The organism is Streptomyces sp. RKAG337 (assembly GCF_023701715.1).
Lineage (GTDB): Bacteria > Actinomycetota > Actinomycetes > Streptomycetales > Streptomycetaceae > Actinacidiphila.
On the sequence record NZ_JAJOZA010000001.1, the window covers coordinates 1,773,968 to 1,889,310 of the forward strand.

83 protein-coding genes, 1 tRNA gene, 3 rRNA genes and 3 pseudogenes (1 of these 90 cut by a window edge) are annotated in these 115,343 nt (G+C 69.8%); 27 read left to right on the forward strand and 63 right to left on the reverse strand.

The genetic code is table 11. The annotated features are described in order from the left end of the window. Nucleotides 1-146: 146 nt before the first annotated feature. From LNW73_RS07805 to LNW73_RS07840, 8 genes are all read right to left on the reverse strand, one after another. Complete coding sequence (locus LNW73_RS07805; RefSeq protein ID WP_250978037.1) at nt 147-530, reverse strand: helix-turn-helix domain-containing protein; 384 nt, start codon at nt 528-530, stop codon at nt 147-149. 94 nt (nt 531-624) lie between these two features. Beyond that, nucleotides 625-1,185 carry a CinA family protein gene (locus LNW73_RS07810; RefSeq protein WP_250989446.1) on the reverse strand — a complete coding sequence of 187 codons (561 nt, stop codon included), beginning with the start codon at nt 1,183-1,185 and terminating at the stop codon, nt 625-627. Continuing rightward, nucleotides 1,182-1,988, reverse strand: a complete 807-nt coding sequence (pgsA, locus tag LNW73_RS07815) for a CDP-diacylglycerol--glycerol-3-phosphate 3-phosphatidyltransferase (RefSeq protein ID WP_250989447.1) — start codon at nt 1,986-1,988, stop codon at nt 1,182-1,184. Before pgsA ends, LNW73_RS07810 begins: the two co-directional genes overlap by 4 nt. Next, a complete protein-coding gene (rimO, locus tag LNW73_RS07820) occupies nt 1,985-3,475 on the reverse strand; it encodes a 30S ribosomal protein S12 methylthiotransferase RimO (protein WP_250989448.1) in 1,491 nt (496 codons plus the stop codon). The genes pgsA and rimO overlap by 4 nt, the downstream gene beginning before the upstream one ends. Before the next feature lie 38 nt (nt 3,476-3,513). Further along, the gene (locus LNW73_RS07825; protein ID WP_250989449.1) at nt 3,514-4,305 is read right to left on the reverse strand and encodes a helix-turn-helix domain-containing protein; all 792 of its coding nucleotides are present in this window, start codon (nt 4,303-4,305) and stop codon (nt 3,514-3,516) included. 232 nt (nt 4,306-4,537) lie between these two features. Continuing rightward, nucleotides 4,538-7,288: an FtsK/SpoIIIE family DNA translocase gene (locus LNW73_RS07830; RefSeq protein ID WP_250989450.1), complete on the reverse strand. Its 2,751-nt coding sequence runs from the start codon at nt 7,286-7,288 to the stop codon at nt 4,538-4,540. A gap of 114 nt (nt 7,289-7,402) precedes the next feature. Further along, the gene (locus LNW73_RS07835) at nt 7,403-8,083 is read right to left on the reverse strand and encodes a response regulator (protein WP_138358936.1); all 681 of its coding nucleotides are present in this window, start codon (nt 8,081-8,083) and stop codon (nt 7,403-7,405) included. A gap of 225 nt (nt 8,084-8,308) precedes the next feature. Continuing rightward, a complete protein-coding gene (locus LNW73_RS07840) occupies nt 8,309-13,741 on the reverse strand; it encodes a HAMP domain-containing protein (protein WP_250978032.1) in 5,433 nt (1,810 codons plus the stop codon). Between the two features lie 293 nt (nt 13,742-14,034). Between LNW73_RS07840 and LNW73_RS07845 the strand changes: the two genes are divergently transcribed. Further along, nucleotides 14,035-16,656 (forward strand): SpoIIE family protein phosphatase, encoded by a 2,622-nt coding sequence (locus LNW73_RS07845; protein ID WP_250980352.1) that lies wholly within the window; start codon nt 14,035-14,037, stop codon nt 16,654-16,656. 90 nt (nt 16,657-16,746) lie between these two features. On the opposite strand, the gene LNW73_RS07850 is transcribed toward LNW73_RS07845, so the two are convergent. The 8 genes from LNW73_RS07850 to thyX form a co-directional block, all read right to left on the reverse strand. After that, nucleotides 16,747-16,819, reverse strand: a tRNA-Thr gene (locus LNW73_RS07850). A gap of 76 nt (nt 16,820-16,895) precedes the next feature. Further along, nucleotides 16,896-17,567, reverse strand: coding sequence for a DegT/DnrJ/EryC1/StrS family aminotransferase (locus LNW73_RS07855; RefSeq protein WP_250980351.1), 672 nt, complete (start codon nt 17,565-17,567; stop codon nt 16,896-16,898). A gap of 129 nt (nt 17,568-17,696) precedes the next feature. After that, nucleotides 17,697-17,812 (reverse strand): 5S ribosomal RNA (gene rrf / locus LNW73_RS07860). A 78-nt stretch (nt 17,813-17,890) separates the two neighbouring features. Next, a 23S ribosomal RNA gene (locus tag LNW73_RS07865) occupies nt 17,891-21,012 on the reverse strand. Between the two features lie 291 nt (nt 21,013-21,303). Further along, a 16S ribosomal RNA gene (locus LNW73_RS07870) occupies nt 21,304-22,826 on the reverse strand. The 16S, 23S and 5S rRNA genes sit together here, the layout of an rRNA operon. A 559-nt stretch (nt 22,827-23,385) precedes the next feature. Next, complete coding sequence (locus tag LNW73_RS07875) at nt 23,386-25,071, reverse strand: ribonuclease J (RefSeq protein WP_250978031.1); 1,686 nt, start codon at nt 25,069-25,071, stop codon at nt 23,386-23,388. Between the two features lie 155 nt (nt 25,072-25,226). Next, complete coding sequence (gene dapA / locus LNW73_RS07880) at nt 25,227-26,126, reverse strand: 4-hydroxy-tetrahydrodipicolinate synthase (protein WP_250978030.1); 900 nt, start codon at nt 26,124-26,126, stop codon at nt 25,227-25,229. A 173-nt stretch (nt 26,127-26,299) separates the two neighbouring features. After that, nucleotides 26,300-27,037 (reverse strand): FAD-dependent thymidylate synthase, encoded by a 738-nt coding sequence (gene thyX, locus LNW73_RS07885; protein WP_250978029.1) that lies wholly within the window; start codon nt 27,035-27,037, stop codon nt 26,300-26,302. A gap of 158 nt (nt 27,038-27,195) precedes the next feature. On the opposite strand from thyX, the gene LNW73_RS07890 reads away from it, so the two are divergent. Together LNW73_RS07890 and LNW73_RS07895 are read left to right on the forward strand one after the other, a co-directional pair. Continuing rightward, on the forward strand, nt 27,196-27,438 hold the full coding sequence (locus LNW73_RS07890; RefSeq protein ID WP_250989451.1) for a hypothetical protein: 243 nt from the start codon (nt 27,196-27,198) through the stop codon (nt 27,436-27,438). A 73-nt stretch (nt 27,439-27,511) separates the two neighbouring features. Continuing rightward, nucleotides 27,512-28,057 (forward strand): hypothetical protein, encoded by a 546-nt coding sequence (locus LNW73_RS07895; protein ID WP_374117346.1) that lies wholly within the window; start codon nt 27,512-27,514, stop codon nt 28,055-28,057. A 30-nt stretch (nt 28,058-28,087) separates the two neighbouring features. Here the strand turns inward: LNW73_RS07895 and LNW73_RS07900 are convergent, their stop codons facing one another. The 6 genes from LNW73_RS07900 to eccD all read right to left on the reverse strand — a co-directional run bounded on the left by LNW73_RS07900 (nt 28,088) and on the right by eccD (nt 35,178). Beyond that, entirely contained in the window at nt 28,088-28,543 is a 456-nt protein-coding gene (locus tag LNW73_RS07900) for a tetratricopeptide repeat protein (RefSeq protein WP_138357426.1), read from the reverse strand. 5 nt (nt 28,544-28,548) lie between these two features. Further along, nucleotides 28,549-29,319, reverse strand: coding sequence for a 4-hydroxy-tetrahydrodipicolinate reductase (gene dapB, locus LNW73_RS07905; RefSeq protein ID WP_250989452.1), 771 nt, complete (start codon nt 29,317-29,319; stop codon nt 28,549-28,551). A gap of 77 nt (nt 29,320-29,396) precedes the next feature. Then, on the reverse strand, nt 29,397-30,773 hold the full coding sequence (locus LNW73_RS07910) for a M16 family metallopeptidase (RefSeq protein ID WP_250978025.1): 1,377 nt from the start codon (nt 30,771-30,773) through the stop codon (nt 29,397-29,399). Then, nucleotides 30,770-32,986, reverse strand: a complete 2,217-nt coding sequence (locus LNW73_RS07915) for a polyribonucleotide nucleotidyltransferase (protein ID WP_250989453.1) — start codon at nt 32,984-32,986, stop codon at nt 30,770-30,772. The genes LNW73_RS07910 and LNW73_RS07915 overlap by 4 nt, the downstream gene beginning before the upstream one ends. A 267-nt stretch (nt 32,987-33,253) precedes the next feature. Beyond that, entirely contained in the window at nt 33,254-33,541 is a 288-nt protein-coding gene (rpsO, locus tag LNW73_RS07920) for a 30S ribosomal protein S15 (RefSeq protein WP_138357422.1), read from the reverse strand. Nucleotides 33,542-33,705: 164 nt separating this feature from the next. Beyond that, nucleotides 33,706-35,178, reverse strand: coding sequence for a type VII secretion integral membrane protein EccD (eccD, locus tag LNW73_RS07925; RefSeq protein WP_250989454.1), 1,473 nt, complete (start codon nt 35,176-35,178; stop codon nt 33,706-33,708). Nucleotides 35,179-35,348: 170 nt separating this feature from the next. Between eccD and eccCa the strand changes: the two genes are divergently transcribed. The 4 genes from eccCa to LNW73_RS07945 all read left to right on the forward strand — a co-directional run bounded on the left by eccCa (nt 35,349) and on the right by LNW73_RS07945 (nt 42,694). After that, nucleotides 35,349-39,323, forward strand: a complete 3,975-nt coding sequence (gene eccCa / locus LNW73_RS07930) for a type VII secretion protein EccCa (protein ID WP_250989455.1) — start codon at nt 35,349-35,351, stop codon at nt 39,321-39,323. Nucleotides 39,324-39,399: 76 nt separating this feature from the next. Next, nucleotides 39,400-39,858: a type VII secretion target gene (locus tag LNW73_RS07935; protein WP_250989456.1), complete on the forward strand. Its 459-nt coding sequence runs from the start codon at nt 39,400-39,402 to the stop codon at nt 39,856-39,858. 23 nt (nt 39,859-39,881) lie between these two features. Next, entirely contained in the window at nt 39,882-42,080 is a 2,199-nt protein-coding gene (locus LNW73_RS07940) for a DUF6571 family protein (protein ID WP_250989457.1), read from the forward strand. A gap of 14 nt (nt 42,081-42,094) precedes the next feature. Beyond that, nucleotides 42,095-42,694: a hypothetical protein gene (locus LNW73_RS07945; RefSeq protein WP_250989458.1), complete on the forward strand. Its 600-nt coding sequence runs from the start codon at nt 42,095-42,097 to the stop codon at nt 42,692-42,694. Between the two features lie 89 nt (nt 42,695-42,783). Here LNW73_RS07945 and mycP (LNW73_RS07950) read toward each other — a convergent pair whose 3' ends face one another. From mycP (LNW73_RS07950) to eccB, 12 genes are all read right to left on the reverse strand, one after another. After that, nucleotides 42,784-44,013: a type VII secretion-associated serine protease mycosin gene (mycP, locus tag LNW73_RS07950; protein ID WP_250989459.1), complete on the reverse strand. Its 1,230-nt coding sequence runs from the start codon at nt 44,011-44,013 to the stop codon at nt 42,784-42,786. 110 nt (nt 44,014-44,123) lie between these two features. Then, nucleotides 44,124-44,411: a WXG100 family type VII secretion target gene (locus LNW73_RS07955; protein ID WP_138357415.1), complete on the reverse strand. Its 288-nt coding sequence runs from the start codon at nt 44,409-44,411 to the stop codon at nt 44,124-44,126. Between the two features lie 99 nt (nt 44,412-44,510). After that, complete coding sequence (locus LNW73_RS07960) at nt 44,511-44,849, reverse strand: WXG100 family type VII secretion target (RefSeq protein WP_250989460.1); 339 nt, start codon at nt 44,847-44,849, stop codon at nt 44,511-44,513. A gap of 239 nt (nt 44,850-45,088) precedes the next feature. After that, nucleotides 45,089-46,402 (reverse strand): YrhB domain-containing protein, encoded by a 1,314-nt coding sequence (locus tag LNW73_RS07965; RefSeq protein WP_250989461.1) that lies wholly within the window; start codon nt 46,400-46,402, stop codon nt 45,089-45,091. Beyond that, nucleotides 46,399-46,698 carry a YrhB domain-containing protein gene (locus tag LNW73_RS07970; RefSeq protein WP_250989462.1) on the reverse strand — a complete coding sequence of 100 codons (300 nt, stop codon included), beginning with the start codon at nt 46,696-46,698 and terminating at the stop codon, nt 46,399-46,401. Before LNW73_RS07970 ends, LNW73_RS07965 begins: the two co-directional genes overlap by 4 nt. 30 nt (nt 46,699-46,728) lie before the next feature. Then, the gene (locus LNW73_RS07975) at nt 46,729-48,498 is read right to left on the reverse strand and encodes a putative T7SS-secreted protein (protein WP_250989463.1); all 1,770 of its coding nucleotides are present in this window, start codon (nt 48,496-48,498) and stop codon (nt 46,729-46,731) included. Continuing rightward, nucleotides 48,498-49,169 (reverse strand): hypothetical protein, encoded by a 672-nt coding sequence (locus tag LNW73_RS07980; protein WP_250989464.1) that lies wholly within the window; start codon nt 49,167-49,169, stop codon nt 48,498-48,500. Before LNW73_RS07980 ends, LNW73_RS07975 begins: the two co-directional genes overlap by 1 nt. Beyond that, nucleotides 49,166-49,774, reverse strand: a complete 609-nt coding sequence (locus LNW73_RS36295; RefSeq protein ID WP_308407646.1) for an SseB family protein — start codon at nt 49,772-49,774, stop codon at nt 49,166-49,168. Before LNW73_RS36295 ends, LNW73_RS07980 begins: the two co-directional genes overlap by 4 nt. Nucleotides 49,775-49,813: 39 nt before the next feature. Beyond that, entirely contained in the window at nt 49,814-51,043 is a 1,230-nt protein-coding gene (mycP, locus tag LNW73_RS07990; RefSeq protein ID WP_250989465.1) for a type VII secretion-associated serine protease mycosin, read from the reverse strand. A 179-nt stretch (nt 51,044-51,222) separates the two neighbouring features. Continuing rightward, nucleotides 51,223-52,749, reverse strand: a complete 1,527-nt coding sequence (locus LNW73_RS07995; protein WP_250989466.1) for a hypothetical protein — start codon at nt 52,747-52,749, stop codon at nt 51,223-51,225. A gap of 53 nt (nt 52,750-52,802) precedes the next feature. Then, entirely contained in the window at nt 52,803-53,252 is a 450-nt protein-coding gene (locus tag LNW73_RS08000) for a hypothetical protein (RefSeq protein ID WP_250989467.1), read from the reverse strand. A gap of 77 nt (nt 53,253-53,329) precedes the next feature. Next, entirely contained in the window at nt 53,330-54,844 is a 1,515-nt protein-coding gene (eccB, locus tag LNW73_RS08005; protein WP_250989468.1) for a type VII secretion protein EccB, read from the reverse strand. Nucleotides 54,845-55,134: 290 nt separating this feature from the next. Between eccB and eccE the strand changes: the two genes are divergently transcribed. The 3 genes and pseudogenes from eccE to LNW73_RS36635 form a co-directional block, all read left to right on the forward strand. Then, nucleotides 55,135-56,313, forward strand: coding sequence for a type VII secretion protein EccE (gene eccE / locus LNW73_RS08010; RefSeq protein WP_374118258.1), 1,179 nt, complete (start codon nt 55,135-55,137; stop codon nt 56,311-56,313). 11 nt (nt 56,314-56,324) lie between these two features. Next, nucleotides 56,325-57,065: a hypothetical protein gene (locus tag LNW73_RS08015; RefSeq protein WP_250992848.1), complete on the forward strand. Its 741-nt coding sequence runs from the start codon at nt 56,325-56,327 to the stop codon at nt 57,063-57,065. A 289-nt stretch (nt 57,066-57,354) separates the two neighbouring features. After that, nucleotides 57,355-57,453: pseudogene (locus LNW73_RS36635) on the forward strand (hypothetical protein); the annotation flags it as partial. Between the two features lie 23 nt (nt 57,454-57,476). Here LNW73_RS36635 and LNW73_RS36300 read toward each other — a convergent pair. Next, nucleotides 57,477-58,289 carry a hypothetical protein gene (locus tag LNW73_RS36300; RefSeq protein ID WP_250993136.1) on the reverse strand — a complete coding sequence of 271 codons (813 nt, stop codon included), beginning with the start codon at nt 58,287-58,289 and terminating at the stop codon, nt 57,477-57,479. Between LNW73_RS36300 and LNW73_RS08025 the strand changes: the two are divergent. The 5 genes and pseudogenes from LNW73_RS08025 to LNW73_RS08045 all read left to right on the forward strand — a co-directional run bounded on the left by LNW73_RS08025 (nt 58,216) and on the right by LNW73_RS08045 (nt 64,733). Continuing rightward, nucleotides 58,216-60,815, forward strand: a pseudogene (locus tag LNW73_RS08025) (AAA family ATPase). The gene LNW73_RS36300 and the pseudogene LNW73_RS08025 overlap by 74 nt on opposite strands. A 229-nt stretch (nt 60,816-61,044) precedes the next feature. After that, nucleotides 61,045-61,977 (forward strand): ABC transporter ATP-binding protein, encoded by a 933-nt coding sequence (locus LNW73_RS08030; RefSeq protein WP_250989470.1) that lies wholly within the window; start codon nt 61,045-61,047, stop codon nt 61,975-61,977. Continuing rightward, complete coding sequence (locus LNW73_RS08035; protein ID WP_250989471.1) at nt 61,974-62,798, forward strand: ABC transporter permease; 825 nt, start codon at nt 61,974-61,976, stop codon at nt 62,796-62,798. The genes LNW73_RS08030 and LNW73_RS08035 overlap by 4 nt, the downstream gene beginning before the upstream one ends. Before the next feature lie 4 nt (nt 62,799-62,802). Further along, nucleotides 62,803-64,071 (forward strand): sensor histidine kinase, encoded by a 1,269-nt coding sequence (locus LNW73_RS08040; RefSeq protein ID WP_250989472.1) that lies wholly within the window; start codon nt 62,803-62,805, stop codon nt 64,069-64,071. Next, entirely contained in the window at nt 64,068-64,733 is a 666-nt protein-coding gene (locus LNW73_RS08045) for a response regulator (protein WP_250978019.1), read from the forward strand. The genes LNW73_RS08040 and LNW73_RS08045 overlap by 4 nt, the downstream gene beginning before the upstream one ends. 55 nt (nt 64,734-64,788) lie before the next feature. Here LNW73_RS08045 and LNW73_RS08050 read toward each other — a convergent pair whose 3' ends face one another. The 9 genes from LNW73_RS08050 to rimP all read right to left on the reverse strand — a co-directional run bounded on the left by LNW73_RS08050 (nt 64,789) and on the right by rimP (nt 77,484). Further along, nucleotides 64,789-65,748, reverse strand: coding sequence for a bifunctional riboflavin kinase/FAD synthetase (locus LNW73_RS08050; RefSeq protein ID WP_250989473.1), 960 nt, complete (start codon nt 65,746-65,748; stop codon nt 64,789-64,791). Nucleotides 65,749-65,879: 131 nt separating this feature from the next. Then, nucleotides 65,880-69,884: a serine protease gene (locus LNW73_RS08055; RefSeq protein ID WP_250989474.1), complete on the reverse strand. Its 4,005-nt coding sequence runs from the start codon at nt 69,882-69,884 to the stop codon at nt 65,880-65,882. Between the two features lie 323 nt (nt 69,885-70,207). Continuing rightward, a complete protein-coding gene (gene truB / locus LNW73_RS08060) occupies nt 70,208-71,131 on the reverse strand; it encodes a tRNA pseudouridine(55) synthase TruB (protein WP_250989475.1) in 924 nt (307 codons plus the stop codon). Continuing rightward, the gene (gene rbfA, locus LNW73_RS08065; RefSeq protein WP_250989476.1) at nt 71,128-71,658 is read right to left on the reverse strand and encodes a 30S ribosome-binding factor RbfA; all 531 of its coding nucleotides are present in this window, start codon (nt 71,656-71,658) and stop codon (nt 71,128-71,130) included. Before rbfA ends, truB begins: the two co-directional genes overlap by 4 nt. A gap of 61 nt (nt 71,659-71,719) precedes the next feature. Next, on the reverse strand, nt 71,720-72,013 hold the full coding sequence (locus LNW73_RS08070) for a DUF503 domain-containing protein (RefSeq protein ID WP_138356689.1): 294 nt from the start codon (nt 72,011-72,013) through the stop codon (nt 71,720-71,722). 193 nt (nt 72,014-72,206) lie between these two features. Then, on the reverse strand, nt 72,207-75,377 hold the full coding sequence (gene infB / locus LNW73_RS08075) for a translation initiation factor IF-2 (protein ID WP_250989477.1): 3,171 nt from the start codon (nt 75,375-75,377) through the stop codon (nt 72,207-72,209). Between the two features lie 152 nt (nt 75,378-75,529). Continuing rightward, entirely contained in the window at nt 75,530-75,829 is a 300-nt protein-coding gene (locus LNW73_RS08080; RefSeq protein WP_138356691.1) for a YlxR family protein, read from the reverse strand. Between the two features lie 81 nt (nt 75,830-75,910). Beyond that, nucleotides 75,911-76,930: a transcription termination factor NusA gene (gene nusA / locus LNW73_RS08085; RefSeq protein ID WP_250978013.1), complete on the reverse strand. Its 1,020-nt coding sequence runs from the start codon at nt 76,928-76,930 to the stop codon at nt 75,911-75,913. A 2-nt stretch (nt 76,931-76,932) separates the two neighbouring features. Further along, on the reverse strand, nt 76,933-77,484 hold the full coding sequence (gene rimP / locus LNW73_RS08090; protein WP_250978012.1) for a ribosome maturation factor RimP: 552 nt from the start codon (nt 77,482-77,484) through the stop codon (nt 76,933-76,935). A 205-nt stretch (nt 77,485-77,689) separates the two neighbouring features. Between rimP and LNW73_RS08095 the strand changes: the two genes are divergently transcribed. From LNW73_RS08095 to LNW73_RS08105, 3 genes are all read left to right on the forward strand, one after another. Continuing rightward, nucleotides 77,690-78,226, forward strand: a complete 537-nt coding sequence (locus LNW73_RS08095) for a hypothetical protein (protein WP_250978011.1) — start codon at nt 77,690-77,692, stop codon at nt 78,224-78,226. Nucleotides 78,227-78,230: 4 nt separating this feature from the next. Beyond that, on the forward strand, nt 78,231-78,659 hold the full coding sequence (locus tag LNW73_RS08100) for a ferritin-like domain-containing protein (protein WP_250989478.1): 429 nt from the start codon (nt 78,231-78,233) through the stop codon (nt 78,657-78,659). Between the two features lie 109 nt (nt 78,660-78,768). Beyond that, nucleotides 78,769-79,713 (forward strand): aminoglycoside phosphotransferase family protein, encoded by a 945-nt coding sequence (locus tag LNW73_RS08105; RefSeq protein WP_250989479.1) that lies wholly within the window; start codon nt 78,769-78,771, stop codon nt 79,711-79,713. 13 nt (nt 79,714-79,726) lie between these two features. Here LNW73_RS08105 and LNW73_RS08110 read toward each other — a convergent pair whose 3' ends face one another. The 7 genes from LNW73_RS08110 to LNW73_RS08140 form a co-directional block, all read right to left on the reverse strand. Continuing rightward, nucleotides 79,727-81,412, reverse strand: coding sequence for a proline--tRNA ligase (locus LNW73_RS08110; protein ID WP_250989480.1), 1,686 nt, complete (start codon nt 81,410-81,412; stop codon nt 79,727-79,729). Nucleotides 81,413-81,482: 70 nt separating this feature from the next. Then, complete coding sequence (locus tag LNW73_RS08115) at nt 81,483-82,040, reverse strand: GNAT family N-acetyltransferase (RefSeq protein WP_250978007.1); 558 nt, start codon at nt 82,038-82,040, stop codon at nt 81,483-81,485. A gap of 16 nt (nt 82,041-82,056) precedes the next feature. Next, the gene (locus LNW73_RS08120) at nt 82,057-82,902 is read right to left on the reverse strand and encodes a GNAT family N-acetyltransferase (RefSeq protein WP_250989481.1); all 846 of its coding nucleotides are present in this window, start codon (nt 82,900-82,902) and stop codon (nt 82,057-82,059) included. Nucleotides 82,903-83,026: 124 nt separating this feature from the next. Next, nucleotides 83,027-84,181, reverse strand: coding sequence for a flavodoxin-dependent (E)-4-hydroxy-3-methylbut-2-enyl-diphosphate synthase (gene ispG, locus LNW73_RS08125; RefSeq protein ID WP_250989482.1), 1,155 nt, complete (start codon nt 84,179-84,181; stop codon nt 83,027-83,029). Between the two features lie 95 nt (nt 84,182-84,276). Further along, entirely contained in the window at nt 84,277-85,596 is a 1,320-nt protein-coding gene (locus tag LNW73_RS08130) for a M50 family metallopeptidase (RefSeq protein ID WP_250989483.1), read from the reverse strand. Then, the gene (dxr, locus tag LNW73_RS08135; RefSeq protein WP_250989484.1) at nt 85,593-86,840 is read right to left on the reverse strand and encodes a 1-deoxy-D-xylulose-5-phosphate reductoisomerase; all 1,248 of its coding nucleotides are present in this window, start codon (nt 86,838-86,840) and stop codon (nt 85,593-85,595) included. Before dxr ends, LNW73_RS08130 begins: the two co-directional genes overlap by 4 nt. A 110-nt stretch (nt 86,841-86,950) precedes the next feature. After that, nucleotides 86,951-88,891, reverse strand: coding sequence for an acyl-CoA dehydrogenase family protein (locus tag LNW73_RS08140; protein WP_250989485.1), 1,941 nt, complete (start codon nt 88,889-88,891; stop codon nt 86,951-86,953). A gap of 226 nt (nt 88,892-89,117) precedes the next feature. Here LNW73_RS08140 and LNW73_RS08145 point away from each other — a divergent pair, with 226 nt between their 5' ends. The 4 genes and pseudogenes from LNW73_RS08145 to LNW73_RS08160 all read left to right on the forward strand — a co-directional run bounded on the left by LNW73_RS08145 (nt 89,118) and on the right by LNW73_RS08160 (nt 92,847). Continuing rightward, a complete protein-coding gene (locus LNW73_RS08145; RefSeq protein WP_250989486.1) occupies nt 89,118-90,707 on the forward strand; it encodes a molybdopterin-dependent oxidoreductase in 1,590 nt (529 codons plus the stop codon). Between the two features lie 88 nt (nt 90,708-90,795). After that, on the forward strand, nt 90,796-91,437 hold the full coding sequence (locus tag LNW73_RS08150) for a fasciclin domain-containing protein (protein WP_250978000.1): 642 nt from the start codon (nt 90,796-90,798) through the stop codon (nt 91,435-91,437). Between the two features lie 68 nt (nt 91,438-91,505). Further along, nucleotides 91,506-92,092 (forward strand): annotated as a pseudogene (locus LNW73_RS08155) (sigma-70 family RNA polymerase sigma factor). Next, nucleotides 92,089-92,847, forward strand: coding sequence for an anti-sigma factor (locus LNW73_RS08160; protein WP_250989487.1), 759 nt, complete (start codon nt 92,089-92,091; stop codon nt 92,845-92,847). Before LNW73_RS08155 ends, LNW73_RS08160 begins: the two are co-directional and overlap by 4 nt. Nucleotides 92,848-92,923: 76 nt before the next feature. On the opposite strand, the gene LNW73_RS08165 is transcribed toward LNW73_RS08160, so the two are convergent. The 3 genes from LNW73_RS08165 to LNW73_RS08175 form a co-directional block, all read right to left on the reverse strand. Beyond that, nucleotides 92,924-94,369, reverse strand: coding sequence for an aldehyde dehydrogenase family protein (locus LNW73_RS08165; protein WP_250989488.1), 1,446 nt, complete (start codon nt 94,367-94,369; stop codon nt 92,924-92,926). Nucleotides 94,370-94,503: 134 nt separating this feature from the next. Next, nucleotides 94,504-96,102 (reverse strand): PucR family transcriptional regulator ligand-binding domain-containing protein, encoded by a 1,599-nt coding sequence (locus tag LNW73_RS08170; protein WP_250977996.1) that lies wholly within the window; start codon nt 96,100-96,102, stop codon nt 94,504-94,506. 197 nt (nt 96,103-96,299) lie between these two features. Beyond that, nucleotides 96,300-98,399, reverse strand: a complete 2,100-nt coding sequence (locus LNW73_RS08175; RefSeq protein WP_374118054.1) for an ATP-binding protein — start codon at nt 98,397-98,399, stop codon at nt 96,300-96,302. Nucleotides 98,400-98,656: 257 nt separating this feature from the next. Between LNW73_RS08175 and gabT the strand changes: the two genes are divergently transcribed. After that, nucleotides 98,657-99,988, forward strand: coding sequence for a 4-aminobutyrate--2-oxoglutarate transaminase (gene gabT / locus LNW73_RS08180; RefSeq protein ID WP_250989490.1), 1,332 nt, complete (start codon nt 98,657-98,659; stop codon nt 99,986-99,988). A 415-nt stretch (nt 99,989-100,403) separates the two neighbouring features. Next, nucleotides 100,404-101,057 (forward strand): phosphatase PAP2 family protein, encoded by a 654-nt coding sequence (locus LNW73_RS08185; protein WP_250989491.1) that lies wholly within the window; start codon nt 100,404-100,406, stop codon nt 101,055-101,057. Here the strand turns inward: LNW73_RS08185 and LNW73_RS08190 are convergent. The 8 genes from LNW73_RS08190 to LNW73_RS08225 form a co-directional block, all read right to left on the reverse strand. Further along, a complete protein-coding gene (locus LNW73_RS08190) occupies nt 101,029-102,534 on the reverse strand; it encodes a CoA-acylating methylmalonate-semialdehyde dehydrogenase (protein WP_250989492.1) in 1,506 nt (501 codons plus the stop codon). The two genes, LNW73_RS08185 and LNW73_RS08190, sit on opposite strands and share 29 nt — an antisense overlap. Nucleotides 102,535-102,739: 205 nt before the next feature. Beyond that, nucleotides 102,740-103,192 carry a hypothetical protein gene (locus tag LNW73_RS08195; RefSeq protein WP_250989493.1) on the reverse strand — a complete coding sequence of 151 codons (453 nt, stop codon included), beginning with the start codon at nt 103,190-103,192 and terminating at the stop codon, nt 102,740-102,742. A gap of 230 nt (nt 103,193-103,422) precedes the next feature. Further along, complete coding sequence (locus LNW73_RS08200; protein WP_250977990.1) at nt 103,423-104,817, reverse strand: NAD(P)/FAD-dependent oxidoreductase; 1,395 nt, start codon at nt 104,815-104,817, stop codon at nt 103,423-103,425. Nucleotides 104,818-104,878: 61 nt separating this feature from the next. Continuing rightward, nucleotides 104,879-105,667 (reverse strand): ABC transporter permease, encoded by a 789-nt coding sequence (locus LNW73_RS08205; protein WP_138356715.1) that lies wholly within the window; start codon nt 105,665-105,667, stop codon nt 104,879-104,881. Continuing rightward, nucleotides 105,667-106,545, reverse strand: coding sequence for an ABC transporter permease (locus LNW73_RS08210; protein ID WP_374117427.1), 879 nt, complete (start codon nt 106,543-106,545; stop codon nt 105,667-105,669). The genes LNW73_RS08205 and LNW73_RS08210 overlap by 1 nt, the downstream gene beginning before the upstream one ends. Before the next feature lie 59 nt (nt 106,546-106,604). Then, on the reverse strand, nt 106,605-107,753 hold the full coding sequence (locus LNW73_RS08215) for an ABC transporter ATP-binding protein (protein ID WP_250977988.1): 1,149 nt from the start codon (nt 107,751-107,753) through the stop codon (nt 106,605-106,607). Between the two features lie 38 nt (nt 107,754-107,791). Next, nucleotides 107,792-109,036 carry a polyamine ABC transporter substrate-binding protein gene (locus tag LNW73_RS08220; protein ID WP_250989494.1) on the reverse strand — a complete coding sequence of 415 codons (1,245 nt, stop codon included), beginning with the start codon at nt 109,034-109,036 and terminating at the stop codon, nt 107,792-107,794. A 72-nt stretch (nt 109,037-109,108) separates the two neighbouring features. Further along, entirely contained in the window at nt 109,109-110,623 is a 1,515-nt protein-coding gene (locus LNW73_RS08225) for a gamma-aminobutyraldehyde dehydrogenase (protein WP_250989495.1), read from the reverse strand. Between the two features lie 294 nt (nt 110,624-110,917). Here LNW73_RS08225 and LNW73_RS08230 point away from each other — a divergent pair, with 294 nt between their 5' ends. Beyond that, nucleotides 110,918-112,600 carry a PucR family transcriptional regulator gene (locus tag LNW73_RS08230; protein ID WP_250977985.1) on the forward strand — a complete coding sequence of 561 codons (1,683 nt, stop codon included), beginning with the start codon at nt 110,918-110,920 and terminating at the stop codon, nt 112,598-112,600. Nucleotides 112,601-112,616: 16 nt separating this feature from the next. Here LNW73_RS08230 and LNW73_RS08235 read toward each other — a convergent pair whose 3' ends face one another. Continuing rightward, nucleotides 112,617-113,633, reverse strand: a complete 1,017-nt coding sequence (locus LNW73_RS08235) for a DUF4190 domain-containing protein (protein WP_250989496.1) — start codon at nt 113,631-113,633, stop codon at nt 112,617-112,619. A 121-nt stretch (nt 113,634-113,754) separates the two neighbouring features. Between LNW73_RS08235 and LNW73_RS08240 the strand changes: the two genes are divergently transcribed. Both LNW73_RS08240 and LNW73_RS08245 read left to right on the forward strand, forming a co-directional pair. Beyond that, nucleotides 113,755-114,798, forward strand: coding sequence for an adenosine deaminase (locus tag LNW73_RS08240; RefSeq protein ID WP_250977983.1), 1,044 nt, complete (start codon nt 113,755-113,757; stop codon nt 114,796-114,798). Next, on the forward strand, nt 114,789-115,343 hold the 5' portion of the coding sequence (locus LNW73_RS08245; protein ID WP_250989497.1) for a glycerophosphodiester phosphodiesterase. Its footprint extends 204 nt past the window's final position; 555 of the gene's 759 nt are visible here — the first part of the coding sequence; it begins with the start codon at nt 114,789-114,791; its stop codon lies off the right edge, out of view. Before LNW73_RS08240 ends, LNW73_RS08245 begins: the two co-directional genes overlap by 10 nt.

Consider the following 115,343-nt stretch of genomic DNA (forward strand, 5'->3'; position numbering starts at 1 on the left):
ACGGGACTGACGAATGGTCCGTTAAACCCCGTTAAATCCGTATCGCCCACCCTGCCTCGTCCCGCCGCACCGTGCAAAAGCACGGGACCCCGGTCGGCAGTGCCGACCGGGGTCCCGGTACAAGAACTTCTGGAGTGACGGGCGGCTCAGGCCGCGACCACGTCAACGGCCTCAGCGGGCGCCTTCGGCGCCTTGATGGTGACCCGCTCGGTCGTCACAGATGTGACAGAGGTCACCGCACCCAACAGTGGTCGCATCGGCGCCGCGGAGGTCTCGGACGCCGCCGACTGGGCCAGCTCCGCGAGCGACAGATCATCGCTGACCTCGCGCATCACCTCGGACATCGGGACGTCCAGCGCGTCGCAGATCGCGGAGAGCAGCTCGGAGGATGCCTCCTTCTGCCCTCGCTCCACTTCGGACAGATAGCCCAGGGACACCCGGGCGGAAGAGGAGACCTCACGCAGAGTGCGGCCCTGACGTTGGCGCTGCCGACGCAGCACGTCACCCAACAGGCGACGGAGCAGGATCATCGGTGGCTCCCTCCTCGGACCGCGAATCCGGATCCTTCTTGCCCCACCGTACCGCCTCGGGCACCGGCCGTGCGGGGAGCGATGACGTGTTCACTCAGGGCTGCAAACATCCCATCCCCCCGTCTTCTTCCCTATCCTTCGCCCGCACCCCGGTCGTGAGGGACGGCACCCCTGTTGTGCGGGACGGCACCCCTGTCGTGAGGGACCGCTCCAGCAGAGCGAGTGCGGCGGTCACGCTGGCGGCACGGATCTCGGAGCGGCCGCCCTCCAGCCGCAGCGGGTTGACCGCCGAGCCGCCGGGACCGGCCACCGCCACGTACACCGTGCCGACCGGCCGCCCGTCCTGCGGCTCCGGTCCCGCGACGCCGGTGGTGGCCACGCCCCAGTCGGCTTCCAGTCTGCTCCGCACGCCCTCGGCCATCTCGAGGGCCACCTGAGGGTCGACCGCTCCTCGAGCGGCCAGCAGTCCGGCGTCCACGCCGAGCAGTACGTGCTTGAGTTCCGTCGCGTAGGCCGTCACCGAGCCGCGGAAGGTCCGGGAGGCTCCCGGGACGGACGTCAGCTCCGCGGCCAGCAGACCGCCGGTCAGCGACTCGGCGACCGCCAGGGTGAGCCCCCGGCCGTCGAGCAGTCGCAACACCTCGGCCGCTGTCATCCGTTCTGGTGACTCTGCCGCCGCGGGGAGGTCCGCCGTTCGCGCTCCGCGCCCGTTTCGCGCTCCGGGTCCGCGTCCATCGCGGCCTGAAGGTCGGGTTGAGCCTGAGACTTCGCCTGGCCGGGCTTCCCTTGGGTGGGCTTCCCCTGGGTGGGCTTCCCCTGCGCGGCCGCGCGCTCGCGCTGCGCGGCGAGGCCGGCCCGGCGCAGCACGACGGCCTGCCGGATGTAGTCGAGCCCGGTGAGGACGGTCAGCACGACGGCCGCGGCCATCGCCCAGGCCCGCAGCGTCGCCAGCGGCCCGGTGAGGGCCAGGATGTACATGCCGACCGCGATGCCCTGCGTCAGCGTCTTGAGCTTGCCGCCGCGGCTGGCCGGGATCACTCCGTGCCGGATCACCCAGAAGCGCATCAGCGTGATGCCGATCTCCCGGAAGAGGATCACTCCGGTCACCCACCACGGCAGGTCGCCCAGCGCGGACAGCCCGACGAGCGCGGCGCCCATGATCGCCTTGTCGGCGATGGGGTCGGCGATCTTGCCGAAGTCGGTGACCAGCCCGTACCGCCGGGCCAGTTCCCCGTCGAAGAGGTCGGTGATCATCGCGATGGCGAACGCCGCCCAGGCGAACGAACGCCAGGCGGGGTCGTGGCCGCCGTCGTGGATCAGCAGCATGACGAAGCCGGGAACCAGCACCAGCCGCATCATCGTGAGCAGGTTGGCGATGTTCCAGAGCCCGGCCTGGCCGACCACGGGATCGCCCATGTGGTCCGGGGTGGCCGCAGCCGGCACGGGGACTCCGGTCATCTGCCCACCTCCTCCACAGAACAGTCGCCCCCGGTGAGGGGTTCCGCGATGAGGTCGACACCCTCGGTGTCGATCACCTTCGCGGTTACCATCATGCCCGGCTTCAGGCCCTCGCAGGAGGTCAGCGTGGTCGAACCGTCCGTTTCCGGCGCCTGGTGGTCGGCGCGGCCGACCGCCTCACCGGTCTCCTCGTCGATGGACTCGACCAGCACCCGCACCGTGGAGCCGAGCCGCTCCAGGGCGCGCTGAGCGGTCAGCTCCTCCGCGAGACGCGAGACCCGGGCCAGCCGCTGGGCGACGGTGTCCTCGTCGAGCTTGTCGCCGTAGCCGGCGGCCTCGGTGCCGTCCTCGTCCGAGTACCCGAAGACCCCGATGGCGTCGAGCCGCGCGGAGCTGAGGAAGCGTTCCAGCTCCTCCAGGTCCGCCTCGGTCTCGCCGGGGAAGCCGACGATGAAGTTGGAGCGGACACCGGCCTCCGGGGCCTTGCCGCGGATGGTGCCGAGCAGTTCCAGGAAGCTCTCGGTGCTGCCGAAGCGGCGCATCGCGCGCAGCACGCCGGGCGCCGAGTGCTGGAAGGACAGGTCGAAGTACGGCATGACCTTGTCGGTCGAGGTCAGGGCGTCGATCAGGCCGGGGCGCATCTCGGCGGGCTGCAGGTAGCTGACCCGGATCCGCTCGATGCCCGGGACGGCCGCCAGCTCGGGCAGCAGCGTCTCCAGCAGCCGGATGTCGCCGAGGTCCTTGCCGTACGAGGTGTTGTTCTCGCTGACCAGCATGACCTCGCTGACGCCCTGGTCGGCGAGCCAGCGCGTCTCGCCGAGGACGTCCGAGGGGCGGCGGGAGATGAACGAGCCGCGGAAGGACGGGATGGCGCAGAACGAGCAGCGGCGGTCGCAGCCGGAGGCCAGCTTCACCGAGGCGACCGGGCTGTCGTCCAGGCGGCGGCGCAGCGGTGCGCGCGGCCCCGAGGCGGGGGCGACGCCCTCGGGGAGGTCGGCCGGCGCGGGGGCCGGGGCCTCCTGCGCGTGGCCGGGCAGCGCCACCGCGGCGCCCTGCCGCTCTGCGGGGCTGATCGGCAGCAGCTTGCGGCGGTCGCGCGGGGTGTGCGAGGCGTGCACGCCGCCGGACAGGATGGTCTGGAGGCGGTCGGAGATGTCCGTGTAGTCGTCGAAGCCGAGCACCGCGTCGGCCTCGGGCAGGGCCTCGGAGAGCTCCTTGCCGTACCGCTCGGCCATGCAGCCGACCGCGACGACCGCCTGGGTGCGGCCATGACCCTTGAGGTCATTGGCCTCCAGGAGGGCGTCCACGGAGTCCTTCTTGGCGGCGTCGACGAAGCCGCAGGTGTTGACCACGGCGACGTCGGCGTCCGCGGCGTCATCCACCAGCTGCCAGCCGTCCGCCGCCAGACGGCCGGCGAGCTCCTCGGAATCCACCTCATTGCGGGCGCAGCCGAGCGTGACAAGGGCGACGGTACGGGGTTCGGGCATAGGCTCAGCCTACTTTGTCCCAGCCGTCCCTCTTACGTTCACCCGGCCTGGGGGTCTCCGGGGGTGAAGGTGAGCCGTACGACCTGGCCGTCCGTGCCCGCGGGACCGAGGTCCTTGCCGTTGACGAAGAGCTTGATGGCGCCCGCGTCACCGATCACCAACTTGATCTTCTTGTCGTCGGTGAAGGTCTTGGCGTCGCCCTTCTCCAGGTTCCCGGCGAAGAGCGGCTTGCCGGTGCTGTCCGTGGCCTGGATCCAGCTCTTGCCGACGTCCGCGGTCAGCTTCACCGTCACCTTGCCCACCGGGGCGGCCGCGATCGCGCTGTTCGACGGCTCGGGCTTGGGGTCGGCGGGCTTGGGGCTGGGCTTGGCCGTGGTGGCGGTCACCGAGGGCTTGGCGGCGGCCGACGGCGAGTTTCCGCCGGAGCCGTTGAACGCGGTGAAGCCCACGAACCCGACGACCGCGACGATCGCCGCGACCATCGCCGCGGTCCAGTTCGGACGGCGGCGGTCCGGGCGGATCCGCTCCGCCTCGTAGAGCGGCGCGACGGGGACCTGGGTGGTGGCGCCACCGTGCTCGTCCGCGTACTGCTGGACCAGCGGCTCGGGGTCGATCCCGACGGCGCGGGCGAGGTTGCGGATGTGACCGCGGGCGTAGATGTCGCCACCGCAACGGGAGAAGTCGTCCTGTTCGATGGCGAGCACGATGGGGGCGCGCACCCGCGTCGTGGAGCTGACCTCGTCAACGGTCAGTCCGGCGGCGAGGCGGGCCTGGGCAAGGGCACGACCGACGGAGGGCCGGTCGTCGGAGGGCGGGTTGCCGAGGGACACGAGGAAGCCTTTCAGGCTGCAGCCACCTGCTGGAAGTTCAGTCTAGGGGGGTAGCGAAAGTGTGGAGCAAGCGGACAGCCGGTCTTTGTCCGCCATCAGGATTGCCGGACCGTCTCTCACGGATCCGGCGCGCATGGACCTGACAGCCCGCGCGAGCCTGACAGTCGGCCATATGTCGTCCTCCTGCATCAACTTGACGCACGAACAGGAGAAACGGTTGCCCCGCGTGCTCTTACGAGTGAGCATCACCGCGGATGACGGCCAGTACCCCATCCAGTTCGTCCGCTTTGACCATGACATCCCGCGCCTTCGAACCTTCGCTCGGCCCGACGATTCCGCGCGATTCCATCAGATCCATGAGCCTGCCCGCCTTGGCGAATCCCACACGCAACTTCCGCTGCAGCATCGAGGTCGAGCCGAACTGGGTGGAGACGACCAGCTCCGCCGCCTGGCACAACAGGTCCAGGTCATCGCCGATCTCCTCGTCGACCTCCCGCTTGGGCGCCGTGCCGACCGCCACGTCGGTCCGGTAGGTCGGCGTGAGCTGCGCCTTGCAGTGCTCGACGATCTTGGCGATCTCCTCCTCGGTGACGAAGGCGCCCTGCATACGGGTCGGCTTGTTCGCACCCATCGGGAGGAAGAGCCCGTCGCCCCTGCCGATCAGCTTCTCGGCGCCGTTCTGGTCCAGGATGACCCGGCTGTCGGCGAGCGAGGAGGTGGAGAAGGCCAGTCGCGACGGCACGTTCGCCTTGATCAGACCGGTGACGACGTCGACGCTGGGCCGCTGGGTGGCCAGCACCAGGTGGATCCCGGCGGCGCGGGCCAGCTGCGTGATGCGGACGATCGAGTCCTCCACATCGCGCGGCGCGACCATCATCAGGTCGGCCAGCTCGTCCACGATCACCAGCAGGTACGGGTACGGCGACAGCTCGCGCTCGCTGCCCGGCAACGGCTGGGTCTTGCCGGAGCGGACCGCCGCGTTGAAGTCGTCGATGTGCCGGAAGCCGAAGGCCGCCAGGTCGTCGTAGCGCAGGTCCATCTCGCGGACCACCCACTGCAGGGCCTCCGCGGCCCGCTTCGGGTTGGTGATGATCGGCGTGATCAGGTGCGGGATGCCCTCGTACGCGGTCAGCTCGACGCGCTTGGGGTCCACCAGCACCATCCGGACCTCGTCCGGGGTGGCGCGGCACATGATCGAGGTGATGAGGCCGTTGATGCAGGACGACTTTCCCGACCCGGTCGCGCCGGCGACCAGGATGTGCGGCATCTTGGCGAGGTTCGCCATGACGTACCCGCCCTCGACGTCCTTGCCGAGCGCCACCGTCATCGGGTGCTCCTCGCCGGCCGCCGCCGCGGAGCGCAGCACGTCGCCGACGTTGACCATCTCGCGGTCGCTGTTCGGGATCTCGATGCCGACCGCCGACTTGCCGGGGATCGGGCTGATGATCCGGACGTCCGGGCTGGCGACGGAGTACGCGATGTTCTTGGCCAGTGCCGTGATCCGCTCGACCTTGACCGCCGAGCCCAGCTCGATCTCGTAGCGGGTGACCGTCGGGCCGCGGGTGAAGCCGGTGACCGTGGCGTCGACCTTGAACTCGGTGAACACCTGCTGAAGTGAGGCGACCACCGCGTCGTTCGCGGCGCTGCGGGTACGGCCGGGGCCGCCGCGTTTCAGCAGGTCTAGCGAGGGCAGCGAGTACGTGATGTCGCCGGACAGCTGGAGCTGCTCGGCGCGCGGCGGGAGCGGGTCCACCGGGTCGACGGTCTTCTTGGTCAGGTCGGGGACGCCGGAGCCGGTCGACGGCTCGGCGGTGTCCTCGGCGCGGGCCGCGGGCACGCCCGATCCGGTGCCGGACCCCGTCTTGACGCTGTTGCTGAGACCGGCGAGCAGCGGTGACGGCTGCACGCCGTGCAGCACGGCGCCGTCCAGCGCCGCGGCCGCGGCGGCCGCCACGTCCACCGCGTCCATCCCGGAGGCGGCCGCGTAGTCCTGCTGGCCGGGCTCGGGCCTGCGCCGCGGGCGGCGGCGCGGCCGGGGCTCGTCGGCCTCCTCGTCGCCGAACTCCCCCAGCGCCGCCAGTTCCTCCATGCCCTGGTCGTGCTTGGTGAAGCGCAGCGGGGACCGGCGGCGCGGGTAGTCCTCCGCCGGTTCCGGGTCCTCCTCGAACAGCTCCTCCATCGGCACCGCGTCCAGGTCCGGCGGTGCCTCGTACAGGCCGAGCTTGGTGCCGAGCAGCCGCAGCCGCTGCGGAATCGCGTTGACCGGGGTGGCCGTGACGACCAGCAGCCCGAAGACGGTGATGAGCAGCAGCAGCGGTACGGCGAGCGCCGAGCCGACCGTGTAGAGCAGCGGCGACGCGGCCGCCCAGCCGATGAGGCCGCCGGCGTCGCGCAGCGCCTCGGCTCCCGCGTCCCGGCTCGGCGAACCGCAGGCCAGGTGGACCAGGCCGAGGGCGCCGAGCACCAGGGTGGACAGCCCGATGACGATCCGCCCGTTGGCCTCGGGCTGCTCCGGGTGCCGCATCAGCCGGACCGCGACGACGCCGATCAGTATCGGCACCAGCAGATCGAGCCGGCCGAAGGCGCCGGTGACGAGCATCTCCACGAGATCGCCGACCGGGCCGCGCAGATTGGACCAGGTGCCCGCGGCCACGACCAGCGTCAGACCGAGCAGCAGCAGCGCCACGCCGTCCTTGCGGTGCGCGGGGTCGAGGCCGCGTGCTCCGCGCCCTATGCCGCGGAACACCGCGCCGATGCCGTGGGCGACGCCGAGCCACAGGGCGCGCGTCATCCGGTACACACCACCGGTGGGTGACGGGGCCACTCGGGGAGCGGGCTTGGGAGCGGCCCCCTTCGCCGCACGGGGGGCCGCCGCCTTCTTGGCAGGTGGTTTCTTCGCTGCGGTCTTCTTCGCCGCGGTTTTCTTGGCCGCAGGCTTCGCCGGAGCTTTCTTGGCAGTGCCGCCGGGCGTACGTGAGGCCATGGTGCCGAGATTACCTCCGAAGACCCGGCTGGACACGCGTGCGTCGGATACCCCCGTCCGTGTCGCGCCTCGGGTGGGCCAAGGGTGACGCAGCGTCAACGGCGGGGGTTCCGCTCAGTCCTGTGGGGGATACCTGACGCCGCCGTCGCCGGTGCCCGGCTCCAGAGCGTCCAACGCCCGCCGCAGACCGGTGAGCTTGCGCTCCAGATGCGCGGCGGTCGCCACCGCGGCCGCGTCCGCCGACTCGTCGAGCTGCTTCGACAGCGCCTCGGCCTGCTCCTCGACGGCGGCCAGCCGCGCGGAGAGCTCGGCGAGCAGCCCGGCAGGCTCCTTCGCCCCGTTGACGCCCACCGAAGCGCCCTGCTCCAGCTGGAGCCGCAGCAGCGCCGCCTGCTCCCGCAGCTGGCAGTTCTTCATGTAGAGCTCGACGAACACCGACACCTTGGCGCGCAGCACCCAGGGGTCGAAGGGTTTGGAGATGTAGTCGACCGCACCGGCCGCGTAACCGCGGAAGGTGTGGTGCGGGCCGTGGTTGATCGCCGTCAGGAAGATGATCGGGATGTCACGGGTCCGCTCGCGCCGCTTGATGTGGGCGGCGGTCTCGAAACCGTCCATGCCCGGCATCTGCACATCGAGCAGGATCACCGCGAAATCGTCCGTGAGCAGCGCCTTCAGCGCCTCTTCCCCGGATGCCGCCCGTACCAGCGTCTGATCCAGCGCCGAGAGGATCGCCTCCAGCGCCAGCAGATTCTCCGGCCGGTCGTCGACAAGAAGGATCTTGGCCTTCTGCACCATGGCCCGCCCTCCTCGTCCCGGCACCACGCTGGTGGCCGCCCCCGGGGACGACTCCCTTGCGCCGCCCGTCCTTGTGCCGGTCATGGTAGCCGCACCTGCCGTTCGCCACACCCTGTCACCGCCATGTCACTGTGCACGAAGCAGAAACGCTAGCGGAGACCAGAAGGTTCCCTGAATCCCGCCCCCTCACACCTGAATGGACACACGCCGTCAACAGTCCACCTTTCAACGGGGTGTTCCGCGGGCGTTCATCCACTGCTCCATGAGTGCCAGCAGGTGATCGGTGTCGACCGGCTTGGTGACATAGTCCGACGCTCCGGACTCGATGCTCTTCTCCCGGTCGCCCTTCATCGCCTTCGCCGTCAGCGCCAGGATCGGCAGTCCGGCGAACTGCGGCATCCTGCGGATCGCCGTCGTCGTCGCATACCCGTCCATCTCCGGCATCATGATGTCCATCAGGACGATCGCGACATCGTCGTGCTGTTCCAGGACCTCGATCCCCTCGCGGCCGTTCTCCGCGTAGAGCACCGTCAGCCCGTGCTGCTCCAGCACGCTGGTCAGCGCGAAGACATTGCGGATGTCGTCGTCGACGATGAGCACCTTCTCGCCGTTGAACCCGCCCGCGAAGCGCGCGTACCCGTCGGAGTGCGTGCCGTCCACCCAGGACTCCTCCGCGGGCAGCGCGGCGGGCTGGCCCGGGAGCGACTGCAGCTGCGGGGGCGCCGAGCGGCGGCGCAGCCGGGACAGGCTGCTGCCGGCGAGGCGGTTGCGGGTGGGCGCGTGGTGCTCCGACTCGCTGATCACCTCGCCGCCGGGCAGCTGCGGGTAGCCGTGCGGCGGCAGTTCACTGCTGCTGAGCGGCAGGTACAGGGTGAACGTCGAGCCGCGGCCGGGCTGGCTGTCCGCGTGGATCTCCCCGCCCAGCAGCCGGGCGATCTCCCGGCTGATCGACAGGCCCAGGCCGGTGCCGCCGTACTTGCGGCTGGTGGTGCCGTCGGCCTGCTTGAACGCCTCGAAGATCACCCGCATCTTGCTCGCCGCGATCCCGATCCCGGTGTCGGTGACGGAGAACGCGATCAGCGGCTGGTCCGCGTCGCGCAGCGCCCCGGACTCCAGCAGCTGCTCGCGGATCGACTGCGGGACCTCGGGACCCGCCGGCCGGATGACCAGCTCGACGGAACCGCTGTCGGTGAACTTGACCGCGTTGGAGAGCAGGTTGCGCAGCACCTGCAGCAGCCGCTGCTCGTCCGTGTGCAGGGTGACCGGGAGCTCCGGCGAGACCCGGACCGAGAAGTCCAGGCCCTTCTCGGCGGTCAGCGGACGGAACGTCGCCTCGACGTAGTCGACGAGCTGCACCAGGGCGATACGGGTCGGGCTGACGTCCATCTTGCCCGCCTCGACCTTCGACAGGTCGAGGATGTCGTTGATGAGCTGCAGCAGGTCCGAACCCGCCCCGTGGATCGTCTCGGAGAACTCGACCTGCTTCGACGACAGGTTCCCGTCGGCGTTGTCGGCGAGCAGCTTGGCCAGGATCAGCAGCGAGTTGAGCGGGGTGCGCAGCTCGTGCGACATGTTGGCCAGGAACTCGGACTTGTAGCGCATCGAGACCGCGAGCTGCTCGGCGCGCTCCTCCAGGACCTGCCGGGCCTCCTCGATCTCGGTGTTCTTCACCTCGATGTCGCGGTTCTGCCGGGCCAGCAGCTCGGCCTTCTCCTCCAGCTCGGCGTTGGACAGCTGCAGCGCCTTCTGCCGGTTCTCCAGCTCGCCGGACCGCTCCTTGAGCTGCTCGGTCAGCTCCTGGGACTGCTCGAGCAGCCCCTCGGTCTTGGTGTTGACGCTGATCGTGTTCACGCTGATCGCGATGATGTCGGTGATCTGGCTGAGGAAGTCCTTCTGGATCTGGGTGAACTGCTGGAACGCGGCCAGTTCGATCACGCCCAGGATCCGGTCCTCGAACAGCACCGGCAGGACGATGACGTGCGCCGGGGGCGCCTCACCGAGCCCCGAGACGATCTTCAGATACCCCGGCGGCACGTTCTCGATCAGGATCGACCGCTTCTCGATCGCGGCCTGCCCGATCAGCGCCTCACCGGGCAGGAACGTGGTCGGCATGGAGCGCTTGGAGAAGCCGTACGACCCGACGAGCCGCAGCTCGTACGCGTCCTCGTCCTCCCCCGAGCCGATCTCGGTGCCGTCGCCGATCTCCTCGGCGAGGAAGAACGCGCCGTGCTGCGCGGAGACCACCGGGGTCAGCTCGCTCATGATCAGCGCGGCCACGTCGCCCAGCTCCCGGCGGCCCTGCATCAGGCCGGAGATACGGGCCAGGTTGCCCTTGAGCCAGTCCTGCTCCTTGTTGGCGAGCGTGGTCTCCCGGAGGCGCACGATCATCGTGTTGATGTAGTCCTGGAGTTCCAGGATCTCGCCGGCCGCGTCCACGTCGATGCGGAGATTGAGGTCGCCGCGGGTCACCGCGGTGGCCACCTGCGCGATGTTGCGGACCTGGCTGGTGAGGTTGTTGGCCATCAGGTTCACCGATTCGGTGAGGTCCTTCCAGATGCCGGAGACGTCCGGCACACGGGCCTGGCCGCCCAGCCGGCCCTCGGTACCCACCTCGCGCGCCACCCGGGTGACCTCGTCACCGAAGGCGGACAGCTGGCCGACCATCGTGTTGATGGTCGTCTTCAGCTCCAGGATCTCGCCGCGAGCGTCCACGTCGATCTTCTTGGACAGGTCGCCGCGGGCGACCGCGGTCGTCACCATGGCGATGTTGCGGACCTGTCCGGTCAGGTTGGACGCCATGCCGTTCACCGATTCGGTGAGGTCCTTCCACGTGCCGGCGACGCCGGGTACGCGGGCCTGGCCGCCGAGGATGCCCTCGGTGCCGACCTCGCGGGCGACGCGGGTGACCTCGTCACCGAACGCCGACAGCGTGTCGACCATCGTGTTGATCGTTTCTGCGAGCTGGGCGACCTCGCCGCGCGCCTCGACGGTGATCTTCTTGGTGAGATCGCCGTTGGCGACCGCGGTGGCGACCGCGGCGATCGAACGCACCTGATTGGTCAGGTTGTTGGCCATCAGGTTGACGTTGTCGGTCAGGTCCTTCCAGATGCCCGACACGTCGCGCACCCTGGCCTGCCCGCCCAACTGGCCCTCGGTACCCACCTCGCGGGCGACGCGGGTGACCTCGTCACCGAACGCCGACAGGGTGTCCACCATCGTGTTGACGGTGGTGACCAGGGCGAGGATCTCGCCCTTGGCGTCGACGGTGATCTTCTTCGACAGATCGCCGCTGGCGACCGCCGTCGTGACCTCCGCGATGTTGCGGACCTGGCTCGTCAGGTTGTTGGCCATGAAGTTGACGGACTGCGTGAGGTCCTTCCACGTGCCGCTCACGCCCTTGACCTCGGCCTGGCCGCCCAGGATCCCCTCGGTACCCACTTCGCGGGCCACCCGGGTCACCTGCTCCGCGAAGGACGACAGCTGGTCGACCATCGTGTTCAGGGTGTTCTTCAGCTCGAGGATCTCGCCGCGGGCGTCCACGTCGATCTTCTGCGACAGGTCGCCGCGCGCCACCGCCGTAGCGACCTGCGCGATGTTGCGGACCTGGGCGGTCAGGTTCCCCGCCATGCCGTTCACCGAATCGGTCAGATCGCGCCACACACCGGCGACGCCGGGCACCTGCGCCTGACCGCCGAGCCGGCCCTCGGTACCCACGTCGCGCGCGACGCGGGTCACCTGGTCGGCGAACGAGGACAGCTGGTCGACCATCGTGTTGATGGTGTTCTTCAGCTCCAGGATCTCGCCCCGGGCGTCCACGTCGATCTTCTGCGACAGGTCGCCGCGCGCCACCGCCGTCGTCACCTGGGCGATCTGCCGTACCTGGGACGTCAGGTTGCCCGCCATGAAGTTGACGGAGTCCGTCAGGTCCTTCCAGGTGCCGGCGACGCCGTCCACCCGCGCCTGGCCGCCGAGCCGGCCCTCCGTGCCCACGTCCCGCGCCATCCGGGTCACCTGGGCCGCGAAGGACGACAGCTGGTCGACCATGCGGTTCACGGTGTTCTTCAGCTCCAGCATCTCGCCGGAGACGTCCACCGTGACCTTCTGCGACAGGTCGCCGTTGGCGACCGCCGTCGTCACCTGCGCGATGTTGCGGACCTGGCCCGTCAGGTTGCGGAAGGCGGTGTTCACCGAGTCGGTGAGGTCCTTCCACGTACCGGCCGCGCCCGGCACCTGCGCCTGACCGCCCAGCTCGCCCTCGACGCCGACCTCGCGCGCCACCCGCGTCACTTCCGCGCCGAAGGAGGACAGCTGGTCCACCATCGTGTTCACGGTGTTCTTGAGCTCCAGCATCTCGCCGGAGACGTCCACGGTCACCTTCTGCGACAGGTCGCCGTTGGCGACCGCCGTCGTCACCTGCGCGATGTCCCGCACCTGCGCGGTGAGGTTGCGGAAGGCGGTGTTCACCGAGTCGGTGAGGTCCTTCCACGTCCCCGCCGCTCCCGGCACCTGCGCCTGACCGCCCAGCAGCCCCTCGGCGCCGACCTCGCCCGCCACCCGGGTCACCTCGTCGGCGAACGTCCGCAGCGTCTCGGTCATCGCGTTGATCGTCTCGGCGAGCTGCGCGACCTCGCCGCGCGCCCCGATGGTGATCTTCTGCGACAGATCGCCGTTGGCGACCGCCGCCGTCACCTGCGCGATGTCCCGCACCTGGGCCGTCAGATTCCCGGCCATGAGGTTGACGGAGTCCGTCAGGTCCTTCCACACCCCGGCGACGTCCGGCACCTGCGCCTGACCGCCGAGCTCGCCCTCCGTACCGACCTCACGGGCGACGCGGGTCACCTCGGAGGCGAACGACGACAGCTGGTCCACCATCGTGTTGACAGTGTTCTTCAGCTCCAGCATCTCGCCGGCCACGTGAACCGTGACCTTCCGGGACAGGTCACCCTTGGCGACCGCCGTCGTCACGAGAGCGATGTCACGTACCTGGGCGGTGAGCCGGGACGCCATCGTGTTGACGGAATCCGTCAGGTCCTTCCACGAACCGGACATACCGCGCACCTTGGCCTGGCCGCCGAGTTTGCCCTCGGTGCCGACCTCGCTGGCGACGCGGGTCACCTCGTCGGTGAACGCGGACAACTGGTCCACCAGGCCGTTGACCGTCCGGCCGACCTTGAGGAACTCACCGCGCAGCGGGTGCGCGGAACCGTCCGCGCCCTGCGACCGCAGGTCCATCCGCTGTTCCAGATCGCCCTCCGCGACCGCCGACAGCACCCTTCCGACCTCGGAGACCGGCCGGACGAGATCGTCGACCAGCGCGTTGGACGCGTCGATCGCCGCCGCCCAGGAGCCCTCGCAGGCGCCGGTCTCCAGCCGCTCCGTGAGCTTTCCCTCACGGCCGACCACCCGGCGCACCCGCGCCAGCTCACCCGTCAGATGCTGATTACGGTCGGCGACCTCGTTGAAGACGGCGGAGATCTCCGCCATCAGCCCGTCTCCCGACACCGTCAACCGCTTGCGGAAGTTGCCGTCCCTCATGGACGCCAACGCCGCCAGAAGTCTGTACAAGGCAGCCGAATCCACCTCGATGGTCCCGTTGGCGCGGGATCGCGCGTTCTTTGCACGCGAAACTGCACCGCGCGTCGATGCGCTGGACTCCACCGTGTCCCTCCCGGAGGGTCGACCAAACTGCTCGTGAACTGCCTCTTAGACATGCCCAGTGTTTCACCATGCCTGCGCATGGCCATAACAGTTCGGCAGCTTCGCATATGACCTGTCGCACGATCGGGGCAGAAACACCCGGAACCAGCGCACACGCCATCAGCAGAGGTAAGTAACCTGGCATCCGGTTGCCCGCCACAGACCGGGCCTACACCTCACGGGGGCCGCCGGTGACGGCGCAGGGAATCGAGAGCGAGACCGACGACAGCGTCCTGGGGCGCACAAGGAGTTCTGTGATCACGGCGCGGGCAGCGGCCACCTTCCAGCCGGTGGGGCGATCGGTCGCCGTCGCGCGCGCCTTCGTCCGCGACACCCTGCAGGGCTGGGGCTTCTCCGACATCGTCGACGACGCTGTCGTCCTGACCAGCGAACTCGTCACGAATGCCGTGGTCCACGCCGGCACCGCCGCTGACGTACAGTGCCTGCGCTACGACACAGCGGTACGTGTCGAGGTCGCCGACCGGTACCCGGAGCGCGAGGTCCCGCTCCAGGACGCCGGCCTCCAGATCCGCAACCCGGACAGCGAAGGCGGCCGCGGCCTCGTCCTCTGCTCCGCCCTCGCCAGCCGCTGGGGCGTCGAGTACACCCCCGCCGCCAAGCACGTCTGGTTCCAGCTCGACCTGCCGGAGCGCTCCGCGGGCACCCGCGCCGCGAGCCCCGCGCTGCCGACCGCCGCCCTCCCGCTGACCGACGAGCGGGTCCGCGTCGCCGTGATCCAGGTCGACCGCCACGCCGTCGTCACGCGCTGGAACGACGACGCCACGGATCTGTTCGGTCACACCTCGGAGCAGATGATCGGCAAGCCCCTCACCGAGCTCACCGCGTGGCCGCAGACCCCCGGCACCGGCATCGGCCTCGCCGAGGCGCTGCTCCTCTCCCGCTGGGAGGGCACCTACGGGATACGGGGCGCCGACGGCCGCGTGCAGCCCGTGTACGGGTCCCATCTGCGGGTCCGCGACACCACCGGCGAGCCCTCCACCGTCTGTCTGCTGGTCCGCGCCGACGAGCGGGCCGTCCTGCAGAGCCCCTCGCGCGGCCCCGTCAACTCGGACGCCGCGTCCGGCGACCGTGGAAAGGCCGCGGACGCCTTCGAGGTGTTCATCGGCTCCCCGGCGCCCGACGACCTCGACGGGCTCCTGCAGCGCACCGTGGAGCGCGCCCGCGACATGCTCGACGGCGACGCCGCGTACCTGCTGCTCGCCACCGACGACGAGACGGAGCTGGAGGTGCGCGCCTCCACCGGCCTGCCCTCCGCCCGTCAGCGCTTCGCCCGCGTCCCCGTCGAGGCCGGCACCGGCCGCTACGGCAGCGCCAGGATGCCCGCCGTCCATGAGGACCTCAACGCCGTCCCCGGCGCCGTCCCGCTGCTCGCCGGCACCGGGATGCGCTCCATCGTCACCGTGCCGCTGAAGGTCGAGGGCCGGCTCACCGGCTCCCTCGGCGTCGCCGCCGAGGCCCCGGGCCGCTACTCCAACGAGGAAGCGCTGCGGCTGCAGTTCGCCGCCGACCGCATCGCGCTGGCCGTCGAGAGCGCCCGCCTCACCGAACTGGAACGGCTGCGCCGCGGCTCGCTGTCCTTCCTCGTCGAGGCCTCCGACCTGCTCGCGGGCACCCTGGAACGCGACCAGACGCTGGCCCTCATGGCCCAGATGACCGTTCCCACCCTGGCCAGTTGGTGTGCCGTCTACACCATCGCCGAACAGTCGGAACCCGAACTCGCCTTCGTGCTGCACGAGGACGAGGACCGGATCGACGGCATCAAGGCCCTGCTGGCGAAGCTCAACCCGCCCGCGCCGGAGCCCACGCCCGGCGCGCGCATCTGGACCGCGCCCTCCGACGCCGCCCACTCCACCGCGCTGCGCGCCTCGTTGCGCAGCCTCGGCCTCGGCGAGGCCGGCCGCCCGGCGACCGGACCCGGCACCGCGCTGGCGACCGCCGCCGCGGTCGGCGGTGAGACCGTGGTCCTGCCGCTCGTCGCCCGCAACCGCGTCATCGGCATGCTCACCCTCGGCAAGCCCGCGGACGAACGGTTCCGCCAGGAGATCCTCGAACTCGCCGAGGACCTCTCCCGCCGCGCCGCCCTCGCCCTGGACAACGCCCGTCTGTACAGCGAGCGCACGGCCATCAGCCAGGCCCTCCAGCGCAGCCTGCTGCCGCCGGGGCTGCCTCCCATCCCCGGCGTCGAGGTCGAGGTCATCTACCGGGCGGCCGGTGAGGGCAACGAGGTCGGCGGCGACTTCTACGACCTGTTCCCGATCCGCGACGGCTGCTGGGGCTTCGCCATCGGCGACGTCTGCGGCACCGGCCCGGAGGCCGCGGCCGTCACGGGTCTGGCCCGGCACGCGATCCGGCTCCTCGCCCGCGAGGGCTTCGGCGGCCCGGCAGTCCTGGAGCGGCTCAACGCCGCCATCCTGGACGAGGGCGCCCGCAGCCGCTTCCTGACCCTGCTCTACGGGGAGTTGTGGCCGCAGCCCGACGGCAGCGCCATCCTCAAGGTGGTCTGCGCAGGCCACCCGCTGCCGCTGCGACTGCGCCCGGACGGCACCGTGGAGTCCGCCGCCGACCCGCAGCCGCTCCTCGGCGTCCTGGAGGACCTGGAGCTCGTCGAACAGACGATCACGCTGGACCCGGGCGACGTCATGCTCTGTGTCACCGACGGGGTGACCGAACGCCGCGAGGGCACCCGCATGCTCGGTGACGACGGCCTCGCCGACGTCCTGGCCACCTGCACCGGCCTCACCGCCGGCGCGGTCGCCGCCCGGATCCAGCGAGCTGTGGAGCGCTTCGCCTCCGACGCGCCCTCGGACGACATGGCCATCCTCGCGATGCGCGTCCCCGCCCTGCCCGACAACTGACGGCACGGCAGGAACCCGCGGTGCCACGGGCACCGGCGGTCCGGACAACGAAAAGACCCCCGCCGTCAGGCGGGGGGTCTTTCTCTGCTGGGCCCCCATGCGGAATCGAACCGCAGACCTTCTCCTTACCATGGAGACGCTCTACCGACTGAGCTATAGGGGCTCGGTGTCGACAAGGAAAATCTTAACCCATGAAGACCCGTGCTCGGTAACCCGCCCCGACCCGCCCCCGAACCGGATCAGAGCAGGCCACCGAGGGCGTTGCAGGCGTCGGCGATATGCGTCAACTCCCGCTGGGTGAGACCCGAGTGCACCGGCAGCGACAGGGCCTGTGCGGCGGCTCTTTCGGTCTCCGGCAGCACCTCACGGGACCGGTGCGCCGCGAGCCGGTGCACGGGCGTCGGGACGCTCACGGTCGCCCGTACTCCGCGCCTCGTCAGCGCCCTGGCGAAGGCGTCCCGGTCGGGCCGGCCGTTGCCCGGGATCCGCACCGTGTAGTGGTGGTAGACGTGGTGCGCGCCCGGCTCGACGTACGGCACGATGACGCCGGTCAGCGCCGAGTCCAGGAAGCGGGCGTGTGCGCGGCGCCGGGCGATCTCCCCCACGTCCCCCGCCGGCTCCTCCTCCTCGACCAGCGCGATCCCCTGCCGCGCCGCCAGCTCGCCCAGTTCCCGCATGGGCGCCGGGTGGCCGAAGAGGTGCACTGCTATGACGGCCGACGTCCTGGGGGTCAGGGCGGCCTCCACGGAGGCGGGGTCGAGGCAGTACGTCCGCGGGTCGATATCGGCGAACACCGGGGTCGCGCCCACCATCACCACGGCCGCCGCGGACGACTCGGGGGCGAAGGACGGCACGATCACCTCGTCGCCCACACCGATACCGAGAGCTTGCAGGGGCTGCCTGTCCATCATCAGCTGACGCACGTCCCTACCTCCACATGTCGAGGTGCCAAGGTTCCCGCCGGGACATGAACATGGGGTGACGGACAACAAAAAAGCCCCAACCCCGAGCCGAAGCTCGGGGGTTGGGGCTGAATGATTGTTCGGCGGCGTCCTACTCTCCCACAGGGTCCCCCTGCAGTACCATCGGCGCTGAAAGGCTTAGCTTCCGGGTTCGGAATGTAACCGGGCGTTTCCCTAACGCTATGACCACCGAAACACTATGAAGTTAACCAACCGGATACTGGCACGGTTCGTTACTTCAGAACTACACAGTGGACGCGAAGCAAAAATAGTTAGACAAGCCCTCGGCCTATTAGTACCAGTCAGCTACACCCGTTACCGGGCTTCCACATCTGGCCTATCAACCCAGTCGTCTACTGGGAGCCTTAACCCCTCAAAGGGGGTGGGAATACTCATCTCGAAGCAGGCTTCCCGCTTAGATGCTTTCAGCGGTTATCCTTTCCGAACGTAGCCAACCAGCCGTGCCCTTGGCAGGACAACTGGCACACCAGAGGTTCGTCCGTCCCGGTCCTCTCGTACTAGGGACAGCCCTTCTCAATATTCCTGCGCGCGCAGCGGATAGGGACCGAACTGTCTCACGACGTTCTAAACCCAGCTCGCGTACCGCTTTAATGGGCGAACAGCCCAACCCTTGGGACCGACTCCAGCCCCAGGATGCGACGAGCCGACATCGAGGTGCCAAACCATCCCGTCGATATGGACTCTTGGGGAAGATCAGCCTGTTATCCCCGGGGTACCTTTTATCCGTTGAGCGACGGCGCTTCCACAAGCCACCGCCGGATCACTAGTCCCGACTTTCGTCCCTGCTCGACCCGTCAGTCTCACAGTCAAGCTCCCTTGTGCACTTACACTCAACACCTGATTGCCAACCAGGCTGAGGGAACCTTTGGGCGCCTCCGTTACTCTTTAGGAGGCAACCGCCCCAGTTAAACTACCCACCAGACACTGTCCCTGATCCGGATCACGGACCGAGGTTAGACATCCAGCACGACCAGAGTGGTATTTCAACGACGACTCCACCATGGCTGGCGCCATGACTTCACAGTCTCCCACCTATCCTACACAAGCCGAACCGAACACCAATATCAAGCTATAGTAAAGGTCCCGGGGTCTTTCCGTCCTGCTGCGCGAAACGAGCATCTTTACTCGTAGTGCAATTTCACCGGGCCTATGGTTGAGACAGTCGAGAAGTCGTTACGCCATTCGTGCAGGTCGGAACTTACCCGACAAGGAATTTCGCTACCTTAGGATGGTTATAGTTACCACCGCCGTTTACTGGCGCTTAAGTTCTCAGCTTCGCCACACCGAAATGTGACTAACCGGTCCCCTTAACGTTCCAGCACCGGGCAGGCGTCAGTCCGTATACATCGCCTTACGGCTTCGCACGGACCTGTGTTTTTAGTAAACAGTCGCTTCTCGCTGGTCTCTGCGGCCACCCCCAGCTCAGGAAGCAAGTTCCCTCACCAGTTGTGGCCCCCTTCTCCCGAAGTTACGGGGGCATTTTGCCGAGTTCCTTAACCATAGTTCACCCGAACGCCTCGGTATTCTCTACCTGACCACCTGAGTCGGTTTAGGGTACGGGCCGCCATGAAACTCGCTAGAGGCTTTTCTCGACAGCATAGGATCATCCACTTCACCACAATCGGCTCGGCATCAGGTCTCAGACTATGTGTTGCGCGGATTTGCCTACGCAACGTCCTACACCCTTACCCCGGGACTACCACCGCCCGGGCTGGACTACCTTCCTGCGTCACCCCATCGCTTACCTACTACCACCTTGGACCGGCGGCTCCACCACTCCCCTTTGCCCGAAGGCTCCAGGACGGCTTCACGGCCTTAGCATCAGAGGGTTCGATACTGGGCGTTTCAAAGCGGGTACCGGAATATCAACCGGTTGTCCATCGACTACGCCTGTCGGCCTCGCCTTAGGTCCCGACTTACCCTGGGCAGATCAGCTTGACCCAGGAACCCTTAGTCAATCGGCGCACACGTTTCCCACGTGTGTATCGCTACTCATGCCTGCATTCTCACTCGTGTACCGTCCACGACTGGCTTCCGCCGCCGCTTCACCCGGCACACGACGCTCCCCTACCCATCCCCGCACCCGTTAGGGCTTCACACGGGAATGACACGACTTCGGCGGTACGCTTGAGCCCCGCTACATTGTCGGCGCGGAATCACTTGACCAGTGAGCTATTACGCACTCTTTCAAGGATGGCTGCTTCTAAGCCAACCTCCTGGTTGTCTCTGCGACTCCACATCCTTTCCCACTTAGCGTACGCTTAGGGGCCTTAGTCGATGCTCTGGGCTGTTTCCCTCTCGACCATGGAGCTTATCCCCCACAGTCTCACTGCCGCGCTCTCACTTACCGGCATTCGGAGTTTGGCTAAGGTCAGTAACCCGGTAGGGCCCATCGCCTATCCAGTGCTCTACCTCCGGCAAGAAACACGCGACGCTGCACCTAAATGCATTTCGGGGAGAACCAGCTATCACGGAGTTTGATTGGCCTTTCACCCCTAACCACAGGTCATCCCCCAGGTTTTCAACCCTGGTGGGTTCGGTCCTCCACGAAGTCTTACCTCCGCTTCAACCTGCCCATGGCTAGATCACTCCGCTTCGGGTCTTGGGCGCGCGACTCATTCGCCCTATTCGGACTCGCTTTCGCTACGGCTACCCCACACGGGTTAACCTCGCCACACACCGCAAACTCGCAGGCTCATTCTTCAAAAGGCACGCAGTCACGAGATACCAGCAAGCTGGTATCCGACGCTCCCACGGCTTGTAGGCACACGGTTTCAGGTACTATTTCACTCCGCTCCCGCGGTACTTTTCACCATTCCCTCACGGTACTATCCGCTATCGGTCACCAGGGAATATTTAGGCTTAGCGGGTGGTCCCGCCAGATTCACACGGGATTTCTCGGGCCCCGTGCTACTTGGGTGTCGTACAAGCAAGCCGTACAGATTTCAGCTACGGGGGTCTTACCCTCTACGCCGGACCTTTCGCATGTCCTTCGCCTATCCATACGGTTTCTGACTCGCCCAACAGTCGGCAGACTGCTGAAGTACGATCCCACAACCCCGCATACGCAACCCCTGCCGGGTATCACACGCATACGGTTTGGCCTCATCCGGTTTCGCTCGCCACTACTCCCGGAATCACGGTTGTTTTCTCTTCCTGCGGGTACTGAGATGTTTCACTTCCCCGCGTTCCCTCCACATACCCTATGTGTTCAGGTATGGGTGACAGCCCATGACGACTGCCGGGTTTCCCCATTCGGACACCCCCGGATCACAGCTCAGTTGACAGCTCCCCGGGGCCTATCGCGGCCTCTCGCGTCCTTCATCGGTTCCTGGTGCCAAGGCATCCACCGTGCGCCCTTAAAAACTTGCCTTACAGATGCTCGCGTCCACTATGTAGTTCTCAAGCAACGAACCCTCCCCCACGCAGCTCCACCCAAAGGCGAAGTGTTGTGAGGCCGGCGTCGAGAAGGAACTTTCGTTCCCTCAGGACCCAACAGCGTGCCCGGTACAGTCCCATCACTCATGTTTTCCACGCCGAAGCAGTACTTACCTGAGCAACCAGACCGTGCCGAATAGTCAACGTTCCACCCATGAGCAACCACCGCCGAACAGATGCCGGCGTAATGGCCCTGGACTACTTTCGCAGCCAGAATGCTCCTTAGAAAGGAGGTGATCCAGCCGCACCTTCCGGTACGGCTACCTTGTTACGACTTCGTCCCAATCGCCAGTCCCACCTTCGACGACTCCCTCCCTTGCGGGTTGGGCCATCGGCTTCGGGTGTTACCGACTTTCGTGACGTGACGGGCGGTGTGTACAAGGCCCGGGAACGTATTCACCGCAGCAATGCTGATCTGCGATTACTAGCAACTCCGACTTCATGGGGTCGAGTTGCAGACCCCAATCCGAACTGAGGCCGGCTTTTTGAGATTCGCTCCACCTTGCGGTATCGCAGCTCATTGTACCGACCATTGTAGCACGTGTGCAGCCCAAGACATAAGGGGCATGATGACTTGACGTCGTCCCCACCTTCCTCCGAGTTGACCCCGGCGGTCTCCTGTGAGTCCCCATCACCCCGAAGGGCATGCTGGCAACACAGAACAGGGGTTGCGCTCGTTGCGGGACTTAACCCAACATCTCACGACACGAGCTGACGACAGCCATGCACCACCTGTACACCGACCACAAGGGGGGCCGTATCTCTACGGCTTTCCGGTGTATGTCAAGCCTTGGTAAGGTTCTTCGCGTTGCGTCGAATTAAGCCACATGCTCCGCTGCTTGTGCGGGCCCCCGTCAATTCCTTTGAGTTTTAGCCTTGCGGCCGTACTCCCCAGGCGGGGAACTTAATGCGTTAGCTGCGGCACCGACGACGTGGAATGTCGCCAACACCTAGTTCCCAACGTTTACGGCGTGGACTACCAGGGTATCTAATCCTGTTCGCTCCCCACGCTTTCGCTCCTCAGCGTCAGTAATGGCCCAGAGATCCGCCTTCGCCACCGGTGTTCCTCCTGATATCTGCGCATTTCACCGCTACACCAGGAATTCCGATCTCCCCTACCACACTCTAGTCTGCCCGTATCGAATGCAGACCCGGGGTTAAGCCCCGGGCTTTCACATCCGACGTGACAGACCGCCTACGAGCTCTTTACGCCCAATAATTCCGGACAACGCTCGCACCCTACGTATTACCGCGGCTGCTGGCACGTAGTTAGCCGGTGCTTCTTCTGCAGGTACCGTCACTTGCGCTTCTTCCCTGCTGAAAGAGGTTTACAACCCGAAGGCCGTCATCCCTCACGCGGCGTCGCTGCATCAGGCTTTCGCCCATTGTGCAATATTCCCCACTGCTGCCTCCCGTAGGAGTCTGGGCCGTGTCTCAGTCCCAGTGTGGCCGGTCGCCCTCTCAGGCCGGCTACCCGTCGTCGCCTTGGTAGGCCATTACCCCACCAACAAGCTGATAGGCCGCGGGCTCATCCTTCACCGCCGGAGCTTTTAACCCACCCCCAGGAGGAGGAGAGTGTTATCCGGTATTAGACCCCGTTTCCAGGGCTTGTCCCAGAGTGAAGGGCAGATTGCCCACGTGTTACTCACCCGTTCGCCACTAATCCACCCGAAGGCTTCATCGTTCGACTTGCATGTGTTAAGCACGCCGCCAGCGTTCGTCCTGAGCCAGGATCAAACTCTCCGTGAATGTCTCCACGCAAGAGCGGCACCACCGGCCGGAATAAGGCCCGTGGTGCACAGCGTCCTCGCTGTGTAATTGCCTCCCACCAGTTCCCGTCCCGAAGGACCGGAGGGCAGAAGGACTTTTTCAAAGGAACCACCAAACGAAACCCGAATGGGTTCCGCCCGGGGTGTTTTAAGTCTGGCGTTGACTTTTGGCACGCTGTTGAGTTCTCAAGGAACGGTCGCTTCCTTTGGTGCCGTTTCACCGGCGCCCTCCGGGCTTCCCTTCGTGTTTCCGACTCTATCAGACGCTTTCGCGTCCGATTCCCAGTCAGCGGGAGTACTGCAGATCCTGCATTGTATTGCCGTGTTGCTGTCTTGCTTTAGCGTTTCTGCCTTTCGGCTTTCCCGCTGCACCCGACTTTACCAGAAGGTTTCCGTCGGATTTCCCAGCCAATTCGAGTCTGCCCTGGAAACACACGTTTCCGCGGCACTCGTCGAGGCGGTTGTGACAACGTACTGGAGCGGGGCACCCGGATGCAAATCGGTTGCCCCGCCCCGGTGACTGTGCATCAGGTCTGTGCTCAGACCTCGACGACGACCGGCAGGATCATCGGCCGGCGGCGGTAGGTGTCGGACACCCACTTGCCGATCGCACGGCGGATGAGCTGCTGCAACTGCCGTACTTCCACGACGCCGTCGGAGGCCGACCTGGCCATCGCTTCCTCGATCTTCGGGATGACCGCCGAGAACGCCTCGTCGTCGATCCCGGAGCCCCGGGCATGGATGTACGGTCCGCCCACGAGCTTGCCCGTGTTGCTGTCCATGACGACGGTCACGGAGACGATGCCCTCTTCGCCGAGGATGCGGCGGTCCTTGAGGGAGGACTCGGTGACATCGCCGACCGAGAGGCCGTCGACGTACACATAGCCGGCCTGCACCTTGCCCGCGATCTTGGCGACACCGTCGATGAGGTCGACGACGACGCCGTCCTCGGCGATGACGCAGCGGCTCTTGGGAATGCCGGTGAGCTGTCCCAGCTCGGCGTTGGCGCGCAGGTGGCGCCATTCGCCGTGGACCGGCATCAGGTTCTTCGGCTTGCAGATGTTGTAGAAGTACAACAGCTCGCCGGCCGAGGCGTGGCCCGAGACGTGCACCTTGGCGTTGCCCTTGTGGACGACGTTGGCGCCCCAGCGGGTCAGACCGTTGATGACGCGGTAGATCGCGGTCTCGTTGCCCGGGATGAGCGACGAGGCCAGGACGACGGTGTCGCCCTCGACGATCCGGATCTGGTGGTCGCGGTTGGCCATCCGGGACAGGGCGGCCATCGGCTCGCCCTGGGATCCCGTGCAGACCAGGACGACCTTGTTGTCCGGCAGGTCGTCGAGCTGCTTGACGTCCACGATCAGGCCCTGCGGCACCTTGAGGTAGCCGAGGTCACGGGCGATGCCCATGTTGCGGACCATGGAGCGGCCCACGAAGGCGACCTTGCGGCCGCGCTGCTGGGCGCAGTCCAGCACCTGCTGGATGCGGTGGATGTGGCTGGCGAAGCTCGCCAGGATGATCCGCTTCTCCGCCTTGGCGAAGACCTGCTCCAGCGCCTGCGAGATGTCGCGCTCCGGCGGGATGAAGCCGGGGACCTCGGCGTTGGTGGAGTCGGAGAGCAGCAGGTCGATGCCCTCGTCCGCCAGCCGCGCGAAGGCGTGCAGGTCGGTCAGCCGGCCGTCGAGCGGCAGCTGGTCCATCTTGAAGTCGCCGGTGTGCACGACCATGCCCGCGGGGGTGCGGATGGCGACCGCGAGGGCGTCCGGGATGGAGTGGTTGACCGCGATGAACTCGCAGTCGAAGGGGCCGATGCGCTCGCGCTGGCCTTCGGCCACCTCGAGGATGTACGGCCGGATGCGGTGTTCCTGGAGCTTCGCCTCGATGAACGCGAGCGTCAGCTTGGAGCCGATCAGCGGGATGTCGTCCCGCTCGCGGAGCAGGAACGGGACGGCGCCGATGTGGTCCTCGTGGCCGTGGGTCAGCACGATGCCGACGATGTCGTCCAGCCGGTCCCGGATCGACGAGAAGTCGGGGAGGATCAGGTCGATACCGGGCTGCTCGTCCTCGGGGAAGAGCACTCCACAGTCGACGATCAGCAGTTTCCCGTTGAATTCGAAGACCGTCATGTTGCGGCCGATTTCGCCGAGGCCGCCGAGCGGTGTGATGCGCAGGCCGCCTTCGGGCAGCGCACGGGGCAGGCCGAGCTCGGGGTGCGGGTGGCTCAAAGTTTCTCCTCACCACGCGAGCCGGGGTCCCGTGGACCGCTGGTGCGCGTGACATTGCGATGTGTCGTCGGTTTGCGTGTACGTGCGTATTCAGTTGTGAAGTCTGTGGTGGTGAAGTCTGCGACCCGCGAGCCCGGGGCTGCGGAAGTCTGTGACTACAGGTGTACCCCGCCTGCGGCGAGATCCTTCTTCAGCTGCTCCGTCTCACTCCCGGACAGTTCCACGAGCGGCAGCCGCAGCGGCCCCGCGGGAAGTCCCAGGAGTTCGAGGGCTGCCTTGGTGGTCATGACGCCCTGTGTCCTGAACATGCCCGTGAAAATGGGAAGCAGGCTCTGGTGGATCTCGACGGCCTTGGCGGTGTCCCCTGCCAGGTGGGCCTGGAGCAGCGCGCGCAGCTCCGGGGAGACGACATGGCCGACGACGGAGACGAAGCCGACCGCGCCGATCGAGAGCAGCGGCAGGTTGAGCATGTCGTCGCCGGAGTACCAGGCGAGTCCGCTGCGGGCGATGGCCCAGCTCGCCGCGCCGAGGTCGCCCTTGGCGTCCTTGTTGGCGACGATGCGGGGGTGCTCGGCCAGCCGGACGAGGGTCTCCGTGTCGATCGGGACACCGCTGCGGCCGGGAATGTCGTAGAGCATCACCGGCAGGCCGGTGGCATCGGCGATGACCGTGAAGTTCTGGTACAGCCCCTCCTGGGAGGGCTTGCTGTAGTACGGCGTCACGGTGAGCAGGCCGTGCGCGCCGGCCTGCTCGGCCTGGCGCGCGAGCTCGACGCTGTGCCGGGTGTCGTTGGTGCCGACTCCGGCGATGACGAAGGCGCGGTCCCCCACGGCTTCCAGGACGGCCCGTACGAGCTGCCCTTTCTCCACGTTGCTGGTGGTCGGCGACTCGCCGGTGGTGCCGTTGACGACCAGGCCGTCATTGCCTGCGTCGACCAGGTGGGCGGCCAGTCGCTGTGCGCCGTCGAGGTCGAGCGCGCCGTCCGCGGTGAACGGCGTGACCATTGCGGTCAGGACCCGCCCGAAGGGGGTCGTCGGTGTGGAGGTCGGAGCCATGGGTCCAACGCTACTCGTTGTATGTCGGCGCGTGTCGCCTCGGGACCTGCGGAAAGGACTCCGGCGGTGCCTGCTCGGGGGTCCAAGCACTGCCGGAGTCCGTTTCAGCAGCCTAGATGAACTTCGCGAATGCCTGCAATCGGAACACTTCGGACAAATGGCTGTGACGAGCGCTACGGAGCGATGCGCCCGTTGCCGTTGAAGGCCGCGTGGGTCAGCGGCATGAGCTTCGCCCACTCGGCTTCCATCTTCTCGCCGACCATCTCGATCTCCCGCTGCGGGAAGGACGGAACGGCCGCCAGCTCGTGCTGGGTACGGAGTCCGAGGAAGTGCATGAGCGAGCGCGCGTTGCAAGTCGCGTACATCGACGAGAACAGCCCCACCGGGAGGACCGCACGGGCCACCTCACGGGCGATGCCGGCGGCCAGCATCTCCTGGTACGCCTCGTACGCCTGGCGGTACGAGGCCTCCATGGCCTCGGTCGTCGCCCGGTGCTGGGCATCCGTGCCGTCCACGAACTCGTACTTGCCCGGACGGCCCTGCTGGACGAGCTTGCGCTCCTGCGCGGGAACGTAGAACACCGGCAGCAGCTCGCGGTAGCGGCCGGACTCCTCGTTGTACGACCAGCCGACGCGGTGCCGCATGAACTCGCGGAAGACGAAGATCGGGGCGCTGATGAAGAACGTCATCGAATTGTGCTCGAACGGGCTGCCGTGCCGGTCACGCATCAGATAGTTGATCAGGCCCTTGGACCGCTCGGGGTCCTTGGTCAGCTCTTCCAGGGACTGCTCTCCCGCGGTGGACACGCGCGCCGCCCACAGCACGTCCGAGTCCGCGGCGCTGTGCTTCACCAGGTCGACGGTCACCTCACCGCGGAACTGGACGGCGGTCTCGGTGGAAGTGTCGCTCACCGTGGGTCCTTCCTGCTTGTCTCAAGGGGCGCGCCCAGCCTAGACGCTGGCGCTGACAGCCCTGCTCATCGCCACAAACCGCACCCCGCCCGCCGAATGGCGGACGAGGGTTGTTAGATTGGGAGACTTCCAGCAATTCGGACACTGGAGTGTGCTGCATGTTCCGCCGGGGAGAGCCTGTTCCGTTCGCCTTCATAGCCGAGGCGGAGAGCTTCCAGAGCAACGTCGCTCCTCCGCCCAGAACGCGACCGAGCACGCTCCGGATCGCGGGACGCGCGCTGGGAACGGTGCTGGTGCTCGGCGGACTGCTCGCCGCCGCGCTGCTCGGCGGTCCCGCGCTCGATCCGCACCAGCAGGGCTCGGTCGGCTCGCAACACGAAGAGGCGGCCCGGACGCCCTGAGCTGGTCACCGCGTCGGACGGCGGCTAACCTCACCGGTCAGAGCCCCACCTCTGCCGGAAAAGGACCACGCACGTGCCCCTGCCTTTCCTCGCCTCCGACAGCGTCCACGACCAGCGCGAGGTGCCCGCGGCGCTGCCGCACACCCCGCAGGACCGGTGGATGCGCCCCTACCGCCCCGGCCCGTGGCGGGTCGCCACGGCCGCGCTGCTGCTGGTGCTCTCCTCGTACGTGCTCTTCGCCGCGATGATCATCGCCGCCACGGGCGCGCTGCCCGGCGCCGGGCTCTGCCTGGGCGGGGGCGTGCTGGTGATCGTCAGCGCGCTGCGGCTGCTGCGGGTCGGGTTCTGGGTCAGCGGACGCGGGCTGCGGCAGTCCGGGCTCTTCCACACGATCACCGTGCCGTGGGACGGCGTCGGCAGTGTGCGCACCGTGCAGCAGCCGGTGAAGGTGCTGGGACTGCCGCGCACCGTCCAGGGGCAGGCGCTCGTCGTCACCCGCCGGGACGGCCAGGCGCTGCGGCCGCTGATGACCGACCACAACGCCGACTTCCTCGGGCGTACCGAGGCCTTCGACATGGCGGCCGACGCCATAGAGGGCTGGGCCACAGAACTCCGCTGACGCCTCCTCCGGGCGTGGCGGCGAACCGATTCAGCTCGTGCGGACCGGCTTGCCGTCGCGCAGCGCGATGGCGCGCTGCATGGCCTTGCGGGCCCGCGGGGTGTCGCGGGCGTCGAAGTAGGCGATGGCGAGCCGGAACCAGCTGCGCCAGTCGTCCGGGGAGGCCTCCGTCTCGGCCTGCCGCTTCGCGAAGACCGCGTCCGCCGAGTCGCGGTCGATCCGGCCGCTGGGGGTGCGGACGAGCTCGTCCACGGGGAGGCCGCCCTCGGCGTCCAGCTCCCGGGAGAGCCGGTTCGCGTGCCGGGCGAACTGGGTGGTCTGCCACAGGAACCAGGCCCCGATGAACGGCAGCACCAGGACGGCGATGCCGAAGGGCACGGTGATCCACGTGCCCTCCTCCAGGAGCAGCACGCCCCGGCTGCCGACCAGGACGAAGTAGCAGACCAGCGCTCCGGCCAGTACGAAGTAGGTCACTTTGGCGCGCACGGCGATCAGTCCTGGCCCAGGCGGTGTTCATCGGTGAGGAAATGCTCGAGGCCGAAGGTCAGGCCGGGGGTTCCGGTGACCTTCCGGGCGGCGAGCAGGATGCCCGGCATGAAGCTGCTGTGGTGCAGCGAGTCGTGCCGGATGGTGAGGGTCTCGCCCGTGTCGCCGAACAGGACTTCCTGGTGGGCGAGCAGGCCGCGCAGCCGCACCGAGTGCACCGGCACCCCGTCGACGTCCGCGCCGCGCGCGCCGTCCAGGCCGTGCGTGGTCGGGTCCTGCTGACGCGGCATCCCGGCCTCGTCGCGGGCGGCGGCGATGAGCTGGGCGGTCCGGGTGGCGGTGCCGCTGGGGGCGTCCGCCTTCTTGTTGTGGTGCAGTTCGATGACCTCGACGGTCTCGAACCAGCGGGCCGCCTGCTGCGCGAAGCGCATCGTCAGGACCGCGCCGATCGAGAAGTTCGGGGCGATGAGCACTCCGGTGGCCGGGGAGTCCGCCAGCCAGCCGTTGAGCGCCGTCAGACGCTCCTCGGTCCAGCCGGTGGTTCCCACCACGCCGTGGATGCCGTTGCGGACGCAGAACTCCAGGTTCGCCATCACGGCGTCCGGGTGCGTCAGCTCGACGGCCACCTGCGCGCCGGCGTCGGTCAGCGCCGTCAGCGGGTCGTTCCTGCCGAGCGCGGCGACCAGTTTCAGGTCGTCGGCCGCCTCGACGGCCCGCACGGCCTCGGCGCCGATCCGGCCGGTGGCGCCGATGACGGCCACACGGAGCTTGCTCATGCTGATCCGTTCCTCCGGTTGTGCGCCGCGGTCGCGTGCTGCGACCGCGGCGCGGGGTACGACCCGTCGCGCGTGGGTTACGCGACCGATTCGTGCAGACGCGAGGCCTGCTTGTCCTTCAGCGGGCCGATGACGGCCAGCGAGGGACGGTGTCCCAGTACATCGCGGGCGACCGCGCGCACGTCGTCCGGGGTGACGGCGGCGATGCGCTCCAGCATCGAGTCCACCGACATCTGCTCGCCCCAGCACAGCTCGCTCTTGCCGAGGCGGTTCATCAGCGCCCCGGTGTCCTCCAGGCCCAGCACCGTCGAGCCGGACAGCTGGCCGATGGCGCGCTGCAGCTCCTCGTCGGTCAGACCGTGCTCGGACACGTTGTCGAGCTCGTCGCGGCAGATCTTGAGCACCTCGGGGACCCGGCGCGGCTGGCAGCCGGCGTAGACGCCGAACAGACCGCAGTCCGCGAACGACGAGGTGTACGAGTACACCGAGTACGCCAGCCCGCGCTTCTCGCGGACCTCCTGGAACAGCCGTGAGCTCATGCCGCCGCCCAGCGCCGTGTTGAGCACGCCGAGCGCCCAGCGGCGCTCGTCGGTACGGGCCAGGCCCGGCATGCCGAGCACGACGTGTGCCTGCTCGGTCCTGCGGTCCAGCAGCTCGACGCGGCCGGCGGTGCGCAGCGTGCGGGCGCCGGAGCGCGGGTCCATCGGCACGGCGTCGGTGTCCCGCAGCGCGCCGGCGTTCTCGAACGCCTTGCGGACCTGCCGGACGACCGTCGCGTGGTCGACGTTGCCGGCCGCGGCGACGACGAGGTGCGTCGGGTCGTAGTGCCGCTTGTAGAAGCGGGCGACCTGGTCGCGGGTGAGGGCGTTGATGGTCTCGACGGTGCCGAGGACCGGACGGCCCAGCGGGGAGTCACCGAGCATCGCCGTGGTGAACAGGTCGTGGACCTGGTCGCCCGGATCGTCCTCGGTCATCGCGATCTCCTCGAGGACGACGCCGCGCTCGGCGTCGATGTCCTCCTGGCGGATCAGCGAGCCGGTGAGCATGTCGCACACCACGTCGATGGCGAGCGGCAGGTCGTTGTCGAGGACGCGTGCGTAGTAGCACGTGTACTCCTTGGCGGTGAACGCGTTCATCTCGCCGCCGACCGCGTCGATCACCGAGGAGATGTCGAGCGCGCTGCGCCGCTTCGTGCCCTTGAAGAGCAGGTGCTCCAGGTAGTGGGTGGCGCCGTTCAGCGCCGGGGTCTCGTCGCGCGAGCCGACGCCCACCCAGATGCCGAAGGTCGCGGAGCGGACCGTCGGCAGGGTCTCGGTGACGACGCGCAGACCGCCGGGGAGCACGGTCCTGCGCACGGTGCCGATGCCGTCGGTGCCGGGAATCAGGGTCTGTGTGCGGACGGCCCGCCCCTTGGTGGAGGGACGGGCCGTCACGACAGTGGAGCGAGAGGTCACGAGCCGGACTCGTCCTCGGCGTCGCCCGCTTCTTCACCCTCGACGACCGGGATCAGCGAGAGCTTGCCACGGGCGTCGATCTCGGCGATCTCGACCTGGACCTTGGAGCCCACGGCGAGGACGTCCTCGACGTTCTCGACGCGCTTGCCGCCGGCGAGCTTACGGATCTGCGAGATGTGCAGCAGACCGTCCTTGCCCGGCATGAGCGAGACGAAGGCACCGAAGGTGGTGGTCTTCACGACGGTGCCGAGGTAGCGCTCGCCGACCTCGGGCATCGTCGGGTTGGCGATCTGGTTGATCACCGCGCGCGCGGCCTCGGCCTGAGAGCCTTCGGTCGCGCCGATGAGGACCGTGCCGTCATCCTCGATGGAGATGTCGGCGCCCGTGTCCTCCTGGATCTGGTTGATCATCTTGCCCTTGGGGCCGATGACCTCGCCGATCTTGTCCACGGGGATCTTGATGCTGATGATCCGCGGTGCGTTCGGGGACATCTCGTCCGGAACGTCGATCGCCTCGTTCATCACATCGAGGATGTGGAGGCGGGCGTCGCGGGCCTGCTTCAGCGCGGCGGCCAGGACCGAGGCGGGGATGCCGTCGAGCTTGGTGTCGAGCTGCAGCGCGGTGACGAAGGTCTTCGTACCGGCGACCTTGAAGTCCATGTCGCCGAACGCGTCTTCCGCACCGAGGATGTCGGTGAGGGCGACGTAGTGCGTCTTGCCGTCGATCTCCTCGGAGATCAGACCCATGGCGATACCGGCGACGGGGGCCTTGAGCGGCACACCGGCGTTCAGCAGCGACATGGTGGAGGCGCAGACCGAGCCCATGGACGTCGAGCCGTTGGAGCTCAGCGCCTCGGAGACCTGGCGGATCGCGTACGGGAAGTCCTCGCGGGACGGCAGCACGGGCAGGATCGCCCGCTCGGCCAGCGCGCCGTGACCGATCTCGCGGCGCTTCGGCGAACCGACGCGGCCCGTCTCACCGACGGAGTACGGCGGGAAGTTGTAGTTGTGCATGTAGCGCTTGCGCGTCTCGGGCGCCAGCGTGTCCATCTGCTGCTCCATGCGGAGCATGTTCAGCGTGGTGACACCCAGGATCTGGGTCTCGCCGCGCTCGAACAGGGCGGAACCGTGGACGCGCGGGATGGCCTCGACCTCGGCGGCCAGCGTACGGATGTCCGTCACGCCACGGCCGTCGATGCGGACCTTGTCCTTGATGACGCGCTCGCGGACCAGCTTCTTGGTCAGCGAACGGTACGCGGCGGAGATCTCCTTCTCGCGGCCTTCGAACTTCGGGAGAAGCTTCTCGGCGGCGATGGCCTTGACGCGGTCCAGCTCGGCCTCGCGGGCCTGCTTGCCGGGGATCGTCAGGGCCTGGGCGAGCTCACCGGTGACGGCCTCGGACAGGGCGGCGAAGACGTCGTCCTGGTAGTCGAGGTAGCGCGGGAACTCGACGGTCGGCTTCGCGGCCTTCGCCGCCAGCTCGGACTGCGCCTTGCACAGGGCCTTGATGAAGGGCTTGGAGGCTTCGAGGCCGGCGGCCACGATCTCCTCGGTCGGCGCCTCGGCGCCACCCTCGACGAGCGCGATCGTGCGGGCGGTGGCCTCGGCCTCCACCATCATGATCGCGACGTCGCCGTCCTCGAGGGCGCGGCCGGCCACGACCATGTCGAAGACGGCGTCCTCGAGCTGGCTGTGACGCGGGAAGGCGACCCACTGGCCCTTGATCAGTGCGACGCGGACGCCGCCGATCGGGCCGGAGAAGGGGAGACCGGCGAGCTGCGTCGAGGCGGAGGCGGCGTTGATCGCGACCACGTCGTACAGGTCATCGGGGTTGAGCGCCATGATCGTGCAGACGACCTGGATCTCGTTGCGCAGGCCCTTGGCGAAGGACGGGCGCAGCGGGCGGTCGATCAGGCGGCAGGTGAGGATCGCGTCCTCGGAGGGGCGCCCTTCGCGGCGGAAGAACGAACCGGGGATCCGGCCGGCCGCGTACATGCGCTCCTCGACGTCCACCGTGAGGGGGAAGAAGTCGAGGTTCTCCTTGGGGTGCTTCGAAGCACTGGTGGCCGACAGCACCATGGTGTCGTCGTCCAGGTAGGCCACGGCGGAGCCGGCGGCCTGACGGGCCAGACGGCCCGTCTCGAAGCGGATGGTGCGGGTGCCGAAGGAACCGTTGTCGATAACGGCCTCGGCGTAGTGGGTCTCGTTCTCCACTATGGGGATTCTCCTCATTCATGTCCCAGGGCGTATCCCGGGGACCTTCGGTGAGGGGAAGCGTCCCGCCAGGGGCCGGTCTTCGATCGAAGCCTTCGGGGAGTCCTGCTGCCCGGAGGCCACTACCGAGGACCGGCGTTCGTGGCTCATTAGGAGGACGCTCCTCCTCGTGTGTTACAGCGTGCTCACACCAGACTACAAAGAATCGCCGGTCGAGTACGCAAAGGGAGCGGCTCCCGGGTGGGAACCGCTCCCCCGCACAACGTCTTACTTGGCGCCGGCCGCACCGCGGCGGATGCCGAGGCGCTCGACCAGGGCGCGGAAGCGCGTGATGTCCTTCTTGGCCAGGTACTGCAGCAGACGGCGGCGCTGGCCGACGAGCAGCAGCAGACCACGGCGGGAGTGGTGGTCGTGCTTGTGCAGCTTGAGGTGCTCGGTGAGGTCCGAGATACGGCGCGAGAGCATCGCGACCTGCACCTCGGGGGAGCCCGTGTCGCCCTCCTTGGCACCGAACTCGGCGATGATCTGCTTCTTCGTTGCGGCGTCGAGCGGCATACGAACTCCTCAAGTGTTGGTTTGCCTCCGAGTGCCCCTGGACTGGAATCACAGGCGATCTTGGATAACTCTGGAGGCGAGGACGCGGGTTCTTACACACACATCCGTCAGCCAGGATACCAGCCGCACGGGCGACGCTTCGCCGCACGGCTCCGGGGGCCTATTCAGCCACTGGTCAGGCTGCGCGCTGAGGTGTACACGTCGAGGACAGCCAGGCAGAGAGGAACAAGGGCCAGGAGGATGAATCCCTCGGCGAGGTCGAGGGTACGTCCCCAGAACGGCGAGACGCCCTGGCGGGGGACGATCAGGGCGATGGCGGTGAGGAGTGCCGCACCCATCGCCACCGTGGCCGACAACCAGATCGTCCGCACATCGAGCGGCCCCCGGTCGCCCTGCAGCAATTCCCGGACCACTCCGGCCGGCGGGTTGAGCGCCAAGCCCAGAATGAGCAGGGTCACAGCGCCGATCCCGGCGACCAGCAGACAGACGACCTGCGCCGTGTAGCGGAAGAGACGGGCGCGCAGGAGAGTGGCGACGCCGGCGGCCAGGGCGAGCAACTGCGCCCACACGGAGTCCGAGAATCCGAGGACGGCCGCGGACCCCAGCACGACGGCGGAGCACCCGCCGACCAGGCCGAGCAGCATCTCGTGGCCACGGCGGGCCTGCGCGGCGATACGAACATAGTCGACAGGCTCCGTGGTGGGCCGCTCTCCGAAGCGCTCTACGGACCGGGCCGGCCCCGCACTCTCCTGCGGGGAGCGGAACCCGATCGGCAGCCGGGCGAAACGCGCGGACCAGCCGGGGAGGAATCCGACCAGGGCGACCGCGGTCACCCCGGCGACCGCTGCGGCTTCCCGGGGAGCCGCGCCGGTCATGATCGTGCCGAAGGTCGCGAGGGTGCCGGCGGCGGCCGCCATGGCCGCGCCGACGAAGGGCGCGTCTCCGTACGGGAGCAGCGCGATCAGCAGAATCGCGGCGATGAGCACGGTGACGCAGCCGACGAGGAACTGAAGTCTGCCGGGGCCCTCACCCGATCGGGGCTCGATGATCCCGGAGCCCGCGATGAGCAGCATCGGCAGTCCGCCGAGACCGAGGGCCACGGCGGAGGCCCGGTCGTCGTACACCCGGGCCCGCACACCGGCCAGCGCCGTCAGCAATACGCCTGAGGCACCCGCGATGACGCCGGGCAGGCTGTGCATGTCGTGCCTGAGCGGGTCCGCGAACCACAGGACGAACCCCGTCATCAGCAGCAGGACCACTCCGCCGCTCAGCCCGGCCGCCCGCATCAGGTCGTCGCTCCAGCTGTGGCGGTCGCGGTCCACGGCGGAAGCGATGGCGTCCACCACGTCGTCGTGGACGGCCGGTGGGAGCGAGTCCGCGAACGGGCGGAGACTGAGCAGCTCGCCGTCGAGGACGCGCTGCGCGGCGAGGGAAAGCCCGCTGTCGAGGACGGACCCGTCACGGCGCGTGAGGTGGAACCCGGTGGGCTCTCCCGCCACCTGGGTCTGCCCCGACAGCGCGAGGAGCTCCGACCGCAGATCGGCCACGGGTACGTCGTCGGGCAGTGCTAGGTCGATCCTGCTGTCCGGCGCTACGACGGTGACGCGGCAGTAGCCTGTCGCTGCGGTCGTGATCACCTGGTGGATCCCCCTCGTCGGTGTCGTCTGCTGCGGTGCGCCACCCTATCGGGGCCGGTCAACTGGGCTGTAGGGCAGCACCACTAGGATCAGTGACGCGCGGACAGCGGCCGCCGCCACGGGGGCGGCGGTGCGGAACCATCTGCTGCGCACGGGGGATTGATACTTCGGTGAGTGTCGTCATCGTCAAACGACCGCCGAGGGCACTGCCGCCCGCGGTCCCGTCGGGAGAGCTCCGTCTGGAACCGCCGCCGGAACTCCCCCGCGCCCAGGACCAAGGCCTGTTGATGAGTCTGCTGCCCATGCTCGGCATGGGTGGTTCCGCGGCCTATTTCTTCATGCCGGGTTCCCAGCCCATCATGAAGATCATGGGCGGGCTGATGCTCGCATCCACCGTCGTGATGGCGATCGCGCAAGCCGTCAAGATGCGGCAGGGCGTGGCCGGACACATGGCCGACGCACGCCGCGACTACCTCAAGTACCTCGCGCAGATGCGCAAGCAGGCGCGGCAGACCGCTGAGCGGCAGCGCGCCGCCCAGCTGTACACGCATCCGGCTCCCGACCAGTTGTGGGCTCTGTTGGGCGGCGCCGGTCCGCAACCGGTCGGCGGTGGCCAGGGCGGCCGGGTGTGGGAACGCCGTCCGGGCGATGAGGACTTCGGCCAGGTGCGTTTCGGACTGGGTCCGCAGCAGCTGGCGACGCCCCTCGTCGCACCCGAGACGGCGCCCGTCGACGAGCTGGAACCGCTCACGACGCACGCGATGGACAACTTCCTGCAACATCACGGGCAGGTCGAGGACCTTCCGCTGGCAGTCTCGATGCGGGCGTTCTCCGAGATCGGGCTGTCCGGTGACGCAACGACGGTCTATGGGACGGCACGCGCGGTGCTCGCCCAGCTGGCGTCGTTGCACACCCCCGAGGACCTGGTGGTGGCCGTCGTCCGGTCCGCCGGAACCGCGCCGGAGTGGGAGTGGGCCAAGTGGCTCCCCCATGTGCAGCACCCCGCCTTCTCCGACGGCGCCGGATCGGTACGGCTGATCACCGACAGCGTGCTGGAACTGGAGGCGCTGCTGGACAGCACGCTGGAGGGGCGTCCGCGCTTCCAGCGCGACGCCCAGCCCTTGCTGGACCGGCCGCACATCGTCGTCGTCCTCGACGGCGCCACCGTCACGCCGGGGTCCTCCCTGGCGCCACCCGAGGGACTGCAGGGGGTCACCCTGATCAGGATCGCCCCGGGAGAGCCCGACGAGTCCCGCGGTGGACTGTCCGTCGACGTGACCCCTTTCGAGATGCGGATCGATTCAGGAGGCGCGGTCTACAGCGGCACGGCCGATGTACTGGGACCGGTGGAGTCGGAATCCCTGGCCCGGCAGCTCGCGCCGTTGCGCATCGGAAGCGGCAGGGACGACGAACCGCTGCTGGCCAACCTGGACTTCACCGATCTGATGGGCATCGGCGAGGCGGCGGCGCTCGATGTGACACGCAGCTGGCGGCCCCGCGCGCAGCACGACCGGCTGCGGGTGCCGATCGGTGTCGGCGAGAACGGTGAGCCGGTGTTTCTCGACCTCAAGGAGGCCGCGCAGGAGGGCATGGGTCCGCACGGCCTGTGCGTCGGCGCGACCGGCTCCGGCAAATCGGAGCTGTTGCGCACCCTCGTACTCGGTCTTGCCGTCACGCACTCCTCAGAGACCCTGAACTTCGTACTCGCGGACTTCAAGGGTGGCGCGACATTTGCCGGCATGTCCGCCATGCCGCACGTCGCGGCCGTCATCACCAACCTCGCCGACGACCTGACGCTCGTCGACCGCATGCGCGACTCCATCACCGGCGAACTGCAGCGGCGGCAGGAGCTGCTGCGCTCGTCCGGCAGCTTCGCGAACATCCACGACTACGAGAAGGCCCGTGCGGCGGGTGCCGCCCTGGAGCCGATCGCGTCGCTCGTGATCGTGATCGACGAGTTCAGCGAACTACTCACAGCCAAGCCCGAGTTCATCGACATGTTCATCCAGATCGGGCGGATCGGTCGTTCCCTCGGAGTGCACCTGCTGCTGGCCTCGCAACGCCTCGAGGAGGGCAAGCTGCGGGGACTCGACACCTATCTCTCCTACCGAATCGGCCTGCGGACCTTCTCGGCGTCGGAATCCCGGGCGGCGCTCGGCGTCCCGGACGCCTATCACCTGCCTTCGGTGCCGGGTTCCGGATACCTGAAGTTCGGGACCGAGTCGATGCTGCGTTTCAAGGCCGCTTATGTGTCCGGGACACACCGCTCGGGCGGCGTCGTGGACGACGGCTCCCGACCCGCGGTACTGCGCAGGCCGGCGGTGTTCACCGCGGCACCTGTCGCCGTAGCCACCAGCACGACAGGTCCCACGCACCCCGCCGTGCCGCGTACGGACGACGCGCTCGCCGACACCGTGCTGGACGTTCTCGTCCGCCGGCTCGAAGGCCAGGGAACGGCGGCCCACCAGGTGTGGCTGCCGCCGCTGGGGGAGGCACCGCCTCTGGACCAGGTGATGGCCCCTCTGACGGTCTCGCCCGACCGCGGGCTCCGATCCGCCGACTCCGGAGCGAACGGCCGGCTCCGTGTGCCGCTCGGAGTCGTGGACAAGCCCTTCGAGCAGAGCCGTGACGCCTTCTGCCAGGACTACTCGGGAGCGGCCGGCCACGGCCTGGTGCTCGGTGGGCCCCGCAGCGGCAAGTCGACGTTGCTGCGTACGCTCGTCTCATCCTTTGCTCTCACCCACACCCCCGACGAAGTGCAGTTCTACTGCCTCGACTTCGGCGGTGGCGCGCTGCGCGCGTTGGACGCTCTCGCGCACGTCGGCGGGGTCGCCGGACGCCTGGAGCCGGACAAGGTGCGCCGCACGGTCGCGGAGGTCGCCGGCGTCCTCGCACGGCGCGAAGAACTCTTCCGTGTCCAAGGCATCGATACGATCGCCACCTACCGGCAGCGCCGAGCGGCGGGGCAGCTTCCGGGTGAGCCATGGGGGGACGTCTTCCTCGTCATCGACGGTTGGGGAGCGTTCAAGCAGGACTACGACATGCTCGAGGGAGTCGTCACCGACCTGGCCGCTCGCGGCCTCGGTTATGGAGTGCATGTCGTCATCTCCGCCTCCCGCTACATGGAGATGCGGCCGGCGCTCAAGGACCAGCTGCTGAACCGCATCGAACTGCGGCTCGGCGACACCATGGACTCGGAGTTCAACCGCAAGGCCGCAGCGAACGTCCCGGTCGGCGCCCCCGGCCGTGGCCTGACCCCCGACAGCCTGCACTTCCTGGCCGCGCTGCCCCGTATCGACGGGTCCTCGACGGCGCACGACCTGTCCGACGGAACGGCCGCTCTGGTGTCCGCGGTCAACGGCGCCTGGACCGGCGCACCCGCGCCACGGGTACGCATGCTGCCGCACCAGCTGGCAGCCGAACAACTGCCGAAGGGTCATGAGTATCCGGACCAGGGTGTCGCCTTCGCCATCGACGAGACCGCGCTGGCTCCGGTCTTCGTCAACTTCGACTCCGATCCGTTCTTCGTCGTTTTCGGTGACAGCGAGTCCGGCAAGACCGCTCTGCTGCGTCTGCTGATCAAGCAGATCTGCGAGCGCTACTCCCCCGACCAGGCGCGGATCGTCGTCGGTGACTACCGCCGCACCCTGCTGGGTGCGATCCCCGACGGCCATCTGCTCGAGTACGCGGCCACGCAGTCCGCCCTCGAACTGCACATGAACGAGATGGCCGGCCTTGTGCAGCGCCGCGCCCCCGGACCCGATGTCACTCCGCAGCAACTGCGCGACCGCAGCTGGTGGAGCGGGCCGCAGGTCTTCGTCGTCGTCGACGACTACGAACTGGTCGCCTCCAGCGGCGGCAATCCCATGGCCGTCCTCGCCGACACCCTGCCGTTCGCCCGCGACGCGGGTGTGCGCTTCATCATCGCCCGCAGTTCGGGCGGTGCCGGGCGCTCCATGTACGAGCCGTTCATCCAGCGCATCAAGGAACTCGGAGCCCAGGGCGTCGTCCTGTCCGGCGATCCGAACGAGGGCGATCTGCTCGGTAACGTCCGTCCGCGGCAGTTCCCACCGGGAAGGGGCGTCTTCGTGTCGCGCCGCCGGCGTACTCCGCTGGTCCAGCTGGGATGGCTTCCCGACCGCTGAATGATCCGCCAACGTTCCTGATCCGCACTCTTCGGCCCCGCGCGGCGGAGAGGCCTGCCCACGGGGGATAACGACGATGTCGAACTGGGATCGCACACTCAATCCATTCCGCTACGACAAGAACGGCGACCTCACGGAATCCGCCAAGCAGCGCGATGCGGAGATGACCCTTGATCATGTCGCTCCGGAGAGCGGAGTCAGCACCGGTCAGGCGGGACCGGTGCTGAAGGTGACGCCTTCTGTGCTCCGGGAGAGGGCGGGCAAGGCCGAGATCGTCGCCGCCGACTTCGAAAAGGCGGACGACAGCGCGATGGGTCAGGGAAGCGCCACCGCGGGGAACACCGGCCAGATCGCGGCCGGGCTCCGGGGATTCCACTGTGCCGGCGCCTTCGCGTCCTTCCAGGAACGCTGGGGTCATCAGATGCGGTATGTGAAGACCACACTTCTGCGAGACGTGGCGGGCGGCCTCCGAGCTGCCGCCAACGACCATCAGGACGCCGATACCGACGTGGCCAAGAAGTTGAAGAAGAAGTAACCATCGCTTCGGGGGACCCAGTCATGCCCAGTTACCACGACATCATGGAAGCCGATCTCGCTCCGCTCGACGCCGCTGTCGACAGGTGGCAAGCCCTCCCGGGGAAGTTCCACGGCATCGCGTCGGCCTTCGACAACACCGTGACCAAGGGCCTCCAAACGGCCAACATGCAGGGCGAGACCGCTGAGGCGGCACTTCAAAAGACAGTCGTGGCGAAGCAGCAGATCCAGGCCGCCGCCGACGAGGCCTTCGATGTGCACAGCATCCTCAGCGACGCCCTGTCCACGTTCAAAGCCGCGCAGAAGACTCTCCGGGACGTGACGGAGGAGGTCCGCACCAACGCCAAGGGCGTCCTGGTCATCAACGGAGCGGGCAAGGTGGGCCCCGACCCGGTCGCAGGGCCGATGCCCGGCGCAGGTCCGAGCCTCGGCGCGGCCATCCTCGACTATCAGGGTCGTGTGGACGGCGCCGTGGAATCCGCGACCGAGGCGGACAACGCCCTGCACTGGGCTCTGCTCCAGGATCCCAACGGTGCCGACCAGGGATTCAACGCCAACGCCTATGCGGACATCAACAACGCGCTGAAGGACCGTGCCCAGGCGGCCAAGGACGCCCACGACGCGGCCCGACTCGCGTCCCAGCAAGGCATCCTGTCCGTCGATGAGCTCAAGAGGCTCGACGCCCTGCTGGCGAAGCACGCCAGTGACCCGACCTTCGGGACGAAGTTCTACACCGAACTGGGACCGAAGAAGGCCCTGGAGTTCCAGGCCGACCTCGCCATCCGGACGAGTCTGATCCACGACCCCGACCGCCTCAAGGCCGCCCAGGACATCCAGAAGCAACTGGGACTGACACTGGCCGCCGCGACACAGGACGTCGACGGCGACGGATACCTGAGCAACCAATGGGTGGAGGGCCTCAAGGAGGCCGGCCACCAGCCACTCGATATGAGGTCCCGCGGCCTGTACCAGATGATGCCGTACGGCTATCAGCCGCTCGGAGCGCTGCTCAAGAACGGCGAGTACAGCACGGAGTTCCTCGGCGACGTCTCGAAGGACATGCTGAAGCTGGACAAGGAGCTCCACGGGGTCTGGCCCAGCGGCTCGCAGGAAATCCATCTGGACTTGACGGACCAGACGCAGAACCACCAGGGGACCGACCCCCTCGTAGGCCTGCTGGAAGCCAGTTCCCGGAACCCGGAATTCGCCACGCAGTTCCTCCACAACGACGGCGACCTCAAGCACCTCCTCACGACCGGGCAGGAGAACCCACTCCGCTCGGACGCACTGGGACACGCGCTGGAGGCGGGAGTCACAGGACACCCGTACGGCACTCCGCTGGATTCCACGCTGCCGCCGCACAGTGTGGCGCAGACGGAAATCATGAAGCAGGTCGTCGAGTCGGTGTCGAAGGACGCGGGTGTGGCGACGGATCAGATGCGGGACAGCCTGGCGAGGATGACCAGCGAGTACATGCCGGAGATCAACCGATCCCTGGCGGGCGGCAAGGGCCCGTACTCAATTGACGTGTTTTTTCCGACCGGCAACTCAGGGGAACCTGGATTCACCCCGATCGACACGCACAGGTTTTTGTATGAACTCGCCGCAGATCCGGGTGCTTACAAAATCCTGGATGTGGCACAGAAAACATACACCGGAAATCTCTTTGATTACCACCTCGCCCACCCTGAGAAATTTGACGGCGACCCAGAGATAACAATTAGGCAGATTGCGAATAATGCGGGGCTTTTCCAAGGCATTATGGCCTTTTCGGTTCAGGATCACAATATCATGGACGAGATTTCAGCAAACCAGTCTTTCAACGATTCCCTGAAGCCTCAGAACGAGCTGATGAAGGGTATCGCCACGGTGGGAATCGGCGTCGGAGTCGCCGCGATGACCAGCCCCATCGGAGGAATCGCGGCCGGTGCAATGGCCACATCCACCGGCAATATTCTCATCGATAATATTTTCGATGGAAGAAAAATGGACGGTTACGACGATATCCTCCTGAGCAGCGGGGCCAACCTGGACAAGGTAAAGCAATCAGCTCTGCAGTCCACGGAATTTTCAGGTCACTACGCCGGCGCGCACACTAATTCAGCCATGCGCCCCGGAAATATCGAAGGCCTAATCGCCGAGGGTTTCCGAGATGGCTGGGGAAACTCATCGACCAACCTCAGCGGCTACGAGGGGCGACCCGGCCATCCGAAGGCCGACTAGCGAAGGAGAGAATCATGAGACGAACTACAGCACTAGCATACGTCGCAACCCTGGGCGTAGCAGCGTCATTTGCCGCGGGGTTTTTCACCAACAGATTCTGGCTCTATTCAAACGCCGTGGACAGCCTCCGGGAAACAGTGTGCGGAGACATGATGACCAGTGACTCGGTGAAGAGCGTTCTCCCCAAAAGCCATACCGCAATGGAGCACTACACCGCCCTCGGCACCGGCCAGGATTTCAACCAGTCCTGTATCATCTCCAGCGGTAGTTCTGGGACTCTCACCATCAGGGCGGAAATCCAGAACGCAGCATTTCAGGACTGGCAGAAATGGGTCAAAGGTGAGACACGAGACGACGGCTCCGGCGTTCCCGTAAAGATGGGCAAGGGGGGAATCTCCACCCCGACAACCACCTACCTGTATATTCCGTGTACACCTCGTTACCCTCGCACAGGGGGCACCACCGCGAAGGATTCCTATTACCTGCAGGTCAATGTCAGGTTCAACGGTGATGCGGACGCGGACGCGGGCACAGTACGCAAGGCGGTGGCCGATGCCGCTCAAGCATTCGGCAAAAGTGCGCACTCCGACGCCGGCTGCCTAGGCGCCCTCTGACCAGGGAACGTCGCGGTTCCGGAGCCGCCGCATGTCTGCGGCGCACCTGCCTTTGAGATTCCCGCGACTTACTCGAGAGCTGGTCCCGTTCAGCGCGGGAGCCGCCGCCGGCGCCGTAGGTCCCGCAAGGCAACCGAGCTGCCGCTGATCGCGACCGACAGGACAACGCCCAGCCCCAGCACATAGATCGCCACCCGCTGGTCCCGTTGCTGCGGGGTCTCCCCCAGCGTCAGCGCGGCCGGGATGACCCTGCTGTCGCCCTTGGCCACGCCGCGGTCGGCGACCGGTGCCGCGATGGGCGCGGCGTCGTCGGTGAGCGCGCGCACCGGGTCGACCACGCCCCAGCCGGTGAAGTCGTTGTGGCCCAGGGAGGTGCGCTGCGCGGTCTGCTCGATCTGGGCGATGACCTCATGCGCCCGCCAGGCCGGGTGCTTGGCACGGATCAGGGCCGCGACGCCCGCGACATAGGGGGCCGAGAAACTCGTGCCGTTGTCGACGCACTGGCCTCCCTTGGGAACGGTCGAGACCATGTCGACCCCGGGAGCCGACACCCCCACGAACGTCCCGGCCTGGGAGAACGACGCCCGTTCGTTGTTGCGGTCCGATGCCCCGACAGCGAGCACGCCCTCGTAAGCACCGGGGAACGTCGTACCGAGCTTTCCGTCCACTCCGGCATTTCCCGCGGCGACGACCACGACGACGTTCGCGGCGACGGCCCGGTGGATGGCCTGGGCAAGCTCCCGGACATCGCCGGAGGTGTCCTGCGAGATGTTGATGACGCGTGCGTGCGCGGCAACAGCCGCGTCGATGGCCCGCACCATGCTCGGGATCTTTCCCGCGCCCTGGTTGTCGTTCTGCCGGATCGGGATGATCGTGGCCTCGGGCGCGATCCCGATGAATCCGGTGCCCGGCAGGGGGCGGGCGGCGATGATCCCGGCGACCTTCGTTCCATGACCGACCGTGTCATTGGCGCCGTGGTCCTTGCCACCGATGACATCCACACCATGGGCGACGTCAACGGCCGCTTTCAACTGCGGGTTCGTCGCGTCGACTCCGGTGTCGATGACGGCGACACGTACACCCTTGCCCTTCGTGTCCTGCCAGAGTTGATTCAGCAGCACCCGCTGGAGGGACCACGGGGTTCCCTTGATGTCCTTCGCCGGGAACGTGCACTCGCCGTCACCGGCGAGCGTGATCTCCGCGGCGGCCGTCAGCCCTGCGGTGACGGGCAGGACCGCAGGGCCGGCCAGCAGGGCGAATGCCGCTACCCCCGAGGTCAGTGCGGACAGGCCGCGCTCGTGCGTGGTCCCGGATCCCATGAGGGCTGCTTCCTCCTGCTGACGGTCCGACCGGGTACGGAACACACTGCGGGGCGGACACCCTCGTGCGGGCACCCGCCCCTGCGCAACTCTTGCTGCGGACGTACCGGCTACTGGAAGTATCCGGCCGTCTTCTTGTCGGTGGCACTGTAGTTATGACTGGCCGACTCGACCTTGGAGGAGATCTGGATCAGCGTGCTGTGGATGTGGTCAGCCTGGTCCTGCCACGCCCGCGCGGTCGCGTCGAACGCCTGGTGGGCCTCGCCCTCCCAGCTGGCTGCCACGCCCTTGACCTTGGCCAGCAGGCCGTCGAGGTCGGACTTGAGCTGATTGGCCGCCAACTGAATGCTGCTGGCGGCATCCGTCAGCGAGGAATAGTGAACCTTGAGCTCAGACATGGCTCCCCCTGGAGTGAATGTGGGTCGAAGTTTTCGGGATCGGAATCGGCGCCGGCACCGGCACTCACACGGACGAACCACCGGTCCCGCACAAGCAGGTCAGAGACCGGCGATACCGCTGCCGCCGGCAGCGCCATTGATGTCGATCTTCTTGAGGTCTTCGAGAACCTCTTCATCGGTGTTCCCGTGACCGGCCCGGGTCGCGACGATCGCTTCCTTGATGCCGTCGATGACCACCCGCAACTTCTGGTGCCGCCTGTTGATCTCTTCCTGCTGCGTGTTGAAGGCACCGGCCCCGATGCCCTTCCACTGGCCTTCCAGCCCGTCAATGGCAGCGTTCAGCTTCACGAGCTGCGCCGCCATCGAGCCACTGACCCGCTCGATCTCGTCCTCGACGCGCTTGAGCTCCGCGTCGGTAACCCTCACCGTTCCAGCCATCTCGTACCTTTCCCCCATGCAATATGCGGTCGCTTCAAGGGGTTCGAAACCCCTCTCTCCATCCACAACTGGCCTGTGAAGCAGTTGAGATGATCTAGCTTCCGACCACTCTAGCCACATTCGTCCACAGGCCCAACAGGCCCCCGGCGAGGGGGCACCCGCAGCCGGGCCGCACCAACTGAATACCTCTCACGGGCTCGGGGGCCCATCGCGCTGCTACTCATTTGCCCGGCGATTCGTCATCGGTACCTGATCAGGTGAAGGCTACGGAGGCCGGGCACCTCCAGCTCGGCCTGACCATCACGCATGGCGTCGATGAGCGCCACTCCATTCCCGGTGCGGGCGGCGTTCATCAGCAATCCAACCGACTCGCGTCCCCTCCAGTCCTGTCGGCGAACCCACACCAGTGCCCTCATGCCCTCCGGCAGTGTGGCAAGTTCAGCAAGCAACGGTGCCCAATCACTGTGCTCGGAGATGGAGAGGATCGGTCCGAGTTTCCGCATGGTGTCCGGCATCCACGCGGCAGGACCGGCCTTCGGCGGAAGCGTTTGGCCATCGACGCCTGGTTGCGCGCCCTCCACCCAGCGAGAGAACCACCCCCATGGGTCAGAATTCGGCAATCCAAAGGGTTCCTGGCTGTCCTTCGGCACAACGATGGACGCGTCAAGCATCGCATTGGCCAGGTCGCCGTCGGCCAGAAACTGCTTTGTGTTGCAGGCGAACAACCAGCCTCGACGTGTTTCATCCGCAGGGGATGCATCCACCAGAGCGACGTGACCACCGTAGACTTCATCGAGCCAGGCGTCAGCTTTTCGGACGGCAGTAGCAAAGTCCTCGGCCGGGATCCGCCACTCCGACAGTTGTGCGTCAGAATTCGGGCGCCTGCGAGAAAATCGCGCAAGTACCAACTGGCGGATGCCTTCCTTCTCCATACGCCCCAGACCACCGGTTTGACCATCGAGCAATACGAATTGGCCATTGTTGATGGTTGCGTACATGAGGTGCCCGGTTACCTCCACGCCATGCAGCTCCCGCCGCACCCACACCACGCCGCGGGCGTACGGACCAACCTCAAGGAGGGCAGAGATCACAGCATCCCAATGCGCGAACGATGACACCTCAGCACCACTGAAGTACTGCCGTACGAGCCGATCCCACCAACCCGGCGCCTCATGGACGGCTTGCCAGGGAAGGGCCGTCGCCCGGCCACCATCCATCCCTGCGTCGATGGCCACCACACATCCACGATCATTAATACGACGTGCCTGCGCTGCCGAGTTACGCGGCTGCGGGCTTCCATCGAATTCCGCCAGGTCGCCCCACGGATCACCTGTCGCCAAATGGAAGGGGGCCATAGAATTTTTCGGAACAGCGAAAGAACTATTGAGCATCGGAGTGTCCGAATATCCGGACTGACTGAGCGTTCTGCAACCGAACACCCAGGCCTGCGAGCTTTCTGCGACAGGATGCGGGACGGACAACTCGACCAAACCATGGTATTGCTGCTGCAACCATTCGCCGGCCCGCTGGGCCGGAGTCATCGCACCGCTCATGCCCCAGCTCCGGGCGGCCACTGCCCAGTAGTCAACCAGGAGTTGAACTCATCAGTGGTCAGCGCGCCAGGGGCGAATCCCAATTCCGACCCGTCCTTGAACACCACAATCACACGGTTCATGGGCGCCTTGGTGAAATCTCCGGTATCCAGGTGTTCCTGCGTATCAAAACACACCACCCAGGCCAATGCGTGCTCTACCGTTGCTTCCGGCTCCATCACAATAGTCGGCGGCCCATCACCATAGGTGCGGTGCAAGAATTTCTGTGCCGCAATCAGCGCTTCGTCTTTTGTCATGGCTCAATCCTCTCCCCAGCGCCAGAAGAACTATTTGTAAGGCATGTATTTAATGCTTTTGACTCCCCATTCCGAATTGTTCAACTCCTCCAATCTACCCAGTGCGCCGGTCTGGCCATCCAAAAATACAACGCCATGACTGTCATGAATAACATTGAAAACGTGCGCAGTCTTGTTTTGCCTTTCTACATAGACAATCCCTCTCGATCCTTCGCCCCTGGCTCCCATATCACCGATGATATCGTCATAGCTTCCAACATTTTGCCATGCCGCATCCGGGTTGCCGAGCGCCTTCGGGTCCGGCCATCGCGGCTCATGCAGAGGCGCCGTTGACACTTCATGACCGTCCAGTCTCTGATCCACAGCAATAACATTGTTCGAACAGTTGTCGACATATCCAGGAGTTTTTGCTTCGTAGCGATCAGAGTTCATATCCTTGAGCCAAGGATACTGATCATCCACGAACTCGCGCGCCGTGGCCGCGTCAACCGAATCGGCGTGGATCGCCTTTTGCGTCACGTGTTCCGTCGGCTGGGCCAGGTCATCCCATGCCTTGGGGATTGCGGCAGGCACCCCGGATTTGACCGCACCTCGCTCCGCCACCGCTTCGGCGGCGTCTCTACTCGCGGCCATGGCCGTACGTTCGGCGGCGGTTGCGGCGGTGCTGGTGCCGCCTGTCGCCAGGGCCATGACGAGGTTTCCGGTCAGTCGTCCTCCGGACTCGGAAGGGTCGTCGCCCCAGCCGGTACCGACGATCGCCTGCGGCAGCCGCTCCGGGTGGTAGGCCATGGTGACCAGACCCGCCACGGTCGAATCCAGATGCGTCAGGTACTCCGCCGGGTGCGTCACGTTGTACGTGTCCCACGGGTTCAGGCCCCGGACGAACTTCGTCGCGTCCGTGACGCTGCGGACCAGGCCGCCGCCGTAGTGCAGCGCCTCGACCTCACCTTCGACGAGGACGTCTTGGAGATCGCCGCTCATGCGGTCGGTGAATTCCGGCTTGGCCGGCGCCAGTTGTGCCGCCGCATCAATGGCGATCCGCGCCTCGTCGGCCACCGCGTCACGTTGTCGGCGTGCTTCCGTCAGGATTTCCTTCGCCTCGGCGATGGCAGCGGTACCCGGGTCGTGGAACGGATCCGGGGCGACCGGAGGTCTCCCCGGATCGCCTTCCCCGTTCACCAGGTGCTGGTAGGAGGCGAGGTCCGTGTTGTAGGCGCCGACCTTCGCGTTGTATGCGTCCACCGCTTTCTTGTGGGCGTCCTTGCCCTGCCGGTACGTGTCGATCGCCGTCTGGGCCTGCCGTTGTGCCCAGTCCACGATGTCCGCGAAGCGTCCTAGCGCCTCAGCTGCCTCCAGGCAGGCGTCCGCTCCCTGCAGCCACTTCTTCGGATGTGCCTCGAATTTCACCCGAAAGGCGTCCGCACCTTCTCCCTGCCAATTTCCGGGGTCCAGCCGGGTCAGGCCACGATGCACATCGCCGAAGGAGCTGCCGAACTTCCTCAGGTGTCCAGCCGTCTCCTGGATCGCCTTCGGATCGCCATGGATCAGCTCCTTCGGCTCCTCGCTCCGACCCAGTTGCTGCTCGGCGACGGAGGCGCCCAGGTCATCGGCGAGATCGTCACCGAAGTCCTCGACCGCGTCGGCCGCATCGTGCAGTCCGACGTAGTCCAAGCCGTCGCCGACCCGGTGTGCTGCCCAGTCGGCGCCTTCTCCGGCCGCCTTCTTCCCCGAGTCGACGAGGTGTTCGAGGCCGTCCCCGGCCTGATCGGCCTTGTCCTCGAGCCAACTGAAAGCCCCCATCAGCCTTCGCCCCCGGGCGGTGTCCGCACCCCGGTCTCGGCCTGCTGCTGCCGTTGTTCGGGCGACGGGCCGAACAGCTGGTCCCGCGCGGCCTCGACATCGCCCTCGTGTCCGGTGGCCTTTGCGACCTGTTCGTACGGGTTGAATCCCATCGGACCGTTGGACAGGTCCCGCCCGGTGTCCTTCCAGGTCTGCCCGATGTCGTGCTGGGCCTGCTCGACAGACTTGGCGCTGAAGTCGGGGTGCTGCCAGTCCGAGATCGGGTTGTCCGCCTTGACCTGGTCCCAGGACATCCCCTCGACCTGCTCCTCGGTCAAGTTGGGATTCCCCATCGCGGCATTCGTGACGACCTTGAACGTGTCCTTGATGTACTGGTCCTCGTCATGGCTGATGCCCGCCGACAGACCCAATCGCTCGGCGAACCCGTTGCCTTCCTGCACCAGCGTGCGTACTCCCCATTCCCACCGTCCGCAGAAGGAGCCGAAGGCGGAGGTCAGACCGCTGTGCCCAAGCTGCATTCCCGTCAACGCCAGATCGCCGAAACCGCGCCCGGTGTCCGCCGATCCCTGCGTCCCCAGGGACTTCAGCTCCCCGATGGCCCCGTTGAGGCCCTGGGCGGCCAGCGCCAGAGCCGCGGAGTCCACCGCGAGATCCTCGCCGCCCGTACTCATCGGAACATCCCTTCACCCGCGCGGGCGTCCAGCGCAACGGCATTCGGCACGATCCCCATCACCGGTGGAAAGATCATGGGCCGGTCGCTCCCCACGTCCAGAGCCACTCCCGCAGGTTCCTGCACTGCCGGAATCACGACGTCGAGCAACCGTGCCCCGAGAACGGTCATGTACTCCCAATCGGAGAGTTCCGATGTCTCCTGCGTCAACGCGAAGCGCGCCAGCGCCACTTCGCCGGAGAACCCATAGATCCAGCGCACTCCGCCCATCGCCACCGACCACAGACCGCCGCCGTTCACCGGCACCAGCACCGCAGTCCGCCGGAACGCATCCACCAGCGCGATCGGATTCCCTTCGCCGCGATGCATGTCCGCCAACTCGCCGGCCAAGGCATCCACAGCCTCTGCCGAGGCGAGCTTTCGCCAACTCGCACTACCCGCATCAGGAGCCCGCTGTTCGCTGCCGGCCCGGTACACGATGTCGGACAACCGCGTGGGGCGGTGGGGTCCCGACTGGTGGGTCGGATCCTCGGAGGTCGTGGTGAGCCGTGCGATGGAGCCGGAAGCCGGTGGAGTGTGGATTCCGGTCCCGTCAGGACTGATCATCGCTGGCGTCTCTCCCGTGGGTCGTCGTTCGTATGACTACTAATGCGGCGGGGCGGGCGGGCCCTGCTGCCACGTGTGTTGAGTGTTGGGTTCGTTCGGCGGAGGTGGGGCGTAGCCGTACGGAGGTGCCGGAGGTGGCCCCGGTGGGACGGCGCCGCGGTTCCGGTTACGGACGACCAGCACCGCGGTGGCAGCGATGACGACGGCCGCGCCGCCGAGTCCGAGCCAGAGGAGGGTGTTGCCGCTGTCGGAGTCGGCCGACGTTACCTCCGCCTGGGCGGCGGGAGCAGTCGCGCTCGGCGCGGGCGCGGCTGCGCTCGTCGAGGGGACCGGGCCGTTCGGCCCCGTCTGAGCCTCGTATTCGGCGAGGGGATACACGTCCGGCGCACCGGGGTCACCGGGAGTCTGCAGGGCGACCCGGGGGCGGACGGCGCCGTAGCCGATGGAGTCGTTGCGCTTGGCCCCGCTGGTGGGCGCGCCGGCAGTGTTCAGGAGAACGCGCAGGACCTGGTTGGCGGTCCAGGTGGGATGGGCGGACCAGACGAGGGCGGCGGAGCCGGAGGCGATGGCCGTGGAAGGGCTCGTACCGGTCCCCTTGCAGTACCCGGACGTGGCGATCTTGGTGGGGCAGGCCCCGATGATGTCATTGCCTGCAGCGGAGAGATCAACCTGCGGACCCTTGGTGGACGTCGGGATCGCTTTCACGTCTTTCCCGAGAGCCGCGACGCCGACAACGCCGCGTGTGGCCGCCGGGTACTCGACGGGACTTCCTCCGTCGCCGCTGTTCCCCGCAGCGGCGAAGATCAGTTTTCCCTTGGATCGGGCAAAATCTACCGCTTCTTGCAGGCTTTGATGCTGGGCTGCGTCCCCGATCCCGGAGTCACCCAAAGAGATGCTGATGACACGGGCATCGCTGTCCGCTGCGTAGCGGATGGCTTTGACCAACTCGGAGTAGAACTCAGGGTTTGCGGCGGCGCCGTTCTTCTCACCCTCGTTGTCCGGCAGGCGGAGGGGAAGGATCTTGGCTTTGGGAGCCACTCCGACCACCCCTGAACCATCGGCGCCTTCACCTGTGCCGGCGATCAAGCTCGCCATGCTTGTACCGTGCCCCACGAGATCGATGTCTGCGGCTACAGGCTTGGTGCCGAAGTCCTTCCCCACAACAAGTTGTCCGCGGAGGTCGGGCGCTGTCCGGTCGACACCGCTGTCGATGACGGCAACCGTGATGCCCTTTCCCTCGCTGATCTTCCATGCTGCGGCAAGACCCATCGCTTCGACGTGCCATTCCTGACCCCGGATCGACTCCGCGTGTGCCGGTACAGCTACTGATACGAATCCGATCAACGCGGCGCCACCGACTGAACCCACAGTCAGTGCGCGCTGCCTCCAACCAACCCGGTGCCGTCGCATATTCCTTCTTTCGGTGTCCCTCACGACTCCGCGTCGGGTCACTTGACGACCGGAGGGCCTGAATCGTTATCACGTTGCGTGCGATCCGGCTCGTCCTCGATCAGGTAGTCAGGACGTCGGCTGTTTCGTCGTTGCTTCTCGCCCGCCTTTCCGGAGTTGGGGACAGGGCGCCCGGTAATTGCCGATACCCCGCTCGGAGCAGCCCCGCCCGTCGAAGTGCGTCCCGCTTGATTAGTTGCGCCCTGGGCGAAGGTGTCCGGTATGGCGGGGCCCTGCTTTCGGGTCCCGCCCACAATGCCTCCGGGTTGGCCGGCAAGTCGGCGCAAGGAACCTCCGGAACTGCCCGGGTTCCCTCCCTGCACACCGGATCCGGTGCCATGGATCCCACCCATCGGCGATCGGCGATCGGCGCCCTCCGCTCCGACGACGTTGCCCTTGGGGATCATGCGGCCTGGCGTGGTCCCTCGCACGGTCGCCTGCCCCCCATGAATGCCCGATTCGCCAACGGGCCTCAACCTGGGACCGTTGCCCGGGCCCCTGCCTGCCGGCGACCCAGGGGCCTGCGGAAGGCGTGGCGACGGCGTGCCTGCGTTCACCCGTCCATTCGGGCCAGAGGAGAATGGAGGAGCGCCAGAACCCGTATCCGGAGGTGCAAACGTGCGCGATGACGGCGCATCACCAGCAACCGCGGAGGGATAGTGAGCGAGCGGGGTTGAGGATGCCGGAGCCACTGCGGTGGTCGTGCCCGCCGAGGCGATGTGAGTGCCCGGATCGGCAGACACAGCTGCGGGACTCCCTGCCAGGTCCGCTGGAGCAACCGACCTGGTCGGGATCTGCCCGAGATTGCTGCGGTCGGAGCCCGCATGAGGATGTGCCTTCGGAGCCGCGGTGTCAGAGCTCCCCCGTCCGGATCCCTCCGCCGAGGACCCCGAACCGTCGATGGGCACCGCCGTGAGATCCGACCGCCGATTGTCCTTCGGCAGGATGCGCGCCGGCACCGGCTGGAACGTCGGTGGTTCCTGGGCGCTGATCACGCTTGCCGAGTACTTGTAGGCCAGCGCCAGTTTGTTCATCTGGTCGACCGCGCCCTCGCGGGCCCTCTCCAGGTGGGCCACGGCCTGCTGGTTGGCGAGCTTGCCGTCCGGGTCGTGCTGGGCGACCAGGTCGGTTCGGTACAGATCGACCATGGACTTGGCGTCGGCGGGGACCGGCGGCATGTCACGTTTGACGGCGAGCAGGGTCTCGGCGGCTACAGCCAGGGTGTCACCGGCGCTCCTGGAGTACTCGGCAAGGCTGAGGGTGGACTTGGCGATGCTCTTGCCCCACTCCTTGAAGGCATCACCGCCATCGCTCTGCCAGTCGACGTAGGCGACCCGAGTGTTGAGGTCGCTGCCGATGCTGTCGATCGCCGCATGCGCGGCCAGGAGTTTCTGGCTGAGAGCTGTGAGGGCACCGGGGTCGGCGTCCTTGACCATGGCGAGCATTTCTTCATGGGAGCGGGCGTCGAACTCGTCGCCGTAGATCGCGGTGTGCGCGTCCTCGGTAATGCCGTCGAGGATTCCCACGACTCACCCCTCCCCTTCGCTGTTCAGATGTTCCAGGTCCACGGATGGGGCCATCAGCCCATGCCTCCGCCGCCGGAGGTGTCCTCGGTGGGCGGAGTGCTGCCGGCGACCGAGGCCGGCTTCCGGGTGATCGGCGCGTCCGGGTCGAGTTCGGGGTGGTAGTACTTCTTCGTCACATCGTTCAAATTGAGAAGGTGGTTGCGGGTATCGATGTCAACGTTCTCGTAGCCGACGCGCGCGATTTCGACGGAGATGCTCATGGCCTCGATCTGATTGGCCATGGTCGTCGACAGCAGTTCGAGTTGGGAATGCACATGGGTGTAGGCACTCATCAGTTCCTCGGCGCCCGCGAACCCGGTGCCGATCTGGCCTTGATGCAGTCTGCCGTCGCCCATCTTGTCCGGCGCGGCCTGCGAATCGTCGAGATCCTTGAGAAGACCGTCGACACGTTGCTTGAAGCCACGCAGATCCTGCAGGCCGATGTCCATGTCTCGCTCGAGCATGGCAAATCACTCCCCGTATTCCACCGTTGACTCAGCAGCTTACCCAGCTGCTACGACAGTCGCACTGGCCCCTCCCGTCACGAGCCCTGCGGCCGCCGTGCACTCTCCGTGTCCAACGCCGGTCCCTTGGGCAGGAATTCGGACCAGTTGAGCGGGACGGCAAACGGGGTCACCGAGTCGTAGCCGAGCCGGGCCTGAGCCTGGTTGACGGCTTCGTCCTCCTTCCTGGCCTTGGTTCCGTCGGCGGCATCGCTGTCGTTGTTACGAGGGACGGCGTAACGCAGACCGGTGTCGGTGGTCAGATAGAGGGTGCCGTTCCTGAGGTCCTTGCCGGTGATCTCCAGATAGAGCAGGCCGGACCCGGGGGTGACGTACGCGCTGGTGGCTCCGTCCACGATGGACGCCGGATACGCGGTACCGGCCCAGACGCTGAGCTCGGGGCGGGCGCCGGCCGTACCTCGCAGGACGGAGCACGCGACGGTGCGGCCCTGGGCATCGTAGGTGCCGGTCTTGTTGACCTGGGTGGGCTGCTGGACGGGCCAGTCACTGCCGGCGCCCGTGAAGAGGGGGAGGACATCGGTGGGGACGCTGGTGCGGATGGGTTCCGTCTGGCTTGTCATCTGCTCCAGCAGCAGCGCGGTGAACGCGGTGGTGGGGGCGACGCCGTCCTTCTGGACGACGTAGTACTCCTTGCCTGCCGCGGAGGTGGCCTCGAGGACATTGCCGATCTTGCTCTCCGCAGCCGACAGTCCATCGACGTGGGCCGGGTCGCCGAGGTGCGCGACCGTCGGGAAGACGATCGGGCTGCCGGGATTGAGGGAACCGAGCCACCCCAGGGTGACGCGCTGCGGCTCGGCGGACTGGCCGAAGAGCGTACGGAGCAGAAGGTCCGTCTTCTGCCGGCCGAGTGTGCGTCCGTTCCTGCCCCCGAGCGGGAAACTCGTACCGGCCTTGTCGACGAGGTAGCGCGACGAGTCCGGGCTCTCTACGTAGAGCACCTCGTTCCCCGCCAGGCGTTTGCTGCTGTCGACCGCCCGGGCGTCGGCGCCGCCCAGTACGAACACCGCCTGGTCCGCCACCTTGTCCGCGCCGCTGCCGGGACGGTCGCAGACGGCCCATTTCTTCGCGAGGCCCGCTTCGGCCGGACTGGGGAGGCGGTCGGGGGCGTAGGGGATGCCAATGGTGGCGCCGTGCTTGATGCCCGACTTGTCGATCACCGATTCCCTGACCTTGATGACCTGATAGCCCTGCGGGTCGAGGAGCAGCCTGGCGGAGGCGAAGTTGAGGACGGGGTGCAGGAGTTTCTCGCCCGTCCTCTCGTCCTTGAGGATGACGTAACGGGTGGTCGATTCATCGGCGACGATGACGTTCTTTCCGGGATCGTCCCAGCCCTTGGGCGCGGTCGGTTTGATCAGACCCCAGGCGCCGAACCCCGCAAGAATCAGAGCGCCCACCACGATGCCCGGGGCCAGCGCGCGCAGCGGGCGTGGTGCGCCCTCCTCGGAACCGGATGGATTCGGCTGCAGAAACGCTGCCACGGTCCGCTTGCGAGCGAAGGTGTAGGCGTTGAGCTGTTCCTTGCGTGAAGCCATCCGCTGCCGCTCTCCCCTGTTTACGTGAATGCGGCACTTACTATGCCGGGTCCGGCCCCTGCGGTATCGGGGGCCCCCTGCGCCGCGTCCGGCCATGACCAGAGGCCTGGCGCCGACGAGGTGCCGCCGTACGGCCGAGTACGGATCATGAGGTGGCGTACCGATACGGTTGGCTGACTTGCGCACGCCGTAATGCCGTAATGCCGTAACACGGAGGGATTTACCGGGGGATGAGCAGCGCGACGACCGCAGTGATGAGTGTGCACCCACGGCCAGGGCGGATCGGCGGAGTGCGGCTGCATCAGGTGGTGCTGGTGGAGATTGCCGCCGCGCTGGTGCTGGTCGGGTGGGTGACGAACAGGATCCTGCTCGTACCGATGGGCCTGGTGGCAGTGGTGTTGGTGCTACTGGCGGTGCTGCGACGGCGGGGCCGGCCGGTCGCGGAGTGGCTGAACGCGGCGCTCATGCTGCGCGCTCGGCAGCGGACGGCGAGTCAGCCGTGGGTACCTGATGGGGTGGATCCCGCGCTGGCACCGGTTGTCGAGTGCGAGGCGGCGCTGCGGACGTGTACGTACACCGACCGGCAACGTGAACGCGATATCGGCATGGTGGGTGACGGGACGTTCCTGGCGGCCATGTTGCTGGTACAGGCACGTGATGAGCCACTGCGGATGGCACGCAACGCGCGGCCGCTGCCTTTGGCGCTGTTGCACGACGCATTGGAAGTGGACGACATCCGGCTGGAGTCGGTGCAGGTCGTGCAGTACACGCAGCCCGCGCCTGGACCGCATCTGCCCGAACAGGCCGCGGCGGCACGGTCCTACGGGCCGCTGCAGGAGAAGGCCGGTACACCGGCGATCCGACTCACGTGGATCGCGTTGAAGCTCGATCCGGAGTTGTGCCCGGAGGCGGTTCAGGCGCGCGGCGGCGGGGTCGGCGGGGCGCAGCGGGCGCTGCTGCGCGCCACGGACCAGCTGGCGAGCCGGCTCGCAGGGGCGGGAATCGACGCCTCGGTGCTGACAGAAGCGGAGGTGACCTCCGCGCTGGCGACTTCGGCCGGAGTGAATCCCCAGGCGAGCGCGCTCGCCGCGCGGGCCGGCGTGCCACTGCGGCGCACCATGGAAACCACCCGTGCCTGGCGCTGCGACGACCGCTGGCACACGACGTACTGGGTCGGCCGCTGGCCGCACTTGGGTGCGAGCGCAGTCCCGGCGGCGAATCTGGTCGCCCTGCTGACCTCGATGCCCGCGCTGGCCAGCAATTTCAGCCTGGCGGTGTCGCGCGGGACCGGCCGGACGGCGGCGATCAGTGGGTACGTCCGGCTGACCGCACGCAGCGACCAGGAACTGGTTTCGGTGCGGAAGCAGTTGGAACGTGCCGCACGTGGCGTCAGAGTCGGCCTCGTACGGCTGGATCGTGAACAGCTGCCAGGCGTTCTGGCGACCTTGCCCCTCGGAGGAGCCCGGTGACGGCCGACGGCATGACGTCCGCGACCGTGACCGCGACGCCTGCGACCAGACAGGGGCGGCCCGGATTCGGGCTGCTCGGCCCACGCCACGACCGGCACATACTGCCCGCAGATCAGCTCGGCGCGCTGTCACTGCCGCTCGGGGACGACGGAGTCGTGGCGGGCGTCGATGCCGAGGGACAGCCCGCGGTACTCGGGTTCTTCCGCCCCTCCCAGCTCGATGTCGTCGTCATCGGCAGTGTGTGGACAGCGCAGGTGCTGGCCCTGCGCACGGCCGGCACGGGTGCGCGGGTGGCCGTCGAAACGGCCCGGCCGCAGGCCTGGACGGGGCTGGCGCAAGCCGCGGGTGGCGGACAGCAGTGCATGACGGTGCACGACGTCAAACAGGTGGGGCCGCAGGGTCCTTCGGTTTCCAGCCCGGTGCTGGTCGTAAGGGACTGCGGGATGCGACCACCGCGCAGTCGGCTTGCTGCCGGGCCGTGGCAGTCCGTGCTGACACTCCTGCCATTCCTGGGTCCGACGGCACCGCGACTGCTCGCCAACGCCGGGCTGGTCGGTATCCAGCGGGTCTCTCCGGAGGAGGCGCAGGTCCTCTCCGGGATTCTCCGGCTGCCCCGGGCAGAGACGGAGTCCCTGTCGTCCTTGGGCGACAACATGATGCTGTGGTGTACATCTCAACACCAGAAGTTCGTCATGCTGCAGCCGACGGATGTCGAGACGGGACTGCTCGGCACCCCGCGCCGTATGGACTAGGTCCTAGGGGCGCACCGGCTCCGGCGGGCCGACGAGGGCGGATCCGGAGCCGTGGGCGAAGGTCTGCGCGGTCCCGGAGATCCGGCGGACAGGGCGGGCCTGCCGTGGAACTGCCACCGATGATTAGGCTGTCCCTCAGAGCGGCAGGAGCTGTAGGGGGCAGACAGCCCGAACGGGGCGCGGCAGGGCTGCTGCGATACACGGGGAGGGGTTCAACGGTGAAGCACGCCGGATTCCTCGATCTCGTCCGCCGCGAGCGGCCGACCGACCGTCCGTCCCTGTCGTTCGGATGCGTTTCAGAGATATACCAGGAGGCATTGTGAGCAGCGATCGGGACGAGAACCGCGTGGGCGGGGCCGCCCCTGTCGAGGAGCAAGGCGACGCCGACTACACCGGTGAGTTCACCTTCGACTACACGCCGCCCGCCTGGTACATGCAGAACAGCGGTGGGGACGACAGCGGTGACAGCGGCGACGACCCGGATACGGATACCGACTCCGGTGCGGCTGCGGATGAGGACTCCGGTGCCGGCGACGCTCCCGCTCCCGCGGTGCGTGAGGAGTCCCGGCCCGAGCCTGAGCCCGCGCCCTGGGTGACGCCTCCGGCGGCGCCCGTTCCTCCCGCTCCCCTGCCCGTGAACCCGGTTTCGCCGCCTGCCGCACCGCCGGCCGCACCGTTCGCGGCGCCGTCGCCGGCTCCTGATGCCGCGAGCGAGCCGTCCTGGTCGGCGACCTCGGTGCCGTTCGTCCCGGCTCCCGCTCCTGCTCCGGCTCCTGCAGCAGCTCCGGAACCGGCTGCCGCCGAGGCCGCGGCGCCCGCCCCTTCCGTTGTTCCGGCGTTCCCGACGCTCAAGCCGAGCGGCGGCGAGGACCGTCCCGCGGACGCCCCCGTCGCGGAGCCCGAGCGGGACGACGACGAGCTGCCGGGCGCGGTACGGAGCGAGTCGACGGTGCGGATCGCGCCCGGCTCGCTGCGTACACGGCCCGGAGCGGGTACGGCCGAGACCCCGTCGGCTCCCGTGGAGCCGGAGCAGAAGCCGGCACCGGTGATGGACGCTCCGCCGTCCGAGGGTCCGGTGTGGGTGCCGACGCCGCCGCCGGCCCCGGTCGCGCCGTGGTCCCCGGCCCCTCCGCAGAGCGCGGTCCCGCCGCTGCCGCCGCACTTCCAGGCCGCGGACGCCCCCGCGCCGCCGCCGCTCCCCGACGACCGGGCCACCCCGCCCACGGGTGCGCCGTGGCCCGCTCCCGCGCAGTCCGCGCCGACGCCTCCCGGCGCCGACTACACGTTCGCTCCCCCGGCACCCCCGGAGACCGTCGAGCCCGCCGCCCCGCCGGCCGGCTACGGCTTCCCGCCGGCCCAGCAGGGACCGGGCACGCCGAACCTTCCCGCCCCGCGCGCGGCGGAGCCGCTGCCGCAGGGCGGATACGGCTTCCCGCGGCCCGCCGACGCACCCGCGCCGACGCCGACGCCCGTCCCGGCGGACCGCCAGGAGGACCACACTCCCCCGCCGCAGCCGGCGTACGGATTCCCGCAGCCGGGAGCGCAGCGACCGCCGCTCGCGCAGGACGGCTACGGGTTCCCGCGACCCACCGCCGACGCGCCCGCTCCTGTGCACGCACCGGCCCCGGCACCCGCTCCGCAGGACTTCGCTCCGGCCCCCGCGCCGGAGGACCGTACGCCGCCGCCCGCGCCCTGGCCGAACCCCGCGCCGGCCGCGCCCGCCCCGGCCCCGCGCCGCAGCCCGAGTACGGGTTCCCGCCGGCCGGAGCGCAGCCGCAGCTCCAGCCCCAGCCGCAGCCCCCGTTGTCGCAGCAGCCACCGCAGGGTGGGTACGGGTTCCCGCAGGCCGCCGACGCTCCCGCGGCGCCGCAGGTGCCCGAGGACCGTGCTCCCGCGCCGTCGGCCGCCCCGTGGCCGAGCCCCAATCCGCCGGTGCCGCAGCCCGGTTACGGGTTCCCGCAGAGTGGTCAGCCGCAGCCACCGCAGCCGCAGCCGGGCACCTTCGCGCCGCTGCCGCAGCCCGCTCCGGAGGACCGCGCCGCTCCGCCGACCGGCGCGCCCTGGCCCAATCCGGCGCTGCCCCCGGCCGCCCCGGCCCCGGCGCCCCAGCAGGGTTACGGGTTCCCGCAGGGCGGGGCTCCGCAGCCGCCCGTCGCGTCCGGTCCCGGTCCTGAGGCGTCCGCGCCCATGCCGCCGGCCGGTTACGGATTCCCGCCGCCCGCGGCGCCGTTGCCGCCGGAGGCCAGCCCCGGTGCGGCGTTGCAGCCGCTGCCGCCGCACGGCGGGTACGGATTCCCGCCGCCGGGACAGCAGCCGCAGCCCCAGCCGCCGGCCCCGCAGCAGCCACAGCAGCCGCAGCCCCAGCAGTACGCGCCGCCGCAGGCCCAACCGCAGGTCCAGCCGCAGCACCCGGCTCCGCCGGAGGACCCGTCGGCCGATCCGCGTACCGGCGGCTGGCCGACGGTGACGCCGGACCAGCGGCAGCGTTCCGTACAGGGCGCGCCGCTCGGCTACACCGCGGCCGTCGAGCTGTCGTCGGACCGGCTGCTGAAGAACCAGCCGAAGCCGAAGCGGCCCGGTGCCAACGCGACGCCGTCGCGGTTCAAGCTCGGCGGCAAGAAGGAGGAGGCGGAGCGGCAGCGGAAGCTGGAGCTGATCCGTACTCCGGTGCTGTCCTGCTACCGGATCGCGGTGATCAGCCTCAAGGGCGGCGTCGGCAAGACCACGACGACCACCGCCCTGGGCTCGACGCTGGCGACCGAGCGCCAGGACAAGATCCTCGCGATCGACGCCAACCCGGACGCCGGCACGCTCGGCCGCCGGGTCCGCCGGGAGACCGGTGCGACCATCCGCGACCTGGTGCAGGCGATCCCGTACCTCAACAGCTACATGGACATCCGCAGGTTCACCTCGCAGGCGTCCTCCGGGCTGGAGATCATCGCCAACGACGTGGACCCGGCCGTGTCGACCGCGTTCAACGACGAGGACTACCGCCGGGTCCTCGACGTGCTGGGCAAGCAGTACCCGATCATCCTCACCGACTCGGGTACCGGTCTGCTCTACAGCGCGATGCGCGGCGTGCTCGACCTGGCCGACCAGCTGATCATCGTGTCCACGCCGTCCGTCGACGGCGCGAGCAGCGCGAGCACCACGCTGGACTGGCTGTCGGCGCACGGCTACGCCGAACTGGTGCAGCGCAGCATCACGGTCATCTCCGGGGTCCGCGAGACCGGCAAGATGATCAAGGTGGACGACATCGTCGCCCACTTCCAGACGCGCTGCCGCGGGGTGATGGTCGTCCCGTTCGACGAGCACCTGGCCGCGGGCGCCGAGGTCGACCTCGACATGATGCGTCCCAAGACCCGGGAGGCGTACTTCAACCTCTCGGCGATGGTCGCCGAGGACTTCATCCGCGCGCAGCAGGCGCAGGGGCTGTGGACCGCCGACGGGAACCCGCCGCCGCACCTGGCACCGCCGGTCCCCGGCCAGCAGCAGGGTCCGCAGCAAGGCCAGCCGCAGTACCAGCAGCAGCCGCCTCCGCCCGGGTTCCACGGCCAGGCGCCCCAGGGTCCGGGTCAGCCGTATCCGCAGGCACCGCAGGCACCGCAACCGCCGCAGCAGTACCAGCCGCAGGCGCCGCAGCCGTACCAGCCGCAGCCCCAGCAGGGCTGGCCGCAGCAGCCGCCGCAGCAGGCACCGCCCGAGCAGCCGCCGGGCTACGGCTACCCGCCGCCTCCGCCCCAGCACTAGCGCGGAGCAGTAGCCACAGCACCACCCCGGAGGGCCCCGTCGCAGCAGCGGCGGGGCCCTCTTCGCGCGGTGGCGCGGGCCGCGGCGTACATCACCCGGTGTAGTCCCGTTCCATCCCGGGATGCAGCCGGGCGCCCGGGAGTTCCGCCTGTGGGTCATCGTGCGCGCCCTGGTCGGCGGCCTAGCGTTGGGGCATCCCCCGACCGCTGCCGGCCAAGAGGACCTTCCGATGATCGAAGCCCACGCACTCACCAAGCGCTACGGCGAGCGCACCGCCGTCGAGGACCTCAGCTTCACCGTGCGGCCGGGAGCCGTCACCGGTTTCCTCGGCCCCAACGGCGCCGGGAAGTCCACCACGATGCGGATGATCCTGGGCCTGGACGCCCCGTCGGCCGGCCGGGTCACGGTGAACGGCCGGCACTACGCCGACCACCGGGCGCCGCTGCACGAGGTCGGCGCGATGCTGGAGGCCCGCGCGATCCACACCGGGCGCTCGGCGTACCACCACCTCCTGGCGCTCGCCGTCACGACGGGCATCCCGCGCGGCCGGGTCGACGAGGTGATCGACATCGTGGGTCTGCGCGAGGTCGCGAGGAAGCGCGCGGGCGGCTTCTCGCTCGGCATGGGGCAGCGCCTCGGCATCGCGAGCGCGCTGCTCGGCGACCCCGCGACGCTCGTCCTGGACGAACCGGTGAACGGCCTGGACCCCGAGGGCATCCTGTGGATCCGCAATCTGCTGCGGAGCCTGGCCGCCGAAGGACGTACGGTCCTGGTCTCCTCGCACCTGATGTCCGAGATGGCGCTCACCGCCGAGCACCTGATCGTGATCGGCCGCGGCCGGCTGATCGCCGACACCTCGGTGGAGGAGTTCGTCCGCGGCGCGGCGGGCACCTCGGTACGGGTGCGGACCGATGACGCGGACCGGCTGCGGAGGCTGCTGGCGGGCCCTGCGGTGACCGTGGTGTCGGAGGCCGCGGGGGTGCTGGAGGTGACCGGTCTGACCAGCGACCGGATCGGCGGGATCGCCGCCGACCACGCCATCGCCCTCGCGGAGCTGACTCCCCAACAGGCCTCCCTGGAGCAGGCGTTCATGGAATTCACCCGGGACGCCGTCGAGTACCAGGCGCCGCCCGTCGCCAACCACGAAGGGCGTGCGGCATGACCACCCTCCTCGACCGTCCGGCCGCCGCGAGCGGTCCCGCCGTCCGCGGCCACGTCACCCAGCTCCGCGTTCTGCACTCCGAGTGGATCAAGCTGCGCACCCTCCGGTCCACGCTCGTGACGCTGACCGCCGCCGTGGTCGTGATGATCGGCCTCGGACTGCTCTTCTGCGCGGTCAGCGCGAACCGCTGGCCGCACATGGACCCGGGTGAGCGGCTCAGGTTCAGCGCGGCCGGGGTGAGCGTGCGCGGCTTCCTGCTCGCGCAGCTCGCCGTCGCGGTCCTCGGCGTCCTCGTCGTCTCCGGCGAGTACGCGACCGGCATGATCCGCGCGACGCTCGCCGCCGTCCCGCGACGGCTTCCGGTGCTGTGGGCGAAGGCCGCCGTGTACACGGCGGTGACGTTCCTCGCGATGACGACGGCGTCGCTCATCGCGTTCCTGGCCGGCCAGGCGATCCTGTCCTCGCAGCACATCGGTACGTCCCTCGGTGCGCCCGGCGCCGCCCGCATGGTGTTCGGCGCCGGCCTGTACCTCACCGTGGTCGGCCTGCTGAGCGTGGCGCTCGGCACTCTCATCCGCAGTACGGCGGGCGGCATCGCCACCGTCTTCGGGCTGCTCATGGTGCTGCCGCTGCTCACCGAGGCGCTGCCCACGACCTGGTCCATCAGCGAGTACCTGCCGAGCAATGCGGGACAGGCACTGCTGGCGGCCCACCGGGAGCCGCATATCTTGGCCCCATGGACCGGCTTCGCAGTCTTCTGTCTCTACACGGCCGTCGCTCTGGCAGCGGCGGCGGCAGCACTCAAACGCCGGGACGCGTGAGCCGGTGACGCCCGCCGCGCCCGCGCTCCGGCAAACGGTGCGGTCCTGGCGCGCCCATCTCGGGCGCGCCAGGCAGCTGGTGCGGGCGAAGCTGCCGCCGGTCGCCGCCGACGCCGTGCTCACGGCGGCCATGCTGTTCGCGACGGCGGGCCTGGCCCACCGTGATCTGTCCCGCTCGACGTCCCTCGTGGTCTTCCAGTGGCTGCTGCTGATCCCGCTGGTGTGGCGGCGCCGGGCCCCGCTGGCCGTCTTCGGCGTCATGGCGGCGGTCGCTTTCCTCCAATGGCTGGCGGGCGCCCCGCTGCCCGCCGATGTCGCGCTGCTCATCGCGCTGTACACCGTGGCCGCCCACTCCTCCCGGCTCCGGACGCTGTCGGCCGTCGCCGTGCTCGAACTCGGCTCCCTGCTGGCCGCGTTGACCTGGGCGACGCACGGACGCACCACCCAGTCGTTCATCGCGCTGTCGGCGATGGTGATCGCCGCCGCCGTGATCGGGGTCAACGTGCGCACCCGGCGCGCGTACCTGGCCGCGCTGGAGGACCGGGCCGGACGGCTGGAGCGGGAGCGCGACCAGCAGGCGCAGCTCGCGGTGGCCGGTGAACGGGCCAGGATCGCCCGCGAGATGCACGACATCGTCACGCACAACCTGTCGGTGATGGTCGCGCTCGCCGACGGCGCGGTCTTCGCGCAGGAGCGGCACCCGGAGAAGGCGGCCGCCGCGATGCGGCAGGTCTCCGGGACCGGCCGGCAGGCCATCACCGACATGCGCCGTTTCCTCGGGGTGCTGCGCGCCGACGAACCGGACGCGCTGCGCCATCCCATGCCCGGCATCGCCCAGTTGGAGCCGCTCGCCGAACAGGTGCGCGCCGCCGGGCTGCCGACCCGTCTGAGTGTCAGCGGCAACCCGGACGCGGCCACCGCGGCGGCCCAACTCACCGTCTACCGACTGGTACAGGAAGCCTTGACCAACACTCTCAAGCACGCCCCGGCCGGCACCCGTGCCGAGGTCCGGGTGCGCTGCTCCCCCGATGCCGTCCGCGTGGACGTCACCGACGACGGCCCCGCCGTGACCGCGCCCGCGGATCCGTCCCCTGCCGCGTCCAAGCACGGGAACGGGCACGGGATTCCCGGGATGCGCGAACGGGCCGCCGCGTACGGCGGGCAGCTCGACGCGGGTCCGCAGCCGGACGGCGGCTGGCGGGTCTCGGCCGTGCTCACCCTGAATCCGCCCCAGGACGAGGACGCGCTCCAGGACAAGGACGGTGCCCTGTGACGATCCGGGTGCTTCTCGTCGACGACGAACCGCTGCTGCGGATGGCCTTCACGATGGTCCTCGACGCCCAGCCCGACATGGAGCCGGTCGGCGAGGCCGCCGACGGCGCCGAGGCCGTCCGCCTCACCCTCGCGCTGCGGCCCGACGTGGTGCTGATGGACGTCCGGATGCCCGGCACGGACGGGATCGAGGCCACCGGCCGGATCGTCGAGTCCTGCCCGGAGACCCGGGTGCTCATCCTGACCACGTTCGACCTGGACGAGTACGCCTTCGCGGGGCTGCGCGCGGGCGCGTCCGGCTTCCTGCTCAAGAACGCGCTGCCCGAGGAACTGCTCGCCGCGATCCGGTCGGTCGCCGCGGGCGACGCCGTCGTCGCACCCCGGATCACCCGCCGCCTGCTGGAGAACTTCGCCCACCAGCTCCCGGCCGGCAACAGCGCCGCGGAAGGGGACGAGCGCCTGGGCCGGCTCACCGCCCGGGAGCGCGAGGTCCTCGTGGAGGTCGGCCGCGGGCTGTCCAACACGGAGATCGCCGCGGGCCTGCACCTCGCCGAAGCCACGGTGAAGACCCATCTGAGCCGGATCCTGGTCAAGCTCGGGCTGCGCGACCGCGTACAGGCGGTGGTCTTCGCCTACGAGACCCGGCTGGTCCGACCGGCGTAGGGCCGGGGCCGGAGACCCCGGCCCCGGCCCGGCACCCTGGATGCGACCCGGAGGGTCAGGAGCTCGGCGTCGGCGCCGCGTCGATCAGCTCGCGGGACTGCTTCACGTCCTCCACCATCCGCACCAGCAGCGCGTCGATCGAGTCGAACTTCTCCATCCCCCGCAGATACGCGAGGAAGTCGACGGCCACGTGCAGCCCGTACAGGTCCAGCCCGACGCGGTCGATCGCGTACGCCTCGACCGTGCGTGCGGTGCCGTCGAAGGTCGGGTTGGTGCCGACCGAGATCGCGGCGGGCATCGGCTCGCCGTCGACGTGCAGCCAGCCGGCGTACACGCCGTCCGCGGGGATCGCCGTGTGCGGCAGCGTCTCGACGTTCGCCGTCGGAAAGCCCAGCTCGCGGCCGCGCTGCGCGCCCCGGACGACGACGCCCTCGACGCGGTGCGGACGGCCCAGGATCTCCATCGCGCCCGCCACATCGCCCTCGGCGACCAGCCGGCGCGTCATCGTCGACGAGAACGGCTCACCGCCGCCCGCGGAACCGCGCACGTACAGATCGACGACGTCGACCTCGTAGTCGTACTTCAGGCCCATCGCGGAGAGGAACTCGACGTCACCGGCGGCCTTGTGCCCGAACCGGAAGTTCGGGCCTTCGACGACGAGCTTCGCGTGCAGCGCGTCGACGAGCACCGTCCGCACGAAATCGCCGGGCGACAGCTTCGAGAACTCCGCGGTGAAGGGGAGGATGAGCAGCGCGTCGACGCCCAGTCCCGCCATCAGCTCGGCACGGCGGTGGTGCGCGGACAGCAGCGGCGGGTGACTGCCCGGCCGCACGACCTCGCTCGGGTGCGGGTCGAACGTGACGACCACCGACCGGACACCCAGCTCACGGGCGCGGTCGACGGCCCGCCCGATGATCAGCTGATGCCCCCTGTGCACGCCGTCGTAGGAGCCGATGGTGACGACGCTGCGTCCCCAGTCCCCGGGAACGTCCTCCAAGCCCCGCCAGCGCTGCACCTTGACGCTCCGCTTCCTCGTCGTACCGAATAGCTGTGTATGCCTGTACGGGTCCAAGCCTGCCATGTCCCCGTGCCGGGCTCAGCCACCGGCCCCGCCGCCGCGCCCGCGGCACGGGCCGCGACCTGCCCCTACGGGGTGGACGGTACGGCGAGTTGCTCGCACAGCCGGCGGGCGCTGGGGCCGATGACGGCGTCCCAGGCGCCGTCGGAGTCCAGCCAGCCGCGGACCAGCCGGGCGAAGCACGGGGAGGCGGCGGCGAGCTGGACGAGGCGCCGGTCGAAGTGCGCGGCGCCTTCGGGGGTGCGCCCGAGCAGCAGGCCGAGACGGTGCACGAGATCGCGGGTGAGCAGCGGGGGACGGCGGGCGCAGCCGTCCGCGGCGGCGCCGAGCAGCGCGTCCAGCACGTCGGGGTCGCGTTCGCGTTCCAGTGCCACGTCGAGCAGTTCCTGGCGCATCGGCCGGGAGATGTGGCTGCCGGGCGCGGCGAGCACCGGGGCGACCGCGCGCCGCACCTCCGGCGGGTGTTCCCGCAGCAACTCCACGACCAGCGGAAACACCACCGCGCGGGCGGAGGCGCCCTGCTCGAGACGCCGGTCGAGGAACTCCGCCGCGTGGACGGCGCCCTCCGGCCGGTGCCGCAGATGGTCCCGTACGAGGCCGGCCGCGCGGCGGGCCAGCGCGGGCGTGGTCACCGCCGCCAGTTCGCGCAGCACCTCCCCGGCGCCGGCGCCCGGCTCCCGCAGCCGTCCCTGGAACGCGGCGAGCACCGGTTCCGGATGCGAGGCGAGCGCGGCGGCGAGGGCGCCGGCCGGCAGCTGTGGATCGCCCGCGGCGAAGTGGGTGAGCGCGGCCGGCAGATGCCGGGAGCGGGTCGCGGGGTCCCGGACGAGGAGGGCCAGCGCCGCTCCGTGCAGCGTGCAGTCCGCGGTGCGGGCGAGCATCGCCAGCGCCGCGTACCGCAGCAGTTCCCGGTCGGCGTCGGATCGTACGTAGGGCGCGGCGCGCAGCCCGTACGCGGCGGCGGCGACGTGCCGGGCGGGTCGTTCCTCGTGCGCCCAGCGGTCGACGGCGCGGCAGACCGCCGACGGTTCGTCCTCCGCGAGGGCGGCCAGCAGTTCATCGGCGCCGGGGTGCGCGGCCTCGACCAGCGCCTCGGTCAGATCGTCCACGGCGCGGTGCCGGTGGGTGTGCAGCAGCGCCTGGACGGCGGCGGCGACGGTCGGCCGCGGGCCTCTGAGCGCCGTGTCGGTCTGCAGCGGCCGGTCGTCGCCGAACCAGCCGCAGATCACGGGGAGCGCGGCGCGCGGCGCGCCACAGAGCAGTTCTCCGACGGTCGGGAGGAACCGCTCGGACGGACCGGGCGGGCTCTGGACGCCGTGCATGCTCTGGAGGTTCTGTGCGTTCTGCGGGCTCTGCGGGTTCTGCGGTGGTGGGCCGTCGGCGGGCAGGAGCAGGCGCAGCAGGTCGAGCCGCTCCCCCAGCGGCAGCTCCAGCCGCCGCCAGAACCAGGGGCCGAACTCCGCCAGTCCGCCGAGGCCCTGCGGGCCGAACCCGCCGCGCTCGATCGACCGCACGGTGATCCGTTCCGCCAGCAGCCGCAGCACACCCCGGTACTGATCGGCGTCCGGCACCCGCAGCAGGACCTCACCCAGCAGATGCGCCGCCCACCACACGGCGTCCGCCCGCCGGGCCGCTTCCGGCGCGGGCACGGGTGGGCGCGGCTCTCCGCTCGCACCGGCTGCGGGGGGCGTCGCCGGGGCCGGCTCCGCCGCGGCCGGACTCCGGGGCGGCGGGACCGCCGCGCGCCCCGCAGCGGGCCGCCGGTTGGGAACGGTGTCCGCGTCGAGATCCGCCTCGTCCGCCGGCGGATCGCCCGCCAGGGATCGGTCCATGAGGCGGTCCATCAGGTCAGGAGCCGGCCCGGCCACGTCCGGCTCGCCGTCCCGCTCCCCTTCCGGCTCACCGTTCGCCGCCGGCCGGGGCGGTGTCCCGGGGTGTGGCGGTGTCCGCGGCGGTGGCGGGGCGGCGAGCCGGCTCGGCTCCGCGGCCTGCTGGTCGAGGGCGTGGATCAGCGTTTCGAGGTGCCGGGCGAGGGCGGTGGGGCCGGACTGGCGGGCGGTGAGCAGCAGGGACTGGATGACGGGGCCGATGCGGTGGCGGGGCACCGGAAGCGAGTGCGGAGCGGTGGCGGGGCCGACCGGAGGGGCCGGCGGCACGGTGTGGCCGGGGGCGTGACCGGCGCGGGCCCCGGGGCGCGACGGCAGCCGGACCGGGGCCTCCGCGGCGCCCGCCGGGGCGGCGAACCACCGGTGGACGAGGGCGAACAGGGCCTCGTCCAGGTCCAGGTGCAGGCCCTGCAGCCAGTCGGCGAACTCCTCGTGCGCGAAGCGGTATCCGGCTCCCGCCGGAACGACGAGGCCCTCGGTGAGGACCGCCGAGGCCCAGCCCGTGCGCCAGGGGAAGAGGTCCTCGAAGGACTCCCGGTCCAGCTCGCCCTGGCCGGGCCCCAGACAGCGCCGCGCCGCCTCGTGCACCTGCCCGGCGACCCGGGCGGCCAGCCGCCGGACGGCGGTCCCCCGGGCGGGGCTGTCGGCGCCCGCGGTCAGCCGGACGGCGATCCGCAGGCACACCAGGTCCAGATAGGCCGAGAAGATCTCCGCCCGGCCGGGCACGGCGTCCCCGGCGGGTGTTCCCGCCGGGTCGGGCGCCGCCGGTTCCGGGAGGGCCGCGCGGATCTCGGCGAACAGCCGCAGGGCCAGCGGATGGGCGGCGTCGGTCGCGGCCAGCGCACCGGGCGGGATCCCGTACCGGGCTCTGGCGCGCACGGCCTGCCGCTCGGGGAGGTCGCCGAGCCGGACGCAGAGCGGCAGCGCGCGGGCCGGGGCGCCGGGCGGCACGGCCGGCGCCTCCGCCGGCACATGGAGCATTCCGGCGGGGAACAGGGCGCCCGCCTGCTCCCAGTACTCGGGCCGGCACGCCACGACCAGCCGGACACCGCCGGCCCGCAGCCAACTCGCCGTACCGGCCGTCCAGTCGGGCAGCGCGTGCGCCAGAACGGGCGGCATCTCCTCCGGGCCGTCGAGCAGGACGAGCAGCGGCCGGCCCGCCGACCGGGCCAGGTCCGCGACCGCGTCCGGGGAGGCGACGGGCGCCTCGCCCCTGCTGTCGCCCGCCGCCGACACGATCCGGGCCGCGGTGCGCAGCGAGCGTTCCACCGCGTCCTTCAACCCGCCGTCGCCCGGCCGCAGTTCGGCGCCGCGCAGCCACACCGTCGGGGCGGGCTCCGCGCCCCGGGCGCGGCGGGCGGCCAGCGCCGCCAGTTCGGTGGTGCGCCCGCAGCCGGGGTCGCCGACCAGGCCCAGGACGAGCGGTCCGCGGTCCCCTCCCCTGCCGAGGAAGTCGCGCAGCTCGTCGTCCGTCCCCGGCCTGGCGACCGGCTCACGCCATTCGCGCGGTACGGCCGCGGAACCGACCGAGGTGGCCGTCAGCTGCAGCGCGCCGGCGAGGTTGAGGTGCGGCCCGTAGGCGGGCACGGTGGCGGCGTTGCGGGCGAGCAGCTCCGCCAGCGGCCCCGATCCGGCCCGCAGCGGGACGGCGAAGCCGCCGGCCCGGTGTCCGGCGTGCAGTGCGGTGGCGATGACGGCCAGCACCGCGCCGGTCTCCGCGTCGATCACGGGGCTGCCGGACGCCTGCGGGTGGACCCGCAGCACCTCCGGGGTGTCGAGGGCGAGTTCGTAGACCTCGTCCAGGAGGTGGAAGCGGTCGGTCGCGGTGTACGTCACGGACGCGGTGCCGACGACGACGGCGTCCGTCCAGCCGCGGGCCCGCAGCCGCACCCGGCGTTCCGGGTGCGCGGGCCCGGAGGCGGCGACCGGCAGCGGCCGGAGACTGATGCCTTCGGTCGCGACGAGCGCGAGCCCCAGTTCCGGCAGCGGCGTGATCGCGTCCGCGCCGACGAGGCAGACCTGGTCGCCGGGGGCGTGCAGCACCAGCCGGGCCAGTCCGTCGACGGCTTCGTGACTCGTCAGGAGAGTGCCGCCGAGATCGGCGAGGAATCCGGTACCGCGCGGCCGCCCGGCCAGATCGCACACCCGCACCAAGGCGTCGTCACCGTCGCAGGGCCGCACCGCCATCCGCGCACCTCCCCGCTGGTCAACCGCCTTCCACGGTATGCCCACGGTGATCGCCCGCTACTGATCGCGCACCCAACGCGCCCCCGTACACCCCGAAGTTCACTCCGAGCGCCCGCCCGTTGGGGTGAATTCCGGGTGTGGGGAGGATAGGTATACGAGCAGGAGGGGGATCGTGGAGCGGGCGTCCGCGCGGGGACACGGACGCCCGCTCCACGATGGGGTCGCCCGCCGGGCGGACGCCGCCAGGTGTCGGACCCGGCCTGGCCGAGCATGTCGTCCTCGTCGAAGCCCAATTCGTCGCCGTGACGCAAGTGCGACGAACCTCAGACGAGGACCGCGAGGATCTTCGTCTGGCCGTCGCGGTCCTCGACGAGGGCCAGGAAGCGGCCGTCGGGGTCGAAGGCCGCGTGGGTGCCGGGGCCCATGCCGTCGGTCTTGAGGCGGACGCCGTTGACGAGCAGCCGGGCCTGGTCCGCGTCCACGTCCCAGCGGGGGAAGGCCGCGGCGGCGGCCTCGCCGATCGGCATGACCTGGAAGGCTTCCGCGCCGTCGGCCTGGTACGTCGCTTCGAGCTCGTCCACGGTGCGGGCGCTGCTCAGGTCGTACGGGCCCACCCGGGTGCGCCGCAGCGCGGTCAGATGGCCGCCGGTGCCCAGGTCCGCGCCGAGATCGCGGGCCAGTGCCCGGATGTAGGTGCCGGAGGTGCACTCGACGGTGACGTCCAGGTCCAGGACGGCCGTGCCGTCGTCCGCCGTCGCGGTGCGGTTTTCGTGCAGTACGAAGGAGGAGACGGTCACCGGGCGGGAGGCCAGCTCGAACTCCTCGCCCTCCCGGACCCTGGTGTACGAGCGGACGCCGTTGACCTTGATCGCGCTGACCTTGGACGGCATCTGCAGGATGTCGCCGGTCAGCCGGGCGATTCCGGCCTGGACGGCCGTCAGCTCGACCCCGGCAGCGCCGGCGGTCTCCGTGACCTCGCCCTCGGCGTCGTCCGTCACGGTGGTCTGGCCGAGCCGGATCGTCGCGACGTACTCCTTGCGGGTGAGCGCGAGGTGGCCGAGGAGGCGGGTGGCCTTCTCGACGCCGATGACGAGCACTCCGGTCGCCATCGGGTCGAGGGTGCCCGCGTGCCCGACGCGCCGGGTGCCGGCGAAGCGGCGGATGCGGGCGACCACGGCGTGCGAGGTGAGCCCGGCCGGTTTGTCGACGATGACTAGGCCGTCCGGGCCCTGGCCTTTGCGCTTCATGCGGTCGCGGAGCCCTTGTCGTCGTCCTTCGCGGTCTTCGCCGCGTCGGCGTCGGCGTCGGCGTCCGCCGCGTCGTCCTCGCCGTCGAGGTCGAGGTCGTCCTCGTCCTCCACCGGCTTGCGGTACGGGTCCGCGTCGCCCGCGTACGAGGCGTCGGTGGCGGCCTTGCGCACCTGCTCGTCCGAGGCACGTGCCCTGGCCAGCAGATCGTCGATGGTCTTCGCGTTCTCCGGGAGGGCGTCCGCGACGAACGTCAGCGTCGGGGTGAAGCGCACCCCGAGCTGCCGACCGACCTCGGAGCGCAGGATGCCCTTGGCGCTCTCCAGGGCGGCGGCGGAGGCCGCACGGTCCTCGTCGTCGCCGTAGACCGTGTAGAACACCGTCGCGTCCTGCAGGTCACCCGTGACCCGGGTGTCCGTGATCGTCACGTAGCCGAGCCGCGGGTCCTTGATCCGCCGCTGCAGCGTCTCCGCGACCACGACCCGGATGCGGTCGGCCAGCTTGCGCGCCCGCGAGGTGTCGGTCACTTGTCCGTCTCCTTCTTCGTTACTGCTCTGGTCTTCCAGGCGCCGGCCGACCGCCGATCGGTCAGTCGTCGTCGCCGTGGATCCGCTGCCGTGCCGACAGCAGTTCCACCTCGGGCCGGGCGATCATCCATCGCTCGCACCGGTCGAGTACGTCCTTGATGTGTCCGAGATCCCCGGACACGACCGCGATGCCGATCTCGGCCCTGCGGTGAAGGTCCTGCTCGCCCGTCTCCGCCACGCTGACCGCGAACTTGCGGTGCAGCTCGGCGATGATCGGGCGGACGACGGACCTCTTCTCCTTGAGCGAATGTACGTCGCCGAGGAGGAGGTCGAAGGACAGCGTTCCTGCATACATGGGCGACAGGGCTAGCCGCCCTGGGAGGCCTCGTCGTTACGCCCCTGGTGACAGGCGCGATCCATGATGTGAACGGTACACGCAACGGCCGGGGCCGATCGACGGAATATCTCCGCCGACCGGCCCCGGTGACATGCACTGCCCGTGCGCAGCACGGCCCACCAGGGGTGGTGGCCGGGCGGCGGGTGGGCGATCAGCCGCGCGGCTTCTCGCGCATCTCGTACGTCGCGATGACGTCGTCGACCTTGATGTCGTTGTAGCTGCCGAGGTTGATACCGCCCTCGTAGCCTTCCCGGATCTCGGTGACGTCGTCCTTGAACCGGCGCAGACCCTCGATGTTGAGGTTCTCCGCGATGACCTTGCCGTCGCGGAGGAGTCGCGCCTTGGTGTTGCGCTTGACCTCGCCCGAGCGGATGAGGACACCGGCGATGTTGCCCAGCTTGGAGGAACGGAAGACGTCGCGGATCTCGGCGGTGCCGAGCTCGACCTCTTCGTACTCCGGCTTGAGCATGCCCTTCAGGGCCGCCTCGATCTCATCGATGACCTGGTAGATCACCGAGTAGTACCGGACGTCGACACCCTCGCGCTCGGCCAGCTGCGTGGCGCGGCCTTCGGCGCGCACGTTGAAGCCGATGACGATGGCGTCGGAACCCGATGCCAGGTTGATGTCCGACTCGGTGACCGCACCCACACCGCGGTGCAGGATGCGCAGGTCGACCTCGGCACCGACGTCCAGCTGCATGAGCGAGGACTCGAGCGCTTCGACCGAACCGGACGCGTCGCCCTTGATGATGAGGTTGAGCTGCTGCACCAGACCGGCCTGCAGGGCCTCGTCCAGGTTCTCCAGGGAGAACCGGACACCCTTGCGGGCGAACGCCGCGTTCCGCTCACGAGCGGCACGCTTCTCGGCGATCTGACGGGCCGTGCGGTCGTCGTCGACAACGAGGAAGTTGTCGCCGGCGCCGGGCACGTTGGTGAGACCGAGCACCATGACCGGAGTCGAGGGGCCCGCTTCTTCCAGCGTGTTGCCACGGTCGTCGAGCATCGCGCGGACTCGGCCGTACGCGTCGCCGACCACCATGGTGTCGCCGATGCGCAGGGTGCCGCGCTGCACGAGCACGGTCGCCACGGCGCCACGGCCACGGTCGAGGTGAGCCTCGATCGCGATGCCCTGTGCGTCCTGCTCCGGGTTGGCCCGCAGGTCGAGCGAGGCGTCCGCGGTGAGGACCACGGCCTCCAGCAGGCTGTCGATGTGCAGACCCTGCTTGGCGGAGATGTCGACGAACATGGTGTCGCCGCCGTACTCCTCGGCCACGAGGCCGAACTCGGTCAGCTGACCGCGCACCTTGACGGGGTCGGCGCCTTCGACGTCGATCTTGTTGACCGCGACCACGATCGGCACGCCGGCCGCCTTGGCGTGGTTCAACGCTTCGATCGTCTGCGGCATGACACCGTCGTTGGCCGCCACCACGAGGATCGCGATGTCGGTCGACTTGGCACCACGGGCACGCATGGCGGTGAACGCCTCGTGACCGGGGGTGTCGATGAAGGTGATCTTGCGCTCTTCACCGTTCACCTCGGCCGCGACCTGGTAGGCACCGATGTGCTGGGTGATGCCACCGGCCTCGCCCGCGACCACGTTGGTCTTGCGGATCGCGTCGAGGAGGCGGGTCTTACCGTGGTCGACGTGACCCATGACGGTCACGACCGGCGGACGGGAGACGAGCTCTTCCTCGCCACCCTCGTCCTCGCCGAACTCGATGTCGAAGGACTCGAGCAGCTCGCGGTCCTCCTCCTCCGGGCTGACGATCTCCAGGACGTAGTTCATCTCGTCGGCGAGCAGCTGCAGCGTCGCGTCGGGAACCGACTGCGTCGCCGTGACCATTTCGCCGAGGTTCAACATCACCTGGACGAGCGACGCCGGGTTGGCGTTGATCTTCTCGGCGAAGTCGGTGAGAGAGGAGCCGCGACGCAGTCGTACGGCGGCACCGTTACCGCGGGGCAGCAGCACGCCGCCCACGGACGGGGCCTGCATGCTCTCGTACTCCTGGCGACGCTGGCGCTTCGACTTGCGACCACGGGCCGGACGGCCGTTCGGGCCGCGGCCGAAGGCACCCTGCGTGCCGCCACGGGCGTTGGGGCCGCCGGGACGGCCGCCGAAGCCGCCGGGACGGGGACCAAAGCCACCGCCACCGCCGGGAGCACCACCGGGACGCGGGCCGCCGAAGCCGCCGGGACGCGCACCGGGACCGGCCGGACGGCCGGCGAAACCGCCACCGCCGCCGCCACCGGGACGAGCACCGGGACCACCGCTGCCGCCACCGGGACGAGCACCGGGACCGCCACCGGGACGGGCGCCGGGACCGCCGGAGCGGCCGCCGGGACCACCGGACGGGGCGGGACGCTGCGGCATCATGCCCGGGTTCGGGCGCGGGCCGGAGCTCTGCGGGCGGGGCATGCCGCCGGGAGCCGGACGACCGGCACCGCCGGGACCGCCCGAACCACCAGGGCCACCGGCGGAACGAGGCGCGCCGCCGGGACGCGGAGCGCCACCGGGGCCACCCGTGCCGGCCGGACGAGCGGGACGCTCGCCGCCGGGAGCACCCTGGCCGCCACCGCCGGGACGCGGGGCGCCACCGGGGCGCTGCATCCCGGTGGAGCCACCGGAGGTGAAGGGGTTGTTGCCCGGACGGGGACCCGCCGGACGGGCGCCACCGGGACGCGGGGCGCCACCGGGCGCACCCTGGCCGGCCGGACGGGCCGGACGGTCGCCACGCGGCGCGGCGTCACGCTGACCGCCGTCACGGCGCTCTTCGCGCTGTGCCGGGGCCGGACGTGCCGGACGGGGGCCGGGAGTGGCACCCGCGGGACGCGGCGCGGAGGACGGAGCCGCCGGAGCGGAGGCCGCCGGCGCCTGCTGCGCCTGCTGGGCCGGAGCCGGGGCGGAGAACTCCGCGACCGGTACCGGAGCCGCCGGAGCGGGCTTGACCGGGGCCGGCTTCGGACCCGGACGGGGGCCGGCCGGCGTGGAGCCGGTGCCCGTGGCGGCCGGAGCCGCCGGAGTTACGGGGGCGTCCGCGGCCGGCTTGGGAGCCGGCGCAGCGGGACGGGCCGGCGCACCCGGAGTGGGGGCGCCAGGCTTGGCAGGCGTCGCCTTGCGGGGCGCGCCAGGCTTGGCAGCGGGCTTCGCGGCGTTTCCGCCACCGGGCCCCTGCAAAGCGTCAGTCAACTTGCGAACAACCGGCGCCTCGATCGTCGAGGACGCCGAACGTACGAATTCACCAAGTTCTTGCAGCTTGGCCATGACGACCTTGCTCTCAACTCCGAACTCCTTGGCGAGTTCGTATACCCGGACCTTAGCCACTTCGCTCCTTTTAGGTCCGGGGTGATCGTCCGCCGGACCGTCGCTACTTCATGCTCGTACTCATCGCGTACTCATCGAGTGGTGCTCATCGCAATCTCGACCTACTTCCGACTCGCGAGGTACCTGACCGCACGGATACCCGTGCCGTTCACTTACGGTGCCGCCACTTCGACGGGCTTGGTGTTCTGCTCGACGTACCGGCGGAGTTCCGCGGTGTCGAACGTCTCCTTGGACCTGAAGGCCCTGGAGAAGGCCCGGCGGCGAACCGCCAGGTCGAAACAGACCAGGTCGGGGTGCAAGTGAGCACCCCGACCGGGCAGCGTACCGCGAGGATCGGGGACGCACGCGTCACCGCTCACCGCCACACGCAGCAGATCGTTCTTGGCCACCCGTTCCCGGCAACCCACACAGGTTCGCTCAGGGCACGCAAGGGAACGCGTCCGGCCAGACACTGCTAAGTCTACCTCCCCGCGCCGACCTCACCCCTTCGGGTTATTCGACGCACGGTTGTTCGATCAGTCGTGAGTTGACGTTCAGGCGCGCGAAGTGTCCGATTCGTCGGACTCCTCGGCGCCTTCCGGCTCGATGTCCGGACGGATGTCGATCCGCCAGCCGGTCAGCCGGGCGGCGAGGCGGGCGTTCTGCCCCTCCTTGCCGATGGCGAGCGACAGCTGGTAGTCCGGCACGGTCACCCGGGCCGAGCGGGCCGACAGGTCGACGACCTCGACGCGGGACACCCGGGCCGGCGACAGCGCGTTCGCCACCATGTCGGCCGGGTCGTCCGACCAGTCCACGATGTCGATCTTCTCGCCCTGCAGCTCCGCCATGACCGCCCGCACGCGGGAGCCCATCGGGCCGATGCAGGCGCCCTTGGCGTTCAGCCCGGAGCGGGTGGAGCGCACCGCCATCTTCGTCCGGTGGCCGGCCTCGCGGGCGATCGCCTCGATGACGACCGAACCGTCCGCGATCTCCGGGACCTCCATCTTGAACAGGGCGCGCACCAGGTTGGGGTGCGAGCGCGACAGCGTCACCGACGGTCCGCGCACGCCCTTGGCGACGCGGACGACGTAGGAGCGCAGCCGCACACCGTGCTTGTAGTCCTCGCCCGGCACCTGCTCCTGCACCGGCAGGATGGCTTCCATCTTGCCGATGTCGACCAGCACGTTCTTGGCGTCCATGCCCTGCTGGACGACACCGGAGACGATGTCGCCCTCACGGCCGGCGTACTCGCCGAACGTGATGTCGTCCTCCGCGTCCCGCAGCCGCTGCAGGATGACCTGCTTCGCGGTGGAGGCGGCGATCCGGCCGAACCCGGAAGGGGTGTCGTCGAACTCGCGGGGCTCGGCGCCCTCGGCGACCTCGGACGCGTCCTCCTTCGCCCACACCGTCACATGTCCCGACGACTTGTCCAGCTCCACCCGGGCCCGGCGGTGGCTGCCCGGCTCCCGGTGGTAGGCGATGAGGAGCGCCGACTCGATCGCCCCGACCAGCAGGTCGAACGAAATCTGCCTCTCCTGCACCAAACCCCGCAGGGCCTTCATGTCGATGTCCACGGCTACGCCTCCTCAATGCTCTCGTCGCTGTCGGTGTCGGCGTCGGCCGTATCCGCTGCGTCGACGTCGTCGTCCTTGTTCTTGCGGTTGAACTCGATCTCCACCCGGGCCTTCGCGATCTCCGCGAACTCCACCCGGCGCGGCTTGGGCTTGCGCCCCTTGATGCCCGGGACCTCCAGATCGAGGCCCGCCTCGTCCAGCGCCATGATCCGCGCGGTCAGCTCTTCGTGGTTGTTGAGCGTCAGCTTGACCAGCCGGCCCTCGTTGCGGCGGAAGTGCCGGGGCGTGGTCAGCGGCCGGTCGGTGCCCGGGGAGCTGACCTCCAGGACGTACTCGCCCTGGCCCATCGCGTCCGTGTCGTCGAGCACCTGGGCGATGTCCCGGCTCAGCTGGGCGACCGCGTCGAGCTGCACGCCGTCATCGGAATCCACCACGACCATCAGCTGCCGCCGGCTGCCCGCCGCGGTCACAGTGATCTCTTCCAGATCCAGACCCGTCTTGGCGACGAGCGGCTCCAGCAATCCGCGCAGCCTCTCGCTCTGGGTGGTGCTCATCCGGGTGACTCCTCGGCCGCGTGTGCTGTTGTATGGAAGGTCGCGTGTCGCCCCAAAGCCTATCGGTTCCGACACCGGATCGACGATTCGGCGTGACTCGCCCCCCAGCGCTGCCCTGCCGCCGGAGCCGGCCGGCCACCGTCGCCCGGGCCGGGCCCGGCCACCGCCCGGTACGCTCTGGTCCGTGATCACGGGAGGGGGCGCGGTGACAGACAGAGCGACGCCGGGCAGACGGACGGTACTGGCCTCGGCCGCCGGTGTGCCGCTGGTCGTCGGCGCGGGCGGGCTGGCGGCGCTGGCCGGGCTCGCCACCGGCTGTTCCGGCGGGACCCCGGCCGCGGCGGACACCCTGAAGGACACTCCCCCGGCCGTGCCGGGCGCCGCGCTGCGGGCGCGGGCCGCGGCGGACAGCACCGCACTCCTCGCACGCTACGACGGTCTCCTCGCGGCCCGGCCCGACCTCACCGCGCGGCTGGCGCCGCTGCGGGCCGAAGTCGCCCGGCACGCCCAGGCGTTCGGCGCGACCGCGCCGAAGCCGGCCCCCGCCGGAACACCGGGTGCCCCCGGCACCAGCGCCGCCACCGCTCCCCCCACGCTCGGCGCGCTCGCCGACGCCGAACGCCGGCTCGCGGACGCCCGCGCCACCGCGCTGCTCGACGCACCGCCCGAGCTCGCCCGGCTGCTCGCCTCGGTGGCCGCCGCCGGGGCGGCGCACGTCGTCCTGCTGACGGGGAAGGGCTGAGCAGATGACACAGCGGACCCTGGACGCGGTCCAGGCGGCGCTCGCCGCGGAACACGCCGCGGCCTACGCCTACGGGGTGATCGGTGCCCGGGTCGCGAAGCCGCGCGCCGCCGACGCCCGCGCGGCCTACTACTCGCACCGCGCCCGCCGCGACGCGCTGAGCCGCACCGTACGGGACCTCGGCGCGGAACCGGTGCCGGCGGACGCCGGGTACGCGCTGCCGTTCCCGGTGACCGACAGCGCCGCGGCCGTGCGGCTGGCCGCCGTGATCGAGGACCGGGTCGCCGGTGTGTACGGGGACCTGGTGCGCGCGGCCACCGGGGCGCAGCGCCGGGACGCGGCCGGAGCGCTGCGCGAGGCGGCGGTGCGTGCCGTGCGGTGGCGCGGCGGCAGCGTAGCCTTCCCCGGGTTGGCCGAGCGGAGCGCACCGTGAGAGCCGCACCGTAAAGAGCCGTGTCAGGGCTGTACGGCACGGCAGAACGGGAAGGCATCCCCCGCGGGGACGCTCGCCCGCGAAAGATCCACGGAGGGACAGCACAACCATGGCTTCAGCACCGCAGCCCGGCGGCCCCGGCACCATTCCGCTGGACCCGCCCGACCGGCTGGTCCGCACGATCGGGGCCTGGGAGGGCGACTCCGGCCGGGAGTGGCTCGCGGCGCTGCCGGGCCGGGTGGCCGACACGCTGGAGCGGTGGGAACTGCGGCCGGAGCGGGTGTTCACCCCCGGCGGCCAGATCAGCATGATCGTGCTCGTCCGGACGGCGGACGGCACCCCCGCCGTGCTCAAGCTGGGCATGGTCACCCCCGAGACCGAGCACGAGCACGCGGCGCTCGCCCACTGGGACGGCCGCGGCGCGGTCCGGCTGCTGCGCGCGGAACCCGCCCAGGGCGCGATGCTGCTGGAGCGGCTGCAGGGCGAGGTGTCGCTGCGCTCCCTCCCGGAGCCCAAGGCGATGCTCGAGGCGACGGCCACCCTGCAGCGGCTGTGGGTGGCGCCGGCCGAGGGCCATCCGTTCACCTCGGTCGCCGACTGCACCGCCGGTCTCGCCGGACACCTGCGGGAGCGCCGTGAGCAGCCCTGGGCCGCGGAGGTGCGCCCGCTCATCGACGAGGCGCTGGCGCTGCGCGAGCAGCTGCTGGCCACCCCGGCCGAGGACGTGCTGCTGCACGGCGACTACCACCACGGCAACGTCCTGGCCGCCGAACGCAGCCCGTGGCTGGCCATCGACCCCAAGCCGCTGGTCGGCGAGCGGGCGTACGACCTGGCCTGGCTGGTCCGGGACCGGGTCGAGACGCTGGCCGCCTCCCCTGGCCCGCAGGCAGCGGCCCGCCGCCGGGTCGCCAAGCTCGGCGCCGCGCTCGACGTGGACCCGGAGCGGCTGCGCGGCTGGAGCCACTTCCGGGCCGTCGAGGCGGGTGTCTGGTCGCTGTCGGTCGGCGACAGCCAGGCCGGCGAACTCCTGCTGGAGTTCGCCAGCTGGCTGTAGGTCTCGCCGCGGATCAGCCGGTCAGCCGGGCCAGCGCCTCGTCGACCGTCAGCTCGACCCGCTCGCCCGACCGGCGGTCCTTCAGTTCCACGACGCCCTCGGCCGCGCGGCGGCCGACGACGAGGATCTGCGGGACGCCGATGAGCTCCGCGTCGGTGAACTTCACGCCCGGCGAGACGCCGGCCCGGTCGTCGAGCAGCACCCGGACGCCCGCGGCGTGCAGCTTCTCCGCGACCTCCAGCGCCAGCTCGGTCTGCAGGGCCTTGCCGGCCGCGACGAGGTGCACGTCGGCCGGGGCGACCTCGCGCGGCCAGCACAGGCCCTGGCCGTCGGCGGTCTGCTCGGCGAGGGCGGCGACCGCGCGGGAGACGCCGATGCCGTAGGAGCCCATGGTCACCCGCACCGGCTTGCCCTGCTGGCCGAGCACGTCGAGCTGGAAGGCGTCGGCGTACTTGCGGCCGAGCTGGAAGATGTGACCGATCTCGATCGCACGGTCCAGCCGCAGTCCGGCGCCGCAGCGCGGGCAGGGGTCGCCGGGCCGCACGGTGACGACGTCGAGGTAGCGGTCGACCTCGAAGTCCCGGCCGCAGACGACGTTGCGGGCGTGCTTGCCGTTCTTGTTGGCGCCGGTGATCCAGGCGGTGCCGGGGGCGATGCGCGGGTCGGCGATGTAGTCGATGGCCAGGCCCTGCGGTCCGACATAGCCGCGGACCAGCTCGGGGCGGCCCTCGAAGTCCTCGGCGGTGACCAGCTCGACGACGGCCGGGGCGAGGTGCTCGCCGAGCTTGCCGAGGTCGACCTCGCGGTCACCGGGCACGCCGATGGCGGTGATCTTGCCGTCGACCTTCACCAGCAGGTTCTTCAGCGTCGCGGACGCCGGGACGTCCAGGTGCGCGGCGAGGGTCTCGATGGTCGGGGTGTCGGGGGTGTCGAGTTCCTCGACGGGGCCGTGCGCCACGCCCTCGACGGGCGGCACGACCGTGGTGACGGCCTCGGTGTTCGCCGCGTACTCGCAGGCCGGGCAGTCCACGAAGGTGTCCTCGCCGGCCGCGGCCGGGGCGAGGAACTCCTCGGATGCCGAGCCGCCCATCGCGCCGGAGACCGCGGAGACGATCCGGTAGTCGAAGCCGAGCCGGGTGAAGATCCGGATGTACGCGTCGCGGTGCGCCCGGTACGCCTCGGCCAGCCCCTCGTCCGTGGTGTCGAAGGAGTACGAGTCCTTCATCTGGAACTCGCGGCCGCGCAGCACGCCGGAGCGCGGGCGGGCCTCGTCCCGGTACTTCGTCTGGATCTGGTAGAGGATCACCGGCAGGTCCTTGTAGGACGTGCACTGGTCCTTCACCACCTGGGTGAAGATCTCCTCGTGGGTCGGGCCGAGGACGTAGTCCGCGCCCTTGCGGTCCTTGAGCTGGAACAGCAGGTCGCCGTACTCGCCGGCACGGCCGGTCGTCTCGTAGTTCTCCCGCGGCAGCAGCGCGGGCAGCAGCACTTCCTGGCCGCCGATGGCGTCCATCTCCTCGCGGACGACGCGGGAGACGTTCTCCAGGACCCGCTTGCCGAGCGGCAGCCAGATCCAGACGCCCGCCGACGAGCGGCGGACGAAACCGGCGCGGACCAGCAGCTTGTGGCTGGCGGTCTCGGCGTCGGCCGGGTCGTCGCGCAGTGTCTTGAGCATCAGACGGGACATGCGCAGGACCATGGTGGCTCTCCAGGGGCTTGACGGGGATTCCCGCGAGGATATCCAGCCCGTCCGGCGGCACGGAAATGCGTTATGCGGGATCCCGGGGCCGGTCCGGGCGGCGCAGCGGCAGGGGCGCGCCCATCACCGCGTACGGGCTCGTCGCGCTGGGGAAGTGCACGGGCCGGGCCAGGTCCTGGTAGCCGAGCGTCCGGTAGAGCCGGCGGGCGGGGCTCTCGACGTCGATCGCGGAGAGGATGCTGCGCGGCTCGGTGGCCGTGTCGGTGATGGTGGTGATCAGCTGCCGTCCGATGCCCAGCCCCTGGAAGGCGGGCAGTACGTGCAGCTCCGTGATGACGAAGGAGCCGTCGAGCCACTGCTCGGTGCCGCGGTGGCGCAGATACGGCTGGACGACCGTGGACCACCAGTGCGCGCGGTCGTTGGGCATGCCGTAGACGAAGCCGACGAGCCGTCCGTCCTCGGTGGTGGCGCCGAGGGCGCGGGCACCGGGACAGGCGAGGTGCCGCACGACGATCTGGCGGCGGATCGCGATCTCGTCGTCGTCGAGGCCGAAGGCGAGGGCCTGTACGGCGAGGGCCTCGTCGACCCGTTCCTCGAGGTCCAGACGGCCGACCACGACATCTTCCATGGGACGGGACATTACGTCAGAACAGCACGCTCATGAAGGCTCCGACCTCGGTGAATCCCACCCGGCGGTAGGCGGCACGGGCGGGTGCGTTGAAGTCGTTGACGTACAGGCTGGCGACCGGGGCCACATCCCGCAGCGCGTAGTGCAGCACGGCGGCCATACCGGCCTCCGACAGGCCCTGCCCCCGGTACTCCGGTGCCACCCAGACGCCCTGGATCTGGCAGGCGTGCCGGGTGACGGCGCCGATCTCGGCCTTGAAGACCACCCGGCCGTTCTCGATGCGGGCGAACGACCGTCCGGCGGTGACGAGTTCCGCGACCCGGGCCTGGTAGAGCAGCCCGCCGTCCCCCGCGAGCGGGGAGATGCCGACCTCCTCGGTGAACATGGCCACGCACGCGGGCATGATCACATCCATCTCGTCGCGCCGGACGCGCCGGACGAGGGGGTCGGGGGTGATGCCGGCGGGCAGCGCCCGGGTGGTCATCAGCGGCTGGCGGCCGCGGATCTCCCGGGCGGGGCCCCAGCTGGGTTCGAGCAGCGACCACAGTTCGGTGGTGGGCTCGGCGGGTCCGACGATCGACGAGCAGCGGCGGCCCGCCCGGCGGGCCCGCTCGGCGAAGGCGCGGACGGCTTCGGGGCCCGCGCAGATCGGCACCAGATTGGCGCCGGCGTAGCAGAGGGAGGTGAGCCGGCCACCGGAGTACCAGCCCCACATCTCGCCGCCGAGGCGCCAGGGGTCCAGGCCCGCGACGTTCACGCGGGAGGCGACGAACGCGTTGGACACGGGGTCGCGGTCGAGCACTTCGAGGGCGGCGTCGAGTTCGCCGGCCTCCAGGACCTTCGCGGTCGTCGTCGTCAACACGTGTGCGCCTCACCTACAGGCCGCGGGGGGCGGGGGTACCCCGGCTGCACGGCCGGGGGTAGATCTTCGCACTTTACCTCGCGGAGGCGGGTTTCGCGGAGGTGGCCTCAGCGGCTTTCCCCGGTCAGCTCACGTTGACCTGGGGCTCGCCGGACGCGATGCCGTCCGCTTCCATCTGCTCGGCGATCTTCATCGCCTCTTCGATCAGGGTCTCCACGATCTTCGACTCCGGCACGGTCTTGATGACCTCGCCCTTGACGAAGATCTGGCCCTTGCCGTTGCCGGACGCGACACCGAGGTCGGCCTCGCGGGCCTCACCGGGGCCGTTCACGACGCAGCCCATGACGGCGACCCTGAGCGGGACCTCCATGCCCTCCAGGCCGGCGGAGACCTGGTCGGCGAGCTTGTAGACGTCGACCTGGGCACGGCCGCAGGACGGGCAGGAGACGATCTCCAGGCGGCGCTGCTTGAGGTTCAGCGACTCCAGGATCTGGATCCCGACCTTGATCTCCTCGACCGGCGGAGCGGAGAGCGAGACGCGGATGGTGTCGCCGATGCCCTCGGACAGCAGCGCGCCGAAGGCGACGGCGGACTTGATGGTGCCCTGGAAGGCGGGACCGGCCTCGGTCACGCCGAGGTGCAGCGGGTAGTCGCACTTGCTGGCGAGCAGCCGGTAGGCGTTGACCATCACGACCGGGTCGTTGTGCTTCACCGAGATCTTGATGTCATGGAAGCCGTGCTCCTCGAAGAGCGAGCACTCCCACAGCGCGGACTCCACCAGCGCCTCGGGGGTGGCCTTGCCGTACTTCTCCATCAGCCGGCGGTCCAGCGAGCCCGCGTTGACGCCGATCCGGATCGGGGTGCCGACCGAGGCCGCCGCCTTCGCGATCTCCTTGACCTTGTCGTCGAACTGCTTGATGTTGCCGGGGTTGACGCGGACGGCCGCGCAGCCGGCGTCGAGCGCCGCGAAGACGTACTTCGGCTGGAAGTGAATGTCCGCGATCACCGGGATCTGCGACTTCTTGGCGATGGTGGCGAGCGCGTCGGCGTCGTCCTGCGTGGGGCAGGCCACCCGCACGATCTGGCAGCCGGAAGCGGTGAGCTCGGCGATCTGCTGGAGCGTCGCCCCGATGTCCGCCGTCACCGTAGTCGTCATGGACTGGACCGAAACCGGCGCGTCCCCGCCCACCGCGACCGACCCGACCTGGATCTTGCGGCTGTGGCGGCGGTCGGCGAGCTTGATCGGAACGTCGGGCATTCCGAGCGAAATCGCGGTCATGTGCTTGGCATCCCCAAGGGTGTGGAACAAGGTCCCGGCGTGGGCGGGCTCCGTTTACCGAGGTTACGGCAACCCGCCCACGTCTCCGGCATCCGTCAGGAAAGCGTCACCGGATTGACTACGTCCGCTACGAGCACCAGTGCGGTGAAGCAGATGAAGATGCCCGCGACGACATAGGCGACCGGCATCAGCTTGGCCACGTCGAAGGGGCCCGGGTCCGGGCGCCGGGTGAGCTTGGCCAGCCTGCGGCGCAGCGACTCCCACAGGGCGCCGGCGATGTGACCGCCGTCGAGCGGGAGCAGCGGCAGCATGTTGAACAGGAACAGCGACAGGTTCACGCCGGCGAGCAGGTTGATCATGACGCCGATCTGCTGCGTCGCGGGAATCTTCAGTGAGAAGACCTCGCCGCCGATCCGGGCGACACCGACCATGCCGACGGGCTGGTCGACGGTGCGCTCCTTGCCCTGGAAGGCGGAGCCCCACAGCGCGGGGATCTTCGAGGGGATGTCGGCGATACCGCGGATCGAGTTCTTGGTCATCGAGACCATGCGGTCGGCGGACTCGCCGAGGGTCAGCGTCCTGACGCCGTTGGCCGGGCTGAAGCCGAGGAACCCGGCGTCCACGTACTGGCCCTTGATCGGGTAGCCGTCGCTGTCCTTCTTGTTCACCGTGTTCTTGACCAGGTTCGGGTGCAGGGTGAGCTGCTGCCCGTTCCGGACGACGCCGACGGTGGCCGGGCCGATGGTGTCGCGGATCTGGTCCGACAGGGCGTCCCAGTCGCCGACCGGCTTGCCGTTGAAGGAGACGATCTTGTCCCCGGCCTTGAAGCCGGCGGCCTTGGCGGGCGGGGCCTCGGCGTTCTTCGGGCAGACCTCGGCCTTGGTGGCCTTGTCGGTCGCCGCGGAGGCCTTGACCACGCACTCCGCGACACTGCCGATCGACGTGGTCGCGACGTTTCCGCCGATCCCCATCAGGGAGACCGCGAAGAGCGCCACCGCCAGGATCAGGTTCATGAACGGCCCGGCGAACATCACGATGACGCGCTTCCACGGCTTACGCGTGTAGAACATCCGCGTCTCGTCGCCGGGCTGCAGCTCCTCGTACGCGGCCGAGCGGGCGTCTTCTATCATGCTGCGCCACGGCGAGCTGGAACGGGCCAGGACCTTCCCGTCCGGGCCGGGCGGGAACATGCCGATCATGCGGATGTAGCCGCCGAGCGGGATCGCCTTGAAGCCGTACTCGGTCTCGCCCTTGTGCCGCGACCAGATCGTCGGCCCGAAGCCGACCATGTACTGCGGCACGCGGATCTTGAAGAGCTTGGCGGTGGAGAGGTGGCCGAGCTCGTGCCAGGCGATGGAGAACAGCAGACCGATGACGAAGATGGCGATCCCGACGCCCCACATGAGTGCCGTCATACCCGTGCAGCCTCCGTAGCCAGTTCCCGTGCGCGGGCCCGTGCCCACGCTTCCGCTTCAAGGACGTCCTCGACGGTCAGCCGAGTTCCCGGATCCGGATGGCCGTGTTCCTCGACCACCCGGGCGACGGTGTCCACGATCCCCGTGAAGGGCAGCCGGCCGGCGAGGAACGCATCGACGCATTCCTCGTTCGCCGCGTTGAACACCGCGGGTGCGGTGCCACCGAGGCTACCTACATGTCGCGCCAAAGCCACCGCTGGGAACGCGTCGTCGTCCAGCGGGAAGAATTCCCACGTCGACGCCTTCGACCAGTCGAACGCGGGTGCGGCGTCCGGCACCCGCCGGGGCCAGCCGAGGCCGAGCGCGATGGGCATCCGCATGTCGGGCGGGCTCGCCTGGGCCAGCGTCGAGCCGTCGGCGAACTCCACCATCGAGTGGATGTACGACTGCGGGTGGACGACGACCTCGATCCGGTCGAAGGGGATGTCGTAGAGCAGATGCGCCTCGATGACCTCCAGGCCCTTGTTGACCAGGGTCGCGGAGTTGATCGTGATGACCGGGCCCATGTCCCAGGTCGGGTGCGCGAGTGCGTCCTTGGGGGTGACGCCGGCGAGCTCCTCCTTGGTGCGGCCGCGGAACGGGCCGCCGGAGGCGGTGACGATCAGCTTGCGGACCTCTTCGCGGGTGCCGCCCATCAGCGCCTGGAAGAGCGCGGAGTGCTCGGAGTCCACCGGGATGATCTGCCCGGGCTTCGCGAGCGCCTTCACCAGCGGGCCGCCGACGATCAGCGACTCCTTGTTGGCGAGGATCAGCACCCGGTCGGCCTCCAGGGCCGCCAGCGTCGGGCGCAGCCCGATCGAACCGGTGATGCCGTTGAGGACCGAGTGGCACTCGCTCGCGGCGAGCCGGGTCGCGGCGTCCGGCCCGGACAGGATCTCGGGGAGGGTTTCGCCGGCGCCGTAGTGCCGGCCGAGCGCCTGCCGCAGCGGCTCGACGGCGCCCTCGTCCGCCACGGCCACGGTCCGTACCCGCAGCTGGTGGGCCTGCTCGGCGAGCAGCTCGATCCGGCCGCCGGCGGCGGACAGCGCCACCACGCGGAAGCGGTCGGGGTTGCGCAGCACCACGTCGATGGCCTGGGTGCCGATCGAACCGGTGGAGCCGAGGATCACGATGTCCCGGGGCCCGTCGGTGTCGGCGGCGGCCGCGAATTCGCGGTGATGCGGGTCTGCGAGGGAGTCCGTCATCCCCCCATTGTGGCCGCATCCCCTGTCAGCTCGGACAGGGGATGCGGGTGTCGGGTCCCGGCGGGGTCCGCGGGCGGAGCGGTACGCGGGGGCCGGTCCAGCGGATGGGGTCAGCGGATGGGGCGGTGGACGTTCTCGGTCTTGGCGGGGCCGGGGGTGGCGTCGGCGATCCAGGGGCCGTCCCCGCTGAGGTCGACGATGCCGGCCTCCAGCCAGGTGTAGGTGCCGCCGAGCACGCCGTCGACGACCTTCCGGTCCAGGTCGTCGGTGTTGGACCACAGCCGGGTGAAGAGCTCCTCGACCCGGATCCGGGACTGCCGGCAGAAGGCGTCGGCGAGCTGGTACGCGGGCCTGCCCTCCTCGCCCGACGAGCGCAGCATCTCGGCGCGTACGCAGGCCGCGCTCATCGCGAAGAGCTCCGCCCCGATGTCGACGATGCGGCCGAGGAAGCCCTGCTTGGTCTCCATCCGGCCCTGCCAGCGCGCCATGGCCAGGAACGTCGAACGGGCGAGCTTGCGCGCGCTGCGCTCGGTGTACCGCAGGTGGGTGGCCAGGTCCGGGTAGCCGTCCGGGTGGAACTCGGCGTACGAGGTGGGCAGTTGGCCGGCGCCGGCGACGAGCTTGGGGAGCCAGCGGGCGTAGAAGCCGCCGGCCCTGGCGCCGGCCTTCGCCTTGTCGCCGAGGCTCTTGTCGGGGTCGATGAGGTCGCCCGCGACGGACAGGTGGGCGTCGACCGCCTCGCGGGCGATCAGCAGATGCATGATCTCCGTCGAGCCCTCGAAGATGCGGTTGATGCGCAGATCGCGCAGCACCTGCTCGGCGGGGACGGCGCGCTCGCCGCGGGCGGCGAGGGACGCGGCGGTCTCGAAGCCGCGGCCGCCGCGGATCTGCACGAGTTCGTCGGCCATCAGACAGGCCATCTCGCTGCCGTAGAGCTTGGCGAGGGCGGCCTCGATCCGGATGTCGTTGCGGTCCTCGTCGGCCATCTGCGACGACAGGTCGAGAACCGCTTCGAGGGCGAACGTGGTCGCCGCGATGAAGGCGATCTTCGAGCCGACCGCCTCGTGCTTGGCGATGGACTTGCCCCACTGCTCGCGTTCCATCGACCACTCGCGGGCGATCTTCAGACACCACTTGCCGGCGCCGACGCACATCGCGGGCAGCGAGAGGCGGCCGGTGTTCAGGGTGGTGAGGGCGATCTTGAGGCCGGCGCCCTCGGGGCCGATGCGCTGGTCGGCCGGGACGGTGACCTGGTGGAAGCGGGTGACCCCGTTCTCCAGGCCGCGCAGCCCCATGAAGGCGTTGCGGTGCTCGACGGTGACGCCCTCGGAGCCCGCCTCGACGACGAAGGCGGTGATGCCGCCCTTGTGCCCCTCGGACTTCGGCACCCGCGCCATGACGACCAGCAGGTCGGCGACGACGCCGTTGGTCGTCCAGAGCTTGACGCCGTCCAGGACGTACGCGGAGCCGTCCTCGGTGGGCACCGCGCTGGTCGCCAGCCGGGCCGGGTCGGAGCCGACGTCGGGTTCGGTGAGCAGGAAGGCGCTGATGTCGGTGCGCGCGCAGCGTGGAAGGAAGGTCTCCTTCTGCTCCGTGGTGCCGAACATCTTGAGCGGCTGCGGCACGCCGATGGACTGGTGCGCGGAGAGCAGCGCGCCGATCGAGGCGTTGGCGGAGCCCACGAGCGCGAGGGCCTTGTTGTAGTACACCTGGGTGAGGCCCAGGCCGCCGTACTTCGTGTCGATCTTCATACCGAGGGCGCCGAGCTCCTTGAGCCCGTTGATGACCTCGTCGGGGATCTGCGCCTCGCGTTCGATGCGGGCCCCGTCGATCTTCGTCTCGCAGAAGTCCCTGAGTTTGGCGAGGAATTCCTCGCCGCGCTGGACGTCGTCGGGCGCCGGCAGGGGATGCGGATGGATCAGATCGAGCCTGAAGCGGCCCAGGAACAGCTCCTTGGCGAAGCTGGGCTTCCGCCAGTCCTGTTCGCGGGCGGCCTCGGCCACCTGCCGGGCCTCGCGTTCAGAAACGTTGTGTGCGGATGGTGCGGTCAAGAGGGCTCACCTCGCCGCGGAGTCGGGATGTACGGGCGCGGTCGGCCGCCGGGAGACCCGGGTCAGCGCGCTACCGGGGTCGCCGAGTTACCGATCGGTGCTACTTGCCCGTATCTACCCCAATTCCCGTGCGGCCACCACCCCCCGCGCAGCACCGGCCGGGAGCACGGGCGCGTCGGCTCACCCGATCGGGTGAGGGACCAATCCGGCTCACGACTCGCTCCGAATGCCCTCTGTGAAACGGAACAGGATGCGCGAGCTGCTGCTCGGCGCGGTGAGCGGAGAACTGGCGGCTGCCGTCTCGCTCGCCGCCGCCGAGCTGGTGGCCATCGCCGTCGGACCGCAGGCGTCGCCGGTGACGGCGATCGGCGGAACGGCGATCGACGCGACTCCTGTCGAGGTGAAGAACTGGGCGATCCGGCACTTCGGCACCTCGGACAAGCTGGTGCTGCAACTGGGCATCGTGGCGGCGCTGGCGCTGTTCGCGGCGGTCGTCGGTGTGCTCGCCGTCCACCACCGGCCGGCGGGAGTCGCCGGGGTGGCGGTCTTCGGCGCGGTCGGCGCGGTGGCGGCGGTCCGGCGGCCGGTGGGTGTGTGGACGGACGCGTTTCCGTCGCTCGTCGGCGCACTGGCCGGGGCGGCGGTGCTGTGGCTGCTGGCCGGCCGGATCCGCGGCCAGGGCCCGCCCGTCACGGACGGCACGGAGAACTCCGTACAGCCGGTCGGCGCCTTCGACCGGCGCGGGTTCCTGATCGCCGCGTCCGCGGCGGCCGCGTTCTCCGCCGTCGGCGGCACCGTCGGACGGCGGCTGAACTCCACCAATGCCGCGGCCGTCGCGTCCCGCGACTCCGTGAAACTGCCCGCCCCGCAGTCGGCGGCGGGGCGGGTACCCGCTGGCGCCGATCTCCGGATCCCCGGGATGCGGCCCTTCACGACGCCCAATGCGTCCTTCTACCGGGTGGACACCGCTCTCACCGTTCCCCAGGTGGATGCCACCAGCTGGCGGCTGCGGATCCATGGGAAGGGCGTCACCGAGCCGCTGGAGTTCACCTATCAGGACCTGCTGCGGCGCCCGCTGATCGAGCGGGACATCACCCTGACCTGTGTGTCCAACGAGGTCGGCGGACCGTACATCGGCAACGCCCGGTGGATCGGGGTGCCGCTCGCCGCCCTCCTGAAGGAGGCCGGGGTGCGTCCGCCGTCCGCCGGCGGACCCGCCGACCAGCTGGTGGCGCGCTCGGTGGACGGGATGACGCTCGGCAGCCCGGTCGAGACGGTCCTCGACGGCCGGGACGCGATGCTCGCGGTCGGGATGAACGGCGAGCCGCTGCCCTTCACCCACGGTTTCCCGGTCCGGATGCTCGTCCCCGGGCTCTACGGCTACGTATCGGCCTGCAAATGGCTGATCGACCTGGAACTGACCACGTTCGCCGACTTCGACGCCTACTGGGTCCGGCGCAGCTGGTCCCCGCAGGCGCCCATCAAGACGTCGTCCCGGATCGACACCCCGCGGCCCTTCGCCTCCCTGAAGGCGGGCCCGGTGCCCGTCGCGGGCGTCGCGTGGGCCCAGCACCGGGGCATCGACAAGACCGAGGTGCGGATCGACGGCGGTGCGTGGCAGGCCGCCCGGCCCGCCACGGAGGACACCGCCGACACCTGGCGCCAGTGGTCGTACCTCTGGGACGCCAAGCCCGGTTCGCACCGTATCGAGGTCCGCGCGACGGACCGCACCGGCCGGACCCAGACCGGCGACCGGCAGGGCACCGTGCCCGACGGCTCGACGGGCTGGCACTCGGTGGTGGTCACCGTGGAGTGAGCTCCGCGCACCACGCCACCGGCACCCCCCATCGTCACGCCCACCATCACCACCCGGTCAACCGGGAACCCCCATGAGGAGATCTGTCATGTACACCACCACCCGCTTCCGTCGTGCCGCCCTCGCCTCGGCCGCCGCGGCCGTCCTCGCCGTCACCGCGTCCGCCTGTTCCGACAGCGGCAGCGACAAGAGCAACGCGGCGAACAGCAACGCCACCGCACCGGCCGCCGGCGGCGGCACGACGAACGCGTCCGCGCCCTTCGGCCCGGCCTGCGCCGGGGTGCCGAAGGACGGCTCGGGCAGCTTCGAAGGCATGGCGAAGGACCCGGTGGCCACCGCCGCCTCGCACAACCCCGCGCTGTCCACCCTGGTCACCGCGGTGACGAAGGCCGGTCTCGTCGACACCCTCAACAGCGCGCAGAACATCACGGTCTTCGCGCCGACGAACGACGCCTTCGCCAAGATCCCGCAGGCCGACCTGGACAAGGTGCTGAACGACAAGGACACGCTCACCAAGATCCTGACGTACCACGTGGTCGGGCAGCCGCTGACCCCGAACCAGCTCAACAACGGTATGTTCCCCACACTGGAGAAGCAGTCCCTCATGACCAAGGGGTCCGGCGAGTCCTACAAGGTCAACGGCACCAGCAACGTGGTCTGTGGCAACGTCAAGACCGCCAACGCCAACGTCTACATCGTCGACACCGTTCTGATGCCGCCGGTTTCCTGACCGGAACGGCCAATCCGCCGGGGCCCCGGCTACGAATCAATGGTGACAACCATTGCTCGGAGGTGCGCATGCACGCGGTAGCCCGCGACAACGGACCCGTGGCGCCGGGCCCCGGAAGCCTGGAGACCCTGCTCGAACGGGTCTCCAGGGGGACCAGCAGGCGTTCGACAGCGTCTACACGGCTGTTGCCGGTTCCGTGCTCGGGCTGGCCCACCGCGTGCTGCGCGATCCCGCGCAGTCCGAGGAGGTCGCCCAGGAGGTGCTGATCGAGGTGTGGCGCAGCGCCGCCCGCTTCGACCCCGGCCGGGGCAGCGCCATGGCCTGGATCATGACGCTCGCCCACCGGCGGGCCGTCGACCGGGTGCGCTCCGCTCAGGCCTCCGCCGACCGCGAGCAGCGGGCCGCGGTCCGCGATCACACCCCCGCCTTCGACGAGGTGGCGGAGCAGGTGGAGCGGCGGCTGGAGCGCGAACAGGTGCGCCGCTGTCTGGGACAGCTGACCGAACTCCAGCGCGAGTCGGTGAACCTGGCCTACTACCGGGGATATACCTACCGGGAAACCGCCGATGTGCTGGGAACGGCGCTCGGCACGGTCAAGACCCGTCTCCGGGACGGGCTCATCCGTCTGCGGGACTGCTTGGGGGTGACGTCGTGAACGATTCCGCCGATCTGCACACACTGACCGGCGCCTACGCGTTGGACGCCCTCTCCCCCGCGGAGGCGGCGGAGTTCGCCCGGCATCTCGCCGAGTGCCCCGCCTGCGCCCAGGAGGTGCGCGAGCTGCGGGAGACCGCGACCCGGCTGGCCTTCGCGGTGGCGCAGGTGCCGCCGCCGGGGCTGCGGGACCGCGTCATGTGGTCGCTGCCCGAGGTACGGCAGCTGCCGCCCCTGGTCGTCGAACCCGTCGTGGTGCCGCTGCGCGGCCCGCGGTGGCGGCAGCGGCTGCCGTATCTGGCCGTCGCGGCCTGTCTGGCGATCGCCGCGGGCGCCGGGGTCTGGGCCGTCCAGGCCCAGCGGGACGCCGACCGGGCGCGGGACGGCAACGTCCAGGCGGAACAGCGCGCCTCCGATCTGGAGACGCTGATGGCGGCGCCCGACGCCACGCTGCGCACCGGCTCGATGCGGGGCGGCGGCGGGGCGACCGTGGTCTCCTCGCAGCGGCTCGGACGGACGGCGTTCGTCTACCACGACCTGCCGCCGCTGGGCACTTCGCGGGTCTACCAGCTCTGGTACAGCCAGAACGGCTCGATGATCCCGGCCGGTCTCGTCACTCCGGGCCGCACCGACGGGGCGCAGCTCCTGGCGGGCGGCCCGAGGGGCGCCGACGCGGTCGGGGTGACCGTGGAACCGTCGGGCGGTTCACCCACCCCGTCGGGACCGCCGGTCATGGTCGTACCGATCCCTTCCTGACCGGATCAGGGCAGGAAAAAACCGGCCGGGGCGCACCGCACATGCGCCCCGGCCGGTGGAGGGTGGTCCGTCGGTCTCAGAGATCCAGGCCGGTCAGGACGAGGACCCGCTCGTAGGTGTAGTCGGCCATGGCGTACGAGACGCCCTCACGGCCGACACCGGAGTCCTTCACGCCGCCGTACGGCATCTGGTCCGCGCGGTACGAGGGCGCGTCGCCGATGATCACGCCGCCGACCTCCAGCTCGCGGTGGGCCCGGAAGGCGGTCTGCAGGTCGTGCGTGAACACACCGGTCTGCAGGCCGTAGTTCGAGTCGTTGACGGCCGCGAACGCCTCGTCCGCGCCGTCGACCTTCTGCAGCGACAGGACCGGGCCGAAGACCTCCGCGGTGGCGAGGATCGCGTCGGCGGGGATCTCGGTGAGCACCGTCGGGGCGTACGAGGCGCCCTCGCGGGTGCCGCCGGTGAGCAGCTTGGCGCCCTTGGCGACCGCGTCGTCGACCCAGGACTCGACGCGCTTCGCGGCGTTCTCGTCGACCAGCGGGCCCACGTCGGTGGCGTCGTCGGACGGGTCACCGGTGACCTGGGCCGCGACCTTGGCGACGACCTTCTCGGCGAGCACGTCGAAGACCGACGCGTCGGCGATCACCCGCTGCACCGAGATGCAGGACTGGCCACCCTGGTAGTTGGCGAAGGTGGCGATACGGGTGGCCGCCCACTCCAGGTCCTCCTCGGAGGACCAGTCGGCGAGCACCACGGCCGCGGCGTTGCCGCCCAGTTCGAGGGTGGTGTGCTTGCGCGGCACCGAATCCATGATCTGGTAGCCGACCTTGTCGGAACCGGTGAAGGAGATCACCGGCAGGCGCTTGTCCTGCACCAGGGCCGGCATCCGGTCGTTGGGGACCGGAAGGACGCTCCAGGAGCCGGCCGGCAGACCGGTCTCGGCGAGGATCTCGCCCAGCACCAGGGCCGACAGCGGGGTCGCCGGGGCGGGCTTGAGGATGATCGGCGCGCCGACCGCGATCGCCGGGGCGACCTTGTGGGCGACGAGGTTCAGCGGGAAGTTGAAGGGCGCGATGCCGAGCACGGCGCCGCGCGGGAAGCGCCGGGTCAGCGCCAGCCGGCCGACGCCGCCGGCGTCGGTGTCCAGCCGCTGTGCCTCGCCGCTGTTGAAGCGGCGGGCCTCCTCCGAGGCCCAGCGGAACACCGACACGGCCCGGCCGACCTCGCCGCGGGCCCACTTGATCGGCTTGCCGTTCTCGGCGGTGATCAGCCGGGCGATCTCCTCGGTGCGCTCCGCGAGCCGCCTGGCGACGAGGTCGAGCGCGGCGGACCGCACATGGGCCGGGGTCGCGGCGAACTCGGCCTGTACGGCCTCGGCGGCCGCGACGGCCTCTTCGACCTGGGCCTCGGTGGGGACGCTGACCGTGCCGACGACCCGGCCGTCCCACGAGTTGGTGACGTCGAAGCTGTCCTCGCCGGTCGCCTTGCGGCCGGCGAGCCAGAATGCGGTGGGGGTGCTCACAGCGGCCCGGCCCTTCCGATGGGGTGGTGATCCCGATGGGTGGTGATCGATCACGTACATCCACGGTAGGCCGGGCGGGGCGCGGGGGCGTTTGTCCACTGCGGAGTACCGCTCGTGGCGGGTACTCCGTTGTGTCACTCGCCGGGCGGCAGGGTCTTCATCGCCAGCCACAGCTCCATCCGGACGTCCGGATCGTCCAGCGAGCGGCCGAGGATCTCCTCCACCCGGCGCATGCGGTAGCGCAGGGTGTGCCGGTGAACACCCAGGTCGGAGGCGGCGGCGTCCCACTGGCCGTGCCGCGAGAGCCAGGCCTGGAGGGAGGCGACGAGGTCGCCGCGGCTGGTCGCGTCGTGCTCGCGCAGCGGGCGCAGCAGCCCCTCGGCGAACGCCCGGACCGCGTCGTCGCCGAGCAGCGGGAGAACCGATCCTGCACCGACCTCGCCGTGCTCGACCAGGTTGCGGCCGCGCCGCAGCGCGACGGCCAGCGCCCGTTCGGCCTGCCGGTTGGCGTCCGGCAGCTCCGCCACCGGGACGGCCGCGGACAGCCCGGCGGCCAGGGTGTCGTCGGCCTCGGCGAAGTCGGTGCAGGCCTTGAGCACGGCCGAACCGTCGGCGGCGAGCACCACCAGCCGGGGGCCCTCCCGAACGGCGATGACCGGCTCGCCCGAGCGGGCGCCGGCGGCCTCGGCCCGCTCGGCGAGCAGCGCCACCGAGTCCAGGGCCACCGCCGGGCGGCCGGTGCGGACGGCGGGCCTGACCGCCTTCGCGGGCTTGGCGGCGAGCTCCGCGGGTTCCACCACGAGCAGCCGCACCGGCTGCGTCAGCAGGTCGCCGTAGAGCCGGCCCGCGACGGTACGGGCGTGCTCGCTCTCCCCGGTGAGCAGCATCCGCAGCAGGGCCGCGGCGAGCCGCTGCTCGGTGTCCTGGAGCGCCCGGGACTGCTCCAGGGAGAGCGTGAGCAGCGCGACGGCGGCGTGCACGACATAGCGGGCGGGGGTGTCGAGGCGCTCCTCGGTGCCGACGGCGAGAAAGCCGCGGGCCCGGCGCGCGGTGCCCAGCGACTGCAGTTCGACGCGGTCCTCGGTGCCCGCGGGGCCCGCCACGGCCGCGCTGGCGGGCGCCGGCTTGTCCCGCAGCCGGTCGATCTCGCCGGTCAGCCGGGCGGCGCGGCGGCCCGCCCACTCGGGGGCCGCGGCGAGCACCGCGCCGGAGGCGTCGTAGAGCGCGGCCCAGCCGTTGAGGTGGTGCGCGAGCCGGCCGAGCAGCGCGGAGGTGCCGTCCGGGGCGAGCGCCGCCCGGGTCAGATCGCGCTGGGCCTCGAAGCCGGCGGTGACGGCCTGGTACTGATCGGCCGCGACCGCCGCCGACACGGCCTTGCTGATCGCGATGAACGGCGTGCGGCGCGGCACTTCGAGCAGCGGCAGATCCAGCTCCGCCGCGGCGTCGACCAGCGCGGGCGGCACCGCGTCGTGCCCCACCCCGACGCCGAAGCCGAGCCCGACCACCCCGGCGTCCGCCAGCCGCCGCACATAGCCGCGCAGGCTGTCCGGGTCGTCGACGGCCAGTTTGAGTCCGGTGGTGAGCAGCAGCTCGCCGCCTTCGAGATACGGTCCCGGGTCGTCCAGCTCGCTGGTGTGCACCCAGCGCACGGTGGCGTCCAGACGGTCGCCGCCGGCGAGGACCACGAGCTTGAGCGCCGAATGGTGGACGAGAGAGGCGAGGGTGAGGGGCATGACGCGCTGTCGCCTCCGGCGGGGGGGCTTCCGGCGGCGCCGGCGGGGTCGCGGTGACCCGCCGGGCCCGGAGGCCCGAAGGACTCGGTTTTGGCCGACCGGTAGTGGTGACCGGTTCCGATTCTGCCTCACCGTCCAGATCCCGGCATCAGGCGTCCGATATCAGAGGTGCGACGTGAAGAATCAGACGTCAGGTGTCAGCCGCGGAGGTCGACCAGTATCGGCGGGGCGTGTTCGCCGTCGGTGGCGGTGAGCGAGACGACGGCGTGCCCGGCCGGCACCGAATGGGCCAGCTCGGAGGCGGACCAGCGCTCGCGCTCGACACTGCGGACGGTCACCGACTCGGTGGTGACCGCCTCCCCGGTGAACAGCCGCCGCACCCCGCGGTTGAGGCGTCGCAGCAGACCGCCGGACTGGTCGGGTGTGCGCGTCACGTCCCGGGTCTCCACCCAGGTGGTGCCCCAGGCCTCGGCGAACCGCTTCCCGTCCCAGGTGGTGATCCCGGACAGCGCCATCCGGCAGCCGACCGCGCCGAGCAGCGCGGTGCGCAGCGCCTCGGGGACGTCGTCGAGCGTCCGCAGCGCCAGCACGGCCCCGGCGTTGGCGGACCGCAGCCGCTGCAGTCCGCGCACCGACTCGCCGGTGATGGTGTGCGCGGCGTCGTCGAGGACCAGACAGGCGAAGAGCGACCGGTCGCGGCGGCCGGTGACCGCGGCGGTGAACTGGGCCAGCACGAGCCTCGCGAGGATCCGGGACGCCTCGGCGTGACCGCGTTCCGGCAGGTCGATACGGACCCGCAGCGGGTGCTCCAGGGTGTGCATGGAGAACGGCCGGGTCCGGCCGGTGACGTCGAAGAATCCCGCGAAGGCCGGCCGGTCGAGCAGTGCGATCCGGTCGGCGAGCAGGGTGCCGATGTCGTCGGGCCGCCCCGCCTGCCGCTGCCGTGCCTCCAGCTCACGGACCGGCCCCGGCTCCCCGGCCAGGTCCAGCGCCCCGCGCAGCGCGGCGAACGCGTGCGGGATGCCGTCGAGCAGCTCGCGCAGCTCGGTGACGGCGGGGAAGCGCCCGTGGGCGGCGCGGTAGGGGCCGAGCAGCTGGGAGAGCGCGGTGGCGGCCCGCCGGATGTCGGCCTCGTGCGTGGGGCCGTCGTCGATGAGCGCCTCGGCGAGGGTGCTCCCGGCCGCGTCCGGGTCGGGGCTGCCGCCGTACAGGTCCAGGTCGTAGCGCGACGAGGGGTCGCCGAGCGAGATGACGACGTCGAAGGCGTCCGCCGGTCCCAGGTCGGTGCCCGCGGAGCCCACGGCGATCACCGCGGCGGTGCCGGACAGCGCCTGCAGGCACAACGACTCCACGACCGGCCGGACCAGCTGCCGGGTCTTCCCGGATCCGGGCGGGCCGACCGCGACCAGGCCGGTGCCGAGCAGCGACGGGTCGAGCGCCAGCCCCGCGCCCCGGTGCTGGTACGGATTGCGGTCGTCGGCCGGCGCCAGACCGATCCGCACCTGGCCGCCGAGCAGATCGTGCGTCGCGGAGCGGAACGGCAGATCGCGAGCGCCGGAGGGATGCAGACAGGCCGCGGCGCCCTGCCGCAGCACGGTGTCGGCGAACGCGTCGATCCGCCGCGGCTCCGCGAGCACCGACGTCCAGGCGCGCTGGATCCGCGTGTAGTCGACGTCGTTCATCCGCCCGCTGCGGATCTCGCCCGCGAGCCGGTCGGCCACCGCGTGCTGCCCGGCGGCCCGCAGCTCCGGCCACTGAACGGGGTCGTCCTCAACAGGCTGCCCGTCGGGCCGCACCCCCGGCTGCGCCGGCTCGTCCCACAACCGGCCCAGAGCGGGCGCGGCATACCGGCGCCAGACGTCCGGCCAGTGGCCGGCCCGGCCGAACACATAGGCCAGCAGGCCGATCCAGATCAGGTAGTACAGGTTGGAGACGACCGTGTAGGCGACCCGGTCGCCGGTGTACGCCCAGTCGTCCGGGATGAGCCAGAACATCGGCTTGAGCCAGAGGCTGCCGAAGTAGTTCCAGAGCAGCGACCAGACCAGCAGCCCGCACAGCAGGGCCAGCAGCGCGCCACCGATCAGCCGGCGGCCGGCCAAGCGGCCCGAGTCCTCCGGGGGGCGCGGGACGTGCCCGTAGGCGAAGATCCCCGGGGCGTCGTGGTGGCGCGGGGTGCGCAGCCAGGTCTCCAGCGCCGACACGGGTGGTGCCTGTGGCATCGGCGGCGGCCCCGCCGGCCTCGGTACCGGGGTCGCGGGCGCGGCCTTCCGGAATCCCTGCGTACCCTCGATATCCACTACCGGCCGCCCCTCAGCCTCGTCGCCAGCGACGGAACTCAATGTAGTGGAGCGGACACCGGTCCATAAGGATCATGGCGCTTCGCGAGGCGCGGGTGCCGAAATCGCCTGCCGGGACTACGGTCTGCCGGGAAGCGGACTGTCCGCCGTGTCGAATGACCACCCGCCACTGCGCCCTATCGGAGTAAGCGGGCCCGCGCGGCCCCCGCTTAGCCTGCGGGAAAAGCCCGTGGACATATAAGAGGAGTACGCCCGCCATGACCGAACTGTCCCAGGAGCGCCGGCTCGTCACCTCGATCCCCGGCCCGAAGTCGCAGGAGCTGATGGCCCGCAAGGTCGCGGCGGTCCCCAGCGGCATCGGCGTCACCCTCCCCGTCTTCGTGACGCGCGCCGGCGGCGGCGTGCTCGAGGACGTGGACGGCAACTCGCTCATCGACTTCGGCTCCGGCATCGCGGTGACCTCGGTCGGCAACAGCGCCGAGGCCGTGGTGCGGCGGGCGACCGCGCAGCTCGCGGACTTCACCCACACCTGTTTCATGGTGACCCCGTACGAGGGCTACGTCGAGGTCGCCGAGCAGCTCAACGAGCTGACCCCGGGCGACCACGAGAAGCGCACCGCGCTGTTCAACTCCGGCGCCGAGGCCGTCGAGAACGCGGTGAAGATCGCCCGCTCGTACACCAAGCGCACCGCGGTCGTCGTCTTCGACCACGGCTACCACGGCCGCACCAACCTGACGATGGCGCTCACCGCCAAGAACATGCCGTACAAGGAGGGCTTCGGGCCGTTCGCGCCCGAGGTCTACCGCGTGCCGCTCGCCTACGGCTACCGCTGGCTGACCGGCGCGGAGAACTGCGCCGAGGAGGCCGCGGCCCAGGCGATCGACATGATCACCAAGCAGGTCGGCGCCGAGAACGTGGCCGCCATCGTGATCGAGCCGATCGCGGGCGAGGGCGGCTTCATCGAGCCGGCCAAGGGCTTCCTGCCGAAGATCGCCGAGTTCGCGAAGGCGAACGGCATCGTGTTCGTCGCGGACGAGATCCAGACCGGCTTCTGCCGCACCGGCCAGTGGTTCGCCTGTGACGACGAGGGCGTCGTCCCGGACCTGATCACCACCGCCAAGGGCATCGCGGGCGGCCTGCCGCTCGCCGCCGTCACGGGCCGCGCCGAGATCATGGACGCCGCGCACGCGGGCGGCCTCGGCGGCACCTACGGCGGCAACCCGGTGGCCTGCGCCGCGGCGCTCGGCGCGATCGAGACCATGAAGGAGCTCGACCTCAACGCCAAGGCGCGGCGCATCGAGGAGGTCATGAAGGGCCGTCTGCACGCGATGCAGGAGAAGTTCGCCGTGATCGGTGAGGTACGCGGCCGCGGCGGCATGATCGCCGTCGAGCTCGTGGAGCCGGGCACCAAGACCCCGAACGCCGCGGTGACCGCCGCGCTGGCGAAGGCCTGCCACGCCGAGGGCCTGGTCGTTCTGACCTGCGGCACCTACGGCAACGTGCTGCGTTTCCTGCCGCCGCTGGTCATCGGCGAAGATCTCCTGAACGAGGGTCTCGACATCATCGAGGAGGCCTTCACCCGGGTGTGACTCCCGGTGTAACTCTGGGTAAGGGGGCGGCATAGGTGAAGAAGGTGTGCGGGCCTGATGGCGGAGGGGTAATCGCTCTCCCGGCAGCCTCGCCGGTGACGTACGGTTTCCGCAGATACACCGCACCATCCCGCTCGTGGGTGACCACGGGCGACACCGCGCCGGCGACCCCCCATTGCCGGCACAGCAGTGCCCTCGCGCACGACAGCGCCGGAACCCAGCGTTTCGGCACTCTTCGCCGATCGATCGACCGCTCGTCCCAAACCCCCCGGGCCGAGCGGCACGGAGATCGCCCTGGCCGCCTCGGAACTCTCCCCCTGTTCCGGGGCGGCCGACTTTTGCCCTGAACCTGGTCCTGGCCGTCAGCCTGCTGCTCTTCGCGCTGATCACCTGGCAGGTCGTCGCCGGGGGCCCGTTGGTCGACGCCGACTGGTGGCTGCTCCGGCGCTTCCAGCACACCGCCGCGCGGCACCGGGGCCTGCACGGCGCCGGACAGTTCTTCTGCGACCTCGGCAACGCTCAGATCGCGGTGCCGCTCCTCGCGGCCGCCATCGGCGCGAGCGCGTGGCGGGGCCGCCGGGCCGGACTGTCGCGGTGGTGGGCGCGGCCGCTGGCCGCGGTGCTGGCCATGGCCGCCGTCCCGCTGATCGTCAGCGTCACCAAGACGCTCATCGCCCGCCCCTCCCCGGGCCACCACCGCCTCGGCCCCGGTTCCTACCCCGGCTTCTTCCCGTCGGGGCACACGGCGTCGGCGTCGGTCGCCCTCGGCGCCGCCGCTCTCCTCGTACTCCCGCTCGTCCGGAGCACCGCCCTGCGAAGGCTGCTCGCCGCCGCGGTCCTGCTGGTGGTGGCGGCCGTCGGGGTGTCCCTGGTGTGGTGCGGGTACCACTGGCCGCTGGACGTCCTGGGCAGCTGGTGCCTGTGCGCCGCGCTGCTCTCGGGGGTGGCCATGACCCCCGCCGGCTCCGCGGACGACAGCGCCGGCCAGGCCCGCGGTACGGACCTGCCCGGCGCCGCCGGTGAAGGCGAGGGAGAAGGGGTCAGCTGTTCGTCGGGAAGCCCAGGTTGATGCCGCCGTGGCTCGGGTCGAGCCACCGCTGCGTCACCGCCTTGCCGCGGGTGAAGAACTTGACGCCGTCCTCGCCGTAGGCGTGCGTGTCGCCGAAGAGCGAGCTCTTCCAGCCGCCGAACGAGTAGTAGGCGACCGGGACCGGGATCGGGACGTTGATGCCGACCATGCCGACCTCGACCTCGTACTGGAAGCGGCGGGCCGCGCCCCCGTCGTTGGTGAAGATCGCGGTGCCGTTGCCGTACGGGCTGCTGTTGATGAGCTCCAGGCCCTCGTCGTACGAGTCGACCCGCACCACGGACAGCACCGGGCCGAAGATCTCGTCGTCGTAGATCGACATGCCCGGCTTGACGTTGTCGAAGATCGTCGGGCCGAGCCAGAAGCCGTCGGCGGTGCCCTCGCCCGAGATCGGGTGCTTGCGGCCGTCGACGGTGAGCGTGGCGCCGTCGGCGAGGCCCGCGTCGAGGTAGGAGGTGACCTTGTCGCGGTGCACGCCGGTGACCAGCGGGCCCATCTCGGAGTCGCCGTTGCAGCCGGGGCCGACCTTCAGACCGGCGATGCGCTCCTTGATCTTCTCGACGAGCTCGTCACCGACCGGGTCGACGGCGACGAGGACGGAGATGGCCATGCAGCGCTCGCCGGCCGCGCCGAACCCGGCGTTGACGGCGGCGTCGGCCGCGAGGTCGAGGTCCGCGTCGGGCAGCACCAGCATGTGGTTCTTGGCGCCGCCGAGGGCCTGGACGCGCTTGCCGTAGCTGGTGCCGGTCTCGTACACGTAGCGGGCGATCGGCGTGGAGCCGACGAACGAGACGGCCTTGATGTCGGGGTGCTCCAGCAGGCGGTCGACGGAGACCTTGTCACCGTGCACGACGTTGAAGACGCCGTCCGGCAGACCGGCCTCCTTCCACAGCTCCGCGATGAAGTTGGCGGCCGAGGGGTCCTTCTCCGAGGGCTTGAGGACCACCGTGTTGCCCGCGGCGATGGCGATGGGGAAGAACCACATCGGCACCATGGCCGGGAAGTTGAACGGGGAGATGATCGCCACCGGGCCGAGCGGCTGGCGGATCGAGTACACGTCGACGCCCGTGGAGGCCTGCTCGGTGAAGCCGCCCTTCGACAGCTGCGGGATGCCGCACGCGTACTCGACGACCTCGATGCCGCGGGCGATCTCGCCCAGCGCGTCCGAGTGCACCTTGCCGTGCTCGGAGACGATGATCGAGGCCAGCTCGTCACGGCGGGAGTTGATCAGCTCGCGGAAGGCGAAGAGCACCTGGGTGCGCTTGGCGACCGACGCGCCGCGCCAGCCGGGGAACGCCTCGACGGCGGCGCTGACGGCCTGGTCGACCTCACGGATCGACGCGAAGTCCACCTGTCCGGTGACCGCCCCGGTGGCCGGGTCGTACACATCGCCGCGCCGCTCCGCGGTGCCGGTCCATGCCTGGCCGGCGATCCAGTGGGTGATGTTCTTGGTGGACACGGGGGGACCCTTCTCTCGTAAGCCTGCTGCCAGTCTTGCGAGGGCATGGCGAGGCGTACAAGCAGCAACGTGTCGGCGGCGCGTCGCGGGGCCTTACAGATCGTCGGACAGCCGGTGTCCGCGGAAGGATTCCGGGCCGGTTCCGGGGGGAACCCGAGCGGAGTCCAGGGGGGAGCCCAGGGGGGAATCCGGGGATCCCGGCGGGTCAGCAGTCACCCGCGAGCTGCGCGACGGCCTCGTGCATCGCCAGTTCCAGAATCACCGGATCGGTGAGGTGCCCGGTGCCGTCGGGCGGGATGAGCCAGCGGACGCCGCCGGTGGCCCGGCCGGGGTAGGGGACCACGATCCAGGTGCCGCGGCCCGCGCTGCGCACGCCGGTGGCGATCCAGCGGGCGGCCGTTCCGGGAGGTACGAAGAACCCCATGCGGGAGTCCCCGAAGTCGGACAGGACCGGCCCCGGCCGGTCGACGAGCCGGGTGAGCACGTCCAGGGTCGGATAGCCCAGCTCCCCGGTCAGGATCAGAACGTCCCAGAGCCTGCCGGCGGGCAGCAACGTCACCCCGAGGGGGTTGCGTTCCCAGTCCCACCGGCAGGCCTCCGGATCGGGTGCCGCGGATACCAGCCATTCGACCGCACTCTTCGCACCGGCGCTGCCCATGCCGGTTCCTCCGTTCCGTGAAGCTGATACTGCTGACACGGAAGAGAGGGCCGGAAGCGCGGATCATTACGCGGGTTCGGCTACTGATTGGTAGTGCGGCGGCTCACGGCCTCCGGACAGGGGTGCGCCTGGGGGGCGCGAGGCGCACAGGACGAGTACCCCCAGGCGCACTCCCCCAGGTCGTGTCGTCCTAGGGCCTGTCCGGCCGATCACGAACGGCCGGACAGGCCCTAGCTGTCGAAGCCCAGTCCCGCCTTGTCCATCGCCTTCAGCCACAGGTTGCGCCGGCCCTCGTTGCGGTCGGCGCGGTCCAGTGACCACTTCGTGAGGCCGATCCCGACCGAGGTGAACGGCTCGGGCGGGAACGGCATCGGCTTGCTGCGGACCATCTTCAGTTCGGTGCGTTCGGTGCGTTCGCCGGACAGCAGGTCGAGCATGACGTCCGCGCCGAACCGGGTGGCACCGACGCCCAGGCCGGTGTATCCCGCCGCATAAGACACCTTTCCGCCGTGGGCGGTTCCGAAGAACGCCGAAAAGCGGGAACAGGTGTCGATGGCGCCGCCCCAGGTGTGGGTGAAGCGCACGTCCTCCAGCTGCGGGAAGCAGCGGTAGAAGTGCTGGGCGAGTTTGAGGTTGGTCTCCGGGCGCTGGTCGCGCTCGGCGGAGAGCCGGCCGCCGTAGGGGTAGATGGCGTCGTAGCCGCCCCACAGGATCCGGTTGTCGGCCGAGAGCCGGAAGTAGTGGAACTGGTTGGCGCTGTCGCCCAGTCCCTGCCGGTTCTTCCAGCCGATGGAGGCGAGCTGCTCCTCGCTGAGCGGCTCGGTCATCAGCGCGTAGTCGTACACCGGGACGATGTACGGCCGTACCCGCTTGACCAGCGACGGGAACACGTTCGTGCCGAGCGCGACCTGCCGGGCGAAGACCCGGCCGTACGGGGTGCGGACGGCCATGCCGGCGCCGCTCGCGGTGAGCGCGGTGGCGCGGGTGTGCTCGTGGATGCGGACGCCCAGCCCGAGGCAGGCGCGCTTGAGGCCCCAGGCGAGCTTGGCCGGGTGCACCATGGCGACGCCGGTGCGGTCCCACAACCCGCCGAGGAACGTCGGTGAGTCGACCTCGGCGCGCAGCTGGTCCCGGTCGAGCAGTTCCAGCGCGATGCCGTGCTCCATCGCCTGCTCGGCGGCCTCGTGCAACTCCTCGAGCTGGTGCGGCTCGGTGGCCACGTCGATCTCACCGGTGCGCTCGAACTCGCAGTCCAGGGAGTAGCGGGCGACCGCCGCCTCGATCTCGTCGAGGTTGCGGTTGCCCAGCTCCTCCAGCCGGGCGAACTCGCCGGGCCAGCGGGTGAGTCCGTTGGACAGGCCGTGGGTGAGGCTGGCGGCGCAGAAGCCGCCGTTCCGCCCGGAGGCGGCCCAGCCGATCTCGTTGCCCTCGATCAGGACCACGTCGCGCGACGGGTCGCGCTCCTTGGCGAGCAGGGCGGTCCACAGCCCGGAGTAGCCGCCGCCGACGACCAGCAGGTCGCAGTGCTCGTCACCGGTGAGCGCGCCGAGCGGCTGCGGCTTGCCGGGATCCTCCAGCCAGAAGGGTGTCGGCCGCGCGTCTGCGAGCGAACGGGCTGGGTCCATCTGTTCTCACACCTTTTGGTGATCGGTTCGGTTCTGGTCGATCGGGTACGGACGTGCGGTGTTACGCGCGGGCCTTGCGCCGGCTGCCGAGCAGCTGCCCGGCGACGACGACGAGGACCGCGATCACGAACATCGCGGTGCCGATCACGTTGATCTGCACCGGGGTGCCGCGTTGCGCCGAGCCCCAGACGAACATCGGGAACGTCACCGTCGAGCCGGCGTTGAAGTTCGTGATGATGAAGTCGTCGAAGGACAGGGCGAAGGACAGCAGGGCGCCGGAGGCGATACCGGGTGCCACCAGCGGGAGGGTAACCCGCAGGAAGGTCTGGAGCGGGGAGGCGTACAGGTCCTGCGCGGCCTGCTCCAGGCGCGGGTCCATGCTCATCACGCGGGCCTTCACCGCGGTGACGACGAAGCTCAGGCAGAACATGATGTGCGCGATGAGGATGGTCCAGAAGCCGAACGGGACGCGCATGTTGAGGAAGAGCGTCCCCAGTGAGGCGGCCATCACGACCTCGGGCATCGCCATCGGCAGGAAGATCAGCATGTTGGTCGTGCCGCGCGCCTTGAAGCGGTAGCGGGCCAGCGCGAAGGCGATCATCGTGCCCAGCACCGTCGCGCCGATCGTGGCGTACAGCGCGATCTGCAGGCTGAGGCCGAGCGAGCCGCACATGTCGGCGACGTCGCAGGGGTGCTCCCAGGCGTCGGTGGAGAAGCGCGTCCACTCGTAGTTGAAGCGCCCGTTCGGCTTGTTGAACGAGAACACCATGACGACGAGGTTCGGCAGGATCAGGTACGCGAGGCAGAGCACACCCGCGAAGACCACCAGGTTCTTCCGTATCCAGCGCATCAGACCAGCTCCTCCGTTCCGGCCTTGCGGATGTAGAACATGACCATCGCGAGGATCACCGCCATCAGGATGAAGGACAGGGCGGCGGCCGTCGGGTAGTCGAGCACGCGCAGGAACTGGGACTGGATGACGTTGCCGATCATCTTCTGGTTGGTGGTGCCCAGCAGTTCGGCGTTGATGTAGTCGCCGGTCGCCGGGATGAAGGTGAGCAGGGTGCCCGCGACCACGCCCGGCATGGAGAGCGGGAAGGTCACCTTGCGGAAGACGGTGAAGGGCTTGGCGTACAGGTCGCCGGCCGCCTCGTGCAGCTTGCCGTCGATGCGCTCCAGCGAGGTGTAGAGCGGCAGGATCATGAAGGGCAGGAAGTTGTACGTCAGACCGCAGATCACCGCGAGCGGTGTGGCCAGTACGCGGTGGCCCTGCGTGATGCCGAGCGAGGACGTCAGATCCAGGATGTGCAGCTGGTTGAGGGTCTGCACCACGAATCCGCCGTCGGCCAGGATCGTCTCCCAGGCGAGGGTGCGGATCAGGAAGCTGGTGAAGAACGGCGCGATGACCAGGATGAGGATGACGTTGCGCCAGCGGCCGGCCCGGAACGCGATGGTGTAGGCGAGCGGGTAGCCGATCGCCAGGCACAGCACGGTCGCGATGGCGGAGTACTCGAACGAGCGCAGGAACTGCGGGTAGTACTCGGTCAGCGCGTCCCAGTAGGTCGCGAAGTGCCAGGTGACCTTGAAGCCCGCTTCCAGCGAGCCGGTCTGCACGGACGTGGACGCCTGGTAGATCATCGGCGCCACGAAGAACACCAGCAGCCAGGCGATGCCCGGCAGCAGCAGCCAGTACGGCACCCGGCGCTTGCGGCCGGCGGCCCGGCGCATCGCGGCCGGGACCGGCGCCGGGGTCTCCGGCGCGGCGGGCGGCCGGTCGGTGACGGTGCTCATGCGGCTTCCACCTCCTGCACACCGGCGTCGATGTCCTGGGCCGCGTCGAGGCCGAAGGTGTGCGCGGGGTTCCAGTGCAGGACGACGGGGGCGCCGGGCACCAGCCGCGAGTCACGGTCGACGTTCTGCACGAAGACCTCCAGCTCCGGGCAGACCGGGCTGTCGATCACGAACTGGGTGGAGACGCCGATGAAGCTGGAGTCGACGATGCGGCCGGGTATCCGGTTGCGGCCGTCGGCGATCGAGTCCTCGTCGTCGCGGTGCGCGACGGATATCTTCTCGGGGCGCACGCCGGCCAGCACCCGGCCGCCCACGGCCGTCTTCGCCGAACATCGCGCGGTGGGCAGCGCGAGCTTCTGGCCGCCCGCGACGAGCAGCAGGTCGCCACCCGAGGTGCCGGTGACCTCGGCCTCGATGAGGTTGGAGGTGCCGAGGAAGTTCGCGACGAACGTCGATCCCGGGTTCTCGTACAGGTCGGCGGGGGCGCCGAGCTGCTCCACGCGTCCGCCGTTCATCACCGCGACGGTGTCGGCCATGGTCATGGCCTCCTCCTGGTCGTGGGTGACGTGGACGAAGGTGATGCCGACCTCGGTCTGGATGCGCTTGAGCTCCAGCTGCATCTGGCGGCGCAGCTTGAGGTCCAGGGCGCCGAGCGGCTCGTCGAGCAGCAGCACCTTGGGGTGGTTGATGAGCGCACGGGCGACCGCGACGCGCTGCTGCTGGCCGCCGGAGAGCTGGTTCGGCTTGCGGCGGGCCATCGAGCCCAGCTCGACGAGCTCCAGCATGTCCTCGACCTGCTTCTTCACCGACTTGATGCCGCGCCGGCGGAGGCCGAAGGCGACGTTCTCGTAGATGTCCAGGTGCGGGAAGAGCGCGTAGTTCTGGAAGACGGTGTTGACCGGGCGCTTGTACGGCGGGAGGGCCGTGACGTCCTCGCCGGCCAGGGACACGGTGCCGGAGGAGGGGTCCTCCAGGCCCGCGATCATGCGCAGGGTGGTGGTCTTGCCGCAGCCGGAGGCACCGAGCAGGGCGAAGAAGGAGCCCTGCGGGATGGTGAGGTCGAGCGGGTGGACGGCGGTGAAGGCGCCGTACCGCTTGCTGATCCCGGAGAGGATGACCTCGCCGCCGGAGGAGTCGTGTGTCATGGGGTCGCTTCCCGTAAGTCGTCAGTCGTCAGGTGCGGTCAGGCGCCGATGAGTTTGGAGAACTTCTGCTCGTACGCGGTCTCCTCGGCGGAGGACAGCAGGCGGAAGGAGTGCGTCTTGGCGGTCATCGCGGTGTCCGGGAGGATCAGCGTGTTCGCGGCCAGCGCCGGGTCGATCTTCGCGAGTTCGTCGCGTACCCCCGCCACCGGGCAGACGTAGTTGATGTAGGCCGCGAGCTGGGCGGCGACCGGCGGCTCGTAGTAGTAGTCGATGAGCCGCTCGGCGTTCTTCTTGTGCCGCGCCTTGTTGGGGATCACGAGGTTGTCGGTCGACGAGAGGTAGCCCGCGTCGGGGAAGACGTACTCGATGTCCGGGTTGTCGATCTTCAGCTGGACGAGGTCGCCGGCCCACGCGAGACACGCGGCCATGTCGCCCTTGGAGAGGTCCGCGGTGTAGTCGTTGCCGGTGAAGCGGCGGATCTGCTTGGAGTCGACGCCCTTCTGCACCCGGGCTATCGCCGCGTCGAAGTCGTCGTCGGTGAAGGAGGCGGGGTTCTTGCCCATGTCCATCAGCGTCATGCCGACGGTGTCCCGCATCTCGGTGAGCATCCCGACCCGGCCCTTGAGCGCGGGGTCGTCCAGCAGCTGCGAGACCGAGGTGACCTTGCGGCCGTTGGTCGCCTTCTTGTTGTAGGCGATGACGGTCGCGATACCGGTCCACGGGTACGAATAGGCGCGGCCCGGGTCCCAGTCGGGGCTGCGGAACCGCTGCTCCAGATTGGCGTACGCGTGCGGCAGGTTGGACGCGTCGAGCTTCTGCACCCAGCCGAGGCGGATCATGCGGCCGGCCAGCCAGTCGGTGAGCACCATCAGGTCGCGGCCGGTGTCCTGGCCGGCGGCGAGCTGCGGCTTGACCTTGCCGAAGAACTCGACGTTGTCGTTGATGTCCTCGGTGTACTTGACGTTGATGCCGGTGCGCTTGCCGAAGGCGTCGAGCGTCGGACGGTGCTTGCCGTCGTCGGTGACGTCGATGTACTCCGTCCAGTTGGAGAAGTTGACGGTCTTCTCCGACCCGGAGTGGTCCTCCGTCGTGGCGGCGGCGTCCTTCTGGCCGCCCGCTGCCGGTATGCCGCAGCCGGTGAGGCCGGTCAGCCCGGCCGTCGCCACGGCGCCGAGTCCGGCGGCGCGCAGCAGCGACCGGCGGGCGAGGGCACCACGCCCGTTGGTCATGGTGCGCCGTATCGCCGCGAGCTGGGGCGGCGAGAGTGTCTCGTACTGCTCCATGCGCTGTGCCCTTTCACGGGTGGCCGGCCGGGGACCGTCTGGGGTCCGGCCGGAGTCCGGGGTCCGACCGGGTTATCGGTCTCCGAAGATCGTGCGGTGCCAGTCCTTGCGGACGATCGCGGTGTTGTCGTACATCACGTGCTTGACCTGCGTGTACTCCTCGAAGGAGTACACGGACATGTCCTTGCCGAAGCCGGACGCCTTGTAGCCGCCGTGCGGCATCTCGCTGAGGATCGGGATGTGGTCGTTGATCCAGACACAGCCCGCCTTCATCTCACGGGTGGCGCGGCTGGCGCGGAAGACGTCGCGGGTCCAGGCGGACGCGGCCAGGCCGTACGGGGTGTCGTTGGCGAGCGCCAGGCCCTCGTCATCGCTGTCGAAGGGCAGCACGACGAGTACCGGGCCGAAGATCTCGGACTGGACGATCTCGCTGTCCTGCGCGGCGCCCGTGATGAGGGTGGGGCGGTAGTACGCGCCCGCCGCCAGCTTGTCGCCGGGGGCCTCGCCGCCGGTCACGACGGTGGCGTACGCGCGGGAGCGGTCGACGATCGCCGCGACGCGGTCCCGCTGGAGGTGCGAGATCAGCGGGCCCAGGTCGGTCGACGGGTCGAACGGGTCGCCGAGCCTGATGCCCGCGAAGAGGTCGGCGACGCCGGCGACGAACGCGTCGTACAGCGGCCGCTGGACGTAGGCGCGGGTCGCGGCGGTGCAGTCCTGGCCGGTGTTGATCAGGGAGCCGGCGACCGCGCCGTGCACGGCCGCTTCCAGGTCCGCGTCGTCGAAGACCACGAAGGGCGCCTTGCCGCCGAGTTCCAGGTGCAGCCGCTTGACGGTGCGGATGGCGATCTCGGCGACGCGCTTGCCGACGCCGGTCGAGCCGGTGAAGGAGGTCATGGCGACGTCGGGGTGGCCGACGAGGTGCTCGCCGGCTTCCTTGCCGGCGCCGCTGACGATGTTGACCACACCGTCCGGGATGCCGGCCTCGGTGGCCGCGCGGGCGAACATCAGCGAGGTCAGCGGGGTCAGCTCGGCGGGCTTGAGCACGATGGTGTTGCCCGCGGCGATGGCCGGCAGGACCTTCCAGGCCGCCATCTGCAGCGGGTAGTTCCAGGGCGCGATCGAGCCGACGACGCCGACCGGCTCACGGCGTACGTAGGAGGTGTGGTCGGCCGAGTACTCCCCGGCGGCCTTGCCCTCCAGATGACGGGCGGCCCCCGCGAAGAACGCGGTGTTGTCGACGGTGCCCGGTACGTCGAAGCCGGCGCTCAGCCGCAGCGGCTTGCCGCACTGCAGCGACTCCGCGAAGGCCAGGTCGTCGGCCTGCTCGGCCAGCACCTCGGAGAAGCGGTGCATCGCGGTGGAACGCTCACCGGGGGTGGCACCGGACCAGCCGGGGAGGGCGGCCTTCGCGGCGGCGACGGCGGCGTCCACGTCCGCGGCCCCGGCGAGCTCGTAGGTGTACACCGCGTCACCGGTGGCCGGGTCGACCACGGAGTGCTGCTGGCCGGAGGTACCCGGCCGCGAGGCTCCGGCGATGTACTGGGCCCCGTCCGCGAACCGGTTCTTCACGTCGAAACGGTGGTCCATGGTGTCTCCTCGCATCCGCTTGGCGCCGTGGCCGAAGACTGGATTGGTGGCTGATCCTGGCAGAGTAGCCTTGGGCCAACAAGGGATTCCGTTGTTGCCTTTTGGTTACGCGACGAAATCTGTCTTCCGTGATCTGCCACACAGTGGCTTTCCCAGGCGTCCCGAGGCACGATGCCGGAGCGCTGCGCGCGGCGTAACCGTCACACCGCAACCGGTGGCGCGGAGAGCTTTACACTCTGCCCCCGGCAGTGGCGTCAGGCCACGCCGGACGCCGTCCCGACCGGAGGTCACACCGTGTTTCCCACCGTCGCCCAGGTCCTGGAACTCGACGCGCTGCGCCGCGGCGCGCCGCGGGTCGTCGCGGGCGCCGCCGGGCTGCACCGGCCGGTGCGCTGGGTGCACATCAGCGAGCTGGCCGACATCGCGGGGATGCTGCAGGGCGGCGAGCTGGTGCTGACGACCGGCGTCATGCTCCCCGAGGACAAGGAGTCACTGGCCCAGTACATCGACGCCCTCGCGGACGTCGGCGCGGCCGGGCTGGTGGTGGAACTGGGCCGGCGGTACGCCGACGTGCTGCCGCGGCCCCTGGTCAGGGCCGCCGAGCGGCGCGGACTCCCCCTGGTGGCGCTGCGCACCGAGGTGCGGTTCGTGAGCGTCACCCAGGCGGTGCACGCCCATGTGGTGGACGCGCAGCTGACCGAGCTGCGCGCCTCGGAGGCCGTGCACCAGACCTTCAACGAACTGTCCGTCGAGGGCGCGGAGGCCGACGAGGTCGTCCGGGAGGTGGCCCGGATGGCGGGCGCGCCGGTCGTGCTGGAGAACCTCTCGCACCAGGTGCTGGCCTTCGACCCGGCCGGCCACGACCCGGAGGCGCTGCTGGACGGCTGGGAACGGCGCTCGCGCGGCGTGGCCCCGGCCGGCAGGACCGGGTACGACCGGCGGGCCGGCTGGCTCGTCACCTCGGTCGGCGCGCGCGGCCGCGACTGGGGCCGGCTCGTCCTGGTGGGCGAGCCCGGTCCGCCGCCGCGCACCTCGGGCGAGGGCCGCCCGGTCACCACGACCGGCCCGCACCGGCACGCGGTCCTCCTCGAACGCGGCGCCGCCACCCTGGCCCTCAACCGGCTGCTGGAGCGCGACCGCGAATCGCTGGAACGCCAGACCCACCGCACCCTGCTCTCCGGGATCCTCACCCACGCGCTGACCGTCTCCGACGTCGCGCTGCGCGCGCGGGCGCTGGGCGTGCCGCTCGAAGGACGCCGGCTGGTCGGAGTCATGCTGCGGCTGCGCGGCGGGCCCGCGTCGGCGGCGCTGGAGGCGCAGTCCCGGCTGCGGGACTTCACCGAGAACGTGGCGCTCGCGGTGCGCGAGCGCGGGCTGACCGCGCTGACCGGGGCGCTCGACGACGGCGCGGTCGGCGTCCTGGTGTCACTGGGCCCGCACGACGAGGAGCACCGGTCGCTGGAGGGCTTCGCCGCCGCGCTCGACCGGATCGTCGACCCGGCGTCCGAGGCGCCCGCGTTCGTGATGGCGGCCGGCTCCTCGGTCGGCTCGCTGCGCGACGCGCGGCGCACCCTGCTGGAGGCGGCGCAGGTCGCCGACGCGGCGCTGCACGGTTCACCGGGCGGTGCGGAGCGGCGCCGGGCCGGCACGTACTACCGGCTGCCCGACGTGCGGCTGCGCGGACTGCTGCACCTGCTGCGCGACGACGCCCGGCTGCAGACCTACGTCGAGCGCGAGCTGGGCCCGCTGCTCGCCCATGACGCGGAACACGGCTCCGACCTGGTCCGCATCCTCACCGTCTATCTGGACAACGGCCGCAACAAGTCCGCGGCGGCCGACGCCGCGCACCTGTCCCGCCCCTCGTTCTACGACCGGCTGCACCGGGTGGAACGGATCCTGGGCGTCGACCTCGACCAGGTGGAGTCGTGTCTGTCGCTGCACGTCGCGCTGCTGGCCCTGGAGGCCGTACGCCGCTAGCAGCGGGCCACAGGGCCTACGAGGCGGGAACGGGAACGGGCACGTCCCAGTACGCGTAGTCGTAGGAGTCGCCCGGGGACACGTCGACCTCGACGGAATCGGTGGACGGGTCGGGGACGACGACGATGAAGTCCAGCGACCGCTCGGCGCCGGGGGCGAGCTGGCCGCTGAAGCCGTCCTGGCCCGAGATGTCCTTGAGCGGGTTGTCCCCCGCCTGGTCCGCGTACGCGGAGACGTCCGCGTAGTCCAGGTTCTGTGTGTCGCCGCCGGTGTTCTTCAGCGTGACGGTGAACTTCAGCGCGCTGTCACCGCCCTCGGCACCCTCCGCACCCTGGGCGCCTTCGGCGCTCCCGGCGGTCTGCGTCGGGCCGGGGTCCTGCACATCGGCGACGGTGACCTGCAGCCCGCCGTCGTACTCGGCGGTCTCGCCGACGGACAGCGGTGATCCGTAGCTGCCCTGGTCGGGCTGGCGCATCCCGTCGCCCTCGTCCAGCCAGCCGTTCCCTATCGACACGCCTATGGTGATCAGCATTCCGGCGGACAGCACGGTCGCGACGATGCCGAGGATCAGCCCGGCCAGCGCCTGCCCGGGGTTGGTCGACTCACCGCGCTTGGCGATCCGCCGTCCGACGATCCCGAAGATGATCGCGGCGATGCCCAGCGGGGCGCCGAGGACCGCGAAGAAGCACATCACCGACAGCACCGCGCCGACGATGCCCAGCACGAGTGCGGTGAGGCCGTAGCCGTTGCGCGGCGAGGGGGTCCAGCCGCCGTACGGGCCCATCGGGTATCCGGGGTAGCCCGGGTAGCCGCCGCCCGCGCCCGGGTACTGCTCGTACGGCGGGTACTGACCCGGGTGGGGACCCTGTTGGTCGTACGGCGGACCAGCGGCGTAATGGTCCGTTCCCGGTGCCAGCGGCGGCAGCGGCGGGCCGGTGTCCGCCGGGCTCGGCCCCGGTCCGGCCTGCGGCGGGACGTCCGCGGGCGGCGCCCAGGGGTTGCGGGGCGCGGGGCTGTCGGGCTGGTCGGACATTGCTGCCTTCCTCTGACTACGTCCGGCAATGCTATGGCCTGCGTACGGCGGGGGAAGGCCCTCGTGCGACCCGGGGCGCCGTCTACGATGGCTCCACCGCTGACTTGCCTGGAGGATCCGCATGACCGACACCGCACCCGGACGCGTACCCGGCCTCGACACCTTCATCGCCGGGCTGCCCAAGGCCGAGCTGCACGTCCACCATGTCGGATCCGCTTCGCCGAGGATCGTCGCAGAACTGGCGGCCCGGCACCGGGACTCCCGGGTTCCCAGCGATCCCGCCGAGCTGGCCGAGTACTTCACCTTCCGTGACTTCGCGCACTTCATCGACGTGTACCTGTCCGTCGTCGACCTGATCCGCGACGCCGAGGACGTGCGGCTGCTGACCTTCGAGGTCGCCCGCGACATGGCCCGGCAGAACATCCGCTACGCCGAGCTGACCGTCACCCCGTACTCCTCGACCAACCGCGGCATCCCGGACCGCGCCTTCGTCGAGGCGATCGAGGACGCCCGCAAGGCCGCCGAGTCCGAGCTCGGGGTCGTGCTGCGCTGGTGCTTCGACATTCCCGGCGAGGCGGGTCTGGCCTCCGCCGAGGAGACCGCCCGGATCGCGACCGAGCTGCGGCCGGAGGGGCTGGTCAGCTTCGGGCTGGGCGGCCCCGAGATCGGTGTGCCGCGCCCGCAGTTCAAGCCGTACTTCGACCGGGCCCGCGCGATCGGCCTGCACAGCGTGCCGCACGCCGGCGAGACCACCGGCCCGGAGACCGTCTGGGACGCGATCAACCTGCTCGGCGCCGAGCGGATCGGGCACGGCACCAGCTCGGTCCAGGACCCGCGGCTGCTGGAGCACCTGGCCGAGCACCGCATCGCGCTGGAGGTCTGCCCGACCTCCAACATCGCCACCCGCGCGGTCCGCACCCTCGACGAGCACCCACTGCGGCAGATGGTCGAGGCCGGGGTGCTCGTCACCATCAACAGCGACGACCCGCCCATGTTCAGCACCGACCTGAACAACGAGTACGCCATCGCCGCCCGCCTGCTGGACCTGGACGCGGCCGGCGTCGCCGGGCTGGCGAAGAACGCCGTCGAGGCGTCGTTCCTCGACACCCCGGGCAAGGCGCGGCTCACCGCCGAGATCGACGCCTACACGGCGGCGTGGCGCTAGCCGTCGCCCATCGCGGCGACCCGTTCCAGCACCGCGAGAACACGCTGCCGTCGCTGCGCTCCGCCCTGCGGGCGGGCGCCGACGCGGTGGAGATCGACGTCCGCCTCACCCGCGACGGCGTCCCGGTGCTCCTGCACGACCCGACGCTGAAGCGGCTGTGGGGGCACCGGGACGCCGTCGCGGATCTCACCGCCGAGCAGGTCCGGCGGCGCACCGCCGGCGGTGTACCGGCGCTGCACGACGCGCTGACCGCCGTCACCGGGCACGGGACCGGCCGGGCGCTGCTCGACCTGACCGCCGTGGACCAGGCCGGGCCCTCGGTGGCCGCCGTGCGGAACGCGGGGGCGGAGTCCCGGGCGTACTACTGCGGCGAGGCCGCCGCCATGCTCGCCGTGCGGCGGCACGACCCGGCCGCCGAGATCGCCCTGACCTGGAAGACCTCGGCGCTGCCGCCGCGGGCGCTGCTCGACGCCGTCCGGCCGCGCTGGATCAATCTGCGGTTCGGCCTGATCGATCCCCCGCTGGTCCGCTGGGCGCACCAGCGG

What these genes read in the sequence shown, in the direction of transcription:
- LNW73_RS07805 (WP_250978037.1), bottom strand. Translation starts at nt 530, where the DNA reads ATGATCCTGCTCCGTCGCCTGTTGGGTGACGTGCTGCGTCGGCAGCGC.
- LNW73_RS07810 (WP_250989446.1), bottom strand. Translation starts at nt 1,185, where the DNA reads ATGACAGCGGCCGAGGTGTTGCGACTGCTCGACGGCCGGGGGCTCACC.
- pgsA (WP_250989447.1), bottom strand. Translation starts at nt 1,988, where the DNA reads ATGACCGGAGTCCCCGTGCCGGCTGCGGCCACCCCGGACCACATGGGC.
- rimO (WP_250989448.1), bottom strand. Translation starts at nt 3,475, where the DNA reads ATGCCCGAACCCCGTACCGTCGCCCTTGTCACGCTCGGCTGCGCCCGC.
- LNW73_RS07830 (WP_250989450.1), bottom strand. Translation starts at nt 7,288, where the DNA reads ATGGCCTCACGTACGCCCGGCGGCACTGCCAAGAAAGCTCCGGCGAAG.
- LNW73_RS07835 (WP_138358936.1), bottom strand. Translation starts at nt 8,083, where the DNA reads ATGGTGCAGAAGGCCAAGATCCTTCTTGTCGACGACCGGCCGGAGAAT.
- LNW73_RS07855 (WP_250980351.1), bottom strand. Translation starts at nt 17,567, where the DNA reads ATGATGGACAGGCAGCCCCTGCAAGCTCTCGGTATCGGTGTGGGCGAC.
- dapA (WP_250978030.1), bottom strand. Translation starts at nt 26,126, where the DNA reads ATGGCTCCGACCTCCACACCGACGACCCCCTTCGGGCGGGTCCTGACC.
- LNW73_RS07890 (WP_250989451.1), top strand. Translation starts at nt 27,196, where the DNA reads ATGTTCCGCCGGGGAGAGCCTGTTCCGTTCGCCTTCATAGCCGAGGCG.
- dapB (WP_250989452.1), bottom strand. Translation starts at nt 29,319, where the DNA reads ATGAGCAAGCTCCGTGTGGCCGTCATCGGCGCCACCGGCCGGATCGGC.
- rpsO (WP_138357422.1), bottom strand. Translation starts at nt 33,541, where the DNA reads ATGCCGCTCGACGCCGCAACGAAGAAGCAGATCATCGCCGAGTTCGGT.
- LNW73_RS07935 (WP_250989456.1), top strand. Translation starts at nt 39,400, where the DNA reads ATGTCGAACTGGGATCGCACACTCAATCCATTCCGCTACGACAAGAAC.
- LNW73_RS07940 (WP_250989457.1), top strand. Translation starts at nt 39,882, where the DNA reads ATGCCCAGTTACCACGACATCATGGAAGCCGATCTCGCTCCGCTCGAC.
- LNW73_RS07945 (WP_250989458.1), top strand. Translation starts at nt 42,095, where the DNA reads ATGAGACGAACTACAGCACTAGCATACGTCGCAACCCTGGGCGTAGCA.
- mycP (WP_250989459.1), bottom strand. Translation starts at nt 44,013, where the DNA reads ATGGGATCCGGGACCACGCACGAGCGCGGCCTGTCCGCACTGACCTCG.
- LNW73_RS07955 (WP_138357415.1), bottom strand. Translation starts at nt 44,411, where the DNA reads ATGTCTGAGCTCAAGGTTCACTATTCCTCGCTGACGGATGCCGCCAGC.
- LNW73_RS07960 (WP_250989460.1), bottom strand. Translation starts at nt 44,849, where the DNA reads ATGGCTGGAACGGTGAGGGTTACCGACGCGGAGCTCAAGCGCGTCGAG.
- LNW73_RS07965 (WP_250989461.1), bottom strand. Translation starts at nt 46,402, where the DNA reads ATGAGCGGTGCGATGACTCCGGCCCAGCGGGCCGGCGAATGGTTGCAG.
- LNW73_RS07970 (WP_250989462.1), bottom strand. Translation starts at nt 46,698, where the DNA reads ATGACAAAAGACGAAGCGCTGATTGCGGCACAGAAATTCTTGCACCGC.
- LNW73_RS07975 (WP_250989463.1), bottom strand. Translation starts at nt 48,498, where the DNA reads ATGGGGGCTTTCAGTTGGCTCGAGGACAAGGCCGATCAGGCCGGGGAC.
- LNW73_RS07980 (WP_250989464.1), bottom strand. Translation starts at nt 49,169, where the DNA reads ATGAGTACGGGCGGCGAGGATCTCGCGGTGGACTCCGCGGCTCTGGCG.
- LNW73_RS36295 (WP_308407646.1), bottom strand. Translation starts at nt 49,774, where the DNA reads ATGATCAGTCCTGACGGGACCGGAATCCACACTCCACCGGCTTCCGGC.
- mycP (WP_250989465.1), bottom strand. Translation starts at nt 51,043, where the DNA reads ATGGGTCTTGCCGCAGCATGGAAGATCAGCGAGGGAAAGGGCATCACG.
- LNW73_RS08000 (WP_250989467.1), bottom strand. Translation starts at nt 53,252, where the DNA reads ATGCTCGAGCGAGACATGGACATCGGCCTGCAGGATCTGCGTGGCTTC.
- eccB (WP_250989468.1), bottom strand. Translation starts at nt 54,844, where the DNA reads ATGGCTTCACGCAAGGAACAGCTCAACGCCTACACCTTCGCTCGCAAG.
- LNW73_RS08015 (WP_250992848.1), top strand. Translation starts at nt 56,325, where the DNA reads ATGACGTCCGCGACCGTGACCGCGACGCCTGCGACCAGACAGGGGCGG.
- LNW73_RS08030 (WP_250989470.1), top strand. Translation starts at nt 61,045, where the DNA reads ATGATCGAAGCCCACGCACTCACCAAGCGCTACGGCGAGCGCACCGCC.
- LNW73_RS08035 (WP_250989471.1), top strand. Translation starts at nt 61,974, where the DNA reads ATGACCACCCTCCTCGACCGTCCGGCCGCCGCGAGCGGTCCCGCCGTC.
- LNW73_RS08055 (WP_250989474.1), bottom strand. Translation starts at nt 69,884, where the DNA reads ATGGCGGTGCGGCCCTGCGACGGTGACGACGCCTTGGTGCGGGTGTGC.
- truB (WP_250989475.1), bottom strand. Translation starts at nt 71,131, where the DNA reads ATGAAGCGCAAAGGCCAGGGCCCGGACGGCCTAGTCATCGTCGACAAA.
- LNW73_RS08070 (WP_138356689.1), bottom strand. Translation starts at nt 72,013, where the DNA reads ATGTATGCAGGAACGCTGTCCTTCGACCTCCTCCTCGGCGACGTACAT.
- rimP (WP_250978012.1), bottom strand. Translation starts at nt 77,484, where the DNA reads ATGAGCACCACCCAGAGCGAGAGGCTGCGCGGATTGCTGGAGCCGCTC.
- LNW73_RS08100 (WP_250989478.1), top strand. Translation starts at nt 78,231, where the DNA reads ATGACACAGCGGACCCTGGACGCGGTCCAGGCGGCGCTCGCCGCGGAA.
- LNW73_RS08105 (WP_250989479.1), top strand. Translation starts at nt 78,769, where the DNA reads ATGGCTTCAGCACCGCAGCCCGGCGGCCCCGGCACCATTCCGCTGGAC.
- LNW73_RS08110 (WP_250989480.1), bottom strand. Translation starts at nt 81,412, where the DNA reads ATGGTCCTGCGCATGTCCCGTCTGATGCTCAAGACACTGCGCGACGAC.
- LNW73_RS08115 (WP_250978007.1), bottom strand. Translation starts at nt 82,040, where the DNA reads ATGGAAGATGTCGTGGTCGGCCGTCTGGACCTCGAGGAACGGGTCGAC.
- ispG (WP_250989482.1), bottom strand. Translation starts at nt 84,181, where the DNA reads ATGACCGCGATTTCGCTCGGAATGCCCGACGTTCCGATCAAGCTCGCC.
- LNW73_RS08130 (WP_250989483.1), bottom strand. Translation starts at nt 85,596, where the DNA reads ATGACGGCACTCATGTGGGGCGTCGGGATCGCCATCTTCGTCATCGGT.
- dxr (WP_250989484.1), bottom strand. Translation starts at nt 86,840, where the DNA reads ATGACGGACTCCCTCGCAGACCCGCATCACCGCGAATTCGCGGCCGCC.
- LNW73_RS08145 (WP_250989486.1), top strand. Translation starts at nt 89,118, where the DNA reads ATGCCCTCTGTGAAACGGAACAGGATGCGCGAGCTGCTGCTCGGCGCG.
- LNW73_RS08150 (WP_250978000.1), top strand. Translation starts at nt 90,796, where the DNA reads ATGTACACCACCACCCGCTTCCGTCGTGCCGCCCTCGCCTCGGCCGCC.
- LNW73_RS08170 (WP_250977996.1), bottom strand. Translation starts at nt 96,102, where the DNA reads ATGCCCCTCACCCTCGCCTCTCTCGTCCACCATTCGGCGCTCAAGCTC.
- gabT (WP_250989490.1), top strand. Translation starts at nt 98,657, where the DNA reads ATGACCGAACTGTCCCAGGAGCGCCGGCTCGTCACCTCGATCCCCGGC.
- LNW73_RS08195 (WP_250989493.1), bottom strand. Translation starts at nt 103,192, where the DNA reads ATGGGCAGCGCCGGTGCGAAGAGTGCGGTCGAATGGCTGGTATCCGCG.
- LNW73_RS08200 (WP_250977990.1), bottom strand. Translation starts at nt 104,817, where the DNA reads ATGGACCCAGCCCGTTCGCTCGCAGACGCGCGGCCGACACCCTTCTGG.
- LNW73_RS08205 (WP_138356715.1), bottom strand. Translation starts at nt 105,667, where the DNA reads ATGCGCTGGATACGGAAGAACCTGGTGGTCTTCGCGGGTGTGCTCTGC.
- LNW73_RS08210 (WP_374117427.1), bottom strand. Translation starts at nt 106,545, where the DNA reads ATGCGCCGGGCCGCCGGCCGCAAGCGCCGGGTGCCGTACTGGCTGCTG.
- LNW73_RS08215 (WP_250977988.1), bottom strand. Translation starts at nt 107,753, where the DNA reads ATGACACACGACTCCTCCGGCGGCGAGGTCATCCTCTCCGGGATCAGC.
- LNW73_RS08220 (WP_250989494.1), bottom strand. Translation starts at nt 109,036, where the DNA reads ATGGAGCAGTACGAGACACTCTCGCCGCCCCAGCTCGCGGCGATACGG.
- LNW73_RS08225 (WP_250989495.1), bottom strand. Translation starts at nt 110,623, where the DNA reads ATGGACCACCGTTTCGACGTGAAGAACCGGTTCGCGGACGGGGCCCAG.
- LNW73_RS08235 (WP_250989496.1), bottom strand. Translation starts at nt 113,633, where the DNA reads ATGTCCGACCAGCCCGACAGCCCCGCGCCCCGCAACCCCTGGGCGCCG.
- LNW73_RS08240 (WP_250977983.1), top strand. Translation starts at nt 113,755, where the DNA reads ATGACCGACACCGCACCCGGACGCGTACCCGGCCTCGACACCTTCATC.